General features: G+C 38.4%; 115 protein-coding genes and 1 riboswitch (2 of these 116 cut by a window edge). Of the genes, 33 read left to right on the top strand and 82 right to left on the bottom strand.

Going from position 1 to position 115343, the window contains the following annotated elements; translation table 11 throughout:
• From AC2TFD_RS06100 to AC2TFD_RS06075, 6 genes are all read right to left on the bottom strand, one after another.
• On the bottom strand, positions 1–577 hold the 5' portion of the coding sequence (locus AC2TFD_RS06100; protein ID WP_484675280.1) for a YesL family protein. It extends 35 nt beyond the left edge of the window; the window shows 577 of its 612 coding nt (coding positions 1–577); it begins with the start codon at positions 575–577; its stop codon lies beyond the left edge, outside the window.
• 76 nt (positions 578–653) lie between these two features.
• Entirely contained in the window at positions 654–1853 is a 1200-nt protein-coding gene (locus AC2TFD_RS06095; RefSeq protein WP_484675279.1) for a glycoside hydrolase family 88 protein, read from the bottom strand.
• Positions 1850–3283: a sulfatase family protein gene (locus tag AC2TFD_RS06090; RefSeq protein ID WP_484675278.1), complete on the bottom strand. Its 1434-nt coding sequence runs from the start codon at positions 3281–3283 to the stop codon at positions 1850–1852. Before AC2TFD_RS06090 ends, AC2TFD_RS06095 begins: the two co-directional genes overlap by 4 nt.
• Positions 3284–3298: 15 nt before the next feature.
• Positions 3299–4168 (bottom strand): carbohydrate ABC transporter permease, encoded by an 870-nt coding sequence (locus AC2TFD_RS06085; protein WP_484675277.1) that lies wholly within the window; start codon positions 4166–4168, stop codon positions 3299–3301.
• Between the two features lie 31 nt (positions 4169–4199).
• Positions 4200–5099, bottom strand: a complete 900-nt coding sequence (locus AC2TFD_RS06080) for a carbohydrate ABC transporter permease (protein ID WP_484675276.1) — start codon at positions 5097–5099, stop codon at positions 4200–4202.
• Positions 5100–5205: 106 nt separating this feature from the next.
• Positions 5206–6507, bottom strand: coding sequence for an ABC transporter substrate-binding protein (locus tag AC2TFD_RS06075; RefSeq protein ID WP_484675275.1), 1302 nt, complete (start codon positions 6505–6507; stop codon positions 5206–5208).
• A 116-nt stretch (positions 6508–6623) separates the two neighbouring features.
• Here AC2TFD_RS06075 and AC2TFD_RS06070 point away from each other — a divergent pair, with 116 nt between their 5' ends.
• Both AC2TFD_RS06070 and AC2TFD_RS06065 read left to right on the top strand, forming a co-directional pair.
• Positions 6624–8132: an ATP-binding protein gene (locus tag AC2TFD_RS06070; RefSeq protein WP_484675274.1), complete on the top strand. Its 1509-nt coding sequence runs from the start codon at positions 6624–6626 to the stop codon at positions 8130–8132.
• A 40-nt stretch (positions 8133–8172) separates the two neighbouring features.
• On the top strand, positions 8173–8856 hold the full coding sequence (locus AC2TFD_RS06065) for a response regulator (RefSeq protein ID WP_484675273.1): 684 nt from the start codon (positions 8173–8175) through the stop codon (positions 8854–8856).
• A gap of 48 nt (positions 8857–8904) precedes the next feature.
• Here AC2TFD_RS06065 and AC2TFD_RS06060 read toward each other — a convergent pair whose 3' ends face one another.
• The 7 genes from AC2TFD_RS06060 to AC2TFD_RS06030 form a co-directional block, all read right to left on the bottom strand.
• Positions 8905–12132 carry a chondroitinase family polysaccharide lyase gene (locus AC2TFD_RS06060; protein WP_484675272.1) on the bottom strand — a complete coding sequence of 1076 codons (3228 nt, stop codon included), beginning with the start codon at positions 12130–12132 and terminating at the stop codon, positions 8905–8907.
• A 189-nt stretch (positions 12133–12321) separates the two neighbouring features.
• Entirely contained in the window at positions 12322–13335 is a 1014-nt protein-coding gene (gene lacD / locus AC2TFD_RS06055) for a tagatose-bisphosphate aldolase (RefSeq protein ID WP_484675271.1), read from the bottom strand.
• 12 nt (positions 13336–13347) lie between these two features.
• On the bottom strand, positions 13348–14286 hold the full coding sequence (lacC, locus tag AC2TFD_RS06050; RefSeq protein ID WP_484675270.1) for a tagatose-6-phosphate kinase: 939 nt from the start codon (positions 14284–14286) through the stop codon (positions 13348–13350).
• A gap of 92 nt (positions 14287–14378) precedes the next feature.
• The gene (locus AC2TFD_RS06045; RefSeq protein ID WP_484675269.1) at positions 14379–15548 is read right to left on the bottom strand and encodes an SIS domain-containing protein; all 1170 of its coding nucleotides are present in this window, start codon (positions 15546–15548) and stop codon (positions 14379–14381) included.
• Between the two features lie 21 nt (positions 15549–15569).
• The gene (locus AC2TFD_RS06040) at positions 15570–16472 is read right to left on the bottom strand and encodes an ROK family protein (RefSeq protein WP_484675268.1); all 903 of its coding nucleotides are present in this window, start codon (positions 16470–16472) and stop codon (positions 15570–15572) included.
• A gap of 206 nt (positions 16473–16678) precedes the next feature.
• Positions 16679–17410, bottom strand: coding sequence for a GntR family transcriptional regulator (locus AC2TFD_RS06035; protein WP_484675267.1), 732 nt, complete (start codon positions 17408–17410; stop codon positions 16679–16681).
• A gap of 491 nt (positions 17411–17901) precedes the next feature.
• Positions 17902–19077, bottom strand: a complete 1176-nt coding sequence (locus AC2TFD_RS06030) for a sulfite reductase subunit alpha (RefSeq protein ID WP_484675266.1) — start codon at positions 19075–19077, stop codon at positions 17902–17904.
• Positions 19078–19390: 313 nt separating this feature from the next.
• On the opposite strand from AC2TFD_RS06030, the gene AC2TFD_RS06025 reads away from it, so the two are divergent.
• Positions 19391–19708, top strand: coding sequence for a hypothetical protein (locus AC2TFD_RS06025; protein WP_484675265.1), 318 nt, complete (start codon positions 19391–19393; stop codon positions 19706–19708).
• A 39-nt stretch (positions 19709–19747) separates the two neighbouring features.
• Here AC2TFD_RS06025 and abc-f read toward each other — a convergent pair whose 3' ends face one another.
• From abc-f to AC2TFD_RS05990, 7 genes are all read right to left on the bottom strand, one after another.
• Entirely contained in the window at positions 19748–21688 is a 1941-nt protein-coding gene (abc-f, locus tag AC2TFD_RS06020; RefSeq protein WP_484675264.1) for a ribosomal protection-like ABC-F family protein, read from the bottom strand.
• A gap of 454 nt (positions 21689–22142) precedes the next feature.
• Positions 22143–22697: a hypothetical protein gene (locus AC2TFD_RS06015; RefSeq protein WP_484675263.1), complete on the bottom strand. Its 555-nt coding sequence runs from the start codon at positions 22695–22697 to the stop codon at positions 22143–22145.
• Between the two features lie 232 nt (positions 22698–22929).
• On the bottom strand, positions 22930–23304 hold the full coding sequence (locus AC2TFD_RS06010; protein ID WP_484675262.1) for an MmcQ/YjbR family DNA-binding protein: 375 nt from the start codon (positions 23302–23304) through the stop codon (positions 22930–22932).
• A 12-nt stretch (positions 23305–23316) separates the two neighbouring features.
• Positions 23317–23712, bottom strand: a complete 396-nt coding sequence (locus tag AC2TFD_RS06005; RefSeq protein ID WP_484675261.1) for a VOC family protein — start codon at positions 23710–23712, stop codon at positions 23317–23319.
• Positions 23713–23875: 163 nt separating this feature from the next.
• Entirely contained in the window at positions 23876–24799 is a 924-nt protein-coding gene (gene cysK, locus AC2TFD_RS06000; RefSeq protein ID WP_484675260.1) for a cysteine synthase A, read from the bottom strand.
• A gap of 62 nt (positions 24800–24861) precedes the next feature.
• The gene (locus tag AC2TFD_RS05995) at positions 24862–25920 is read right to left on the bottom strand and encodes an acyl-CoA dehydrogenase family protein (RefSeq protein WP_484675259.1); all 1059 of its coding nucleotides are present in this window, start codon (positions 25918–25920) and stop codon (positions 24862–24864) included.
• A 212-nt stretch (positions 25921–26132) separates the two neighbouring features.
• Positions 26133–26663 carry a DUF4242 domain-containing protein gene (locus AC2TFD_RS05990; protein WP_484675258.1) on the bottom strand — a complete coding sequence of 177 codons (531 nt, stop codon included), beginning with the start codon at positions 26661–26663 and terminating at the stop codon, positions 26133–26135.
• A 139-nt stretch (positions 26664–26802) separates the two neighbouring features.
• Here AC2TFD_RS05990 and AC2TFD_RS05985 point away from each other — a divergent pair, with 139 nt between their 5' ends.
• Entirely contained in the window at positions 26803–27255 is a 453-nt protein-coding gene (locus AC2TFD_RS05985; RefSeq protein ID WP_484675257.1) for a winged helix-turn-helix transcriptional regulator, read from the top strand.
• Between the two features lie 39 nt (positions 27256–27294).
• Here AC2TFD_RS05985 and AC2TFD_RS05980 read toward each other — a convergent pair whose 3' ends face one another.
• The 4 genes from AC2TFD_RS05980 to AC2TFD_RS05965 form a co-directional block, all read right to left on the bottom strand.
• Positions 27295–28059, bottom strand: a complete 765-nt coding sequence (locus AC2TFD_RS05980) for an ABC transporter permease (protein ID WP_484675256.1) — start codon at positions 28057–28059, stop codon at positions 27295–27297.
• Between the two features lie 5 nt (positions 28060–28064).
• The gene (locus tag AC2TFD_RS05975) at positions 28065–29024 is read right to left on the bottom strand and encodes an ABC transporter substrate-binding protein (protein WP_335568892.1); all 960 of its coding nucleotides are present in this window, start codon (positions 29022–29024) and stop codon (positions 28065–28067) included.
• 13 nt (positions 29025–29037) lie between these two features.
• Complete coding sequence (locus tag AC2TFD_RS05970) at positions 29038–29808, bottom strand: ABC transporter ATP-binding protein (RefSeq protein ID WP_484676281.1); 771 nt, start codon at positions 29806–29808, stop codon at positions 29038–29040.
• Positions 29809–30906: 1098 nt separating this feature from the next.
• Complete coding sequence (locus tag AC2TFD_RS05965; protein ID WP_484675255.1) at positions 30907–31512, bottom strand: GyrI-like domain-containing protein; 606 nt, start codon at positions 31510–31512, stop codon at positions 30907–30909.
• A gap of 346 nt (positions 31513–31858) precedes the next feature.
• Here AC2TFD_RS05965 and AC2TFD_RS05960 point away from each other — a divergent pair, with 346 nt between their 5' ends.
• From AC2TFD_RS05960 to AC2TFD_RS05935, 6 genes are all read left to right on the top strand, one after another.
• Positions 31859–32701, top strand: a complete 843-nt coding sequence (locus tag AC2TFD_RS05960; protein WP_484675254.1) for a phosphate ABC transporter substrate-binding protein — start codon at positions 31859–31861, stop codon at positions 32699–32701.
• 63 nt (positions 32702–32764) lie between these two features.
• Positions 32765–33664 (top strand): phosphate ABC transporter permease subunit PstC, encoded by a 900-nt coding sequence (gene pstC / locus AC2TFD_RS05955; protein ID WP_335515312.1) that lies wholly within the window; start codon positions 32765–32767, stop codon positions 33662–33664.
• Position 33665: 1 nt separating this feature from the next.
• A complete protein-coding gene (pstA, locus tag AC2TFD_RS05950; RefSeq protein WP_335515311.1) occupies positions 33666–34490 on the top strand; it encodes a phosphate ABC transporter permease PstA in 825 nt (274 codons plus the stop codon).
• 40 nt (positions 34491–34530) lie between these two features.
• Positions 34531–35316 carry a phosphate ABC transporter ATP-binding protein PstB gene (gene pstB / locus AC2TFD_RS05945; RefSeq protein WP_335515324.1) on the top strand — a complete coding sequence of 262 codons (786 nt, stop codon included), beginning with the start codon at positions 34531–34533 and terminating at the stop codon, positions 35314–35316.
• A 16-nt stretch (positions 35317–35332) separates the two neighbouring features.
• Positions 35333–35992, top strand: a complete 660-nt coding sequence (phoU, locus tag AC2TFD_RS05940; protein ID WP_484675253.1) for a phosphate signaling complex protein PhoU — start codon at positions 35333–35335, stop codon at positions 35990–35992.
• A 158-nt stretch (positions 35993–36150) separates the two neighbouring features.
• Entirely contained in the window at positions 36151–37164 is a 1014-nt protein-coding gene (locus tag AC2TFD_RS05935) for a DUF3231 family protein (RefSeq protein WP_484675252.1), read from the top strand.
• Positions 37165–37379: 215 nt separating this feature from the next.
• Here the strand turns inward: AC2TFD_RS05935 and AC2TFD_RS05930 are convergent, their stop codons facing one another.
• The 8 genes from AC2TFD_RS05930 to cax all read right to left on the bottom strand — a co-directional run bounded on the left by AC2TFD_RS05930 (position 37380) and on the right by cax (position 45637).
• Positions 37380–37874, bottom strand: a complete 495-nt coding sequence (locus tag AC2TFD_RS05930; protein ID WP_484675251.1) for a DUF5381 family protein — start codon at positions 37872–37874, stop codon at positions 37380–37382.
• A gap of 210 nt (positions 37875–38084) precedes the next feature.
• Entirely contained in the window at positions 38085–39464 is a 1380-nt protein-coding gene (gene rlmD / locus AC2TFD_RS05925; RefSeq protein ID WP_484675250.1) for a 23S rRNA (uracil(1939)-C(5))-methyltransferase RlmD, read from the bottom strand.
• A 99-nt stretch (positions 39465–39563) separates the two neighbouring features.
• Complete coding sequence (pdaA, locus tag AC2TFD_RS05920) at positions 39564–40361, bottom strand: delta-lactam-biosynthetic de-N-acetylase (protein ID WP_484675249.1); 798 nt, start codon at positions 40359–40361, stop codon at positions 39564–39566.
• A 401-nt stretch (positions 40362–40762) separates the two neighbouring features.
• Positions 40763–42307 (bottom strand): fumarate hydratase, encoded by a 1545-nt coding sequence (locus tag AC2TFD_RS05915; protein ID WP_484675248.1) that lies wholly within the window; start codon positions 42305–42307, stop codon positions 40763–40765.
• A 131-nt stretch (positions 42308–42438) separates the two neighbouring features.
• A complete protein-coding gene (locus AC2TFD_RS05910) occupies positions 42439–42636 on the bottom strand; it encodes an SE1561 family protein (protein ID WP_335512471.1) in 198 nt (65 codons plus the stop codon).
• 93 nt (positions 42637–42729) lie between these two features.
• Positions 42730–43533: a YfkD famly protein gene (locus AC2TFD_RS05905; protein WP_335512473.1), complete on the bottom strand. Its 804-nt coding sequence runs from the start codon at positions 43531–43533 to the stop codon at positions 42730–42732.
• 90 nt (positions 43534–43623) lie between these two features.
• Entirely contained in the window at positions 43624–44253 is a 630-nt protein-coding gene (locus AC2TFD_RS05900; RefSeq protein ID WP_484675247.1) for a YczE/YyaS/YitT family protein, read from the bottom strand.
• 331 nt (positions 44254–44584) lie between these two features.
• Entirely contained in the window at positions 44585–45637 is a 1053-nt protein-coding gene (gene cax / locus AC2TFD_RS05895) for a calcium/proton exchanger (RefSeq protein ID WP_335512476.1), read from the bottom strand.
• Positions 45638–45833: 196 nt separating this feature from the next.
• Here cax and AC2TFD_RS05890 point away from each other — a divergent pair, with 196 nt between their 5' ends.
• Both AC2TFD_RS05890 and AC2TFD_RS05885 read left to right on the top strand, forming a co-directional pair.
• Positions 45834–47012: an MFS transporter gene (locus AC2TFD_RS05890; protein ID WP_484675246.1), complete on the top strand. Its 1179-nt coding sequence runs from the start codon at positions 45834–45836 to the stop codon at positions 47010–47012.
• A 251-nt stretch (positions 47013–47263) separates the two neighbouring features.
• Positions 47264–49180 (top strand): heavy metal translocating P-type ATPase, encoded by a 1917-nt coding sequence (locus tag AC2TFD_RS05885; protein WP_484675245.1) that lies wholly within the window; start codon positions 47264–47266, stop codon positions 49178–49180.
• A gap of 209 nt (positions 49181–49389) precedes the next feature.
• On the opposite strand, the gene AC2TFD_RS05880 is transcribed toward AC2TFD_RS05885, so the two are convergent.
• Together AC2TFD_RS05880 and AC2TFD_RS05875 are read right to left on the bottom strand one after the other, a co-directional pair.
• The gene (locus AC2TFD_RS05880) at positions 49390–50226 is read right to left on the bottom strand and encodes a YihY/virulence factor BrkB family protein (RefSeq protein ID WP_335512483.1); all 837 of its coding nucleotides are present in this window, start codon (positions 50224–50226) and stop codon (positions 49390–49392) included.
• A 46-nt stretch (positions 50227–50272) separates the two neighbouring features.
• Complete coding sequence (locus tag AC2TFD_RS05875) at positions 50273–50653, bottom strand: YtxH domain-containing protein (RefSeq protein WP_335512485.1); 381 nt, start codon at positions 50651–50653, stop codon at positions 50273–50275.
• Between the two features lie 227 nt (positions 50654–50880).
• Between AC2TFD_RS05875 and AC2TFD_RS05870 the strand changes: the two genes are divergently transcribed.
• Positions 50881–51108, top strand: a complete 228-nt coding sequence (locus tag AC2TFD_RS05870) for a DUF1128 domain-containing protein (protein WP_335512487.1) — start codon at positions 50881–50883, stop codon at positions 51106–51108.
• Positions 51109–51132: 24 nt separating this feature from the next.
• Here the strand turns inward: AC2TFD_RS05870 and map are convergent, their stop codons facing one another.
• Positions 51133–51885, bottom strand: a complete 753-nt coding sequence (gene map / locus AC2TFD_RS05865; protein WP_335512489.1) for a type I methionyl aminopeptidase — start codon at positions 51883–51885, stop codon at positions 51133–51135.
• Between the two features lie 212 nt (positions 51886–52097).
• On the opposite strand from map, the gene AC2TFD_RS05860 reads away from it, so the two are divergent.
• Complete coding sequence (locus AC2TFD_RS05860; RefSeq protein WP_335512491.1) at positions 52098–52427, top strand: helix-turn-helix domain-containing protein; 330 nt, start codon at positions 52098–52100, stop codon at positions 52425–52427.
• 55 nt (positions 52428–52482) lie between these two features.
• Here AC2TFD_RS05860 and AC2TFD_RS05855 read toward each other — a convergent pair whose 3' ends face one another.
• The gene (locus AC2TFD_RS05855; protein WP_335512493.1) at positions 52483–52632 is read right to left on the bottom strand and encodes an anti-repressor SinI family protein; all 150 of its coding nucleotides are present in this window, start codon (positions 52630–52632) and stop codon (positions 52483–52485) included.
• A 31-nt stretch (positions 52633–52663) separates the two neighbouring features.
• Positions 52664–52753, bottom strand: a riboswitch (cyclic di-GMP riboswitch).
• Between the two features lie 577 nt (positions 52754–53330).
• On the opposite strand from AC2TFD_RS05855, the gene AC2TFD_RS05850 reads away from it, so the two are divergent.
• On the top strand, positions 53331–53495 hold the full coding sequence (locus tag AC2TFD_RS05850) for a hypothetical protein (RefSeq protein WP_335512495.1): 165 nt from the start codon (positions 53331–53333) through the stop codon (positions 53493–53495).
• A 12-nt stretch (positions 53496–53507) separates the two neighbouring features.
• Here the strand turns inward: AC2TFD_RS05850 and hutH are convergent, their stop codons facing one another.
• Positions 53508–55022 (bottom strand): histidine ammonia-lyase, encoded by a 1515-nt coding sequence (gene hutH / locus AC2TFD_RS05845; RefSeq protein ID WP_484675244.1) that lies wholly within the window; start codon positions 55020–55022, stop codon positions 53508–53510.
• 731 nt (positions 55023–55753) lie between these two features.
• Positions 55754–57943, bottom strand: coding sequence for a DNA topoisomerase III (locus AC2TFD_RS05840; RefSeq protein WP_484675243.1), 2190 nt, complete (start codon positions 57941–57943; stop codon positions 55754–55756).
• 184 nt (positions 57944–58127) lie between these two features.
• Here AC2TFD_RS05840 and AC2TFD_RS05835 point away from each other — a divergent pair, with 184 nt between their 5' ends.
• The 4 genes from AC2TFD_RS05835 to AC2TFD_RS05820 all read left to right on the top strand — a co-directional run bounded on the left by AC2TFD_RS05835 (position 58128) and on the right by AC2TFD_RS05820 (position 62145).
• Positions 58128–59396 carry an MDR family MFS transporter gene (locus AC2TFD_RS05835; protein ID WP_484675242.1) on the top strand — a complete coding sequence of 423 codons (1269 nt, stop codon included), beginning with the start codon at positions 58128–58130 and terminating at the stop codon, positions 59394–59396.
• Positions 59397–59753: 357 nt separating this feature from the next.
• The gene (locus tag AC2TFD_RS05830; protein ID WP_484675241.1) at positions 59754–60986 is read left to right on the top strand and encodes an aminopeptidase; all 1233 of its coding nucleotides are present in this window, start codon (positions 59754–59756) and stop codon (positions 60984–60986) included.
• An 83-nt stretch (positions 60987–61069) separates the two neighbouring features.
• Positions 61070–61459 (top strand): large conductance mechanosensitive channel protein MscL, encoded by a 390-nt coding sequence (gene mscL / locus AC2TFD_RS05825; RefSeq protein ID WP_484675240.1) that lies wholly within the window; start codon positions 61070–61072, stop codon positions 61457–61459.
• 50 nt (positions 61460–61509) lie between these two features.
• Positions 61510–62145 (top strand): Bax inhibitor-1/YccA family protein, encoded by a 636-nt coding sequence (locus AC2TFD_RS05820; RefSeq protein ID WP_484675239.1) that lies wholly within the window; start codon positions 61510–61512, stop codon positions 62143–62145.
• A gap of 26 nt (positions 62146–62171) precedes the next feature.
• Here the strand turns inward: AC2TFD_RS05820 and AC2TFD_RS05815 are convergent, their stop codons facing one another.
• From AC2TFD_RS05815 to safA, 11 genes are all read right to left on the bottom strand, one after another.
• Positions 62172–62690 carry an RNA polymerase sigma factor gene (locus AC2TFD_RS05815; protein ID WP_335511399.1) on the bottom strand — a complete coding sequence of 173 codons (519 nt, stop codon included), beginning with the start codon at positions 62688–62690 and terminating at the stop codon, positions 62172–62174.
• An 87-nt stretch (positions 62691–62777) separates the two neighbouring features.
• A complete protein-coding gene (locus tag AC2TFD_RS05810) occupies positions 62778–64106 on the bottom strand; it encodes an oligosaccharide flippase family protein (protein ID WP_335511401.1) in 1329 nt (442 codons plus the stop codon).
• Between the two features lie 109 nt (positions 64107–64215).
• A complete protein-coding gene (locus AC2TFD_RS05805; protein ID WP_484675238.1) occupies positions 64216–65961 on the bottom strand; it encodes an FTR1 family iron permease in 1746 nt (581 codons plus the stop codon).
• 30 nt (positions 65962–65991) lie between these two features.
• Positions 65992–67284 (bottom strand): iron uptake transporter deferrochelatase/peroxidase subunit, encoded by a 1293-nt coding sequence (efeB, locus tag AC2TFD_RS05800; protein ID WP_484675237.1) that lies wholly within the window; start codon positions 67282–67284, stop codon positions 65992–65994.
• The gene (efeO, locus tag AC2TFD_RS05795) at positions 67285–68133 is read right to left on the bottom strand and encodes an iron uptake system protein EfeO (RefSeq protein WP_484675236.1); all 849 of its coding nucleotides are present in this window, start codon (positions 68131–68133) and stop codon (positions 67285–67287) included.
• Positions 68134–68260: 127 nt separating this feature from the next.
• A complete protein-coding gene (locus AC2TFD_RS05790) occupies positions 68261–68893 on the bottom strand; it encodes a response regulator transcription factor (RefSeq protein WP_335511409.1) in 633 nt (210 codons plus the stop codon).
• A complete protein-coding gene (locus AC2TFD_RS05785; RefSeq protein ID WP_484675235.1) occupies positions 68886–69938 on the bottom strand; it encodes a sensor histidine kinase in 1053 nt (350 codons plus the stop codon). The genes AC2TFD_RS05790 and AC2TFD_RS05785 overlap by 8 nt, the downstream gene beginning before the upstream one ends.
• The gene (gene liaF, locus AC2TFD_RS05780; RefSeq protein ID WP_335511413.1) at positions 69935–70669 is read right to left on the bottom strand and encodes a cell wall-active antibiotics response protein LiaF; all 735 of its coding nucleotides are present in this window, start codon (positions 70667–70669) and stop codon (positions 69935–69937) included. The genes AC2TFD_RS05785 and liaF overlap by 4 nt, the downstream gene beginning before the upstream one ends.
• Before the next feature lie 83 nt (positions 70670–70752).
• Entirely contained in the window at positions 70753–71397 is a 645-nt protein-coding gene (locus tag AC2TFD_RS05775; RefSeq protein ID WP_335511415.1) for a PspA/IM30 family protein, read from the bottom strand.
• Between the two features lie 209 nt (positions 71398–71606).
• Positions 71607–71954 (bottom strand): lmo0954 family membrane protein, encoded by a 348-nt coding sequence (locus tag AC2TFD_RS05770; protein ID WP_484675234.1) that lies wholly within the window; start codon positions 71952–71954, stop codon positions 71607–71609.
• Between the two features lie 138 nt (positions 71955–72092).
• Positions 72093–72707 (bottom strand): SafA/ExsA family spore coat assembly protein, encoded by a 615-nt coding sequence (safA, locus tag AC2TFD_RS05765; RefSeq protein ID WP_484675233.1) that lies wholly within the window; start codon positions 72705–72707, stop codon positions 72093–72095.
• An 87-nt stretch (positions 72708–72794) separates the two neighbouring features.
• Here safA and AC2TFD_RS05760 point away from each other — a divergent pair, with 87 nt between their 5' ends.
• The 6 genes from AC2TFD_RS05760 to AC2TFD_RS05735 all read left to right on the top strand — a co-directional run bounded on the left by AC2TFD_RS05760 (position 72795) and on the right by AC2TFD_RS05735 (position 77942).
• Positions 72795–73169 carry a DUF1360 domain-containing protein gene (locus AC2TFD_RS05760; protein WP_484675232.1) on the top strand — a complete coding sequence of 125 codons (375 nt, stop codon included), beginning with the start codon at positions 72795–72797 and terminating at the stop codon, positions 73167–73169.
• A gap of 140 nt (positions 73170–73309) precedes the next feature.
• The gene (locus AC2TFD_RS05755; RefSeq protein ID WP_335511423.1) at positions 73310–73450 is read left to right on the top strand and encodes a hypothetical protein; all 141 of its coding nucleotides are present in this window, start codon (positions 73310–73312) and stop codon (positions 73448–73450) included.
• Positions 73451–73660: 210 nt separating this feature from the next.
• On the top strand, positions 73661–75343 hold the full coding sequence (locus AC2TFD_RS05750; protein ID WP_484675231.1) for a spore germination protein: 1683 nt from the start codon (positions 73661–73663) through the stop codon (positions 75341–75343).
• Between the two features lie 27 nt (positions 75344–75370).
• Positions 75371–76567, top strand: coding sequence for a Ger(x)C family spore germination protein (locus AC2TFD_RS05745; RefSeq protein ID WP_484675230.1), 1197 nt, complete (start codon positions 75371–75373; stop codon positions 76565–76567).
• 3 nt (positions 76568–76570) lie between these two features.
• Positions 76571–76804, top strand: a complete 234-nt coding sequence (locus tag AC2TFD_RS05740; RefSeq protein ID WP_335511429.1) for a hypothetical protein — start codon at positions 76571–76573, stop codon at positions 76802–76804.
• 16 nt (positions 76805–76820) lie between these two features.
• Complete coding sequence (locus AC2TFD_RS05735; RefSeq protein ID WP_484675229.1) at positions 76821–77942, top strand: GerAB/ArcD/ProY family transporter; 1122 nt, start codon at positions 76821–76823, stop codon at positions 77940–77942.
• 79 nt (positions 77943–78021) lie between these two features.
• Here the strand turns inward: AC2TFD_RS05735 and AC2TFD_RS05730 are convergent, their stop codons facing one another.
• Positions 78022–79161: a trans-sulfuration enzyme family protein gene (locus AC2TFD_RS05730; RefSeq protein ID WP_484675228.1), complete on the bottom strand. Its 1140-nt coding sequence runs from the start codon at positions 79159–79161 to the stop codon at positions 78022–78024.
• A 175-nt stretch (positions 79162–79336) separates the two neighbouring features.
• Between AC2TFD_RS05730 and AC2TFD_RS05725 the strand changes: the two genes are divergently transcribed.
• Complete coding sequence (locus tag AC2TFD_RS05725; protein WP_484675227.1) at positions 79337–80869, top strand: FAD-dependent oxidoreductase; 1533 nt, start codon at positions 79337–79339, stop codon at positions 80867–80869.
• A gap of 52 nt (positions 80870–80921) precedes the next feature.
• Here the strand turns inward: AC2TFD_RS05725 and AC2TFD_RS05720 are convergent, their stop codons facing one another.
• From AC2TFD_RS05720 to AC2TFD_RS05700, 5 genes are all read right to left on the bottom strand, one after another.
• Entirely contained in the window at positions 80922–81056 is a 135-nt protein-coding gene (locus tag AC2TFD_RS05720) for a hypothetical protein (RefSeq protein ID WP_484675226.1), read from the bottom strand.
• 54 nt (positions 81057–81110) lie between these two features.
• Positions 81111–82580 (bottom strand): amidase family protein, encoded by a 1470-nt coding sequence (locus AC2TFD_RS05715; protein WP_484675225.1) that lies wholly within the window; start codon positions 82578–82580, stop codon positions 81111–81113.
• Positions 82581–82666: 86 nt separating this feature from the next.
• Complete coding sequence (locus AC2TFD_RS05710) at positions 82667–83803, bottom strand: DEAD/DEAH box helicase (RefSeq protein WP_484675224.1); 1137 nt, start codon at positions 83801–83803, stop codon at positions 82667–82669.
• A gap of 118 nt (positions 83804–83921) precedes the next feature.
• On the bottom strand, positions 83922–84716 hold the full coding sequence (locus AC2TFD_RS05705) for an MBL fold metallo-hydrolase (RefSeq protein WP_484676280.1): 795 nt from the start codon (positions 84714–84716) through the stop codon (positions 83922–83924).
• Positions 84717–84810: 94 nt separating this feature from the next.
• Positions 84811–85020: a heavy-metal-associated domain-containing protein gene (locus AC2TFD_RS05700; protein WP_335511444.1), complete on the bottom strand. Its 210-nt coding sequence runs from the start codon at positions 85018–85020 to the stop codon at positions 84811–84813.
• A 168-nt stretch (positions 85021–85188) separates the two neighbouring features.
• On the opposite strand from AC2TFD_RS05700, the gene AC2TFD_RS05695 reads away from it, so the two are divergent.
• Positions 85189–85887, top strand: a complete 699-nt coding sequence (locus AC2TFD_RS05695; RefSeq protein ID WP_484675223.1) for a Crp/Fnr family transcriptional regulator — start codon at positions 85189–85191, stop codon at positions 85885–85887.
• Here AC2TFD_RS05695 and AC2TFD_RS05690 read toward each other — a convergent pair.
• Positions 85884–86138 (bottom strand): amino acid decarboxylase, encoded by a 255-nt coding sequence (locus AC2TFD_RS05690; RefSeq protein WP_335511448.1) that lies wholly within the window; start codon positions 86136–86138, stop codon positions 85884–85886. The two genes, AC2TFD_RS05695 and AC2TFD_RS05690, sit on opposite strands and share 4 nt — an antisense overlap.
• A 235-nt stretch (positions 86139–86373) precedes the next feature.
• Between AC2TFD_RS05690 and AC2TFD_RS05685 the strand changes: the two genes are divergently transcribed.
• Together AC2TFD_RS05685 and AC2TFD_RS05680 are read left to right on the top strand one after the other, a co-directional pair.
• The gene (locus tag AC2TFD_RS05685) at positions 86374–86964 is read left to right on the top strand and encodes a copper resistance CopC family protein (RefSeq protein WP_335511450.1); all 591 of its coding nucleotides are present in this window, start codon (positions 86374–86376) and stop codon (positions 86962–86964) included.
• Positions 86965–88056: a copper resistance D family protein gene (locus tag AC2TFD_RS05680; protein WP_484675222.1), complete on the top strand. Its 1092-nt coding sequence runs from the start codon at positions 86965–86967 to the stop codon at positions 88054–88056.
• Between the two features lie 27 nt (positions 88057–88083).
• On the opposite strand, the gene kynB is transcribed toward AC2TFD_RS05680, so the two are convergent.
• The 10 genes from kynB to AC2TFD_RS05630 form a co-directional block, all read right to left on the bottom strand.
• Entirely contained in the window at positions 88084–88710 is a 627-nt protein-coding gene (gene kynB, locus AC2TFD_RS05675; protein WP_484675221.1) for an arylformamidase, read from the bottom strand.
• Positions 88711–88821: 111 nt separating this feature from the next.
• Positions 88822–89613 carry a WG repeat-containing protein gene (locus AC2TFD_RS05670; RefSeq protein WP_484675220.1) on the bottom strand — a complete coding sequence of 264 codons (792 nt, stop codon included), beginning with the start codon at positions 89611–89613 and terminating at the stop codon, positions 88822–88824.
• A gap of 423 nt (positions 89614–90036) precedes the next feature.
• Entirely contained in the window at positions 90037–90819 is a 783-nt protein-coding gene (locus AC2TFD_RS05665; RefSeq protein ID WP_484675219.1) for an IclR family transcriptional regulator, read from the bottom strand.
• 53 nt (positions 90820–90872) lie between these two features.
• Positions 90873–92567, bottom strand: coding sequence for a hypothetical protein (locus AC2TFD_RS05660; RefSeq protein ID WP_484675218.1), 1695 nt, complete (start codon positions 92565–92567; stop codon positions 90873–90875).
• 234 nt (positions 92568–92801) lie between these two features.
• Positions 92802–93584, bottom strand: a complete 783-nt coding sequence (gene kduD / locus AC2TFD_RS05655) for a 2-dehydro-3-deoxy-D-gluconate 5-dehydrogenase KduD (protein WP_484675217.1) — start codon at positions 93582–93584, stop codon at positions 92802–92804.
• Positions 93585–93636: 52 nt separating this feature from the next.
• Complete coding sequence (kduI, locus tag AC2TFD_RS05650) at positions 93637–94467, bottom strand: 5-dehydro-4-deoxy-D-glucuronate isomerase (protein WP_335511465.1); 831 nt, start codon at positions 94465–94467, stop codon at positions 93637–93639.
• Positions 94468–94481: 14 nt separating this feature from the next.
• The gene (locus AC2TFD_RS05645; RefSeq protein WP_484675216.1) at positions 94482–95486 is read right to left on the bottom strand and encodes a sugar kinase; all 1005 of its coding nucleotides are present in this window, start codon (positions 95484–95486) and stop codon (positions 94482–94484) included.
• Positions 95483–96136, bottom strand: a complete 654-nt coding sequence (locus AC2TFD_RS05640) for a bifunctional 4-hydroxy-2-oxoglutarate aldolase/2-dehydro-3-deoxy-phosphogluconate aldolase (RefSeq protein ID WP_484676279.1) — start codon at positions 96134–96136, stop codon at positions 95483–95485. Before AC2TFD_RS05640 ends, AC2TFD_RS05645 begins: the two co-directional genes overlap by 4 nt.
• A 270-nt stretch (positions 96137–96406) precedes the next feature.
• A complete protein-coding gene (locus AC2TFD_RS05635) occupies positions 96407–97420 on the bottom strand; it encodes a 4Fe-4S binding protein (protein ID WP_484675215.1) in 1014 nt (337 codons plus the stop codon).
• 131 nt (positions 97421–97551) lie between these two features.
• On the bottom strand, positions 97552–98535 hold the full coding sequence (locus AC2TFD_RS05630; RefSeq protein WP_484676278.1) for a Gfo/Idh/MocA family protein: 984 nt from the start codon (positions 98533–98535) through the stop codon (positions 97552–97554).
• Between the two features lie 191 nt (positions 98536–98726).
• Here AC2TFD_RS05630 and AC2TFD_RS05625 point away from each other — a divergent pair, with 191 nt between their 5' ends.
• Complete coding sequence (locus AC2TFD_RS05625; protein WP_335569129.1) at positions 98727–100379, top strand: glutamine--tRNA ligase/YqeY domain fusion protein; 1653 nt, start codon at positions 98727–98729, stop codon at positions 100377–100379.
• A gap of 72 nt (positions 100380–100451) precedes the next feature.
• On the opposite strand, the gene AC2TFD_RS05620 is transcribed toward AC2TFD_RS05625, so the two are convergent.
• From AC2TFD_RS05620 to AC2TFD_RS05550, 15 genes are all read right to left on the bottom strand, one after another.
• Positions 100452–101519, bottom strand: coding sequence for a sensor histidine kinase (locus AC2TFD_RS05620; protein WP_335511474.1), 1068 nt, complete (start codon positions 101517–101519; stop codon positions 100452–100454).
• Position 101520: 1 nt separating this feature from the next.
• Positions 101521–101982, bottom strand: coding sequence for a GAF domain-containing protein (locus tag AC2TFD_RS05615; protein ID WP_484675214.1), 462 nt, complete (start codon positions 101980–101982; stop codon positions 101521–101523).
• A gap of 15 nt (positions 101983–101997) precedes the next feature.
• Entirely contained in the window at positions 101998–102651 is a 654-nt protein-coding gene (locus AC2TFD_RS05610; protein ID WP_335511478.1) for a response regulator, read from the bottom strand.
• Positions 102652–102671: 20 nt separating this feature from the next.
• The gene (locus AC2TFD_RS05605; RefSeq protein WP_484676277.1) at positions 102672–103253 is read right to left on the bottom strand and encodes a sensor histidine kinase; all 582 of its coding nucleotides are present in this window, start codon (positions 103251–103253) and stop codon (positions 102672–102674) included.
• A gap of 98 nt (positions 103254–103351) precedes the next feature.
• Positions 103352–103624: a hypothetical protein gene (locus tag AC2TFD_RS05600; RefSeq protein ID WP_335511480.1), complete on the bottom strand. Its 273-nt coding sequence runs from the start codon at positions 103622–103624 to the stop codon at positions 103352–103354.
• Positions 103611–103922, bottom strand: a complete 312-nt coding sequence (locus tag AC2TFD_RS05595; protein WP_484675213.1) for a hypothetical protein — start codon at positions 103920–103922, stop codon at positions 103611–103613. The genes AC2TFD_RS05600 and AC2TFD_RS05595 overlap by 14 nt, the downstream gene beginning before the upstream one ends.
• Positions 103915–104106: a hypothetical protein gene (locus AC2TFD_RS05590; RefSeq protein WP_335511484.1), complete on the bottom strand. Its 192-nt coding sequence runs from the start codon at positions 104104–104106 to the stop codon at positions 103915–103917. Before AC2TFD_RS05590 ends, AC2TFD_RS05595 begins: the two co-directional genes overlap by 8 nt.
• Positions 104096–104620 (bottom strand): QcrA and Rieske domain-containing protein, encoded by a 525-nt coding sequence (locus AC2TFD_RS05585; protein WP_335511486.1) that lies wholly within the window; start codon positions 104618–104620, stop codon positions 104096–104098. Before AC2TFD_RS05585 ends, AC2TFD_RS05590 begins: the two co-directional genes overlap by 11 nt.
• 11 nt (positions 104621–104631) lie before the next feature.
• Entirely contained in the window at positions 104632–105192 is a 561-nt protein-coding gene (locus AC2TFD_RS05580; RefSeq protein WP_289341123.1) for a 4Fe-4S dicluster domain-containing protein, read from the bottom strand.
• Entirely contained in the window at positions 105193–107361 is a 2169-nt protein-coding gene (locus AC2TFD_RS05575) for a molybdopterin oxidoreductase family protein (RefSeq protein WP_484675212.1), read from the bottom strand.
• Positions 107348–108430 carry a hypothetical protein gene (locus tag AC2TFD_RS05570; RefSeq protein WP_484675211.1) on the bottom strand — a complete coding sequence of 361 codons (1083 nt, stop codon included), beginning with the start codon at positions 108428–108430 and terminating at the stop codon, positions 107348–107350. Before AC2TFD_RS05570 ends, AC2TFD_RS05575 begins: the two co-directional genes overlap by 14 nt.
• 148 nt (positions 108431–108578) lie before the next feature.
• Positions 108579–109760 (bottom strand): hypothetical protein, encoded by a 1182-nt coding sequence (locus AC2TFD_RS05565; protein WP_484675210.1) that lies wholly within the window; start codon positions 109758–109760, stop codon positions 108579–108581.
• Between the two features lie 159 nt (positions 109761–109919).
• On the bottom strand, positions 109920–111104 hold the full coding sequence (locus tag AC2TFD_RS05560) for an HD-GYP domain-containing protein (RefSeq protein ID WP_484675209.1): 1185 nt from the start codon (positions 111102–111104) through the stop codon (positions 109920–109922).
• Between the two features lie 195 nt (positions 111105–111299).
• Complete coding sequence (locus tag AC2TFD_RS05555; protein ID WP_484675208.1) at positions 111300–112529, bottom strand: ATP-binding protein; 1230 nt, start codon at positions 112527–112529, stop codon at positions 111300–111302.
• Between the two features lie 196 nt (positions 112530–112725).
• The gene (locus tag AC2TFD_RS05550) at positions 112726–113175 is read right to left on the bottom strand and encodes a hypothetical protein (RefSeq protein ID WP_484675207.1); all 450 of its coding nucleotides are present in this window, start codon (positions 113173–113175) and stop codon (positions 112726–112728) included.
• A 142-nt stretch (positions 113176–113317) separates the two neighbouring features.
• On the opposite strand from AC2TFD_RS05550, the gene AC2TFD_RS05545 reads away from it, so the two are divergent.
• Genes AC2TFD_RS05545 through AC2TFD_RS05535 form a run of 3 tightly spaced genes read left to right on the top strand, consistent with a single transcriptional unit; the run spans position 113318 to position 115215 of the window.
• The gene (locus AC2TFD_RS05545) at positions 113318–113593 is read left to right on the top strand and encodes a hypothetical protein (protein WP_484676276.1); all 276 of its coding nucleotides are present in this window, start codon (positions 113318–113320) and stop codon (positions 113591–113593) included.
• A 4-nt stretch (positions 113594–113597) separates the two neighbouring features.
• The gene (locus AC2TFD_RS05540) at positions 113598–114827 is read left to right on the top strand and encodes a glutathionylspermidine synthase family protein (protein WP_484675206.1); all 1230 of its coding nucleotides are present in this window, start codon (positions 113598–113600) and stop codon (positions 114825–114827) included.
• 1 nt (position 114828) lies between these two features.
• A complete protein-coding gene (locus tag AC2TFD_RS05535) occupies positions 114829–115215 on the top strand; it encodes a DUF350 domain-containing protein (RefSeq protein ID WP_335513173.1) in 387 nt (128 codons plus the stop codon).
• Positions 115216–115244: 29 nt separating this feature from the next.
• Here AC2TFD_RS05535 and AC2TFD_RS05530 read toward each other — a convergent pair whose 3' ends face one another.
• Positions 115245–115343: the 3' portion of a hypothetical protein gene (locus AC2TFD_RS05530; RefSeq protein ID WP_484675205.1), read on the bottom strand. Its footprint extends 66 nt past the window's final position; 99 of the gene's 165 nt are visible here — the last part of the coding sequence; its start codon lies off the right edge, out of view; its stop codon occupies positions 115245–115247.

The following is a 115343-nucleotide window of genomic DNA, read 5'->3' as shown; positions in this document are numbered from 1 at the left end:
TTTTCTCCTTATGAAACCCCTTTGATACCACGGCATAAATCAGATAGGAAGCAATGCTAAAAGCTACCATCGAGGCTGCTGGAAACTTAAAAATGAGCACGACTGTACCGGCAATCACCACAAGGGAAACAAGCACAAAATGAGGATTTCCAATCGAAAACAGCATAGCATTCTTGATTGCGTCCTTCCAAGACACCTGGTAATGAACGATGACGGGAAGAATCGTAATCGACACAAACAGATAAACAATACTTAAAAGGAAAAAAACCGCAAATAGTACGTATTTTAGGCTCGATTGCATTTGATTGGTAATGATAAAATCACCGATTAGCAAAAAGGTAAAGACGAGCCATAAAATTCCAAGAAAAAAACTTTGTTTAAAGTTCGCCTTAAAATGGCGGAAAAAAGTGGAAAACACTTTAATATCATTTTCCTTCTGCCACTCTCGGACTACAGCAAACAAAGCGGTTGTCGCTGGAAAAATGGTCAGAATCGGAAGGCATACCACCAGCCATAATAGATTCAATATAAAGGCATTCATGATAAACTCCATTGTTCGATATAGCTTCCCATCCATTTCATCAATTCCCCTTTCAAATCCTTTTAGGATAGGAAACGCCAGTCACTCTTGATGTTTCCCTATCCCGAATATCTTACCAGTACATTTTCCAATCCTTAACAAGACGAATTAATGCTTCAAAATAATAGTAGTCGCCCCAGATACAGCTCTCATCGACACCACGGCCGCCGGCTTTGTAGTATACGGCATGCTTAAGGATTCCATTTGCCTCGCTATCGATATCGGTACGATAGTTTTCATATAAAGACTGCACCATCTTTAATGCTGCATTTTCATAGATTTGTTTTTCCGGGTCAGTTAATGGCAAGTGCTTTGCCATCTCAAGCATGCCGCATATTGTGATCGCTGCTGCAGAGCTGTCCCGCTCCTCATCGCCTTCGGTAAAAATTAAATCCCAATAACAAATCTCGTCTTCCGGCAAACGGTTCAAATAATAGTTAGTCAGCTTCTTTGCTAACTCAACTAAACTCCAATCACTTGTGTAATTGTAGCTGAGCGGGAAACCGTAGATCCCCCATGCTTGCCCGCGGGCCCAGCAGGAATCATCGGAATGACCTTGATGGGTATTTCCGTACAATGGTTCACCAGTCTCCGGATCCATGTAATACGTATGGAAAGTGGAGGCGTCTTCGCGGACAATATATTTGGCTGCCTGCATGACATGACTTTCAGCAATTTCGCGATATACTGATTTCCCTGTAACTTCCGTTGCCCAATAAAGTAAAGGCAGGTTAAGGTTGCAGTCAATAATCATCCGCCCGCGCTGCTTTGGATCATTAAGATCTCCCCATGCCTGAATAATCCCAGCTTTATCGTAATAGCGGGTAATTAACAAATCTGCCGCCTTTATTGCAATTTCCTTTGCTTCTTCATTGCCGGTAAGCTTATAAGCGCTGACACAGCTCAATGAGTATAAGAAGCCTAAGTCATGGTGGTCAACCTCTATTCGTTTTTCCAAACGTTCCTTAAAACTTTGAATCTGCTTCTCCGCAACCTTCCGGTATTTTTCATCACCTGTATATTCGTAGGCAAGCCAGAGCATACCAGTCCAAAAGCTTGTCGTCCATTCTACATTTTCAATCGGTGGATAGATAAGATCTACACTGTTGGAATCAGGAAACTTATCTGTAAATAAATCGAGGCTTTGATTGATTTTAGCCAAAACATGCTCAATCGCTTTTTCAACAAAGGCACGGTCTATAGCTGGGCCTTTTGTAAAACGAACACTGTTCTTAATTTCTTCATTGCGTACTTCCTTAACTAGTACAGTCATTTGCAATACTCCTCTAATTTGTAATAAAATGGGTCTTTCATATCTTTCAGCCAATGTTGCAGCTTCCTTTCAAGACCCTCTGCAATCAGATGATCGGAAGGATTTTTGATATGCTCTGGATGTAACTGATATTTATCCTGTTTCAAATCGTATAGCAAGCGAATTCTTTCATCTTTAGGAGAATAACCATGGTGAATCACATAGGTGAATTGGTCTGTTCGAATGCCTCTCCATCCAAATTGGCGATTATCCAATCCAGCTTCACGGAAGGCTTCAATCGCCTCCTTTCTTCCCGGATAAGCGCAAATAAACGCTTCTTTTGGACCTCCAGTTTGCTGGTTTACAATGAATTCCGATAGATCTTTCCCCTCAACACTTCTAGGAATCTCTAAATCTAGAAAACTAAGCAAAGTCGGCATAATATCAACCGTATTGAGTAAAAGATCTGTCTTCGTTTGTGGAATTACATTCGGCCAGCGAATAGAAAATGGGACACCAATCGATTCCTCAAACCAAACATGCTTGGCCATCAGACCGTGAGAACCCATCATTTCACCATGATCCGAAGTCAACACAACAATCGTGTTCTCTTCCAGCTTTTCATTTTTTAATAATTGTAGTATCCTCCCGAACTGATCATCAATTCCTGATATCGCAGCAAAGTAATTCAATTGTTTTTCCTTTAATTCTTCTAAGCCTCCGTCCACCTCTTCTCCGGTATGAACAGAGAAGCTGGAACCGGTGACATTTACGCGGAGTGTGATTTGATCCTTGTTATAAAGTTCCTTATATCTTTCAGGTACTTGATCAAAAGGACTATGCGGCGGATTCCAGGATAAGAATAAAGCAAACGGCTTATCGTTGGTCCGGTTTTGGATATATTTTAGTGCTTGGTCTGTTTCGTGCTCGACCGACCATTGGTTTACTTTAATTTTTTCCGGGCTATCCTGCCAGTAATGCGGAGAGAGATGCTCATCCCAAGCCCCATATGAATACCAGTATTGGAATCCGTGGCGTTTCGGTCCGGGAGGTGTATACGCATCCCACCCTTCTGCACCGGATTCCGGCTGCTCCGATACATTTAACTCCGGTAAATCCAGATGCCACTTTCCGATATAACCCGTTTGATAGCCGTTTTCTGCCAGCACGTCACCAATACCGATTTCATCTGGGCTTAACATAACATCTGCCCCAACCTTACAGTTCGTATAAACCCCCGTGCTGCTTGGATACCTCCCGGTAAGCAAGGAGGCACGGTGTGGAGAACATAAGGGAGAGCAGGTAACAGCATTTGAAAAAATCGTACCTTCTTGCGCGAAGGTGTCGATATTCGGCGTAATAACCTGATCTTCTCCTTCATACCCAACAGCCTGACGGCGCCATTGATCTGCAAAAATATAGATTAGATTCGGCCTTTGTTTTCTCTCCATATTCTTTCTCCTTTATTATTTGATTCCCGTATTGGCAACTCCCTTGATAAAATGATCTTGAGCAAAGAAGTAAACAATGATGGTTGGGATAACCGCCGAAACAGCCGCAGCCATTAGCAGTGCATATTCAGTGTTATATTGCGTTATAAAATGCTGGATACCCAATTGTAATGTATACAAATTATCGGAAGTTAGGTAGATTAATGGCCCTAAAAAGTCATTCCAAGAATGCATGAATGAGAAAATGACGAGTGTCGCAATAGCCGGTTTTGACAATGGCATAATGATGCGCCAATAAATGCCAAATTCATTCAAACCATCTATTCTAGCTGCTTCTAATAACTCATCTGGAATCGATAAGAAAAACTGACGGAATAAGAAAACTCCAAACGGATTAACTGTTCCCAAAATAATAAGTGACCAATGAGAGTTCACCAATCCAAGTTGGTTCATCAGCATAAATTGAGGGATCATCATTACCTGATAAGGAATCATCATTGTCGCTACATAAACGAAGAATATTTTATTACTTTCAGGGAATTTAATTTTGGCAAACGCATAGCCTGCAAGTGAACTATTGATAATAACCAAAATCGTTGTAATAACCGCAATTTTTAAGGTATTCAAGTAATAAAGATGAAACGGAACAGTTGTCCAAACATTTTTGTAATTTTCCCAGCGGAAGGTTTCTGGAATCCACTTAATCGGGAACCCAAAAATCTCCGTTTCTGCTTTTAAAGAAGCAGACAGCATCCAAACAAATGGCAAAACCATTGCTAACGAGACAAGAATGATAACAAGGTATCTGAGAATTTTTCCTATAGATATTTTTTTTCGACGTTTGGCCTCACCGGTGTATACGGGTGCTTCCGTAGCAAGATTCATAACTTCCATCCGCCTTTCTCTTGATTTTCCATTAATAATTCACCCATTTTTTCTGTCCTCTAAATTGAATGATTGAGATGATAAGAATGAGTAGGAATAACACGTAGGCCATTGCAGATGCATACCCATACTCAAATTGCTTGAATGCAGTATTATAAATGTCATAAACAAGCACATGGGTTGAACGGCCAGGTCCCCCACCGGTCAGGACATAAATTAAATCAAATATTTTAAACGAGTTAATGATACCAATAATGGTAGTAAAGAATAGAACCGGGGATAACATTGGCACCGTGATATTGAAAAATTTCCTGACAGGTCCTGCTCCATCCAGTTCAGCTGCTTCGTATAGATAATCTGGTATACCCTGAAGTCCCGCTAAAAATAGAATCATGTAATAGCCGACAGAATGCCAAATATATACGATAGAAACCGAGATTAACGCCCATGTTGGTGAAGATAGCCAGCCAGGCGGCTGTTCAATCCCAAGGTTCATTAATGCTCCATTTATGGGGCCCATTGTAGGATTAAAAATCAGCTGCCATACAGCTGCAACCGCAATCGTAGCTGTAACATAAGGTAGGAAAACAGCTGTGCGGAATATTTTAACAAAGCGGATTCCCTGATTTAATGCAACAGCAATTAACATAGAAAGAAACAAAGTGATGGGAACAGAGATAACCATGAAAAGAATGCTATTAATAAATGAAATTTTAAAATTCTCATCTTTTAATAATTGTTTATAGTTATCTAATCCAATAAACTCAACGACTCCGAAACCATTCCAGGAGGTAAAACTCATTAAAAAGGAAGCAATTACTGGACCTAGAATAAATAATACGAAGCCAATAATACTGGGGAGAAGAAAGGTATAAGCAATGATTCGATTTCGCCTAATGGTTTTTGACTTTATTTTTTTAGCAGGGTTCATGATAGATTTTCATCCTTTCTTAAAGGCTCTTTTCTTATACTCTGTTGCCTTAAAAAAAGGGGTACTGCTGTTTGAATAAACTAGCGCAGTACCTCACTTTTCTTTATTACTTTTCACCGTACTTACTAGCCCATTCGCCTTTCACACGCTTAGCGATTTCTTTAATAGCGTCATCTGCTGATTTCTGACCAAGTAAAGCAAGTTCTCCTTCTTGCTTAAAGATTTGATCAACGACAATATTTTTCACACCAGGCAGCATTGGATATTCAGAGTATTCTTTTGTTTCAAGGAAATAGTGAAGGTTTCCTGGTTTCTGTGAACCGTCACCAAGATAGGCAGCTTCAACATCTTTATCCATATATCCAGTTAAATATCCTTCAGAAGCAAGAAGCTCGGCGCCATCTTTCCCTGACATATACTTAAGGAATTTAAATGCTTCTTCTGCATGCTTTGTTTTTTTGTTCATCATAATCGTTACAGGCAATGCAAGTGATGTATTCTTTGCTACACCTTTTGGGTGTGGAATCGGGACAACATCCCAATCAAACTTAACAGTTCCATCTTTTTCCCCTTGACGAAGCTGAGCAACATGCCAGTCTCCAATGAGATTCATCGCAATATTTCCTTTTTGGAAAGCAGCGTTATAGTGTGCTCCTGTTGTTACCTGTTCAGACCATGGCATAATTGAACCGTCTTTTTCAAGATTCATCCTTACTTCTAATGCTTCTTTAAATGGTGTTAAATCTTTATCAATAATGGAGGAACCATTTTGAACTGCACTCATATACCAAGTTTGCGGCCACTGTTGTAAAAATGCACCATATACTTTACTTTCACCACTGCCACTTGTCATTTTCAATGCTAATTCACGGAATTCATCCCAAGTCATATCATCGCTAGGATACTCGACACCCTTTTCATCGAAAAGCGTCTTGTTATAATAAAGCATCCAATTGGATTTACGATATGGAAGGCTCAACACTTTTCCTTCATACTTATATGTGTCATACATTGAACCATATCCTGATACATCCATACCACTGTCTTTAATGTGCTGATCTAATGGTGCTACAATACCGGTATCAACCATATTGTCTAATTGACCAGTAAAAAGATCATATCCTTCACCGCCTGAAAGCTGCATACGGATTTTTTCATAATATTGCTGCTGTGGGAAAGTTTCAAATGTGATATCAATATTTGGGTTATCCTTTTTAAAGTTTTCATAGCCTTTCTTAAATACTGCCTCATCTGCTGGAAAAACTGCCATCTTCAAACTTACTTTTTCATTCGGATCTTTTTTCTCTTTCGGTTCAGCATTTCCTTTTTCAGACCCGCCGCTTGCACAGCCTGCTAAGATTCCAAGAAATAGAATAAGAATAGCTAGTAAACTGAATAACTTTTTCATTCTTTGTTCCCCCTTATTTTTTTTACTAGTTTGTTATATACTCAGTGTAAAGGTTTTCATTTTTTTAAATAAGTAGAAAATTTCTTACCCCCTTTTTCTAACTAGGAGTGACCAGCATGATTTTTCTATGCCTTATTTTCATGGTATTTCTAATCTTTTTTATCTATAAAAACCTTAGCAGCAGGTCTGTTTTCTTTTTATGCGCGTTAACGATTGGATGGATTATGGCGTATATTTCTTTCACCCTCTATCTATCAAAATTTAATTACTATTATAATATTGCTAACCAATTTATTGACCTTGGTCCTGGGACGTGGAGCCGTCTAGTATTAGGAAACTTTGATACTCATACGTTAATTCGGCTCTTTAATTTAGGAATTATCCTCTTCTATTTTTCCTATTTAAGTTTTTCTATTTCTTTTACCAACAATTTTAAGATTAGAACGAAATTGCGCTATATTTACTTGGCATTAGGCATTGTAGGAATCATACAGTTTCTATTTTACGACCCAAGTGTCAACCTCTACCTTCAGACATTAACCTCTGAAACGGAGATACTCATGAAGCAATACCAGCAATTCAGCAGAATAGGAGATATTTTTTTCCAGGCAGTCAATTATGCCTATCTCATTCTAAGTTTTGTCTTATTTGTCAGCCATTACATTCGTTATTACAAACTAAGGTCCATTCGTGAACATACACTTTACATGATGATTAGCTTACTGCCCATCACCTTTTTACAACTATTTGTTTTTTACTGGGCTCCTTCCAACTTTGTCAAAACCACCTTCAGTAAAAGCTTTATTAATTATTCACAGCCGCCGATTAATTTATTTTTATTGGAATATCGTTTTTTCCCGTTTCTAGCAATCGCAGCTATCGGCGTCATGCTCTACAATATTTACAAATATAAAACAAATGAGGCACGCTATTCAAATAGCAATATCATTACGAAGAAAAAGATTGATACTGCCTCTCTTGGGATTCGAGCGTTTACTCATGCCATTAAGAACCATCTACTGGCGATTCGATCGGAGGCTGAATACCTGCAAGAAAAATTCGCTGATGATGAGGATGCTTTATATAGCCTTAAATTAATTACCGATTCGTGTGAACATTCGTTTCAGAGTATTAACCAAGCCAATGAGAAGCTGAAGCATATCACGTTGAACATCAAATCCGTTCCTATCGACCACCCAATCGAAAAGGCGATTCAGCGTTTTCATTCAATGCAGTCTGATGTCGACTTCCAATTTGAAAAACTAGAATCAAGTATCCTTGTATATATTGATGAAGAAGAAACGAGCGAGGCGATCTATAATATTCTAAAAAATTCAGTTGAAGCACTCGGAAGTCGAGGTGGAACAATTACGGTTAGGTTAAACCGTGTGGACCAATGGGGGACGATTACAATTAGAGATAACGGTCCTGGGATTGCAGCCGAAAATGTAGATGAAATATTTACCCCCTTTTTCTCAACAAAACCAAGCATTACCAATTGGGGAATTGGTCTATCATTTTGTCATAAAGTTATAACAGCTCATGGAGGAAAAATTGAAGTGACAAGTGAATTAGGTAACTTCACACAATTTGATATTCTATTGCCACTGGTAAAGAGGGGATAAAACATACCCCTTTTTCCTATTTCTTGGGGGAGGTATTCATTTGGAAAAGATATATATTTTAATAGCTGACGACATGGAGGCCCATCGCAGACGGTTGGAACGAATCATAAACAGTGTGGACAACCTCTCTTTAGTTGCCTCTGCCAAAAGCGGCTACGAGGCCGTTGCTTTTGCGGCGATTAAGAAACCGGATATTGTATTAATGGACATTGAAATGGAAAGTCAGATGGCAGGGATTAAGGCAGCTTCCGAAATTCATAAAATTTTACCCGATACGAAGATCATTATGTTGACCGTCCATCAGGATAACAATATTGTTTTTGCTGCCTTTCAAACGGGGATTGTTGATTACTTGATAAAATCAGCCCTAAAAGAAGAAATTATCGAAGCGATTTATTCCGCTGCTAACAATCAGTCACCGATCCGGCCGATTATTGCGCAGAAAATCAGGCAGGAATTCGCCCGAATTAAAAAATCAGAAGATCAATTAACCCATTTTTTTAAAATCGTTGCAAACCTGACCCAATCGGAACTCGAGGTATTAAAACTGCTTTGCAGCGGCTTAAAACGCAAGGATATTGCAGAAATCCGTGCTGTTGAAGTAGAAACGATTAAAAAGCAAATCAGCAGCTTACTAAAAAAATTCGATAAAAGTAACACAAAAGAAATCATTACAGAAGTCAATGAACTCAAACTGTTTGAATTAATTGGGGAAATATCATAAGAAAAGGGATGGTACTTTTGCGTCAGCAAGTACCATCCCTTACTTTTATTATTTTGGCTCTAATACAACCTCTAATGGCTCGGCATCCTTGGAATCAAACTCTAGCACGGTTCTCCCATTTTCTGATGAAAGAATTCTGATACGGTTATCGTTGGATGTAATGGTCCATTCTCCTTCAATCGTTAATTTCATTGGACGCATTATGCTCTCTGAGTGACGCCACTGACGGGAATAAATGCTTACTTCTTTTTGCACCCCATTCTCATCATATTGGTCCTCCTCAAGCCCTTCATATAAACGTAAATCAGGGTCAACTGCACTTAAGACCAACTTTTCTCCATCCATTCGAGACATGACCATTGATGGGGTATCAACTGCACGCACGATTCCTTTATCAATTGATTCACTTGCTTCAAATAAAGCGTATCCCGTAATACCGGTAGCGCGGTCATATACAATATGCCCCATTCGATTCTGCTGAAGGATGTTGTAAGGAGCCTTGTCCTGTTCTTCCATCAAGGCAGCAAACCCAGCCATCTGATTTTCATTCGTATTCACCAAAACTGCGTACTGATAAATTCCATCCTTCGGAGCCTTACCATGGTCAATCCATGCTGTAGTAAAATTCCCGGATGTATCAGAACCATCCTTCTGGTGCTTAGACAATTGCTCTGTCCGTGAAATGGATATTGTTTGTCCAGCAGGCACATAAAATCCGTTCGCTTTATTATCAATCAGCCAGGCATTTTGAGTAAGGGCAATTTGGTTTTTATAAGGAAATTCGGTAATAGCGCCTGTTTTTGACATCCAAATTGCCTCTGTTTCTGATTCCATATGATTTTGGAACAGAGTGGTTTCTGTAGGATATTCAATGTTTTCATTTTCAATATCTGAACCGAGCGCAACAATTCGGTTGTCAAAAAAGAAATAAGACTTCCTTGCCCGATGGCTGCCATCATATTTAGGATGTTCATGCAGCTTCATCGCGAACATCCCATTTTGTCCTTGAAGACTTAAGCTTCCAGAGTAGGTTTCATCCGAAATCAACATTTCCTCAAAACCGCTGAAACGGTCTACATTCCGGACATCGGAACGTAATTTTCCAAAAGGCAGATGGATGGTTGTTGTTCCTGGCCAGCGGTTCCAATCCCAGCCTTCTTGCACATAACCGCTTTCCCTGTGATTGTATGCACCCATAATTTGCATCTGACCATAGGACATATAACGTCCATATAGATTGGCATTTTGATAGGTTTCATTCCCCCATAAGTAACGGCTATAGCCTTTCACACCAACAAGCCATTGGTCCTGTCTATGAATTCCAAGGTTAGCGTAATTCATGGACCAAAAACCATTAGGATCGGTTTCCGCTTCAATCCCCAAGTTTTTAAACTGACGAACGGTTGCATCTTCTTTATCTGCCAGCCTTAAATAAGCTGATGCCACTTCACGGTCAATTTGCTCCTTCCCATCAGGGGAACCTGCCAATGCCATATAACGGAATGGAGGCAGCACCAAAGCACCATTGCCATCCGGATGACGCCCAGCTACACTGATTAGCCACTGAGTTTTATTTGAATATAAACGCATGGCCATCAAGGCCTTTTTCAATGATTCATGGGCAGCTTCAGTTACTCGGAAAGGTCCGTCTGATAACACATACATCATCGGAGTGACACCATTGAAAGCATCCTTCGCATAGGCTGGGTAATGATTGGCATGATGATAGGCAGACCCGTCCTTCTTGAAGGCAGCATCTAATCCCTTTGCTGGTAGAAGTCCTTGAGACAGCCATGCAGTGAAGGATTCCATATCTCTTATTTTTTCCTTAGTATCATCTTGGACGAGGATACTAGCCAGCCGCCCATTTAAGGTTGTATTTAATATGTCAATATTACTTACCACTTCTTCTTTAGGCGTATATATTTCACCCGCTCCACTTAACCAAAAAAGTGTTTTTTGGGTACGGTCCAGTAGATTGGCTTCCCTCAAAACATCCCGCATCAGAAATGCAGAGGAATAAAACCCACGAATATTATATCCAAGGTGATGTATGGTTCCTTGCCCGCTCCCATCAACCCATCCCTGATCAAATAAATGGTCAGATAAATCAATGAACATGGATTTTAACTCATTTTTAATGACACTATCTTCGGTTGAAAGATACGTATTTGCCACTAAGCTCATAAAGTCAGTAAATTCTCGAAGGTCTGCTGTATTACTAAGCTCCTTAAAAGATGTTTTTAAGGCAGCTGGAACCTGGTCAAAATGTGGCATAAACAGGGAAGCCCCTTTGATTTCTTGTGCGTCTCTATTTAAACCATAGGTGTCAAAACGAGTACGGATGTCATCAAGTAAAGCATCGGTTACTTTTTGTTTCTTAAAGACCAATTCGGTAAACTTCGATTCTATTTTTCGGATGCCTGCTAAGTTGTCCAGAGTTACTTCTGTTTGAGGATCTGGAGGTGTAAGTTTGGAGTAATGCAAAAGCCCAAGCCAGTGAGCGTTTGCTGCTTCCATAATTCCCGGGTTGACAAATGGAACTTGTTGATCCGGTGTATGATGACGCGGGTCAATTGGAGTAGATAACATCATGGAGTCAAAATAAAGTGTTCCAGATTGTGATTCAGGAGCGACAATCGTCATTCGGTTCATATTTGGATGAGGAGTACCTTCCATATCACGTTCATATGAAACCCATGCCGTCCTCCATCCTGTAAAATTGAGGTTCATTTCAAACCAACTATCGACATGATTGCCTCTGCCGAATTGAAAGGTAACTATATCATTTACAGGCTTTTCATTATAGATCCAGACAACAAAGGTTTGAATTGATTGATCTTGGTTGTTTGCGACAAAAGGTTTATATCCCATTTTATCGTTAATCATTAGCTTGGAGCCTTTTGTATAATTCCATTTTAGCGAGTGCTTGCCGTCCTTGGAGTGACGGTCATCCATTTTAAGGGTACTGCCTTTTTCCGCTTTAAAAGTCTTGGGCACCCCATTTTCAAACAAATAGAGTGGAATTCCCAACGCATTTGCTTCATTTTCTAGCTGCAGAGCAAGTGCGGACAGTTCCTGACCGCCTATAGTCGTACTAGCGGAAAAAGTTCTTAGTTCAGAAGCTTGCGTTATAGGAGGTAATGTGATGAGCGGAACTGTTAAAGCTGCTGTAAGTGTTAAAGCTGCGAACCGTTTCCCATACCTCCTGCATTCATTTTTTAACTGGTTACTCCCCTTTTCAGATAGTTGTTGCTTGTCCATCGAATCTCTCATTTTCTATCCATCTCCTTTCCACTTTTGTAAACGTCATTCGCAAACGCTTACAGTTACCATTGTAGGGGAAACTTGTAACAAGGTAAGTGGAAAACTTTATACCCCCAGATTGCCGTAACACGCAGTGAGATTTTTGGCCCTAGCTGTAACCAAACACTAAAAAACACCGGGGGCTTTCCCCCCAGTGTGCTAGACCCCCGCTGCTTCACTGCGTTTAGTGGAGACTTTTTGAAACCATGAGCTGGCAGTATCCTTTAAAACAGTATTTAGTTCTTGGATGTTTTTTTTGCCTGTATCACGGAGCCAGGCGCGTCCTGCTTCTTCACCGACTTCCGCGAATGGTGCAACTCCATTCTTCCAGGTAGCACGGCCACATAAAACACCGTTAAAGGTGGAACCAGATTCCTTGGCAAATCTTAATGTCTCTTGGAATAATTCCGCACTGACGCCTGCACTTAAGAAGATAAATGGAAGCTGGGTTGCCTCGCTTTGTTCCTTGAAATATCCTGCTGCTTCTTCCCTCGTATACGCCACTTCACCGTTCGAGTATCCTTCGACAAAATTCATATCAACCGGAACCTCGACTTTTAATACGTCTACTTGATATTGCGGCTTCGAGAATTCTCTCATTGCCTCAATCACTTTATGCGGTTTCACTTTTGCATACTCTAAACTTTTCACATCTTCGTTTTTAGCATCGTAGCTGACAATCTCTAGGAAAAATGGGATGTCCTCTGCCGCACACTCTGACCCAACCCGCTCCATATATACATGCTTAAAGTCATTGATTTTTTCATCTTCATCTACATCGTAATAAAGTAAAAATTTCACTGCATCGGCTCCAGCTTCCTTTAAGCGTCTTACCGACCATTCCTCTAATAGATCAGGTAAACGGCCAACAGCATTGGCGTCATAACCTGTCTTTTCATATGCAACTAATAGCCCTGCTTCCGAATGGCGGGCTTTTGCTGCTGGCAGCCCATACTCTGGATCTAATAGAATGGAAGTAGCATATGGCGTCAATTCTTCAGAAACTAGTTCTTTGAAGCGGACGATCCCCTCATCGCCGACAGGAGCGGCACTTCCGGATGCAATCATTTTCTTTAATGAACCGCGTTGGTCAATGGCTAATGCCCCAATAATCCCATTTTCATCTGATAATCTTGTAAGAGCCGCTAGTTTGCTATCTGTTAGTTTTAACATCAGTCTTCACTCCTATAAGTCTATTTTTTCTACTTGGACTTGGTTGAATATATCTTCAAAATTTGCTGTATTAATATAACCTGTTACTGCTTCCATCGCATTTAGTATCCCAGTCGTCATCGCCGTTTTTAATACAACCTTAACAGACTGTTCATGTTTAACAGCGACAGCGAATCCGGCCACTGTGGCATCACCGGAACCAACCGGGTTTATCACATTAATTTTCGGGATTGTTACCTGGTAAAAATTCTGCCCATGCTTCACAAAGGCACCTGCTCCGCCCATCGAAACTACAATCCATTCAATACCTTGAAACCATTCGTTTGTGAGTGCCTGCCTAAGACTTTCTATGCTAGGTTCCACATTTATACCAAGAAGCTGGGAAAGCTCCGTGATGTTAGGCTTTATTGCAAAAGGCTTAACCTCGCTTATCAAAATCTGGCGCAAAGATTCACCCGAAGTATCAACGACCACGGGAATTCCCCGCTCATGACCCCGTTCTACCATCTGCCTGTAGAAGTCTGAAGGTAATCCCTTGGGCAAACTGCCAGAGATGGTTACCAATAAAACATTAGTAAGTAGACTTTCATATTTAGTAAGGAAGGCCGCTTCATCCTCGGCTGTCAAGGTCGGACCTGATTCTAAAATTTCGGTCTGCTTGCTGTCGTGGAGAATGGCAATACAGTTTCTGGATTCTTGATTAATTTTCAAAAAATCATTTTCAATCCTGTCTTTCGAAAGCTCCTGAATAATGTAGTCGCCAATCGTACCGCCCAGCACGCCAGTCGTCACAACGCCTTCTCCCATTTGCTTGATGACCCTGGCCACATTTAATCCTTTTCCACCTGCTGTTTTACGAACCCCTTCGACACGGTTGACATCATCGAGTTTGAAATCAGAAATCGGGTAGGAAATATCAACGGATGGGTTCATTGTGACAGTTAAGATCATTAGAATTCCTCTTTCCCCTTGAAGTTGTTAGCTTGGTATCTGCAAACTTGAAATGCAGCCTATGTTACAAATACATTCGAGCTGCCTTCCTTCTATTCCTTGTATTCGTGAATGGTGACCCCTTTTACCACGCGATTGACAGTGCCGCTTGGTGATGGTGTATCCGGTTTATTCCCGACTTTAATGGCCGCAAGTAAGGAAATCGTTTGACCAACCATAACGTAAGGTAAGGACAAATAAGCATCCGGTACGTTTGCACCCTCACTGTCGAATGAGAAGCTGTCACCCGAATAATTATTTTCACCTTCCACTACGATGGCACAAACCGAGCGGGCAATCTGGTCCTGCTTCAGTTCATTTAACATATCTAAATCGTACTGACGGGTATAAGGCTGGTTGGAAACAAAGCAAAATATGGCGGCGTTTTCATTTACAAAAGACTTCGGACCATGACGGAATCCAAGCGATGAATCAAATGCAGTGGCCATTTTTCCAGCTGTTAATTCTAAGACTTTCAATTGTGCCTCTCTTGCCAATCCCTCAAAGCCCCCGGAACCAAGATAAATGATCCGGTCAAAATCAACAGAAACGATCTTTTCAATCAAGGCTTCTCTTTGAATTACACTTTCACCCAAACGGCGGATTGTTTTAACGATCTCACCTTTTTCCTCATCTGATAACGAATCAAAAACAAGCAGTGCGGTTAAAGTCATACATGTATAGCTTCCGGTCATGGCAAAGCCCTGATCATTGGATTTTTCAGGCATTAATAATAGAAGATTTCTGTCATCCCCTGCAGCCCGCTGTGCAAGTTTGCCATCCTTTGAGCAAGTAATCGTTATTTGATAAAGATTGTTTACGATTTGTTGTGCGAGCTCAACGGTTGCCACGCTTTCCGGACTATTTCCACTTCTGGCAAAGGAAACGAGTAAGGTCGGAATATCTGCTTTCAAAAATTGGTACGGGTTTGAAACAATAGCAGTTGTCGCCACACTCTGCAAATCCCACTGCCATTCATCGACCTTTCCTTTCAAATAGGGTGTTACGGTGTCACCGACATATGCGGACGTACCAGCTCCGGTGAAAATCACACGAACACGATCATGCTTTTCCCTAATGGTGTTCAAAAATGCTGCAATAGCTCCGCGTCTCTCAGCATACAGTTCAAAAGTTTCTGCCCACAATTCAGGCTGTTGTTGAATTTCTGCCGTTGTAATCTCTGCTCCTAATGGAACTAATTTATCCTTACCTAAAGTAAACATTAACGACACCCCTTATATAATTTAGATATTTTCAAATACGCTTAATCCCGCACCAACAACGCCATTATTCTGCTTAATAGTACTTATGGTCATTTGATTTAAGACATGCAGTTGTTCAGGGATTTGATAGGTTTTAAGTTTTTCCTTTATTATTTCAAGCAGAAAAGGGTTATTCGCAATTACGCTGCCGCCAAATACCATTTTGTGAGGGTCCAATAAACTAGAAATTGAGTAGAGCCCCTGGACCCAATTATCCGTCACCTCATCGATGATTGACTGAACCTCAGGCTCTCCTGCCAGATATCGTTCAAAGACATCCTTAGTGGATAGTCGCAACGCCAAACGTTCTTCCGCTTTTTTGGCGATGGCCGGTCCGGCAGCTGCATGTTCAAGCCGCTCCAGATGGGGTGCAGTTCTTTTTGAAAAAATAGGAATTAAGCCAATCTCTCCAGCAAATCCCGCCCCTCTAAAAAAGGAACCTCGGTGGATAATGGCGCAGGAAATACCCGTACTAATTGTTACATAGACGAAGGTTTCCTCTCTGTTCCCACCGGCAGCCGACCATTCCGCGAAAGCGGCAGTATAGACATCATTATCGATTACGATTTTGTCGATTCCGAATGACTCCCGCAGCCTTTGTGTTACTGGAAACTGCTCCCAAGGTAAGTTATTTTGGAAAACGGCAATCCCGTTTTCCCGGTCTACCTTACCAGGGACTCCAACGCCAATCCCTGCCATATCCGTTATTGAAATAGAGGAATCTTTTAAAAGCAGCTCGACTGCTTCTACCACTCTAGAAAACATTTTTTCTCTGTCGGAGGGATCACTTTTTACCTCTGTGCGTTTCAGCAATTCACCCTTCTCGGTAATGATTCCTACTGCAATTTTTGTCCCGCCAATATCAATGCCAATGGACTTTTTCATTTCCTGCACCTCGATTTAAATTGAGTAAAGATAATCTCTATGTAGATGGGTTGATGGTACAAGTGATAATAGAAGAAAAGCTCATAGGTTTTTTACTATGAGCTCATTCACTTTGTAATTTCATTATAACATTTCAACTTGTAGGGTCAACCCAACAAATAGAATTTTTTTAGAAAATTCATACCAGTCGATTTTTCAATATCACGTTAAGTCAGTTCCGTATAAAAACGACAGCGGTCACCACGAACAATCGAACGACAAAACTCTACCGGTACTCCATTTGTGTCATAAGCTGTTCTTTCCAATAACAGAGCAGGTTTCCCTTCTTCTGTTTGCAGGTACTCACTTTCATCTGATTTAATTAATACAGGTTCGAAGGCCTCGATAGCTTTCTTTATGATAATATTAAATTCCTGTTCAAGAAAATCATAAAGCGAGATTTGTCCCACTTTGTTCAACATAGATATATCCGGTACAACACTTTTGGGAAAGAAGGAGGACTCTAGAATATATGGATCTTCCTCCACACACCGAAGGCGCTTCATTTCAATAACCGTTTCATCGTCCGGTAATTGCAGCTCTTGGATAATCTCTTGAGTCGGTCTGACTTCTCTTATTTCAATAAGGATATCCTTAGGGGTCAAACCTTTTTCCTTAAAAACTTTGCTAAAACTATATAAACCCATTAATGACTGTTGAAATTTTGGTTTTGCAACAAATGTTCCTTTTCCTTGTTTACGGTAAAGCAGTCCATCTTGGACCAATTCTTCGATTGCTTTTTTTGCCGTATTTCTACTAACATTATATTCATTCACTAATTGATTTTCAGAGGGTATTTGATCTCCTGGCAGCCATTCCCCTTTTTCAATAGAATGTTTTAATCTTTCCTTAAGTTGATGGTACAGTGGTATGACACTGTCATTTTGCAACGGCTTCATCTAAATCTTCCTTCCTATCCTTTTCCGAAAAATTATATTTATTATACCACCACTTGTACCATCAATCCACCAACTAAACAAATAAACTGTCTCTAAAAATTCTTCTTATGCCTATTGTGGACGAATCCTCATCGTACTAACCCAAACTTTGTCCTCAACACCCCGGATTGAGGACAAATCCTCATTCGGACCTCGTGAGTTTTGTCCTCAAGACCGCTTATTGGGGACGAATCCACTTAGGGCTCTCACGAGTTTGTCTTCAAGACACTCTATTGGGGACGTATCCTCATTCGAAACTCGTATGTTTTGTCCTCAAGACACCCTATTGGGGACGAATCTTCTTAGCACTCTCACGAGTTTTGTCCTCAAGATACTCTATTGGGGACGTATCCTCATTCGAAACTCGTATGTTTTGTCCTCAAGACCACCTGATTTACCAGACAACAACAAAAAAGGGAGCTGAACACTCGCTCCCTTTTTTTTGCTATATTTTAATACACGTCACGTTGATAACGCCCTTGCTTTTGCATATCTTTTAGATAGGCTTCGGCAGCATCGCGGTCCAGCCCGCCTTCTTTTTCGATCACGCTAATAAGTGCTTCGTTAACGTCCTTCGCCATACGCTCTTTATCCCCACAGACGTAGAAATAGGCACCATTATCAATCCAGTCAAATAATTCCTTACTGTTATCAAGCATTTTATGTTGAACATAAACCTTTTGCTCTGAATCACGGGAGAATGCAGTATCAAGTTTTGTCAAGACAGCTTCCTGTTGATAGTTTTCCAATTCATTTTGATAGAGGAAGTCTGACGCTGCATGTTGGTCCCCGAAAAATAGCCATGACCGTCCAGGTGAATTGGTCACTGCACGTTCCTGGATAAAAGAACGGAAAGGTGCAATGCCTGTCCCAGGTCCAACCATAATAATATCGAGATCTTGGGATTCCGGCAAATAGAAGTGTTTATTCGTCTGCACAAAAACAGGAAGCGTATCGCCCTCTTGAACACGTTCGGCACAAAGGATAGAACAAACACCATTTCGGTCTCGTTCATTCGCTGTGTATCGAACCGCACCAATAGTTAGATGAACCTCATCAGGATTAGCCGTAATGCTGCTTGCAATAGAATACAGACGCGGTGTCATCTTTCTTAATATAGAGACGATTTCCTGGACGGAAGCCTTCCACGGTCCAAAGTCTCTTAACATATCAAGCAAATCTCGGCCATTACAATACTCTTTTAGCTGACCTGCATTTTCAACCAACACAAGTCTTTGTAACTCTTCGTTTTCTGTAAATGCTGCTGCTTGTTGTAAAATTTTCTTCGTCAGCAGTGTTATTTCAAAATAGTTTGTTAACGCTTCCTTAAGTGGCAGTGTCTCACCTTGCTTATTAATAGTAACTACCGTTTCATCATCCCATTCCATTTCCGTTAGCAGGGTTGCTACTAGCTCTGGATCATTCGCAGGGACGATGCCAAGTGCATCTCCTGGGGCATAAGAAAGGCCTGAATCTTTTAAGGATAATTCAATATGTCTAGTTTCTTTACTAGAGCCTGGGCCATTTAAATTAATATTTTTAAGAACCTCCGCATGAAATGGATTGTTCCTAGAGAATGGTAGACTGTCACTTTTGGCATTTTTAGGGTTTTCCAAAGTAAGTTGCAAAGCTTATACCTCCAAAAGTTAATATATTTTATAAATATCACAATATTATAATATCAGATATGTATTTCAGTACACAATGCACAATTTTTAGTAAGTACCTCAAAATTAGGTTTAGCAACTCTAATATGTCGTAGAGTGTGTTTATAGTAATACATAAGATGTTGGAGGTATAATTTTGTCTTTAATAGAGTTAAGAAAATTCATAATTATACATTTGCCCGTAATCAAAATGTAAATACTCTGTCACTTTAATATAGTTGATGTTAGAAATCTGAAGGTATAAGCTTTACTTACTATATAAGGAGTGATTAAGTTGAATACAGTAACAGTAGATAAATTAACATTCAAGAAAAAACTAACGATGATTGAACAATTTTCACTCAAAGACTTTTTGTTCAGATGGGTTGGAGCACCGGCAGAAGGATTAGATGATTTTCTGCCACTTGAGTACACAGAGTGTGTCTTTGCAAAGTTGGAAGTTAAACAAGGAGAAGCTTTTGTTATTAATGAAGACGAACACTTAAGATATGCAACAATAACAGAAGCAAATCAAATTGTTATCGGTTTTCTAGATTCAAATAATGAGTTAAAACATAGAATCATTTCCTTAGGTGAAATTTTAAAGAGGTAAGCTCTGTAATAGCCTACCTCTTTAAAGGGCTATATAATTTTACTCGAAAACAGAATTATTTTGACTTAAACGCAGCCACGATTCCATTTCGGATTCCAATTGATTACTTAAATCGATTTTCCTATTATAAAACATACTGAGCTCCTCATGATTGAATTCTTGAGCCATAGATAAATCAATCTCATTTATTTCTTTTTCAAGATTTTCAATCTTAGCGAGAGCTTTATCCAGCAATGCTTCAAGGTTTATTTCCTCGGAGTTTTTCTTTTGTTCTTTTTTACCATTTATCTCAGGCTCTTTTTTTGCCTTCTGACTTTCCTCTTCTTGTTTAATATTTTTATAATCATCGTAATTTCCAGGATAACTATTAATACTATGTTCCTCAACAGCAGCTACTCTTCCCGCCATTTTATTGATGAAATAACGATCATGGGAGATAAAGAATATCGTCCCTTGGAAATCTTGAAGTGCTTCCTCTAGGGTTTCAATGGAGTCAATATCAAGATGATTGGTTGGTTCATCAAGTATTAATAAATTTATATCTTGATATAACAGCATAGCCAGCTTTAACCTGATTCTCTCTCCACCAGACAAATGCTTTACTTTTTTGAACGGACTTTTTTTATAAAACATGAATTTCGCTAAATATTCTCTTGCTTTACCTTCCAAGATCGATATATTCTCTCTAAATGCCTCCAACACTGTGTGTTCCTCATTATTAAAAATAATTTTTTGAGGCAAGTAGGCAGCCATTACATTCGCACCTAATTCCACTACACCTTGATCGGGCTTTTCTTCCCCTAAGAGCATTTTTAAAAAGGTGGTTTTCCCGCTGCCATTCGGCCCGACCAGCCCTACTCTTTCTCCGTAATGAATCATTAAATTTATGTCCTTAAAAATAATCTTATCTTGGAACCTTTTCGAGACTCCAATTGCTTTTATGGTTTCCTTCCCGGACCGCTGACCCACTTTAAGATCCAGCCTCATATTCTTTCTTTCAAAAATTGGTTTATCAATTCGATCCATTTTATCAAGCTTTTTTTGAATACTGGCTGCTCTTCGAAAGAACTTATTATTATCTGCCCTCATTGCCCAGTCTCTCAGACTTGTCACTTGCTTCTCCATGTTATTAATTTTTTTCTGCTGTTCTCGAAAATGCTCATATTGAATCCGCATATTTTCTTCTTTTTGACGAACAAAGGATGAGTAGTTGCCCTTATAGGAGATGGATTCCATATCCTCAATTTCGACAATTTTATTGACTACATGGTCCAGAAAATATCTGTCATGAGAAACAATAATCACGATTCCCTTATAGTCTTTAAGGTACCCTTCGAGCCATTCAATAGCCTCCATATCTAAATGGTTGGTCGGCTCATCCAGCAGTAATATATTCGGATTATGAATCAGCAGTTTTCCAAGCACGACGGTGGTTTTTTCCCCTCCGCTTAATAAATCAAAATCCTTGTTTAAAAAACGTTCTGTAAAATTCAGCCCTGTACAAACCTTGCTCAATTTTTCTTCTCGTTGGTAGCCGCCCTTTACCTCGAATAACTGAACCAAATCACTGTATCTATTCAAGGCCTTTTCCAAAGCAGTACCTTCAAGCGTCTTCATTTGCTCTTCTATTTCCCGCATTTGGTTTTCTATGCCGACAATCTCTTCAAAAGCAAGATTCAGTACATCGATAACTTTTAAGCCTTCCGGATAAACAGGCGATTGTTCAAGATATGCCTTAGTCGCTTCTCTCGGCAGATTAATCAAACCTTCATCATATCCAGGGCTTGAGGTTTGTGGATAGCCTGGGTAATAATGCATCTTCTCAATTCCTGCGATTAGCTTAAGAATTGTACTCTTTCCGCTTCCATTGGCTCCTACAATCCCTACCTTATTTCCTTCATACGCTTCAAATGAAATATTATTAACCACAAGCGTGGCTTCCATGAATTTTTTAACACCGTTTAATTTCATTTCTAACATAAAACTTCCTTCTTTCCTCCATAATTTAAGGTTACGCCCTTTTATGGACAGGACAAAGAAGACTTGCATTACTTATTTATCTATAAAATAAAAAGACCATAAGAAGATTGTTTCTTCTTACAGTCTAAAAAATCAGTCCATATAATTTACGAAAGCAAGCATAGCAAAAAAACACAAGATTATGCCTATACCCCTTTCACCAGCTGCAGTAAAAACTGGGGAAATTAAATTATAATTTTGATTTTAGTAAAGTAAGTACCTTCTAATTGCCTGATTCATAAAGAGCATAACAAATAAACCTAACTTTAATAGGTAATTGAACACTCCATACAAAATCCCTATTCATTTTCAAAATGAATGTAAATTAGCAATTAGTTGGTTCCATAAACTTACTTTCCTCCTTCAAAATTTTCTTTATTATCCCATGATTTCATTTTTTTGTAAATATTATTTTTTATACATGTTCACTTAAAATTTTGGTCAACTTCTCTTTCATTTCATTGCTGGTAACTATGCACCTGATAGAAAAGCCTTTTGTCTTGATAATTAATTCATAGCCATTATTAACCTCAGCTGCATAGCCATATAGTTTATGGTTGACATCAATTGGAATGAACAGAAATGATTTTACTCTTCTCCAAGAAACAAATCGACTTCCGCTAAAAACGCCTTCCTCTGAAACCGCAAATATATTAAAAAGATCATGCGAATAAGATAGAGGTAAAAATAATAATAAATAAAACTGCCAATCGAATATGTTGGTAAAAATGCCAAAAATGAACATGATGATGACAAATAATAACATAGCAGAATAGATCACGATTCCTACTCTCTGATTAGAGTATATTGGAAAATCTACTGTTTTCTGAGGGCGTAATCTAATAAACGCAATCTCCTCACTAGTGACAGGGACAACCACATTTCGATTCATCTTTATTAAGATAAAAATAAACTTATAGCAATGGTACCCGATGACAATAAAAAACAAAATATCCCAAAAGACCTTCATTTCATCACCCTTTTCTCCTTAAATACTAAATAAAGGTTCACTATTTATATCTACGGACGAGCAACAGTTTTGGTCTCACTTTTTTATTTATAGACTTAAAAACAGTAAACCACCGTCCTGTAGTGTATATGGACGGTGGTTTACTGTTGGTCAGGATATGCCCTAAGCCTTTTTCAACAACTTTGAACTAATTTATGACATAATCAGGGAAAGTCATTCTCGGAATCATCTACTATAAGCCTCTATGCAGTTCATTCCATTTCTTAACCAAACGCTTTGGAGCTGCGCGTAAATAGGCTTCTTGAATTAGATCGGTTAATTCTTCCCAAACTTCTCCATTTGGATTATTAATAGAAACCCAGCCATGATGTCCTATGTAGGCGGTTTTATAAAAATACGCTTTTTGAAGCAACAATTCTTGAGTTTCCCTATCAGACTTAAACGACAAGCTGAACCCTTTGTCATTTTCTCCTGATATTACAAATGATTTTCCATTGATTTTAAAGGTATTGTGGCCAAACCCATCAATGATTTCAACAGCTTCAGGCAGTGCGAGACAGATAGTGCGCACATTGTCCAACATGCCTGCGGTATCTTGTAATTTCATGTTCGTATCAACCTATTTTGCATTCTCATCGGGTTGATGAATGCCGAATATATTGCCTTCGGTATCAATATAGTATCCTTGCCATGCCATCCCTGGCAAAGCATACTTTGGCATTGCTACCTTTCCGCCAAGATCCATAATTTTCGCTTCCGTTACGTCGTAATTTTCCACGCCCATTGTACAAGCAAATCCATTTAAGGGTTGGTTTGCTTCTGGCCGTGGACTTTGCCGCTGCATTAATGCACCATCGATTCCTTGTTGATTCTGATCACCAGTCACTGCACCAAAGTATGGCATACCTGCATACTCACTCCAATCCTGAAATGACCATCCAAATACCTCTCCATAAAACTTTTTTGCTCGATCCATATCGTCCACATGAATTTCGAAATGAACTAATCGTCCCATGATTACCTCCTACTTATAAGAACTTCTACTAGAATTTCTAGTTGTACGATCCTTTTTCCTCTCTATTATAGAGAAAAAGATGGAAAAACATTCAATTACAACAAAAAAGACATATCTATCAGTCTAGACTGATAGATATGTCTCTTGAAAGAGTAATAAAAGATCAAGCCAAAAATAAGTCAGAAGACAGATAGCGTTCTCCTGTGTCTGGAGCTAAACAAAGAACTCTAGCTGAAGGTGGAAGCTGTTTTGCTACCTCGACAGCAAAGTAGGTTGAAGCTGCTCCTGACGCACCTACAAAAATCCCTTCTTTTGCAGCAAGCCGGCGTGCTGTCACTTGAGCGTCTTCATCCTTGATGAGCAAAATTTCATCAAAAATAGAACGATTTAATATCGTTGGAATAAAACCCGGACCTGTTCCTGGGATTTTATGTGGTCCAGGTTCACCACCTGATAGAACAGGGGATCCAAATGGTTCTACTACATAAATTTTCAAGTTAGGAATCCGTTTTTTTAGCTCTTCTCCAACTCCGGTTACCGTTCCACCTGTTCCTGCTGTTAACACAAGTGCATCCAATTTCCCTTCAAAAGCTTCCAGAATTTCAACAGCTGTTTTTTCACGATGGGCGTCCGCGTTTGCAGAATTCTCAAATTGCATCGGAATAAAACTGTCAGAAATTGATTCAGCCAATCGATTTGCTTTATCAATAGACCCTTGCATTCGCAAACTTGCCGGAGTTAGATGGACCTCCGCTCCATAGGCTTTCATGATTTTGACCCGTTCTTTTGTCGCATTATCAGGCATGGTAATAATACAGCGATACCCTTTTACTGCACAAACCATCGCAATTCCAATACCGGTATTACCAGAAGTCGGTTCAATCACGGTACTCTTTCCTGGGATTAGTTTTCCTTCCTTTTCTGCACGTTCAATCATATTAATAGACGCCCGGTCTTTTACACTGCCGCCTGGGTTAAAGGATTCCAGTTTAATATAAACTTCCGCACCAGTTGGATCAGGTAATTTATTTAATTTTACAATCGGAGTTTTACCAATTAAGTCAAGAACTGAACTGTAAAGTTTCATTTTCCTTCCGCCTTTCGAAATTTAAAATACCCCCCATGGTAAATCCCAATAGGGGAACACAATTATCCATTTAGAACTTTTTCCAAGTGTTTTACTGTTGGTGTCAAGTTTGCAAAGAAATAGGCTTCGCGCAGTCTTCGGGATGGTGCACTATCCTGTATATATCCTGCACTGCCGTTGTGCAGCATACTTTCTTGGACCGCTTCAAGTGTTAAATAGGCTGCCTCCAAACGTATCTTAGCAATATCTTTGAAATTAAGGCTATCACCATTAAATAAGGATTGCAATTTTAGCTGGATGTCATGTTCAACAGCTCGTAAATCGTCAGGCTGCTTCTTTAGAAATTGATTACAGCCATTTTGTTTTTGACAAACTTTTTCTATTGAAGAAATGGAAGCCTGGGTCACTCCAAGACCAAGTGGAATTTGATATAACAGGAATGCGGGACGAATCTGTTCAACATACTCCTTCGCATTCTCAGAAAGTACCCACTCATCTGGAACAAATACATCGGTAAAAGAACATGCATAGGTGGCACTGCCGTTAATGCCAAGGTAATCGATCTTTTCTTTCATCTTTAGCCCCTCAGCATTACAAGGAACAAAACACATGATATCATTTCCTTCTTTAATGCCCGCAATGCATCCAAACCAATGGTCTTCTCCAAGATTCGAAACTGATGGAAGCACTCCCGATAATAGATAGCCTCCTTCTACAGACTTCGCACTTAAATGGAGCTTCTCAAGTCCAGCATAATATTTCATCGGGTTTGATAAACCCGTTCCAGCTAATATCTCACCCTTTTCCAGTGATGAAAGCAATCTCTCTTTCAACTTGTTATTTTTCGTTTGCCGTACATATGTTAATGCAGCAAGGTGGCACCAAAGGCAAAATGCGGTAGTCATACAAACTTTAGCAGTCTCTTCTACAAGGTACATCTCATTTAATAAATATTCTTTTTTAGATTTATTTAATGAAGATAATAATCCAGCTTCCCCAAGCTTTCTTAGGAATCCTTCTGCATAGAAAGCCTCCGTATCAATTTTTTTCACATAAGGTTTTAATTTCTCTTCAATTAACTTTTCAAGAATAGACTTTTGACTTAAAATCTGTAGATCCATGGCTGCCACTCCTGCCTTTATAAGTTATTATTAAACAATACAAACATTTATTAATCAATCAATTCCTATTAGATTAGTAGGTTATGTAGTTATAATATTATACTTCGTTTAAAAAATCAACTTGCAATTTTCTAAATATATTAATATTTTAAAAATAAAAAAAGGCTAAAACCATTTTTTAGGTTTTAGCCTTTTGACTATCGTGAAAATAATTATTCGCCAGCTAATTCAGTAATAGAATCAATTGGAGTGTTTACCGCCTCACGCGCACGCTTTACAGCGGCTTCGTCTGGAGCGTCATAGAAGCAAAGACATTTTGACATATCTTCACAAACGTACGTTCTTGAAAATGCAACTTCAGGAACTTCTTGATAGTGTACAGAGTTTTTCTTTTTACGTGCTAAGTACTGATCCATTGTGATATCCGCTGGAATATTCCATTCTACTAAATAATTCACAACATCGTTCTTTTTCTTTACATCATCTAATTCTTTTCCAACAAGTCGAACTTCTTTTACAAGTTCCACAGGAACACCCGCAGCTTTTAAAGTCTCAGTCGCTGCATTTTGATCTTCGCCTTCAACGATAAAGAAAGAGCGAGAAAAGTCTTTTGATACCTGTACTTCAATTAGAGCTGAATTTTTATCATTTAATGTTGCTTGTAGTGCAGAAACCTTCTTATTCAATTCCTCTTTTGTAGAAACAACTTCTTTTAAAGATGATTCAATTAAATAAAGTGCCATTGTAGTTCCCTCGCTTTTTTGATTATATTTTGTTATGGTTCATTAAGGTTATTTTATTATACTGAGTTTAAAAAATCAACCTTATTAATTTTTATTTATTTATGATAAAATAGAATAAAACACTGAAGGGAAATTACAAATGAAGTCAAGATACAATATACCGTGTAATATTGCCCAATCGCTTAATATCATTGGGGATCGGTGGACATTATTAATTGTCCATGAAATCCTAAATGGACAAACATTGTTTAATGAAATTAAGAAGGCCTTACCAGGTATACCCTCCAACCTTTTATCAGACAGACTAAAATATTTAGAGGAAGAAGGACTTATTTCGGTAGAGCTCTATTCTGACCATCCCCCGCGCTATCGTTACACATTATCGAAAAATGGTGAGGAATTAGAACATGTTTTCAATACACTCATTATTTGGGGCAGCAATAATTTACAAAAGTGTTATAAAAAATTAATTGACCCAAAAACAGGTGATGAAGTAGCAGTTGCCTATATTAATAAAAAGACGGGCGAGCTTGTTGATACTGTAGAAGTAGTCGCTCTTCAGGAAGAACTTCAAAGAGCTGGAGAAGAATAATCTCCAGCTTTTTTGTAATGTCCAGGGAACTTCTGTACCTTAAGTCCGTGCCATTCCCCACTGCTTCCCCACCCATCCTTCGAATAGGCCAATTAAACGGTCCAATAGAAATCCACTGACGCCGATAAAAATAATCCCTGCTAAAACATAATCAAGATTTAACGTATTTCTTGCATCAACAATTAAAAAACCAAGGCCTGACTGGGCTCCAACCATTTCACCTGCTACAAGGAAAATCCAGCCTGTCCCCACAGCTAGACGCATGCCACTAACGATAGATGGGAAGGCAGCAGGGAAAATGAATTTAACCATCAACTTCAACTTGGTAATTTCAAGGTTTTCAGCAATTTTCAAATAAGATCGATCAATTTTATTGACCCCTGCTACCGTAGTTAATAATACCGGGAAAAAGGCTGAAATAAAAATGATAGCAATGGCTGGCATATTGCCTATACCAAACCATAGGACGATAAACGGTGACCATGCTACAGGTGATACCGGCCGCAGCACTTGTGCAATTGGGTCAAAAATTTGCCAAACCCTAGGCAGTCTGCCTAGTATCATCCCTAAAAGGATAGCAGGAATGACAGCTAAGAAATATCCGGCTAGAAACCTGCCAAAGCTCACTTGCAAATGCTCAAACAAAGTTCCCCCGACAATCAGAACAATAATTGCTTTTCCAACGCTTAACGGTGAAGGAAGAAGTGCTTCTGGATAACCTCCAACCCAAATAATCACTTGCCAGATGAACACCAAAGCGACCATCCCTATTAGGAAGTTCACCAGTTTTTTTCCGATTTTCATTCTCGTCACATCGCTTTTTCAATAAATGTATTGTCAACAAATTCTTCATATAATGGCGGCTTTTCCATTAAGTCCATCTCTACTATCAGATTGCGGAGCCTCTCGTACTCCTTTTTTTCAATGCGTAATCCATCATATGAAATCCATTGTAAAGATAAATCCAACACTTCCCTGTCTACCTTCATGAATTGCCCAAATGATTGATATAAATCTTCATTTTTTTGGTTAGCTAGCTCTCCAGATCTCACATATTGAGTCACCATTGATTGAGCAGCAGTTCGATTGTCTTGAATAAAGTCGTTTCTTAAGACAAGAACACAGCAATATGAATTTGGCCAAATATCTTCCGAATGATGGAGAACATGCCCTTTATCGAGTTTAACAGCTAACGCACCAAACGGCTCTGCCACTACAAAACCACTAATTCGTCCCCCAGCTAATGCAGCTGGCATTTCAGCAGGAGGCATTTCTACAACATTAACATCCTCATAAGTTAAGCTTTCTTTTTTTAATGTTTCATATAATAAAAGATTATGAGTGGAATATTTATGCGGAATTGCAAAGGTTTTCCCTTCTAATTCACTAGCATCTTCAATATCCTTAGAGGAAATTAATACATTTCCATCTTTATGACCGAGTGCAACAGCTTTTAAATCAATTCCCTTTTCAACTGCTTTCATCGCAAGTTGGATCAAAACTGAGGCACCATCTACACGTCCTGTATTTAAGGCATCCATTAAATCTGGCCATGAGTTAAATTTAACCATTTCAATGTTATAATCCTCAAATTGCCCCCCATGAACATGGGCATCTAAGTACAACGGTCCTGCATGTGTAATGGGAAGATAGCCAATTTTAATCGTTGGTTTCCCCAAGTTTTGCTGTGTGGTCTGTCCACATGACGTAATAAACAGTATTACAACAGCGGTTACGATTGAAATCATCCATTTCCTGTTTTTTCTCAATGGTATATTCTCCTTAAATTATATATTCCGGTTCTTGACGACTGCCGCTTAACTCAAAATCTTCTAATATTCTTTTACGGTAGTAATGAAAGTCCTCTCCCGCTCGGTCTCGCGGCTTTACTAGTTTAATTGGAATATCCTTGAAAATCCTTCCCGGGTGGGAGCTCATAATCAATATTCTGTCAGCTAAATAGACAGCTTCATCTATATCATGTGTAACCATTAAGATTGTTGTCTTCATTTTTTCTTGAATACGCAAAAGTTCATCCTGTAAAAGATAGCGGTTAAATGTATCCAATGCCGCAAATGGTTCGTCCATCAATATGACATCCGGCTTCATCGCGAGCGCCCTGGCAATGGCAACGCGTTGCTGCATCCCGCCAGACAATTCATGTGGAAATAGATGATGATGGTTTTCTAGTCCAACAAGCTTTATTGCATCGATTACCCGCTGGTTTAATTCCTCAGCGGAAATTCTTTCGCCTTCAAGTCCAAGTTCTACATTTTTTAAAACTGTTCTCCATGGGAGAAGATTTATTTGCTGAAACAACATGATACATTTTCTTGTTGGACGTTTCACTTCATTTCCATCAAGAATCACCGTTCCCCCATCCGCTTTTTCAAATCCACCCACCATATTTAATAGAGTACTTTTGCCACATCCGCTTTTTCCGAGTAACGTGACAATTTCCCCTTTCTCAACCTGAAATGAAACATGATCAAGTACATGAATGGATTCCTTCCCATTAACGAATTGCTTATTCACATCACTTACTTCAATCATATACTTTGACACATCTCAACCCCCTAATTTAAAACCTACTAATTCCTATTAGTTTACTGTGTATTGTAGGTTATTTTATTATACTTTGTTTTAAAAAACAACCATCTAATCGGAATTTTCCGAACTTTTTTTGTGGATTCCGCAGGCTATGCTTTGGAGACATATCGTATGAGCCATTAGTGGGATTTGTCCACAATACAAGGGTTTAAGAACAAATCGCATGAGCTTCAAGTAACAATTTGTCCTCAATATAAGGGCTTGGGGACGAATCGCATGAGCACCAAGCAACGATTTGTCCTCAATACAGGGGCTTGAGAACAAATCGCATGAGCACCAGGCAACGATTTGTCCTCAATACAGGGGCTTGGGGACGAATCGCATGAGCACCAGGCAACGATTTGTCCTCAATACAGGGGCTTGGGGACGAATCACATGAGCACCAGGCAACGATTTGTCCTCAATACAGGGGCTTGGGGACGAATCACATGAGCACCAGGCAACGATTTGTCCTCAATACAGGGGCTTGGGGACGAATCGCATGAGCACCAAGCAACGATTTGTCCTCAATAAAGGGGCTTGGGGACAAATAGCATGAGCACCAAGCTACGATTTGTCCTCAATACAGGGGCTTGGGGACAAATAGCATGAGCACCAAGCGTCGATTTGTCCTCAATACAGGGCCTTGTGGACGATTCGCATGAGCTCCAAGCAACGATTTGTCCTCAATAAAGGGGCTTGTGGACAAATCACATGAGCACCAAGCAACGATTTGTCCTCAATACATGATTCACACTAGTCACTCTTTTGACCATTGTCATAATCAAAAAATAAAGGCTGTCGAGACCTACTCGACAGCCTAGCAAAGTAATCGACTTTGATTACTTTGCTTTTTTATATTGTAGCCCTATATATTTTTCCACTAATTATCACCGGATTTCTCCATCTTGTTAATAAGTCCTAATGCTTCTTCCAGTTCAGGTTCATTAAAACTTTATTTCTAGCAAGGAAAATCGCTAGGATGATAATAAATGCCAGTTCCTATTGCAGCCATTCGACCTTGATATATCTTCCTTTTTCATTTAATCTCTTTGCTTAACTCTATCTCAAAACTGTTTTTAGTTTTTCCGGTTCAACTTTTCTTGCATCTGAAAGATAGATTTCTCTATGTACAAAAGTAACCTTTTCAAGATTATTGATTAAAATAAATTCATACATTTTTTTAAAACTTTGAGGTTCATCATCATAGGAACCTATATGAAGCATTTGGACAGATAAGCCATCTTCCATGGTGCCGAAGGTTACGTCCATTAGAAATGGATGTGGTTTCTTTTTTCTTACATTCTGAAAAGCTTTCTCTACTATCTCTTCAGTAACAAAACCTGGCTGTCTAATCATGATCGTATATAATAACTCATCCTTATTGAAGGTATCGGAGTTTATGCCTTCCTCAGTCAAACTCCATATTCCTTCTAATGGATACACTGTGTATTCAACATATCCTTCTGGGGTATATCCTGTTTTCGGCATCATTCGAATGGCATAAGCTAATGAATAAAGAACATTTATTTTTTCTGTAAATTCCTCACTATTGGGATTTCCTTTTCCCTTTATCATTAAAAACTTTTGCTCTGGAATGGTTACAAGTTCCGGATGACTTTTTGGCAAATATAAATTTTTTTCATGTTTTCTCCACTCATGTTTCACACTTTACACCTCCATTGTAGTCTATCAGAGTTATTCTACCATATCTAAATGAACAGCTATGTTATGGAATTAATGGCTAAAAAGGAACACAATATTAAATTCCCTTTTTGCATTTCACATCATATATCTTCACACGGAATTGCATATTAAGAATGTCTGAGAGTCACAGGTTAATATGGAAGCAATTGGACAATTTACATTATTTCAACAGTGAATTAATAAAATTTACAAAACCTTTACAATACATCCACTTAATCTTTACAAATAGCGTTTATTCTTTACAAATAGCGTTTATTCTTTACATTGTCGAATAAAAGTATTAATCGATCATCATGGAGGTTTAAAAATGACGTTAAAAAGCAGGACATTGTTAGGATTATTGGTACTAATCTTAACTGCCATACTATCAGCATGTGGAAATAATAGTAATGAAGGTGCAGGATCATCAAATCAAGGTTCAGCTACCGTTTCTGTATCGGGGTCTACGTCCGTAGGACCTTTAGCAGAAAAAATTGCAGAAAAATTTAAAGAGACAAGCAATGTAAAAGTTGAAATAAATCAAATTGGATCGTCAGCTGGGATAACCAATGCTATAAACGGAGTTTCAGAAATCGGAATGTCCTCTCGTGATTTAAAAGAAGAGGAAAAAGCAAGCGGGCTAGTCGAGACCATTATTGCGTATGATGGAATTGTTGTCGTAACACACCCAAGCAACAAAGTGAAAGACCTTACGATGGAACAAGTAAAGGCCGTTTTTACGGGTGAGGTTAAAAATTGGAAAGAGCTTGGGGGAGATGACTTGGAAATCGTCGTTGTTTCTAGAGAAGATGGCTCCGGATCACGCGATGCCTTTCAAGAAATAGTAGGGTATTCTTCAGGTGAATTAGTAAGAAGTGCCATCATTGCGAGTGGAAACGGCAATATAAAAACAACGGTTGCCACGAATAAGCATGCAGTAGGTTTTATTTCATTTGAATATATTGATTCCTCTATTTCAACTATAGATATAAATGGCGTGGAGGCTACAGCAGAGAATGTATTGCAGCAAAAATATAGCCTGTCACGTCCATTTTTGTTTGTACACAAAGAAGATCAAATTACCGATGCCGGAAAGCAATTTATCGAATATATTTTGAGCCCAGATGGACAAAAAATTGTTGGTGAAACTGGGGCCATTCCAATTAAATAACAACAGCTAGATTTGTTCACTAAAGGAACAGCAAGAGAAAAAGAGAATCATGGAGGAATGCGTATGCCGCGGCTGCCTGAAGAGGAAACGAAAACAAATAAGAGGAAGTACATGTTAGAGAAGCTGTCATCCAGATTATTTCAGTTTTGTGCACTACTTTCTGTTATCAGTTTATTATTAATCGTTGGATTTGTATTTTATAAAGGTTCACTACCATTTATAGTCGAAGGATATAGTTTTTTTGACTTTCTCTTTGGAGTGGATTGGGTTCCAAGTGAAGAGAAATTTGGCATTTTGCCAATGATTGTAGCATCCATTTACGCGACAATTGGTGCATTAGTGATTGGAGTGCCAATTGGTTTGTTTACAGCTATTTTCTTAGCAGAAATAGCACCAAAAAGTGTGGCCAAATTTATTTCTCCAGCAGTACAGCTATTGGCTGGAATTCCATCCGTTTTATATGGTGTATTTGGACTTGCACTCATCGTCCCATTTTTACAAAATCAATTAAACCTAGCAAAAGGACAAAGCTTGATAGCGGTAATCCTTGTTTTAGCTATTATGATGCTTCCTACCATTGTAACAGTCGCTGAAACAGCGATTCGTGCTGTCCCAAAAACATATCGTGAAGGTTCATTGGCACTGGGTACTTCGGAAATAGAGACAATCTTTAAGGTTGTTGTCCCAGCTGCGAAGTCAGGAATAATGGCCGCAATTGTATTAGGATTAGGCAGAGCAATTGGTGAAACCATGGCTGTAATCTTAGTAGCAGGAAATAGTCTTATTCTGCCAACAAGTCTTACAGACAGCGTGCGTCCACTAACGACAAATATTGCATTAGAAATGGGTTATGCATTCGGTACCCATCAAGAGATGTTATTTGCTACAGGTATTGTGTTATTCTCGTTTATCTTAATCTTAAACTTTGTTTTAGCAAAGATCAGTGCGAAGGGTGGTAAGTAAGTTGAGAAAGCAAAAAGATTATTTATACCGTGGACTTCTTTGGGGATCAGCTTTCTTGACAGTTGCCGTACTCGTCTTGATTGTTGGCTATATCTTTTTAAAAGGTTATCGTTTAATCAGCTTTGATTTTATATTTGGTGACTATTCTCCTGCTGGCGGCGGTGGAATTTGGCCGATGATTATCACGACCATATATACAATTGTTATCTCATTACTTATCGCAACCCCAATTGGAATTTGTGCCGCAGTCTATTTGCAGGAGTATGCAAAACAAGGTCGATTGGTAAATCTGATTCGTTTTGCAACCGAAAGCTTAACAGGAATTCCGTCGATTATTTATGGGTTATTTGGAGCGGTATTCTTTGTGACAACGTTAAAAATGGGCATGTCAATCATCGCTGCTTCCTTAACGTTAACAATTATCGTCTTACCTGTCATTATTCGAACAACAGAAGAATCGCTGAAAACAGTTCCTCACTCCTATCGGGAAGGATCACTCGCATTAGGAACAACAAAACTGCAAACTTTATATAAAGTCATTTTACCAAGTGCAATGCCTGGTATCTTATCTGGAATTATCCTATCAATAGGAAGAATTGTCGGTGAGTCCGCTGCTATTTTTTTAACCGCCGGAACGGTTGCAGCTATGCCTTCAAGTATCTTCTCATCGGCACGAACATTAACAGTTCACTCCTTTTTAGTAACACAGGAGTCAGGCGATATCGAATTAGCCTCGGCAGTTGGAATTGTCTTGATCGTAATTATCCTAGCGTTGAATCTATCGGCAACGTTTATCTCGAAAAAACTAAATAAAGCTGACTATTAAAAGAGGTGCTGAAATGAGTGCAAAAGATATTAAATTAAGGATGAATAATCCAAAACTGGTACAAAAACCAAATAAAGAAGTGAAAATCAATGTGAGAAATCTTAATTTGTTCTATGGAGAAAAGCAGGCACTTTACTCCATTTCACTTGATATACATGAAAATGAGGTTACCGCTCTAATTGGGCCATCGGGTTGTGGTAAATCAACTTTCCTGCGAACCTTAAACCGGATGAATGATTTGATTGATGGCGTAAAAATTACTGGTGATATTAAGGTTGATCATGAGGATATATACAAAAGCACTGATGTGATAAGATTAAGAACCAAAGTAGGTATGGTTTTTCAGAAGGCAAACCTATTCCCTATGAGCATTTATGATAACGTAGCATATGGTCCCAAAATGGCAGGAATTAAAAATAAAAAAGAGCTAAATGAAATTGTTGAAAGCAGCTTACGTGGTGCGGCCATCTGGGATGAAGTGAAAGATCGCTTAAAAACATCGGCACTCGGTCTTTCTGGTGGTCAGCAGCAGCGTATTTGTATCGCACGTGCCATTGCGATGAAGCCGGATATCATCCTAATGGATGAGCCTACTTCCGCATTAGACCCAATCTCTACTTTAAAAGTAGAAGAATTGATTGAAAAAATGAAGAAGGATTATACTATTGTCATTGTAACCCATAATATGCAACAAGCAGCAAGGGTCTCAGATAAAACTGCATTTTTCCTAAATGGAGAAGTTGTTGAGTATGACGCAACGAGTAAAATCTTTTCAATGCCAAGCGATCAGCGAACGGAAGATTATATAACTGGCAGATTTGGTTAATTTAGGAGGATAATGAATGGTTGTTCGTGAAAACTTTGATAATAAATTACAGGAACTACAGGTAAAAATGAACACAATGTCTGACTTGGCTGCTTCATCACTTGAAAAGGCTTTTGAAGCCTTTAAAACAAAAGATGTGGAAATAGCATTAAAAGTGATTGAAGAAGATGAAGTTGTGGATGATCTTGAAATCGAAATTAATCATTTTATTATTTGGCTTATAGCGAAGGAGCAACCTGTCGCCAGGGACTTACGAAAAATTATCGGAGCATTAAAAATCAGTTCTGAAATTGAACGAATTGCAGACTTTGGAGTTAATATTGCAAAATCGACAATCAAAATCGGGAAGTTCAATTCGTTAGTGAATATCACAAGTCTTGAGAAAATGAAGGATATCTCAATTACCATGCTTCAAAAGGGATTACAATCTTTTTTAAATGAAGATATCGCCCTTGCTAGAGAAGTTGGCAAATTGGATGACGAGGTTGATCATGCTAGTGACGAAGCCTATAAAACAATCACCAGCTATTTACAGGGACACCCCGAGGAAACAGACCAATTAGTACAATTGTTATTGATTAATCGTTATCTTGAACGAACAGCTGACCATATAACAAATATTGCTGAGAGTGCAGCTTATTTAATTAAAGGTCAAATGTATGATTTGAACTCATAATTTAAGATAAACTCAGAGGGTCACTCAACCTCTGAGTTTTTTATGCGATTTTTTATAGAAAGATTCGTTCTAAAGAAGTATAAAAATTATAAATAAACTCACACATATTGCTGCAAACTACAGATAATAATACTGAATTGTATTTAAGGAGGGATCTTATGAATGAGCAGGAAAAACAGCTTAGATTAACATCGGCGGAGATTGCTCCATTATGGGCACAGTATATGAATGATAGTGCAAGTATTTGTATCCTTTCATACTTTCTAGAAAAGGCTGAAGACCAGGAAATTAAACCTGTGATTGAACATGTTTTAAATCTGGCAAAATCCCATATTCAAAAAACAACCTCATTGTTTAAAGATGAAAAGTATGCAATCCCTCAGGGTTTTACTGTTGAAGAGGACGTAGTTTTAACTGCTCCAAGATTATATTCAGACAGTTTTGTTTTAGAGTTTATTTACCAGATGGCGAGAGGTGGATTAACAACATACTCCGCAGCTGTTTCTTTAGCAGTGAGAGCTGACTTAACAGAATACTTTATAGAATGCCTATCCGATACCATGCAGTTATATAAAATATCCAAGGATTTATTACTATCAAAAGGGTTATTTACTAGGTCTCCCTATCTTCCTAACATGACTGAAGTTGAATTTGTAAAGAAGCAGGAATTTATGTGGGACATCCTTAGAGATAAACGACCATTAAATGCACCAGAAGTAGCAAATCTATATGCTGACTTTCAAAGAAATGCCTTAGGAATAGCAGTACTTACAGGATTTACGCAGGTGGCCCAGTCAAAGGATGTAAAAAATTTTTTCAATAGAGGAATAGGGATTTCCCAAAAACATATAAAGCTATTTGGCCATAAATTTGAGGAAAGTAATCTTCCTATCCCTACTATATGGACATCAGAAGTGACATCCAGTACAACCAATACTTTTTCCGATAAACTTATGATGTTCTTTACAACGACCTTATCCTCTTTAAGTATTGGCTATTATGGAATAGGCATTGCCAGCAGTCCAAGAATAGATTTGGGAGTACTATACAACAGGTTATCTGCTGAAATTCAACTTTTTGCTGAGGACGGCGCAAATATTATGATCAAGAACAAATGGCTGGAACAGCCCCCATTGGCTGCCGACAGAGATGAATTAGCAAATAAGAAGTAACTGCAAAAACAATAACTAATTTAGAGCAAGGCCTGTCCCCCACTATAGTAACGCTTTAGTAAGCTGGGGGCAGACCCTTATTTTAAAATAGCACTGGTTTTTTCGTTATGGTGATTTGATTTAACTTTTACGAAAAGGTGCTTGGTGCTTCTACTTTTGAAATCTGAATTACTCTCCCAACTAATCGAAGCGGTGGTTTTGAGGGATGGATAAATTTACCTTTGTTTCCTTTTTCTCCAATTGCTTTTTAACTCCGGATTTGCGTGTGGAAGGATATACGTTTCAATTACATGGTTTACAGGTTTTTCGGACACTAGGTTGTATGTGGAAAGCTTTATTTTTTTATTATTAAGGGTTTTAACCTTAATATATTTTAAAGAAGCCCCACCCCAATAAATATCTTTAATCTCCCTAATAGGGATGACTTTTTTCCGACCTTTCAGATTCCCATCTTCAACAGTAAATAATGCCTTTCCAGCAAGTATTACAGAAAGAACCTTTAATAGAATACTTCCGCAAAATAGTGTACCAATAATGCCAATTATGATTCCAAAAAATCCTCTAATAATACTTGAATTAGGTACAATGTAAAAGAGGATAAATAGTGACGCAATGGTCATTAACCCACTAAGAAAAACCATACAACCTGCCCAAAACGGCAGATAGACCACTTCAACCTTATCATTCGTTATCTTAATATTATTTTCCATGAATATCCCCTCCTTTTTCTCCTTAAAAGCAGTTATGTTGTTTTGAATGAGGAGATCAATACTATTTGCATTACAGCGTAAAAGAATGTTTGCGCGAAAAGAATAATCCCATTTACCTATATCGAGGAACTATCCCTGATAAACGTCCTGAAGCCCATTTATAGTACAAAAGGGACCAAATTCCTTTATGAATTTTGGTCCCTTAATGAACTATTTCAACACCAACTGTGCGACCGCTTCAACATGCGCTGTTTGCGGAAACATATCCACCGGCTGAATATATTTCACTTCATATTTTACGCTTAACAGATTGATATCCTTTGCCAAAGTGGACGGATTGCACGAGATATAGATGAGTTTTTCTGGTGCTGTCTGCAGGATGGTTTGAATTAATTGTCCGTCAAGACCCGTACGTGGTGGATCGACAATGATAACATCTGGCTTCCAGCCCTTTTTCACCCATTTAGGCAGAACTTCTTCCGCCTTTCCAGGTACATATTTCGTGTTGGTGAACCCGTGGCGCTTAGCATTTTTCTTAGCATCGTCTATAGATTCTGGAATAACATCCATTCCCCGAACTTCTGCTGCCTGGTCCGCCAGCCACAAACCAATAGTTCCAACACCGCAATAGGCATCGACGATTTTTTCCTTACCTGTCAGTGCTGCAGCCTTTTTCACTTCATTATAAAGCTTAATCGTTTGAACTGGATTTAATTGAAAAAATGTCCTAGCTGATAGCTCAAACTGCAGGTCACCCAATGTTTCCTGAATAAACTCTTCTCCAGCGAGTGGCAACGTTTCTTCCCCAAAAATCAACGACGTTTTTTGTTCATTAATGTTCTGAACAATGGATCTCACATGTGGAAGGCGTTTTTGGATTTCTTTGATGATTTGTTCTTTCTTCGGTAACTCTTTTTGATTTGTTATGAGAACCACCTGAAGCTGACCACTCTGGACACCCACCCGGGTAACAATGGTTCTAACGATTCCTTTACGTGTTTTTTCATTATAAATCGTAATTTTTAGCTCTTCGAGAATCTTTTTAACAGTATTAACCGCTTCATTCGTTTGCGAATGCTGAACCGCACAATGTTCAATATCGATGAGTTGGTGGGAGTTTAAACCGTATAATCCTGCTAAAACCTTTCCGTCTCTCCCTGCTAGTTGAAAACTACTCTTATTCCGATAGCCCCAAGGGTCTTCCATTCCAATGGTTTCGCGAATATTAAGTTTTTCTACTTGCAGCCTTGTATGACGTTCAAGCGATTGGATAACAATATCCCGCTTTTCTTTTAATTGCTGGTTATATGCTAAATGCTGCAACTGACAGCCGCCGCATTGCTCATAAACAGGGCAAGGCGGCTGAACTCGATGCGGTGATTTAATACGAATCTTTTTTATTTTTGCCTCAGCAAATTTAGGGTTAATCTTGGTTGCCTCGACTACTACCTCTTCGCCTGGGAGTGCGCCAGGCACAAAAACTACCTGCCTTTTAAAATATCCTACTCCTTCCCCATTAATGCCGAGTCGTTTAATGGTTAAGGGAAAGGTCTGTTTTTCTTGTATTTTTATTGATTGATCAGTTTTCATTTTGTTCACTCCAAATTCCGGTTCCTGTTTGATATCACCGTATTATAGCATTATTAACAGAGAAAAGCTGAATTCTACGCGAATCCAGCTTTTTCCTAATTATTTTCTCCAGAAACTTGGTATGATACCTTTCTTTTCCGGTTTGAATTCATTAAGGCTTTTAAATTTATAGCCTTTCTTTTTCAAATCTCTTATTACTGTTTCAAGGGCATCGGCATTATCCTTTGAAACGGTGTGCAATAGTAACACACAGCCAGGGTGGATTTGTCTCATGATATTATCGTAGGAATATTGCCAGCCTCTTTGTGCATTGGTATTCCAGTCGACAAATGCCAGTGACCAAAAAACATGCGTATAGCCTTCTTCCTTCGCAATTTGCATGGTTCTCTCACTAAAAACGCCCCTTGGCGGACGCAAATACGTCATTTTCTTTTGACCCGTAATCTCTTTTGTTTTATCCTTCACTTTTTGAAGCTCTTCACGAATTCGCTCATCACTGATTTGTGTCATATTCGGATGATGCCAAGAATGGTTTCCGACGATATGTCCTTCATCCACCATCCGCTTCGTCAATTCAGGTTGAGATTGTAAATAATGTCCTGTTACAAAAAATGTTGCCGGCACTTTTTCCTTTTTTAGTACATCTAATACTTTACTTGTATATCCTGCTTCATAGCCATTATCGAAGGTAAGATATAAAGTTTTTGTGCTTGGATCTCCTTTATAAAAAGCACCATACTTTTCAAGTATCTTTTCATACTCAGCCCCAGCATCAGGCGGCTGTTCATTAACTGCTTTTTTAAATCCCCAATTAATTGGCTTATTTGGTGCGGAGCCATATGTAACCTGAGGCACCATTAAAAGCAGCAAACTAAGGATGCATAATAATTTTTTCATCCATGTTCCCCCTATTTTGTTTTTTATAGTGTTTGTTTGAATTTGGGAAACATGATTAGCAGTTTAAGGAAAAAGGATGGGTCAGCTTGTCTGATTCCCTCATGCATGTTTTTTCGTATTAAACGGTAATCAGAAGACTTGTCTGATTCCCTCATGTATGTTTTTTCGTGTTAAACAGTAATCAGACGGCTCACCTGATTCCCACATGTACGTTTTTTTGTGTTAAACGGTAATCAGACAGCCCGCTGATTACCACAAGCATGATTTTTCAGGTACAGATAATTGCAAATACCCCATTAATGTTCAGACATTTTTTATAACTTTTTACACAAAACCATACAGCACCTACAAAACAACCCATTCAAAAAGAGCAGGCCCCATAAGGAGCCTGCCCGCCTATCTTAATTAAACACCTTATCCTTAAACTGTGCCAATTTTTCCAACGAAGACTTATCTACATCTGCATGCAAACTGTTTCCGTGTGAATCCATTGTTACAACGGCAGTGAAGCCTTCTACGCGCAGGTGCCACATCGCCTCAGGGATACCAAATTGCATGAGGTCTACACCTTCAACCCCCTTGATACAATCCGCATAATACTGAGCAGCACCGCCAATTGCGTTTAAATATACACCGCCGTGCTCTTTAAGTGCAGCTAAGGTACGAGGTCCCATTCCGCCTTTACCAATAACGGCACGAATGCCAAATCTCTTCATAATATCACCTTGGTAAGGCTCCTCACGAATACTTGTAGTCGGACCTGCTGCCTTCACATGCCAGTTACCTTTTTCATCCTTTAACATAACTGGACCACAGTGATAGATCACTTGTCCATTCAAATCTACTGGTGAGTCATTGTCTGATAAGTATTTATGAATAGCGTCACGGCCGGTGTACATCATACCGTTAATTTGGACGACATCACCGACCTTCAATTCACGAATTTGTTCTTCTGTGATTGGGGCTTGGAGAGTGATCACATCGTTTGCACGTGCTGCAGCCGTTTCTTTCTCCGCTTCTGTTTCCGCAAAATCAATGAATTCACCATCTTGGTACATCCACTCATTAATTTCTCCTGATACAGGGTCGACACTAACACCTAAACGGCGGAATGCCCAGCAATTGTAAGCGACAGATACATAGAAGCTAGCAGGAATTCGATTCATTACCCCTACCTTACAGCCTAATAAAGTTGCTTCACCGCCAAAGCCCATGGTACCGATACCCAATTTATTCGCATTTTCTAACACATACTCTTCTAGAGCACGTAAATCTTCATTTGAATTCACATCATCTAATGAACGGAATAATTGTTCTTTTGCTAAATCATAGCCTGATGAACGGTCGCCGCCAATCCCTACTCCAATAAAACCTGCACTGCAGCCCTGGCCTTGTGCCTGATACACGGAATGCATGATACATTTTCGGATTCCGTCAAGGTCACGACCTGCTCGTCCAAGTCCATCTAACTCACATGGCAAACTGTACTGGATGTTTTTATTTTCACAGCCGCCGCCTTTTAAAATCAAACGTACATCGATATAATCTTTTTCCCATTGATCAAATTTCATAACCGGTAAACCTGCTCCGAGGTTGTCTCCACTGTTCTCCCCTGTTAGAGAATCCACAGAGTTAGGGCGCAGTTTTCCTTCTTTGGTTGCGATTACAATTGCATTTTTGATCGCTTCTTTTAGTTCCAATTGATTTACACCAACAGGCGTCTTGATTTTGAATGTTGGCAAACCAGTGTCCTGACAAATTGGTGAAACTTGATCATCTGCCATTTTAATATTATTAGTAATTGTGGCGAGACTCATTGCTGCACTTGTACCCGCGTTTTCTTTTTCCTTTGCCGCACGCACTGCCCGACGGACATCCTTTGGAAGCTTCGTAGAAGTTTCCACTACCAATTTGTACATGCTCTCCTGAAATTTCTCGATATTCACCTAAAGTACCCCTTTCCCCTTATCCGATTCGCAATCTATTTAAAAATTACAACTATTTATACGACTATTATTATACTCCTATAAACAAACGATTTAAAGATAAAGGTTTTCCAAAAGAAAAGAGCCTGTAGTTAAACAGACTCTGGGGTTTCACGATGATTGAATTCTTTACATTTTGATTCTAATTCATCAATCATTTTGATTAAATTATCAATATCATCAAGATCCGTATCCTCCGGATCGATTGATTCCAATACATCTAGAAACATGTTTAATCGCTGCTTTAAAAAACTAACTTGTGAATTTTTATCATAAGTTGGACTACCCAAATCATTCCTCTCCCTTCCATCCAATATCCTAGCACTTTTTGCCATTCATTTCAAAAAAGAACCCCAAAAAGGAGTTCTTCCTCAACATCATCTTCATCTAGGTCTTTCTGACGCAGCAAACCCAAATGAAACATGATCCTGTACAGGAATCCATGCCCCAATTCCTTGCTGTGTTACATTTTTAATTACAATCATTTTTTTGCTTCCCTTTAGCATTAAGTAGACCTCACCATACGTCACTTTGCCTTTTTCATTTACCGCAGGTGCATAAGCGTATAAGTACCCTAAACGGTTAACAGGGATATTGTAAACATGATCATTCTTCGTTCCAGCACCGATAATGGTTTCAAATGCGAGCGGAAGACGAGTTTTTTCCATCGCTTTTAAGAGCATCATCTTTTTAACATCTTCTGCGCTAGCAATTTTAGCTGTCAATCCACCGCGGATCATTTTTTGCGCTTCTTGAACATAATGAATTTGATAAGGGACTGTCCCGCCGCGGTTATCGTAATAATTTGTATTAATCTTTTGATATTCCCAGTTTGGTGATGTTTCTGTTGATTCATAATTTAATGGCCACTGACCTAGATAGACGATGGCACGATATCCAAGTGCAAACGGGGTACTATTGACACTTGATTCATTCAGCATGCGTATTAAATCTGGATTTTCAATTTTCACCTTGGAAGAGTCAATAAGCTTTTTTGTTAACTCACTAGGCTGCAAGGTAGGTAAATCCTGTGTTGAATTCGGATAGGTATTTTCCTTCGTAATATTACGAACCGAAGGAGGAACTTGATAGTTTGCCGGTTCTTTTTTAGCATTTTCAGCTGAAGCTGTTGGCAAAAAGGCTAACAGTAATAGCAGTGTTGTTATCACGGGAATCAATTTTTTCATTAAGAAAACTCCTTTCACACAATTAGCAATGATAAGTCTGCTCATAGTGTTTTCGGAGTTGAAAATTTTTATCCATTACCACGAAAAATTTCAATATTTCTCCACGTAACTGCTTGCGATTAGTTTATTCAGTAATTTTTCGAAGTACGGAAAACAAAGCTGGATAAAGGGTCCAATCAAAAAGGTAATGATGATCGTCCCAAAACCAATGGGACCTTTAAGAAATAGTGCTGGAATTAATGCGATGATTTCCCCAATGGTTTTTGCAGTCATTAAATTAACACTAAAACGCTTTTGGATTGCCATCATAAAAGAATCAAAAGGACTCGATGGGAACTTTGCCTGTAAGTAAATTGCAGCACCAACCGCTATAATAAAAAGTCCCAGTACTAACGTGGCCAATTGAATGATAAATCCAGTAGCCTCCCAAGATTTAAAAACAATTAGTATCCAAAAGTCCACTAATGAACCTATCAAGATAATCGTAAATAATGATAGTATTTCGGGTCTCTTTTTTATCAAAAGCGCATTCACAAGGATAAGAACGGCTCCATCGATAATTACCCATGTTCCAATTGTTAAACCGACCCATTGAGTCAGAGCCACATTTAATGCGTCCCAAGCACCAACACCCAGCTCTGCTTTAATTGTTAAACATATACCAAACGTCATGATAAATAACCCAATAATAAAAAATAAAGTGCGATAAAATAATGCCATTTTTTTCTCCTGAAATATAATCTGAACATTTACAAAATTCGAATAATCAATTATAATATACTTATCCTTTAAAAAAGGAGGGCAGTAATCAATCGACTAACCATTTACACTTAAGGAGGTTGGGATTCCACTCATATATGATATTCAACACTCGTGTTTTTCATTTATAAATTAACATGAAGGTTGGTGATAGATGGTCCCAAGAAAGCGATTGGTTTTACCCGAATATAGCATATGCTTGAACATTATAGCACAGATTATGGATTACCCTTACATCGAAAATAGTTAAAAAAGAGGAGACTCTGAGCTTACCGGCTCAGAGTCTTTGTGTTTAAAGCAGGAAGAACCCTATCCCCATAATAAAATAAGCGGCAAGTAAGGTCAGTCCCTCAAACCAGTTCGATTCACCATCATTGGAGATAACAACAATAAGCAGGACCGAGGTTACCATTGCAATCAATTCCGGCATCGTAAATACAAGCGGCATCGATTCTGTAAAGAAAAGGGAAATTAAAACAAGCACTGGCGCCACAAACATGGCAACCTGCAGAGTCGAGCCAATGGCAATCTCGACAGCAATGTCCATTTTATTTTTAAAGGCCATGACTATCGCTGAAGCATGCTCGGCTGCATTCCCAACAATGGCTACAATAATCACCCCGATAAACAGCTCAGTCCATCCAAAAGATTCTGCAACATATTCAAACGTATGAACAAGATTTTCAGAAATATAGGCAACGGCTAGAGTAGCAACTAACAAAACAGTGATAGCCTTGCCCTTCCCCCATTCTGGTTCTTCCTCATGATGTTTTTCGGTATTTTCGCTTTGATAAACCCCTCTATGGGTTACTAATTTAAAGAACAGTGCAGCAAGATAAAGCAAAATTAAAATGACGGATATCCCGATACTTAAACTTAATGTTTCTGACTCATTCATTTCCATCGAAAAAACTTCAGGAATAACGAATGCTACAATGACAGCGAACATTAAGAGGCCTGAGTTATGACGGGCATCGTGGACGTTAAAGGTCTGCCTTTTAAATTTTAAGCCGCCTATAAAGAAGGAAAATCCCGCGACTAAAAGCAGGTTACCGAGTACAGACCCAGTTAATGAGGCTAGAACTACACCCACCAATCCCTCCTTTAGCGCAAAGATAGAAATAATAAGTTCCACTGCATTCCCAAAAGTTGCATTTAACAGTCCACCGACCCGCGGACCTGCAACAATGGCAAGACTTTCCGTAGCTCTCCCCATATAACTAGCCAGAGCGATTATTGCAACACAATAAACGATAAAAAGTAGCATCGTTGGCCAATGCATGAGTGTCCCGATTACTGAAAGTGGAACCCCAATAAAGGTAAGGATCATAAATATTTTTTCCAACTATTGTCCCTCCCAAAAAATATTGTTAAAATCCCAACTAAAAAATGTAAAATATCCTCCAATATGAGACTTCCCCATTTTTCCTATATTAAAACCGTGCAAAATATTTAACTTGCAAATGCTTTGTATTCTCGTTACCATCTTCCATGTAGCCATTCTATGGGATTACAAACGAATAAATAACGAGGGACCTATTATGAATAAAGATAAATTTCGCTTATGGATCTTGGTGACGATTGTTTCAATATCTGGTTTTTCCCAAGGAATGCTTCTCCCGCTTATTGCTGTAATATTCGAGAAGGGCGGAGTTTCTTCTTCTCTTAACGGATTAAATGCAATAGCACTCTATATTGGAATTCTATTGATTTCTCCATTTATGGAAGCACCTCTTCGTAAATATGGGTATAAACCAACAATTATTTTCGGAGGCGGCCTAGTGGTCCTTGCACTCGCAATGTTTCCTGTGTGGAAGTCCTTTTGGTTTTGGTTTTGTTTGCGCGCCTTGATTGGTATTGGTGACCATGCCTTGCACTTCGCTACCCAAACCTGGATTACATCCTCCTCTCCAGCCGATAAAAGAGGGCGGAATGTTTCACTATATGGATTGTTTTTTGGTATTGGCTTTGCGAGCGGACCATTGATGACACCTCTCGTAAATATTAATGAATCACTTCCCTTTATTGTTTCATCCATCTTATGCTTCATCGGCTGGGTGTTTGTCTTTACACTAAAAAATGAGTTTCCAGAGCAAGAAGTTGGAATCAATTCATTCCTTAACACCATCAAGCGCTTTAGTAAAACGATGAAGGTTGGCTGGGTAGCCTTCCTCCCTCCGTTCTGCTACGGTTTTTTAGAATCCTCTTTAAACGGCAGCTTTCCCGTCTACGCTTTAAGAATGGATATTGACGTAGCAAAAGTTTCCATTATGTTAACAGTCTTTGCCGTTGGAGGTATTATTACACAACTGCCATTAGGAGTCCTAAGTGATACATATGGCCGAAGAAATTTATTAATGGTTATTCTTTTACTTGGATTTTTTACTTTTACGTCTGCAAGTATTTTCGAACATTCCTTTATTGGTCTTTTTGTCTCCTTCCTCTTATCAGGTATGGTCGTAGGCTCGACCTTTTCACTTGGAATTAGTTATATGACGGATTTAGTACCTAGGAATCTGTTAGCAACTGGAAATTTATTATGCGGTATCTTTTTTAGTTTAGGAAGTCTGAGCGGTCCCATAATCGGGGGGCTATTTATTCAATTTTTCAAAGGAATTAGTTTCTTTTATATCATCAGTACCATGCTGCTTATCTTATCCATTATCCTGTACGTTTTCGGTAAAAAAACTTTCCCAATGGTTGAGCAGCAAAACTCCTAGGATTCATGGAGCAATTTTATATTATTAACATAAATTGTATGGTAAAATTAAATCAATAAAATAAATCACTGAAGTCTCAGTCATCCTTACGATGACTGCTCTACAATCTGTGCTGTCATCCTCATGATGACAGCTTTCGTGTTTTTTAAGGGTAGTGAATATGATTATTTTTCTCATTTAGAAAGAAAGCAGACGCACTTTCTTGGTGGTAGAGTTGCACAGTTAGAAAAAATTAGAGGAGGGAAAAGGAAATGAGTACGGATGCGAAGAGATTATCCAAAGAACTTCCAAAGATTGGACTTCATGAAAAAATTAAACCTCATATCGAATTGATAGCTGCTGGTCTGAGTGGTGTATTCATTGCAGCTGGATGGTTAACTGATAAAACGGGAGATCATGTTGCTTCTATTATTCTTTATTTACTGGCTTTTGTGATTGGTGGTTTTGCTAAAGCCAAAGAAGGGATTGAAGCTACTTATGAAAACAAAGAGCTAAACGTTGAAATGTTAATGATTTTTGCGGCTATTGGTTCTGCGATTATTGGTTATTGGACCGAAGGCGCAATATTGATTTTTATCTTTGCTGTAAGCGGTGCTTTAGAGACCTATACAATGAACAAAAGTCACAAAGAAATTTCTTCCTTAATGGAGCTGCAGCCTGAAGAAGCCCTTCTTATTCATAATGGAATGGAACGACGAGTACCTGTTTCTGAGCTTAAAGTTGGAGACCAAATACTTGTAAAGCCTGGGGAAAGAATTCCTTCTGATGGAATCATTAAGAATGGATTTACAAATATTGATGAAGCTGCTATTACTGGAGAATCCATGCCCGTTTCAAAAGGGCTGGATAAAGAAGTGTTTGCGGGTACGGTTAATTTAACAGGAGCAATCACCGTCCAAACATCAAAGGCAAGTAATGAAACACTTTTTCATAAAATTATTGAATTAGTCCAGTCTGCTCAAAGTGAAAAATCTCCATCACAGCTGTTTATTGAACGTTTTGAAGGTACCTATGTAAAAACGGTTTTAGCTGCCGTGTTATTGATGATGTTCCTGCCCTATTTCCTGCTTGATTGGAGCTGGAACGAGTCATTTTATCGTGCCATGATTTTGCTTGTCGTCGCTTCCCCTTGTGCCCTTGTTGCTTCGATCATGCCAGCCACGTTATCTGCTATTTCGAATGGAGCAAAAAGAGGTATTTTAGTAAAAGGCGGTGTCCATTTAGAGAACCTCAGTCACGTGAAAGCCATTGCCTTCGATAAAACAGGAACACTGACAAAAGGGAAACCTGAAGTGACCGATTTTATTGTAGATGAACGGTTTGATAAAGAAGAACTGCTATGGAAAGCTGCTTCGATCGAAAATCAATCGAATCATCCTTTAGCACAGTCAATTGTTAAATATGTGAAAAAAAGCCTTAATCGAGACCTTATACAGCCAGAGAATTTAGAGGATGTTCCTGGATGGGGTGTAAAAGCTGATATCAATGGCGAACAATGGAAAATTGGAAAAATGGATTTTGTCGGCCGAGAAACTGCCTTAGTATTTGCGGATGGAAAAGCAGAAGAGCTGGCAAGTAAAGGGAATACACTTGTTTTTATACAAATTAATAATTGCTTAGCCGCGATGATTGCTTTAAAGGATGTTGTGAGACAAGAAACCCAACTTGCAATCGAACATCTAAGGAAACAGGATATTTACACAGTCATGCTCACTGGAGATAGCGAGAAAACTGCAAAGGCCATAGCGGATGAAAGCCATGTAGACCAATTCTTTGCAGAGTGTCTGCCCGAAGAAAAAGTGGAGCAGCTTAAAATTCTGAAAGAGAAATATGGAACAATCGCAATGGTTGGGGATGGAATAAATGATGCACCGGCTTTGGCCATTGCAAATGTTGGTATTGCCATGGGGGAAGGAACGGATGTAGCCCTCGAAACTGCGGATGTGGTGTTGATGAAGAATGATTTGCCAAGGATTTCTGAAGCCATTCAGCTTTCAAAACGGATGAATAGAATCATTAAACAAAATGTTATTTTTTCGATTACCGTGATTATGGTTTTAATATCCTCAAACTTTTTTCAAATGCTTGATTTGCCATATGGTGTCATCGGGCATGAAGGCAGTACCATTCTTGTAATTCTTAACAGTTTAAGACTGCTGAAAAGTTAAAAAACCGGGCTCGCTGAGCCCGGTTTTATTTAGTGATAGCCATTGCTGCCGTTGGCAGATCCTGATGTTTTATTTCCTTTGCTGCCTTTACCTTTTTGTTTTGTGCCGCCATCTTTTTTTGTATGTTTTGTCATGATAATCCCCCTATTCAATTGGCTTGTTCCCCACTACTATTGTTTACAACTCAGCACATTTCATTAAGGAAAAGTCTAGCAATTGGTTTTGTACTTTTCACTATAGAATGCGTTAATTTCACCGCCAATGATGATAATGAAGCCCGATATGTATAACCAAATTAATAAAACAATAATAGCTCCAATACTTCCATATGTTAAGGAAAAATTACCAAAACTTCCCACATAGAAGGATAATGCATACGAAGAAACAATCCAGCCAACCGTTGCAAAGACTGCACCAGGAAAAGCACTTCTGCAGCGTAATTTGACATTTGGAGCAATCCAATACAATCCCGTGAAAATAATAAATAAAATTAGGGCGCTTCCTGCCAAACGTAACATATTCCAAATGCGGAGAAATTCCCCTTTAAAGCCTAAATAAGAAAAGAGAAACACTCCAATTTCCCTTCCAAATATCGGAAGTAAAACAGCAACAATAAAAACTAAGATCATCCCAAGAGTAAGCAAAATAGCCATACCTCTAGAAACGATAAAGGAACGACTTTCTTTCACATTGTATGCTTTATTAAAGGCTCTTACTAAGGCATGAATTCCATTAGAAGCAGACCACATGGTTCCGATAACCCCAATAGAAAGCAATCCACCATTTCGATTATTCATCACATAATTAACATTCTTTTCAATTAAGTCCATCGTGTCAGGCGGGGCAAACTCCCGGATGCTGCCAAGAATATCGGGGTATGGAATGGGCAGATACGGCAGTAATGTAAAAATGAATATTAGGAGTGGAAATAGTGATAGTAGAAAAAAATAAGCAAGTTGGGCGGATAAACCAGAAATATCATCTTCTTCAATTCGATGCCAAAGAAGTCTTACCAACGATTTACGAACATTCACTTCCTTCTTCATTTACTCACCACTCCTTTAAACCTAAACGATCATTTATTCAAATTACTTAATTAATGCTTGTTTCTTCTTCCACCTTGACTTCTTTTAGTAAATCTTCCATAAGGTCTGAGTTTGTATCATCAAAGGTATTTATTGCTTCCATTACTCTTTCTTTTACCTGTGGGGTTAACTCACGAAGTTCGTCCACTTTCCCAGTAATATACGAAATGTCCTCACTAACCTGCTCTATCGTATTTCTAATCTTTTCCGCTGTTTCTTTTACATTTTCAGTGAGTTCACTCGGATGATGAACGACATAGGAAACTTGCTCATAAACTTTTTTCACATTTACCTTCATTGCATGGCGGGTTTGTTTATCTAATAAGCTTAGCGCTCCGCCCGCGATTGCACCATAAATCATGCCTCTTAAAAATAGGTTCTTTCCCATTTTTTAACCTCTCCTTTCAAACTATTTTTATCACTATAAATAAAACACCATAATCATCACTTTATATTTTGCTTTAAGCTTGTTATCAAAAGCAAGAGTTCGCCATATTTTTATCTTTATTTCTTTATTACCCGCTAATCATTGTAATAAAACATGTTTAGATTGACATCTGCCAATTAAAATGAAAAGATAAAATTACAATTACAATTCTTGAAAAGGGTGACGGGATGAATTTATCAGAGAAAACCATCGAAAATGTGGAGTATATGATTGAACAAATAAAAGAAAAATTAAAAGTTTTAAATCTTGGAGCTATTAAACCTTCGCACTTTGATGAAGAAATGTATGAAGAGTTAAAGGAAATTTACGACATGGTCATGAAAAAGCCTTCTTTCAGTCCTAATGAAATGCAGGCCTTGGTGGAAGAGCTGGGAAACCTTCGTAAAAATAAGTAAAACAGATCTCTTGGGATCTGTTTTTTATTTTTCTTGGTCCGTTAAGATAATCGGACCATCCTTGGTCACTGCAATCGTATGTTCATATTGAGCAGAGTACTTCCCATCAACCGTCCGAGCCGTCCAGCCATTACTATCCATCTTCATTTGGTACATACCGATATTCACCATTGGCTCAATCGTAAATACCATACCTTCTTTAATTCTTGGACCCTTTCCAGGCAGCCCGTAATGTGGCACATCTGGTTTCTCATGAATTACCGCGCCAATACCATGACCGATGAAATCACGAACTACTGAAAAACCTTCTCCTTCCACATACGTTTGGATGGCATGACCAATATCACCGATTCTATTACCGGCAACAGCCTGTTCAATACCTTTATAAAGTGCTTCCTTTGTCACTTCTAATAATCGTTCTGTTTCCTTCGATACTGCTCCAACTGCATAGGACCATGCGGAATCAGCCAGGCCTCCATTATAATTGACAACCATATCGATGGTAACAATATCACCTTCTTTTAACGGTTCTTTTCTAGGAAAACCATGGCAAATCTCGTCATTTATACTGGCACATGTAGCATATTTATAACCTTTATAGCCCTTTTGCTCTGGGGTTGCATGGTGTTTACTTAAGTATTCATCAACAAATTCATCAATTTCCCAAGTTGTAATGCCAGGTTTAATCATTTTTGCAATTTCTTTATGACATGATGCAAGGATTTCCCCTGCTTTTTTCATTGCTTCAATTTCCCTCTGCGATTTAAGAACAATCATCCATCTTCCCAACCTTTGTTATTATTTTTTTATATATACTTTATATAAACGGAAACCCGCATTTTAATATTATCGTTATCAGGCTCTTTTTTCAAAAAATATTTGAAATAAACGAATATTTTTTGTATAATAAGTCGTTCTTAATATGGAACTTTTTCAACTTCTTTGATAAAATTATTGTAGGAATATTAAATAGTAGGTGTGTGAGCCAAATGATAGGTGATCGTGTTAAAAAACTACGTTTAGAGAAAAAAATGTCATTATCCGAACTTGCAGAGCAAGCTGGCGTTGCTAAATCTTATTTAAGTTCGCTTGAAAGAAATCTGCAAAGAAATCCCTCTATTCAATTTCTAGAAAAAATTTCGGCTGTGTTAAACGTTCCAGTAGATCATCTTATAAATGAACAGATAAATAAAGAGGAATTAGACAGCGATTGGATGAGCATTGTAAAAGAGGCAATGGAATCTGGAGTCTCAAAAGAACAATTTCGTGATTTTCTTGAGTTCAATAAGTGGCGGATCAATCAAAATAATAACGAATAATAAAAGAACAAAGCATACAGCCTTAATTGGGAGTATGCTTTGTTCTTTATGTATCTTAGCGATTCTTTACTAGTATGTCCCTGACCTCATTTTGATGGAGAAAATCAAGAATTGTTTCCTTCGAAAGACCTAGTTCTTTTGCCTCAACAATAAGTTCCAACCATTCTGAATCCATTCCATTCGTCATACTATCCGTAATTACCACTCTCATCCACCCCTAAAATACTTTGTGTATTCCAGGTAGCCCGGCCATCATAGTAAAAAACCTATACCTTAGATCCTCGGCTTTGCGTCCCTATTTTTCAATAGGTTTGCCTTTTTCTGCTTCAAACCACTCATAAATCATTGATTATTCATTATATTTGATGGACAACTTTTCGTATTCCTAAATTCTAAATTTATAAGCTTATTATATATAGTACTTTATCAGTAGCGTGTTGTAATTTGTCGGTTGCATTTATCTTTTGAACCTTTTTTTTAAACATTTTTTACCATATTTCTACAAAGAATCTTCATTCTCTATCGATGCTCCGTGATTTAACTGGAAGTTTATTGGAAAATAAAGGTGCTTTTAGTCGAAAATACCTTATTTTCCCATGGGCAAATTTTTGTAAAAACATATGAAAAATCAATATAATTTGTCTATTTTGTGACAATTGACTTATACAATAAACAACACTAAAATAGACTAAATATTAATAATATTCAAATAATGGTGGTGAGACACAGTATGACATTGATTCATGTGTTGAATTACACGATACCGATTGCCTTTATGGTATTCTTTGGTTTTCTGCTTGACCGTATGTGCAGCCCATCAAAGTCAAAAGAAAAAGTGAAAGATGAATAATAAATTTCCTTCGTTTGGGAATGATACATTCGTAGACGAAAGGAGTGTTTGATTTGGCACGTGGAGAACATTTTAACCATAAAAAGAAAGGTCATCCTGGAAATTTACCAAAGGATAACTTAGTGGAAAGACATTCAAAGGATGCCATCGGGGACGAGGAGCTTATTGTAGTACAGGAGGCATTTAAAAATAGAGTCGAAACAGAAGAAGTAGAGTAAAAGGCGTGAAATTCACGCCTTTTTACTTTCTTGTATAATCTTACTTAAGTCCCATTCTTTTAGTCCTTCTGCTGCCCTTTCGATATCTTTCGAGAAAATTCGATCTTTTTTTATAGAAGAAACAAGTGCTCTTCCCTTCTCATAAAGGTTCTTTGTCTGGCTTGCCATTTTTTCAACGCCGCGAATTTCAACAGCCTGCATTGCACAAATTAATTCAATGGCTAATACTCTTCTAGCATTTTGGATAATCTGATAAGCATGCCTTGCAGCAATCGTTCCCATACTTACATGGTCCTCTTGGTTGGCAGATGAAGGAATGGAGTCAACACTTGCAGGGTGGGCAAGCGTTTTGTTTTCGGATACGAGCGACGCCGCTGCATATTGCATAATCATTGCCCCTGACTGCAGACCAGGCTCAGGGCTTAAAAAAGGAGGTAAATCATTTAACTGTGGATTTACCAATCTTTCAATTCGTCTTTCCGAAATATTTGCAAGCTCCGCTACAGCAATCTTCATGAAATCCATTGCAAACGCAATCGGCTGACCATGAAAATTTCCTCCTGAGATTACTATTTCACCATCTTCAAAGATTAATGGATTATCAGTAGCCGCATTCATTTCAATTTCTAATTTTTCCTTTACATAATCCAATGCCTGCCAGGAAGCACCATGTACTTGAGGAATACATCGTATGGAATAAGCATCCTGAACACGGTATTCTCCCTGTAATGTGGTTAATAAACTATCACTTAGGTATCGACGAATTCTTGCTGCTGTATCAATCTGCTGCTGATAACCTCGTGCGATATGAACCTCCTCCGCAAATGCGTCAATGATCCCGTTCAATCCCTCCATTGTCATTGCGGCAATCAGTTCACTTTCATAGGCAAGCTGCTCTGCTTCTAGATAGCCGACCACTCCCATTGCCGTCATTGCCTGTGTTCCATTAATCAACGCTAGACCCTCTTTTGCCTCTAATGTAATAGGAAGAACTCCTTCCACTTGAAGGGCATCAATCGATTCCATCACCTTTCCTTTGTAAAATACTTCGCCTTCTCCAATCAGCACCAATGCTAAATGAGATAGAGGCGCTAAATCACCGCTGGAACCAAGAGAACCTTGTTGTGGAATAACGGGAATAATTTCTTTATTAACAAGGTCAATTAGTTTTTCAATAAGAATAGGTCTAACACCTGAATACCCTTTTAAAAGTGCATTTGCACGTAAGAGAACCATCGCTTTTGAAACAATTTCCGGAAATGGTTCACCAACTCCACAAGCATGAGAGCGAATTAAATTAAGCTGTAAATCCCTTACATGTTCTTTATCGATTAATACATCGCTGAATTTTCCAAATCCAGTATTAATACCGTAGACTACTTTGTGCTCGGAAACAATTTTCTCAACTGCTTCACGGCTCTTTTTTACAAGCTCCATGCTTATATCAGAAGCAAAAACCTTTTCTTTTTGGTACAAAACCTTCTTCATTTGTTCCAATGTCAAGCTTTGACCTGTTAGCATAATCATATTTCTCACCTCTACCACTTTATTAGAATAAAGAAAGAGGCTGGATTCCATATCCGATTAGATTTGGAGTCCAGCCTCTTTTATCATTATTTGATTCATTTTTTGATGCCTCATTGATATCATCCCATTCCGACTAATTTCTTTTTCCGTAAGTATTTTCGGCTATCCGCAAGTATTCTCGGCTATCCGCAACTAATTTCGGCTATCCGCAACTATTCTCGGCCATCCGCATCTATTTTCGGCTATCCGCAACTATTCTCGGCCATCCGCAACTATTCTCGGCTATCCGCAACTATTCTCGGCTATCCGCAACTATTCTCGGCTATCCGCAACTATTCTCGGCCATCCGCAACTATTCTCGGCTATCCGCAACTATTCTCGGCTATCCGCAACTATTTTCGGCTATCCGCAACTATTTTCGGCCATCCGCAACTATTTTCGGCTATCCGCAACTATTCTCGGCCATCCGCAACTATTCTCGGCTATCCGCAACTATTCTCGGCTATCCGCAACTATTCTCGGCCATCCGCAACTAATTTCGGCACTAATGATTCTATTATATTAATAATTATTGTATGTGATAAAAAGTCCGATTGTCAATATAATTGTCAGAATTTTACTTCAATAATACTTTAGCACAATAGCAAATAAAAGTATCATACTACAAAAAATAGTCCTGCGAATTGCAGGACCATTTATGTGATTTAACAACTTGCTTACTCTTTTATTCCTTATTTCAGTTTCAACTTCTTTAAAGCATCAGCTAAAGCTGTATTAATTGGCTCTTCTTCTTTGTGTTGGTTTTTCAGATACTTTTGCACCGTACGTTTATCGACTTTACCAGTAGATTCCTTTTTCCGGCGTGCTTCAAAAGCAGATAGTTTCTCACGGTGCCCGCAATTACATGCGAAAATTTGTCCTTCTCCTTCGCCGCGAAGCTCCAGTTTTTTACGGCATTGTGGGCACCGTGCATTTGTAACTCGCGAAACATTTTTCCGATGTCCACATTCGCGGTCTTGGCATACCAGCATTTTTCCTTTTTTCCCATTTACCTCAAGCATTGGTTTTCCACAGTCCGGGCAATTTTTCGTAGAAATATTGTCGTGTTTGTATTTTTTACCGCTTGCCTTAATTTCTGATACAATTTCTTTTGTATAATTCTTCATTTCACCGATAAATACTTCTTTTTTCAGCTTGCCATGAGCAATTTGATCAAGCTTTTGCTCCCATTCCGCAGTCAATATTGGAGATTTTAGTTCTTCTGGCACTAAATCCAGCAATTGACGGCCTTTAGAAGTAGGATGAATGTCTTTACCACGCTTTTCGATTAAAAATGAATTGAATAGCTTTTCAATAATATCAGCACGGGTCGCAACCGTCCCTAAACCGCCCGTTGATTTTAAAGTATCAGCAAGCTTTTTATCCTGAGTTTCCATATACTTCACGGGATTTTCCATTGCTGATAATAAAGTTGCCTCTGTAAATCGTGCCGGCGGTTTTGTTTGACCTGATGTTTGTGCAATTAGACTTACGTTTAATGTATCGCCTTTTTCAATACGCGGCAGAATCTGTTCTTTCAGATCATCACTTTCATCATCATCTTCCAAGTGATTATTGTAAACCTCTTTCCAGCCATTTAATAAAATCGTTTTTCCTCTAGCAACAAAGTTTTCTTCACCGATTTTTGCACAAAGCGTTAATTGTTCATACTCAAATGCGGGGAATAAGACAGCCAGGAATCTTTTAACAACCAAGTCATAAATTTTCCGTTCTTTATCTGTAAAAGCAGAATAGTTCACATATCCCTCGGTTGGTATGATCGCATGATGATCGGATACCTTGCTATCATCTACAAACGATTTGGATACCTTAATCGGCTTTTTTAAAATTTTACTTGTCAATAAACGATATTCACCAACCCCGCAGGCTTTTAGGCGTTCCGGAATGGTAGGAACAATATCTGATGAAATAAAACGTGAATCTGTACGAGGGTACGTTAACACTTTATGCTGTTCATAAAGCTTTTGCATAATATTCAGCGTTTCCTTAGCAGAGTACCCGAAAATTTTATTAGCATCACGCTGTAATTCTGTTAGATCATAAAGCCCTGGAGAGAAGGACTTCTTTGGCTTCCTTTCAATCTCCGTTACAATGGCATTTTTTGTCCCCAATTTTTCAACAATCTCATCCACGATCTCTTTATTAAAATTGCGGCTGTTTCCTTTTGCGTCCTGCCAAGTAAGTTTCAATTTATCGGTGGTCTGTGCCTCAATCCCGTAATAGTTTTGTGGTTTGAAGTTTTTGATTTCGTCCTCACGTGCTGCAATGATTGCCACGGTCGGAGTTTGGACACGGCCACAGTTAAGTTGAGCGTTGAATCGAGTTGTTAACGCACGGGTTGCATTCAGACCGATATACCAATCGGCTTCTGATCGAGCAACAGCTGAAGCAAAAAGATTCTCATAGGCTTTACCCGGCTTTAAGTTCGCAAAACCATCTTTAATGGCCTTATCCGTAACAGAAGAAATCCAAAGACGTTTTATCGGCTTGTTTATCTTCGCTTTTGAAATAATCCACCGGGCGACTAATTCTCCTTCACGACCACTGTCTGTTGCGATGATAATCTCTCCTACATCAGAACGAATCAATTGGCTTTTTACCGAATGAAACTGCTTTCCTGTTTGCTTAATCACTACAAGCTTTAATTCATTAGGCAGCATTGGTAAATCTTCTAATTTCCATGTTTTATACTTGTCATCATATACTTCAGGGTCGGCAAGTGTAACTAAATGCCCTAGTGCCCAAGTAACGATATACTTATCTCCTTCTAAAAAACCATTTCCTTTTTTATTACAATTTAATACCCGTGCAATGTCACGAGCAACAGATGGCTTTTCAGCTAATACAACGCTTTTTTTCACTTTATTTTTACACCCTTTCAGAATTACCCTTAACCATTAATATAGCATACAATTAATTAAATCATGAAAGGTTTACGAAAGATGTATTAGAGCATTCAGATGTACCTATTTTTTTCTTGTATATTCCTATAAGAGGATAGTATGATGTATTAGCTATCATACATAATTGTTTCGGAGGTACAAAATGCGGATTAGAGATTGGGATCCGAATTTAATAGTTCGCTTATTTAGTGAAGCGATGATGAACATTACGTTTTGGATGTTCTTCCCGTTTTTGACGATTTATTTCGCTGAAGAATTCGGTAAAAATAAAGCTGGCTTTTTGTTGGTGTTTTCGCAGATTTTTTCAGTTATCGCCAATCTTATGGGGGGATATTGTGCGGATCGCTTTGGGCGGAAAAGAATGATGGTTATCTCAGCCATTGGACAAGGTCTTTCTTTTTTAGCTTTTGCCTTTGCGAGCTCACCTTGGCTTCAGTCCCCTTGGGTAGGTTTTGTTGCATTTAGTATTGCAGGAGTTTTCGGCTCGTTTTATTGGCCCGCTAGTCAAGCAATGGTGGCGGATGTTGTGGACGAAAAGGATCGAAGCAGCGTATTTGCTATTTTTTACACCTCGATCAATATTGCGGTTGTTATTGGACCTATTTTAGGTGCTATTTTTTATGTCAATTACCGATTTGAACTTTTAGTTGTTGCAGGAATTGTATGTATTTTACTTGGATTAATTTTAGCAAAATGGACGAGGGAAACGGCACCGATTCAAAAAGTGGAAGCTGTCTGTGCAGATCGAAAATGGTACTACTTTTTACAAAATCAGGTAAAGGATTACGCATTGATTATAAAAGATAGGACCTTTCTTCTTTTTATTATTGCGGGTGTATTAGCTGGACAGACGTTCATGCAATTGGACTTGTTATTTCCTGTTTATATGAAGGATGTAATCGATTTTCAAACCCTATTCTCAATTGGCGATTGGGAATTTACCGTTAAAGGAGAGCAGGCCTTTGGATTAGTACTCGCAGAAAATGGTCTGCTCGTTGCCTTATTAACCGTTGCGGTAACAAAATGGATGAGCACGTTCAAAGAACAGAATGTATTTGTCCTATCTTCTGTTGTATACGCCATTTCCATAGTACTTTTTAGTCAAACCCATTGGATTTGGGGATTTATCGTGGCGATGGCGGTTTTCACTTTTGCGGAATTAATGGGGGCTGGAATTCAACAAAGTTTTGTTTCCAAGCTTGCACCAGAGCATATGCGAGGACAATATTTTGCTGCTGCTAGTTTACGATTCACCATTAGTAGGACGATAGCTCCATTATCAATTCCAATGACTGTTTGGATAGGATATGAGTGGACATTTTTTGTTTTAACCATACTTGCTTTAGCAAGTGCCGGGTTGTATTGGCTTATGTTTTATTCCTTTGAAAAAAAACCTGCTGTTGGATCCTAAATAGGATCCTTTTTCATTGTCAAGAAACTTTCAATAAGTTGTAACAAAATGTTCACAATCACCCCTTTTACTATTATAATTAAGGTGTAAACATTTCCTACTTATAAGGGTGGTGGTAATGGTGGAAGTTTCACAATTTATGTCTCCCACTTCATGGTCAGGTATACTTACATTTTTAGTTATATTTTCAGCAGGGGTCTATCTTAATATAAAAGTTTACGGCAGCAAGTTAAAGTAGAGATAACATCCCTACTATTTTTTTGTCCATTTTTTGAGGTACACTGCTTTCAGTTTCTTTTTCCAAGTAAAAAAGCTAAAATAATACATGGAAGATTTTGATAGAAGGAGACAAAAAATATGAGCGAATTTCAAAAGAACCTTGAGAAATATGCTGAGCTTGCCGTTAAGGTTGGTGTGAATATTCAAAAGGGGCAAACTTTGGTTGTCAATGCTACATTAGACGGTGCAGAGTTTGTCCGTTTAGTTGTAAAAAACGCCTATGAAACAGGTGCAAAGAATGTGATAGTTAACTGGAATGATGATGTTGTATCCAGAACAAAATACGAATTAGCTCCAGATGAAGCTTTTACTACATATCCAGTATGGCGTGCAAAAGAACAAGAAGATTTGGTTGAGCAAGGTGCAGCGTTTATGGCGATTGTTTCCTCAAGCCCTGATTTATTGAAAGGCATAAATCCAGAGCGGATTTCTAACTTCCAAAAAGCAGCTGGAACGGCATTGGCTAAGTATCGTCAAGCTGTTCAATCTGACAAAGTTAGCTGGACAGTAATTGCTGCTCCATCCCCTGCATGGGCTGCAAAAGTATTTCCTGACGCACCGAGTGACAAACAAGTTTCATTACTTTGGGATGCCATCTTTAAATCTGTTCGCGTAGATACGGATAATCCTGTGGAAGCTTGGAAAAAGCATGATGAAACGTTACATGAGAAAGTTAGCTATTTAAATGAAAAGCGCTATAAAAAACTTCACTACACTGCTCCTGGTACAGATTTGACGATTGAACTTCCAAAAGACCATATTTGGGTTGGTGCGGGCAGTGTAAATGAAATTGGTTTTGAGTTTATGGCTAATATGCCAACGGAAGAAGTCTTTACGGTTCCCTATCGTACAGGTGTAAATGGAACCGTGGCAAGCACGAAGCCTCTAAGCTATGGAGGAAATATTATCGATCGTTTCTCCATTACCTTTGAAAACGGAAGAATTGTTGATTATAAGGCGGAAGAAGGGGAAGAAGTCTTAAAGCGCCTTATCGAAACAGATGAAGGTTCGCATTACCTTGGTGAAGTCGCACTTGTCCCTTATAACTCACCAATCTCACAATCAAATGTCCTATTCTATAATACTTTGTTTGATGAAAATGCTTCTAACCACCTAGCAATTGGCAGTGCCTATGCTTTCTGTATCGAGGGCGGAAAGAAGATGTCTCCTGAAGAATTAAAAGAAAACGGACTAAACGAAAGTATTACTCATGTTGATTTTATGATTGGTTCCGAGGAAATGGACATTGACGGTATTACGGCTGATGGAAAATCAGAACCAGTATTTAGAAACGGTAATTGGGCTTTTTAAATGGTATAATAAAAAGAGCAGCTTCGTTTTAAGAAGCTGCTTTTTACTGATTTTGTTAGAATCAAAACATGGAGGTTTCTTGTATGTTAAATGAATTTAAGAAGTTTGCAATGAGAGGGAATGTCATTGACCTCGCAGTCGGTGTGATTATTGGCGGGGCTTTCGGAAAAATTGTTTCCTCTCTTGTGGCAGATATTATTATGCCAATCATAGCAATGCTCGTTGGAAGGGTTGATGTTGCGGATCTTGCTATTGGATCAGTAAAATATGGGGTATTCCTCCAATCCATTATCGATTTCTTAATCATTGCTTTTTCAATATTTTTGTTTATAAAATTCCTTTCTCGTTTTAAAAAGAAGGAAGAAGAAGTCAAAGTAGAGGTTAAAATGGACAAGCAAGAGGAACTTCTTACTGAAATAAGAGATTTATTAAAAGCAGAAAAAGAATTTTCTAGAAAAAATGAAACATCTTGACTTTTTATTCGTATATTCTAGATATAAATATATTTTAGAGGTGAAGAAAATTGTACGCACAAACATCTACTGAATTTTTACCTTCTGTTATCAGGACGTTTGCTCTTTCACTTGCCATCGCCTTCGTCGGGACTATGGCGGGTACCTTTGTACCACCGGCATTATTTTTGCCATTAGCCATTTTTGAATTTGTACTATTGATGATTGCCTTTTTCTTTAGACGGAGAAAAGCTATTTCTTATACTTTCTTGTATATCTTTACATTTATTTCAGGAGTTACCTTATATCCAATTGTATCTTATTATGCGTTGACGGCTGGAGCCAATGTGGTGATGATGGCTTTTGGGACTACTACTGTCGTATTTACGGGAGTAGCGATTTATGCTACTAAATCCAAACGTAATTTTTCTTTTTTAGGCGGATTCTTACTTGCAGCGCTGCTCGCTTTAGTTGTGATTTCCATTTGGAATATTTTCATGCCGTTAAGTTCTACCGCTATGCTGGCATTCTCGTTTATCGGTGTAGTGGTTTTCAGCGGCTTCGTCCTATATGATTTCAATCGGATGAAGCATTATGGTGTAAGTGCGGAAGAAGTTCCATTGATGGCATTGAATTTATACCTAGACTTTATCAATCTATTTGTAAGTATTTTACGTATCTTTGGTATTCTATCAAGTAAAGACTAAAGCCGGGTGATTGCACCCGGCTTTTCTTATGCCAAATATTGAAGTTTCGGTTTTAGCTGTTCTTTTCCCCTTTTCATTCTTGTTTTAACTGTTGAAATGGGGAGATTGCTTTTATTAGAAATTTCCAATAGCGTAAGGTCTTTAAAATAGTATAGAAAGATAGCAGACTTATATATTTCTGGTAAAGACATTACACTTTCCTCCATTTTTTTAACAGAATATTTTTGGAGAATTTCTTCTTCTGGAAGAGGCGGCGCTTCGACTATGGAAGCGTAGGAGTATACCTCTTCCTGCCAAAATTTCTTTGCCTTATTTTCCTTTCGCCAATAATCACGACATTTATTTCCTGCTATCGTATATAACCAATTTTTTATTTTGTCTGGTTCCTTAATCGTATGAATGGCCAAATAGGCGGATGTTAAAACCTCTTGGTAAAGATCCTCGGCAAGTTCTTTATGTCTGACTAAAGAAAAAATATAATGATAAATCATTTTTCCATGTACATTCACTATTTCTTCAAATGAATCTAACATTCTATCCCGCATTTTTCGAAACCTACTTTCCTAATAACTCTTCTTACATGAATAGACGGAATAAACATGCTTAACCCCTACACCATCAAATTGATTTTCTTAATTATTTTTCTGGATGACACCTTTCATTAGAATAGAAACTCCAATTTTTTTGCAGATCGTTAAATAATGCAATAAAGCCAATAAAACAGATCCGGTGTTCATGGCGATAATCACACCTTCCATTCTCCATTCCGGACGTGGCGCAAGGATAATAATAATCGCAAAGGAAACAATGGTGGACCAAATGCCATGGATAAACGTTTCCTTAATAAGTCCCAACCCAATTAAAATTGCCTGCATCGGCATGACAAAAAAGTGGAAGAGAAAAAATGGCCATAGCATTTGTAAATAAACTGCAGCTGTAGAAGATTCAAAGAATATCGATGTTAGCTGAGGGGCAAAAACATAGAAAGCAACCATCGCTGGAACTCCGTAAAGAAAGGTAAGCATCATTACTTGTGATAGCATTTTTTGTAATGTGGTGTAATCTCTCAACGAAAACGTCTTTGAAACAGCTGGTATTAAAACCGTCATGAGGGAGTGGGCGATAAAGGCAGGAAAAAATCCAATTGAAGCAGCAACACCCATTAGCATTCCAAAATGCTCGGTGGCAATGGTATCAGAAAGTCCAGATTTGACCAGTGCGACCTTAATTAAAAAGGGTTGGATCGCCCCCGTTAACGCTGAGAATAACCGCAGTCCAGTGGTTGGTGCCGAGACAGCCAATAAACTTTTTCGGACAGCCTTACGATTTAGATTGGAGAAGGGCATCCGTTTTAGCTGTTGGAATTGAATGATTAATGTATAGCATAAATAAAGAAACACGGCGATTTCACTGCCTATAAACGATGCAATTGCAATGAGTACCGAGGCTTCTGAGTCAAACTGAAAGAAACGAAATAAAAGAAATAATAATACTAGCTGAATTGATTTTCTTATGAAATTAGCAATGGCGATTTTCCCCATCTGGTGCCTTCCCATAAAATATCCCCGTGCCACAGAGGTAAAAGAAATAACGGGAATTAAAAAGATAATTAACCATCTGGTATAAGGATGGTAACCATCAAAAACAGAGATAAAAGGCATGAGTATGACCGCCAGCAGCAATAGGCTGCTTGTAAAAATGATGGTAATGGTAATTGCATGATAAAGAATATTTCGATGAAACTTTTCCTCTTTCTCCGCAACAAACTTAGAAATCGAAACTGGCAGTTCGAAGCTCGATAAAAGTACGAGTAAATAAATGGATGGCAGGATAGACATATATAAACCTAGGCCATGCTTACCCAATTCTTTTGCAAGAATTAAATTCACTAAAAACTCAACACCTTCTCCTAAGAAAGCAGAAAGTGCCAAAAATAATATCCCTTTGTAAAAGATAGCCATAACGAACTCCCCTTTAGAACAAATCTCACTTTTATAAACCTATGAGACAAGTTCTAAGATTAGTAGGGAGAATTAAAAAAAGCATAAAAAAAAGGGCACTTTGCCCTTTCTAAACAGTTTTTGTTATCGTCTGTTTTCTAACTCCCCACGTCATAAATAGAATGACAACAACTAACAATAGTTGTGGTAAAGTGGTTTCCCATGTAGGGTACAATCCAATCCAATCAACAAACGGGAAGTTAATAACTGTACTCGTCGAAAAAACCTTAGAAATCTGTAAAGCGTGGATACTAATTCCTAGCATTTTAAACGCTAAGAAATAAATTACAAAGGTTGCCACTTTAAAAAATACATGAATTGGTATTTTTACACTGTAGTAAATAATCGTAAAGCCGAAAATAGCTAAAATGATTACTGCTAGAATAATCCCCATAACAAGCTGCTGCATGCTTATATACGGTGTTATTCCGGTGTAAAAAATAATCGTCTCCGCCCCTTCACGGAAAACCGAAAGAAAACTGATTATGGCAAATGAAAAGAGGCTTCCTTTTGCAATGGCTTGTTGCATCTGCTGCTTTACATACTTATTCCAATTTTCAATACTAGATTTTTTATGAAGCCATGCTCCAACGGATAACATCATAACCACAGCCAAGATACCCGTTATTCCTTCAATATATTCTCGACTTGAAGCTGCAGTAATCTTAGAGAAAATAATATTGATAAGAACGGCAAGTAATGCACTTGCTATGATTCCACCTGCCACTCCTGCCCAAATCCATTTCTGTTGAGATGACTGACCCATTTTCTTTAAAAAGGCAAGTAAGGTTGCAATGATTAATAATCCTTCTATCCCTTCCCTTAATAAAATAAGTGCAGAATCCCAAAATGAATAATTGATTTTACTAATTAATGGTTCTAATTTCATATTTAAATCCTTAACTATAGCTAATGCCTTTGAACCATCCACCTTATCAGAACTTAGAATACTGATAGCTGTTGGTATTTTTGTTTCAATCTCACTATATAACTTACTGTCTCTCGTTTGTACTTCCCCTTCAACGATTGGCCAAATGTTGAGGATGTCATTTAAATACTTAATAGAACTCTTATAATCTTTATTGGCAATCTCTTTTTCTGTCTTCTTTAATAGCGTGGAAAGGTCTGTTAAAGAAAAATCACCTTTAACCTGGTTCGAAAATTTACCGGCTAAAAAGTTCTCCACTTCTTGTGTTAATTTAGCTACATTCGTTTCAGCCTTTTTTAGATCTACAGGGTTTTGAGTAATTGAAATTCGGATTAAGGCCATGTATTTTTCAATATTCCCGTAAGAAGCAATACTTTCATCATGGACGATTTTTTCCGAAACATTCCATTGATCCATTAGTGTTTGATACTGGATCTTTATATTCGCTATATTCCCATCTAAAATAGCTCCGTTCAGATTCTCTAGTAGCGGGAGCAATTTCTTGATTTTGACTGTTTGTTTTGTTCGATCTACAGGGTTCTGTTCTGTATCATACTTTACCAGGGAACTTGATAATGCTGAGATACTATTAGAAAGCATCTCTTCTTCTACTTCCCCTTTTGCTAGTATATTTTGAACCTTTTCCAAATCTTGATTAACCGATTTTGCCTGTTCACTATTAGGATTCTTGATTTTCATCCATTCCTTAGCAAACTGTTCAATGTTATTCGAAACCGTTTCTTGATCACCTGATTTCACTTTCATTAAACTATCGCCAATTAGTACAAACAGCTCGTCATGATTTTCTGCTGCGGCCACCTGGTGGGCAGTTTGAAAAATAATGAATAAAGATATAAGTAATATAAAGGGCTTCCATAACATTTGCATCTATCTCTCTCCTCTATAATAGGAAAAACATTACATAAAGAGTGTCTCTCCTATAAAACCTCCCTGTTTCGTTCCTGGTAAACAGGCGAAAAGGGCGCTGCCTCGATGTGAAATATATTCATTCAACTTATCCATTTTTGAAAGTCTCTTTTGTATTGGAATGAATTGTTTACTTGGTGTACGTTGGAAACTTAAGAAAAGTAGACCTGCGTCAAAACTCCCCGTCTTCAGATCCATTCCATTTGAGTAAGAATACCCTCTGCGGAGAATTTGCTGCGATCCATCTCCGTGTGATAGCCGAACATGCGAATCTACAGGGATTGTATCTTCTCCGTTTGGTTGCTTGTGGTTTAAATCTAGTTTATCAAATTCATCTTTTTTCCCAAAAGGTGCACCACTGTCACGATATCTTCCAAAGGTATTTTCCTGTTCCTTTAAATTGGTACGATCCCAGACTTCAATAAACATTTGGATTCTTCGAACAACAAGGTAACTGCCGTTCTGAAGCCAATTTGGTCCATCACCTGGCTGAACCCAAACATGTTCATTCATCTGTTTTTCACTTTTCACATCAGGGTTGACCGTTCCATCCTTGAAGCCAAACAGATTTCTAGGTGTTCCTTCTTTTGCATCTGCCTGCTTCGTTCGCTGAAATCCTGGCTGTGCCCATCTTAAAACAGCCTTCCCCCTCGCAATTCGAATTAGGTTTCTTACCGCATGAAATGCTACTTGCATATCATCCGCACAAGCCTGAATACATAAATCTCCTCCAGTCCATTCCTCTTCTAATGCGTCAAAGGAAAATGCGGGAAGGTCTTCTAATTCCTTAGGCTGCTTAACTTTTAATCCAAACCGGTCTTGGTTGTCCTTTATAAAAAGACTAGGACCGACCCCAAAAGTAATCGTTAAATTAGAGGCAGATAATCCCTCCGCCTCCCCCGTATCTTTTGGCGGAAGAAATTCATTACTAGAGAGTTCCCCGATTGGTTTACCCTCAGACATTAATGCTGCAGCCTTCGTCCATTCTTTAAAAAGGGTTATTAAATCTTCTTTTCTAGAAGTTGTCACATTCAAGGCAGCAAAATAAACATGGTTTTGTGGTTTTGTCGTAATTCCACTTTGGTGCTTTCCATAAAATGAAACAACGTCACTCACTTTCGCACTTGATGCCTTCCCTTCTGTAATAGACAACAAGCCCCCTATTCCAGATGCACCGATTAGAATCCCAGCACCACCAACTCCAGCGGTTTTCAAAATATCCCTTCTTGAAATTTTCTTTACTCCAAGAGATTCCCCTTCAATGATGTACTCATTCTTAGACATCTATAATGCCTCCGTTACAATTCCGATTTCCGAAAGTGGTTCAGCAAGTGCATCGATTGCTTGACTAAGTTCCTTTACCTCAGGTTCTGACAAATCTGTATAGACCTTGTATCCTGCGTCTGTTTTGTGCTTATTTAATAAGGTAAAAACGTCATCGAAGCGACTTTGAATTTCCTTAGAAAGATCCTCATCCTTCTTCTTTAACGCAGGATTTAAAAGTTGGAAAATTTTGTCCGCACCTTCTACATTCGCAGCAAAGTCAAATAAATCAGTATGAGAATAGCGATCCTCTTCACCTGTCACTTTTGAAGTAGATACTTCATTTAAGAGGTCTACCGCCCCTGTAATTAATAGGTCAGGCGTAACTTCGACTGTATCTACCTTTGCTCGTAAAAGATTTACGTCTTTCATCAGCTGATCTGCATATTGTTCATAACCAGTAGTTGTGTTTTCGACCCATAATCCTTTCTCAATGCGGTGGTAGCCTCCCCATTCATCCTCTGGGACATCGCCTTCACGCGCATCAATTTTCGGATCAAGTTCTCCGAACACTTCAGCTATCGGTTCTGCACGCTCATAGTGCACTCTTGACGAGGCATATAGTGCTTTAGCTTCATCTACATCTCCATTTTTTACTGCTGTTGTAAATGCCTCCGTTGCCTTTACAAATTCTTCAATTTCTCCTATAGCATACTTTCGGTATTCATCCGTTACTCCAGAAAATGAATCAGACACAGAATTCTTTGATTCATTTGCCGTGTCCTTGGCTGAATTTTCATTTGAATTAGCACAACCAAATAATAGACTGCTAGACAATAATAAACTTCCCGAAACTTTTAATAATTTCATATGTAAATGTCCCCCATCACCAATAATGATAATCATTCTCGTTAGTATCATATCAGTAATTGATAATGGTTTTCAATAGTTAATTTAAAAAAACTTTCCAACTATTCAGATTGGAAAGTTTTTTGGGTTATTTTATTAAAGCGTGTTTAAATGCATAAATGACTGCTTGTGTACGGTCTTGGACGTTTAGTTTACTTAGTATATTACTGACATGGGTTTTGACGGTTTTTAAGGCGATGAATAATTCATCGGCAATATCTTGATTGGTTTTGCCCTCAGTCATCAACAGGAGGATTTCCATTTCTCGGGTGGTGAGTTCTTCATGTGGCAGTTGTTGATGTTTCTGGCGCATTTTAACCATCATTTTCCCCGTAACTTCAGGCTCAAGAACCGACTGACCATGATATGTAGCGCGGACAGCATTCGCAATTTCATCTGCTTTTGAGGTTTTAAGCATATAACTGGTGGCGCCTGCCTCTAGTGCAGGGTAAACTTTTTCATCGTCCAAAAAGCTTGTGACAATGATTACCTTCGCTTCGGGCCAGTTTTCAATGATTTTTCTTGTTGCTTCAATACCATCCATTTCCTTCATGACTAAATCCATTAAAATAATATCAGGCCTCAGTTCAAGTGCCAGCTCCACTCCCCTTTTTCCATCAGCAGCCTCACCCACGACTTCAATGTCTGGCTGTGCGGATAAAAATGCAGAAACACCAATACGCACCATCTCATGATCATCAACAAATACTACTCTAATCATCTACACCATCTCCATTTTTGATAACCGGTACCTTCACTTCGAGCCGCGTACCCTTACTTTTTACACTAACCACCTTTAACGTGCCTCCAACTTCAAGCGCTCGCTCGTGCATATTCTGCATACCATAAGAACCAGCCTTCATGTTATCGACTTCAAAACCAATCCCATCATCAACAATTCTTAAAATGACAAGGTCATCCCGCTTTATTAATAACACTTCTAGTTTGTTCGCTTTCGAATGCCGAAGTGTGTTTGATACAGACTCTTGAAGAATGCGGAAAAGATGATCTTCTATTCCCTTATCAAGTGGAAATTCTTCTGTTTTCCATTTAATTTCCATTGTTACTTTCTGTGATAATTCGATTAATAACTCTTCAATTCCTTCTTGAAGTGTTTTATTTTTTAAGGCAACTGGACGTAAGTGAAGAAGTAAGGCTCTCATTTCAAGTTGGGATTGATGGATCATTTCTTCCACCATTTTTAACTGCTTTGCTTCTCTATCATCTTCACTAGAACTTTGTTTTGTTGTATTAATGGCGGACATCATCATAGAAGCAGCAAATAATTGTTGACTAACGGAGTCATGTAATTCACGTGCGAGTCTATTTCGCTCTTGTTCAATAATTTCTTGAATCCTGGCTTCTTGATCCTCAACTTTTTCTGTAGCCAATCGTTGGGAAAGCTTAGCTTGTTCAGCCATTTGCCTGCCTATTCGGTCAATATACTCTGCAATCCCTTGCATTTCCGAGAGGGCCGGTTTTCCTTCTGAAGCAGTCTGTCTCCCCTGCTCTAAATGGTGTAAAGAATGTTCAACAGATGTGAGCTGTCTTCTCCAAAAAAAGCCTGAAATGATTCCTAGTACTATTCCCACGGCAATGCTGAATGCCGGTATAAAAATCACAAAAGGAATATCCATAAAATCTCGATTCCATAATTCCGACCAATCGGAAATGGGAAATACAAAGAAATACGCCCCAGTAACACCCAAAGCAAGAATGAGTGAAAAGCCGACGTTCCAAAGTATCTGCCTTTGGACAGTGCTCATATGCGGCTCACCTCTAAATTCCCCACCAGCAAGGATGTGAAGATTTTAACCTTTTGCTCTGCTTGCTCATAGCCTGCTGTCTTAAGATGGAATGCTTGGTTAAAAACCTGAGGCTGATGATGATCAAAAACAGTAGTAGAACCAACCACACATGAGTGATGAACGCTAACTTCTATTTCATAGGGCACTTGAATTTGGATATTACCAAAAACATTGCGAATAAAGATGACTGTTTCACCTTTTGGTAAAACCGTATAACTAAGGTCAATGATGTTATCACCAATTCCAGTGTGAATGTTAATGTCGTTCCATTCATAAACACTGTTTGGTGTTTTTTGCTGACCAAATAATATATTCTCAAAGAGCGGCTTGCTCTTAATAAGTGTCTCTTCCAGTTGTACCTGTTCAGATTCCTTTATATCAAAAGCAATTTTATTAGGATTCTTTTTCGAATTAGAATATTGAATAATTAAGTGAAGTAAAATGGCCAGAAGTAAAAATTTAAAGGTCATCATACTAAAAACACTAATAACTAAAAAGATCATTCCGGCAAAGAAAAGGTATTTTCCCCTCTTTTTCCCTGACTTTTTTCGACCGTAATAGATCATTGCAAAAGATAAGAAAAGGGAGAAAATCAGACCACTGTTGAAAAATAGGATTTCTAGCAGCAGAACGACAATCCCAATGATGACCAGCCATCCCGTATAATCACTTTTCGCATTTTTTAACATTCGGCCCCCCCTCCCTTTTATTAGTGTTTAGTCTAAAAAGGTACAGCATACTGCACCTCTTTTAGAATACCATGTTTTAGTTATTAAATGGACTTGCTTTCTTCTAATTTCATTTCTTTTTCTAATTGAGCAATCCTTGCATCAATTGTATCACGGTAGTATGAGCTATTTACTTGATGCTCTAAACGATCTAGGTAATTGTCAATTTCCTGAAAATGAGAGGATGCCTTATTAGAATCAGTATTTGAATCTAAAACCTGGTTCATCCGATGATTGGCTCGTGTTACATTCTCACGTCCCATTAATTCTAAGCGGCGAATATGCATATCTTTTAGCTTGTGCTTCATTTCCTCATATTTTCTTTCTAATTCTCCAAGTTCATTTTTTACTTGCTCAAGAGAAGCAGCAAGGCGTTCTACACGATTAGAGTATTGCTGATGTTCTGCTGAAGCAAACTCATAAAGTTCCATTTCTCCTGCTTTAGAAGCGATTTCTGCTTGATACTTCCTTTTTCCTGCTAACTCCACAGCTTGAGAGTATTCTCTAGTGAATTCATCTTTCAAAGCGTATTGACGTTCTAAGAGCTTTCTTACCTTTTCTGTCTCTTGCTCACATTGACGAAGGTATTGGTTGAGAAGGGCAATTGGATTTTTCTTTTCCTTTTGATCAACCGCCTCATGTAAATCAGCCATGATGGTATCCTTAATTCTTGTAAATAAGTTTGTCATTTTGCTTCTCTCCTTTGATTAATGTTTGTTTTTGTAAAGTTCGTTGTTAAAATCTTAAAGCCGATTTTAACGTGCAAATAGTTATTTTACGCTTAAGAATTTAGTTTGCTGGCGCTTTTCTTATTAAATTTTTGCAATTTTATAGGGTAACAGCGACAGACATTAAATTTCTTTATAAAATGCAACAAAGTATAAGAAAAGAGCCTTAATTAATGTTTGTTTAGTTCATTCCATTGTTTTTCAAAATTTACAAATGGGTCAGAATCCTCTTTTACAACAGTCCTTTTGCTGCTATTCCAGTTTTTATAAACAAGATAAAGTACATAGGCAGCAAGTACACCAATAATTGCAGGAGCATTATGGATGGAAGCCATTAGGACAAAAAATCCAATTATCCCAAGTAAAATCTTTCCTCCTGTTGATTCAGCCTTTAAAAACTGCTTGAAAATGAAATACAAAACCGCAATTCCAACCAATAGCCCTATCACGGGACCTAGTGTTGAAAGCAAAATGATGGCTGCAACCCCACCAGCTACAAGTAAACCAAATTTCTTCATTTTGTTTCCTCCTTTCTTTATCTTGATTTCATCTTACCTTTATTACGATTTTCCTATAACGACCCAGCGCTTGATTTTCTTCTCGGTCTTGAGACGTAGAAAGGGTCAGCCCCTTTTAGGAACTGACCCTTCACGTGTTTATTTGGAGATGAACATTTGTGTCCAATAATGTCTTTGCGATCCGCCTTTCGCATAACCAACACCGATATGCGTATAATTTCCACTCAATATATTGGCGCGGTGACCTGAGCTGTTCATCCAAGCCTGAACTACTTCCTGTGCCGTCGTTTGTCCTGCAGCAATATTTTCTGCTGCTGCACGATATGCAATACCAAAGTTTTTCATCATGGTAAATGGACTTCCATAGGTCGGACTTGTGTGGCTGAAATAGTTTTTATCCCGCATATCCATGGATTTATAACGGGCTACCCTGGAAAGCTCCCAATCTTGTGTTAATGGCCTTAACCCATGTTTTGCACGTTCTTGATTCGTTAATTGAACAACTTGGCTTTCAATGCTTTTTGTTGCGTCAAAACTAGGAATCGTAACCTTATCTCCTGGATATATCAAGTTTGGATTCCTAAATTGGGGATTCGCTGAGATAATTTCAGTTATCCCAACTTGGTAACGAACTGCGATCTTCCAAAGTGTATCCCCAGGCTGAACAGTATGTATTTGCTGGGCAAATGAAACACTTGGAACACAAAAAAGTGAAAGTAAAAACAGTAGACTTATCCAAAATGATTTTTTCATTTTACACCTCCTCCGATATATATTTTTGATTTAAAGCTCAAAATATACAGATGGTAAATTTTTAATTGAAATACCGGAGGAGAAAATGTGAGAGATATATCGTGGATGACATATGTCATGTTAATTCTGGCGAGTTATCGTTTAACCCATTTAATTGTTTTTGACAAAATTACTGAATTTATCCGTAAGCCTTTTATGAAAAAGGTTCAAGTAGAAACAAATCATGGCATGGTAACCAAAGAGGTACCGAAATCAATGTTTGGGTATTTACTAAAATGTTACTGGTGTGCTGGCGTTTGGAGTGCCATCTTTCTTGGCGGCGGATACCTACTATTTCCACGGATAACCTTTGTGATTATTTTAATTTTCTCGATTGCTGGCGGACAATCGATCATTGAAACGTTTGTAGGGGTTAATATAAAAAAAGTAGATTATTATGCGGAACTTGAAAAGAAGGAGTAAATAAAGACTCCCCCTTTGCATATAAATTAGAAAAGCGTAAGGCGTCTGTTATTGGCTTGTGACCGAGAAAAAAAAGCGATTTATCCTTTTCCCTCGAGCCGATGACGCCTGGAGCTGGACAATACAAAGGGGGGATTAGCATGGCTGAATGGTGGGTTACTACCATTGGGTTTGTCATCTGTCTTGGTTTTGTTGGAGGCACTATGATTTATTTTTTAAGAGGAACACTTAACTCTGAAGACTCCACCCGTATTGATCCGGTAAAGAAGGATGTTGATTAACATAAGAAGGATAGGGTAAAAACCGTAATGGGTTCTGATTCCTGCGCACTAAGACAAAAATGTATATGGAAAAGACCATCAATTTAGAATTTGATGGTCTTTTTTTGTGGTATTCGAAGAGGGATTGTCATTTTCTAGCAGGGATGGATAATTTACCATTTATAGTGAAAGTATAGAAACATACAAACTGGTTTTTGAGGAGGGTTGGAAATGAAAACCCGTATTCCTATTCCAATAAAAAAATTAGTACAAGATAAACAAAATGAAAAAATACTTAAACAGCAAAAGAATCATAATCAGAGTGGACCTCCGAACGCAACACAAGATATAAATCAAGTTCCAAAACAGCCACAAGACCAAGGCCAATCTTTAAATACCCAGAAAAGCACCGATATTTCATTGAACCTTAAAGAGAATATTGATTATATAAAAAAAACAGTTGGAAATAGTACAGACATTGTCATAAGGGAATTTGAGGCTGGCCATAATGGCGAAATCAATATTGCCATCATTTTCACAGATGGATTAACGAATTCATCCGAACTTCAAGACTTTGTTCTTAACACGCTTATGTATGAAATTCGAAATGCTGAGCTGGATTTTCCGGTTAGCGATCAATCAAATCTTTTTAGTTTGATAAAAGCCCATTCTCTTCCTGTCGCAGGAGTGAGTGATATCAATGATTTTCAGAAGCTCTATCTGCAGTTGTTATCCGGGGATTCGATTCTTTTAATTGATGGTTATCCACAGGCATTAGCTATAAGTGTAAGACATTGGTCTGACCGTGGTGTGCAGGAGCCTTCTTCCCAGACCGTTGTAAGGGGCCCAAAGGATGGATTTACAGAAACGCTGCGGAAAAATACAGCATTAATACGCCGCAGAATAAAAGATCCCAATCTATGGGTTGAAACACAACAAATCGGGACGAAAACACAAACAGACGTTGCGATGATGTATTTAAAAGGCGTTGCCAATGATAAAACGGTTGCAGAGGTACAAAGCCGGTTAAATCGAATCAGTACCGATGCGATTCTTGAAAGCGGCTATATTGAAGAGCTGATCCAAGATGAAACCTACTCACCTTTCCCTACTGTTTATAATACCGAACGTCCCGATGCGGTAGCCGGAGCAATATTAGAAGGAAGAATTGCAATACTTGTCGATGGTACACCATTTGTCCTTGTCGTACCGGCACTTTTTGTACATTTTTTGCAATCAAGCGAGGATTACTATCAACGGGCAGATATCGCCACATTAATCCGATTACTTCGGTATATATCATTTTTTCTAGCCCTGCTAACTCCATCACTCTATATTGCTGTTACAACGTTTCATCAAGAGATGCTTCCGACTCAATTACTCATTAGTTTAGCCTCTCAGCGTGAAGGAGTTCCTTTTCCAGCCATCGTTGAGGCATTGATGATGGAATTAACATTTGAAATCTTACGTGAGGCAGGGGTACGTTTGCCTAGAGCGGTTGGTTCATCCATTTCCATAGTGGGTGCATTAGTTATTGGCCAGGCAGCCGTGGAAGCTGGAATTATATCTGCCTCTATGGTCATTATCGTATCCTTAACAGCTATTAGTAGCTTTGTTTCACCCAACTTTAATATTTCCATCTCCGTTCGGATTCTTCGCTTTTTGTTTATGTTACTTGCAGCATCGTTTGGATTACTTGGAATTATCTTAGGTCTAATCGTGATGGTCCTTCATCTCAACAGCTTACGATCATTTGGGGTACCTTATTTAACCCCTTTTGCACCATTTATCTTAAAGGATCAAAAAGACAGTATTATACGAGTTCCTCATTGGTCATTATTTTCACGGCCCAGGTTGATAAGTCAGAAAGATATAAAAAGAGAAGATACACCTTCTCCGAAACCATCAGATTAATTTGGGAAACCTGAAAGAGGTTGTAAAATGAAAAAAGTCATAAGTTTATTCATCATGTTCCTTATAATAAATAGTCTTCTAACCGCCTGCTGGAGCAGAAAAGAGTTGAATGAGATTGCTATTGTCACAGCCATTGGGATTGATAAAACAAAGGATGGATACCTTGTTTCCGTCCAAATTGTTAATCCAGCAGAGATTGCCGGAAAAACCTCTACCGGTCGGACGGAAGTAATAAGATTTATGAAAACGGGAGACACCATTTTTGAAGCCATGAGGAGATTATCAACCGATGTACCAAGAAGAATTTATGTAGCCCATCTCCGTCAAATTGTTATTGGAGAGGAACTGGCGAAAGAAGGAATCGGAAAAGTCGTCGATATTTTTTCCCGGCATCATGAAATCCGTTCGGACTTTTTCCTAGCTGTTGCTAAAGGATCGAAAGCATACGATATTCTTAATGTCCAAACAGCTCTGGAAAAAAATCCAGGAACCAAAATTTCCAATGCCCTAGAAACGTCTGGTAAAATATGGGCTCCGACAACGACCGTTACGATTAATGAATTAGTAACGAGCATGATTAGTAAAGGAAAAGAACCTATTTTAACTGGAGTTTATGTTTATGGAAATCCTGAGGCCGGCAGTGCTTATTCAAATGTACAAAATGTTTCTCCAAAAACGGGGATAAAAATCAACGATATAGGAGTATTTAAGAACGATAAACTGATCGGGTGGTTAAATGAGAAAGAAAGTAAAGGATTTAATTATATTACCGATAAAGTGAAGGCAACAATCGTAACTTTCCCTTGTGAAGACGGTAGAATCACAGTTGCCACCATCCGTTCAAAAACAAAACTCAAGGGGATAATGGAGAAAGGGAAACCAAAAATTTCTATAAATGTATCTTCAGAAGGAAATGTCGGTGAAGTGGGGTGCAAATTCGATTTATCTAAACCTGAAAAAATCAAAGAACTAAATGAAAAATATCAAAAATCAATTAAAGGAACAATAGAAGCTGCCATTAAAAAGGTCCAAGAAGATTATCAAAGCGATATCTTTGGTTTCGGGGAAGTAATTCACCGGGAAAATCCAAAAGCTTGGAAGCGTCTTCAACAAGATTGGGATCAAGAATTTGCAAAATTGGGAGTAACCATCAATGTAAAAGCAGAAATCCGTCGTTTAGGCACCATTAATGATTCATTTCAAAAAGAAATCCAGGAGCAATAATCCATGTGGGCTATATTCGGAATTATATTGATCGGGGCGATTATTTCTCTTTACGAAATTCCCTCGCTTGTGAAAAAAAAATGGCGGCGAGAAATGATTGTTTATTTTCTATTGCTTTCAGCTGGTATGACCTTGGCAATTCTATTAAGCAAAGATGTTTCCATTCCAACACCTCTGGACTTGTTAACGGAAATTTTCAGTCCAATAACTTTTTACTTCGATCGGATTCTGTCATAGGAGGTGTACAATCGATATGCTTGAGAAAGGGAAAGTGGCTGCCGGTGAATTTAGTATTATCGTATTTACTCATACAGTTGGAACCGCTATCATTTCATTACCCGCTTTACTTGCAGCTATAGCCAAACAGGATGCCTGGATTGCCGCTGCAATAACGATTCTCTCAGGATTACTAATAATATTTGTCTATAGCCAGTTAATTTCCCTTTATCCATCCATGACATATGTAGAAATGAATGAAAAAATTTTAGGAAAATGGTTTGGCAAACTAGCATCGGTTCTATTTCTGATGTATGTTCTTATTATTATTTCTGGCGGGTATAGAGCGATCGGTGATTTTTTCACAACGCAAATAATGATTGAAACACCTATTCAAGTCATTATAATCTTAATTGTATTAACAAGTGTCATCGGTGTCCGATTGGGCTTGGAAGTTATCTGCCGTACAGCATTAATCTTTTTCCCATGGATTATCTTGCTACTATCCATGTTATTTTTATTGCTTATCCCACAGCTTAAATTAGAAAATATTCAACCTATTTTTGGAGAAGGTATAAAACCCATAATAAGTGGATCCTATCACCATTTGGGAATACCTTATTTACAGTTACTCATATTATTAATGGTTACACCATTTGTTGCGGAAAAATCAGACATAAAAAAATCCTTTTATAAAGGTACAGTCATGGGCGGCTTCATCTTATCCCTTATTGTTCTATTCAGTATTTTAGTATTGGGATATGAATTTACTTCAAGACAAGCGTACCCTACTTATGTTTTAGGGCAAACGATAAGCATTGGAAAATTTTTCGAACGGGTTGAAGTGATTGTAGCGATCACTTGGGTGTTTACGATTTATTTTAAGGTGACGATTTCCTATTATGCACTCACGCTTGGACTGGCACAATTATTTGAATTGGAAAATTACCAAATTCTTATTTTCCCATTATCATTTTTAATTTTACCCTTTTCTATCTTTTTGCTTCCAAATGTTGTATCCATCAATCATTTTAATACTACAACACTGACACCATATTCTTTAGCTATCTGTTTTATTTTTCCGCTGCTTTTAGTTGTAGTTGGGAAGATTAGAAAAAGACAATCCTCAGCCAATACAACGAATCAGCCATCGGGCTAAGTAACGTTGTAAGGAGTTTGCCTGCATGATCCGAAGGAAAAATAAAGAACCCTAAAATATTATGGGTTCTTTCAGTTTTTTAATGTGATTTTTCAATAGCCTGTTCAAATTGAGCAATAATATCCTCAGCATGTTCGATCCCTACTGAAATTCGAACAACCTCTTTTGTAATTCCTAATGCTTCACATGCTTCTTGTGGAAGTGAACGATGAGATGTTGTTAATGGATGAGAAACAGTCGTTTCGACTCCTGCTAGTGTTGGGGCAATTTTAACCCAGCCTAGAGAGCCAAAAAAGAGATTGATATCAACCGTTTTCGACAGCTCGATTGTAACCATCGCACCAAAACCATCTTCCTTTTGTTCAAAAGGATAATATACTTTCTCGACAAAAGAATTATGTGACAATGCCTCTGCTAATTTCTTGGCATTACTCGATTGTGCTTTCATTCTCAATGCCAATGTTTTTAAACCACGGCATGTCAACCAAGCTTCAAATGGACTGACATTGGTTCCTAAATTAACAATTTTTGAGCGTGCACTAGCCACTAAATCCTCTCTGCCTGTGAGGACACCAATCGTTACATCACTATGACCACCGATATATTTGGTCGCACTATGAACGACTAAATCAATTCCCATTGGATAGGGCTGACAATGAAAAGGAGTGGCAAATGTATTATCTACCAATGTATTTAGCTGGTGTTTATGGGCCAGTTCAACGACACCTTTTAGATTTTCTACCCTTAACAACGGATTTGTAATTGATTCAGTGTAGAGTAATTTCGTATTTTCTTTAATCTCCTTTTCTATCTCGTTCAGATCTTTAAAGGAGACGAATGTGGTTTCAATCCCAAATTGATTTAATTCTTCTTTTAGCATATGGAAGCTGCCGCCATATAAATCATCTGCTGCAATGATATGTTCACCATTTTTTACTACAGCCAAAACGCCCGCTAAAATTGCTGACAATCCTGATGAAGATGCAACGCCTGCTGGAGCACCTTCTAGCCTCGCAACCGCTTCACCAAGCTCGTCCGTATTTGGATTTCCAACCCGTGAATAAAGATATTGGCCATTTCCGTGATAATACCCTTCTAATTCATCAAGGTCTTTAAAGGCAAATGCAGAAGTTTGATAAATTGGCGTTACCTTACTAGCAATTTTACTATTGCTTTTCTTTTTACCATGTAAAATCTCTGTCTCAAATCGCTTCCCCATACCTGCACCCTCTTTTTATTAACAAAATAGTTATTATATTAAAAAATATCAATACAACATTCTTTCGTCAATCTAAATTTATTTCCAGATAGTATTTTTTATAAATATTAAAAATACATGATTTCTCTACTTTGGGAAAAATTAAAACTATTACTATTATATCTGGAGGATGACCATGAGCTCATCAGAAAACACACATCATTTCCCAAGAACCTACTGGCGTGAAATTGAATTACCAACCTTTGATAAATTGAATCAAGATATCACCGTAGATGTTGCGATCGTTGGTGCCGGAATTACAGGCATTACCGCAGCATACTTACTTGCAAAAGATGGTGTAAAAGTCGCATTAATTGAAGCTGGTGGAGTATTAAACGGAACAACTGGTCATACAACGGCAAAGCTAACGGCACAGCATGAATTGATTTACGATGAATTAATCAACCATTTTGGAGAGGAGAAGGCGAAGCACTATTTCGAATCAGCCTCGAATGCCATTAAATTCGTTGAAAATACCTCTAAAGAAAAAGGGATAGATTGTGATTTTAGCAAACAGGATGCCTTTGTTTATGCCACAACAGATCAATATGAAAGAAAGCTTGAAACTGAATTTTCTGCTTATCAAAAACTCGGTATTGATGGTGACTTAGTAGGAAACATTCCCTTTGATATTCAAATTAAATCTGCACTATTAATGAGAAATCAGGCACAGTATCATCCATTGAAATTTTTAAAGGGGCTATTGGACGAAGCAGTAAAAGCGGGTTGTCAGGTGTATGAAAATTCGGTGGCAGCAGGAATCGAAGATGTAGAATCCACACAGCCAAAGGTAAAGATTAAAGGTGGACATAAGGTTTCATGTAAACATGTGATTATTGCTTCCCATTTTCCTTTTTACGATAAACCAGGTCTTTATTTTGCACGAATGTACGCTGACAGGTCCTACGCTATTGGGATTAAAACGGATAAGCCGTACCCAGGCGGTATGTATATCAGCGCTGACAGTCCAAGCCGTTCGATCCGCTATACACCAATTGATGGAGGAAATCTTCTTATCCTAGGCGGTGAAAACCACAAAACAGGTCAAGGGGTGGATACGCTCAGTCATTATCTTGCACTTGAATCGTTTGCTAAAGAGGTGTTTGATTTATCAGAGTATCATTACCGCTGGTCTGCACAGGATTTGGTAACATTAGATAACGTTCCTTATATTGGCCCGCTAACAGCAAATAAAGAGAATATTTTAGTGGCAACAGGCTATAAAAAATGGGGGATGACTACCGGAATTCTCGCTGCCCATCTTCTAACTGATTATGTTTTAAATCGAGATAATCCCTATCAGGAGTTGTATTCACCATCAAGGTTTGATGCGGATCCTAATATTAAGTCCATTATTTCCACCAATGCAGATGTTGCTAAACATTTGCTTAAGGGCAAGCTTGAGTTTGTTCCAAAAGATCCAGGGGATTTAAAGAACGGAGAAGGCTCTGTCGTCATGCATAATGGACAACGTGCCGGCGCTTATAAAGATGAAAATGGCAAGATGTACATTGTAGATACTACCTGTACGCATTTAGGCTGTGAAACGGAATGGAACCATGCAGAAAAATCATGGGATTGCCCGTGTCACGGTTCCCGGTTCTCATATGCTGGAGATGTTATTGAAGGTCCTGCTAAAAAGCCGCTAAAAAATGTTGGTGAACAATGACATGAATAGATATCCTACAAATAAATGCCCCCTGATTAAGGGGGCATTACCTTTATTTACCATGAGGACGGTTCCGTTTTAAGTCTTCGCCAGTTTCAAACTCAACAAGCTCTTCGGCTGTTTTCATTCCCTTTTTACGATTATTATTTCGCTGGGCATTGGCATTACCGAGTTTCTGTCTTCCCACACTATCATCTCCTTTAGAGAAATTCATCAATAGTATGAGTGAAATGAAATGAAGTTATTCTCCTTCAAGAACTGGTGGTTTTCGGAATCTTGTTACTTGTTCAAACGCAAAAGCTGCCTCAATTAACTGAGGTTCACTGTATGCAGTACCTGCAAAGGTAATTCCAAAGGGTTCTCCCTCTGATGTGTAACCAGCAGGAACAGCAATTGTGGGATAACCTGCTTTGGCACTAATATGGGAACCCTCTTCGCTTGGAAAAAGAATAGCATCCAACTGGTACTGTTCGAGGGCATAATCAATCCCCAGCTGAGTTGACTGATAATAATCGAACTCTAGTGCCTTAACATATTTTTCTTCAGATAACGAACCGCTTGTTTCCTCTGATTGGATCAAAACAGCCTGTCCATACTTTAGCATAATTTCTTTATTCCTATTATTAAAATCAATAAGATCTTTTAGAGTACGAATCGGTATCGAAGGATGAAGATTGTTTAAATAAGCATTTAAATCAGGTTTAAATTCATAAGTCAAAACATCGTACGACCATTTTACATTGGCACATGGAAGATCAATTTTTTCAATCACCTCTGCGCCAGCTGCCTCTAAGATAGCAATTGAATCATGAAAGATTTTTTGCTTTTCTTCACTTAGAAGTTCAATGAAACCTTCTAAAGCGACTCCAATTCGTTTTCCTTTGAGACCGTCTTGACGCAGATGTTGTGTAAAGTCTTTTCCTAAATGAGGATTTGTTGTAGTTATCGGATCTCCTTCATCTTTTCCAGTTAAGCTATTCAAAATTATTGCTGCATCCCTTACCGTCCGAGCCATCGGTCCTGCTGTATCCTGTGTATGTGCAATGGGAATGATCCCTCTCCTGCTAATTAAGCCCACGGTCGGTTTGATTCCTACAAGTGAGTTCTGACAGGATGGATTCAAAATCGATCCAGACGTTTCCGTGCCAATCGCAGCCGCAGCTAAATTTGCAGCAACTGCTGCTCCCGAACCCGAACTCGAACCGCCGACTTCGAATTTGCCCGGTCCATATGGATTTACCACTTGTCCCCCGCGTGAGCTATACCCGCTTTTCATACCTAAAGCCATAAAGTTTGCCCATTCCGTCATATTTGTTTTACCAAGGATGACGGCTCCAGCTTTACGCAGCTGTTCAGTGACATAAGAGTCTCTCAGGGCAATTGAATCCTTTAATGCTAATGATCCAGCACTAGTATGCATTTTATCAGCAGTATCAATATTATCTTTTATCAAAATTGGTATTCCATGAAGCTTACTGCGTGATCCCGATTCCTGTCGTTCCGCATCAAGGGCAGCTGCAATCTGCAGCGCGTCAGGATTCACTTCAAGGATAGAATGAATACCTTTGTCATAAATCGAAATTCTATGTAAATACAGTAACACCAGTTCTTTTGATGTAAGCTCTCCACTCGCCATTTTCTCTTGCATTTGAGTAATTGTTGCTTCCTCGATCCAATTATCGAGCAGCTTCTTTAACTTCGGATTCTCCATGTTTTCCCCTCCCATCATAAATTTTATTATAGTTATAAAAATCCAGCAATTATTAAAAGGCAGCGGGATTTCCCCGCTGCCTTGTCTTATCGCTTCACCTTTTGTTCTGGTTCAGCTATTTGGCCTTTATAAAAGATTCTTCTGTTAGGAGTTACCTTTAATTCCTGGCAGTACCGCTTTAATTCTCGTTCTTCCCGCTCTGTTACCAATGAAATGACGATACCATCCGCGCCCATTCTGCCTGTTCTTCCTGCTCTATGAACATACTGGGCAATATCTCTCGGAAAATCCACATGAACAACATGTGTGACTCCCTGGATATCGAGTCCTCTTGCTGCTACGTCTGTTGCGATTAGCATTTTCGTTTTACCATCGCGGAAAGCCTTTAGCTCTGCCTGCCGTTCTAGTTTCTTCATATCACTATGTAAAATGCCAGTTGATAACTCTTTAAAATTGAACTTTTCTTTATAAACTTGAATCTCACCGATATCATTGATAAACGCAAGAGCTTTGATATCGTCTAAACGGGCTATTTTTTCAAGCAGTTTAATTTTATCTCTTGGTTCTGCAAGGAAATAGATATGCTCCACATCTCCAGAAGAAGCCAGCTCATCCTTTTCGATTCGGATTATTTCAGGGTTCTTCGTTATTTCCTTTGCTAATTTCTCTGTTCCAGCTTTCATCGTTGCTGAGAATAGAACGACTTGGCGGTCAGACATCGTTGATTTAACAATGTTTTGGACGGTATTGATATGCTCCGGTATCAACAGTTGATCACCTTCGTCCAAAACAACCAGTTTTACTTCATGCATTTTTACCTTTTTCTGTTTAATTAACTCGAAAAGTCGTCCTGGAGTTGCAAAAATAACGTGAGGACGCTTTTTTAACTTTTCAAGCTGACGTTTAACGTTTGCTCCGCCAATTATGGAAGTGCCTCTTATGCCGCTGCCTTCAGACCACTTCTGAAATTCTTGATATACTTGCATGACCAATTCCTGTGAGGACGCAAGAACGACTGCTTGCAATGATTGTGAATTGGGTTCAATTTTATTTAACAATGGCAGCAAATAAGCAAGTGTCTTACCTGTACCTGTTGGTGATTCAGCAATTACATCTTTTCCTTCTACAATCATCGGGATTGCCGATTCTTGAATGGAGGTTGCCTGTTGAAATCCAGACTTTTCCCATGCTTCCTGTAAAAAAGGGTTTAAGTTATTTAACATATGTTACTCCTTTTAATCTCATTTCTTCATATTATATCCATTCATGCCTCTGATACTAACCTAATTATTAAACACTGTCCATAAAAAAACCATTCCTATCACGGGAATGGGTATATAATTAATGCGTATATCGGCTATTTTTCGGCTTAGCGATTTCATTGAAATTAGCAACTAAATAACTTAAGTTCTCTCGTAATTCTTCACCATTCATCGGGATTCCATGTCCGGTAACGGCGAATTCGGGCTTAAGTGCCTCTAATGTTTTTACCGATTCAAACGCAGCGTTCCAATCGGTTGTGTAATATCTTGGCGGTCCACTGATTTCCAGCGTTTGTGTTAATACTTTGTACAGTGATTCTTGTTTAACCGTTACGAAAGCATCTCCTGCTATAAGTGCACGGTCGTGTTCACGGAAGAGTGATATATGACCTGGTGTATGACCGGGCGTATGGATCCATTTCCAGCCTGGCATATGTGGAATGGATCCATCTTGTGGGAGTCTCTCTACTTGTTCACCTACATTAATTCCATGATTCGGAAACATCGGTGACATCTTTGCCACAAGCCCAGAGTCTACGCCCGGGTCGCCAGGTGGATAGTCTTTTTTACCCGTTAAATATGGTAGTTCCATTTCATGAGCATAAACAGGAACGCGCCATTTCTCTAAAAGTTCGACTAATGATCCTACATGGTCAAAATGTCCATGTGTTAAAACAATGGCACTTGGACGGGCTTCTCCATCGAAATGTTCTGTAATCATTTCCGTAATCTCGTCTGCACTTTTTGGCATACCTGTATCAACTAAAACAAAGTTATCTTTCGTACCAACTACAGCAAGATTGACAATTTGATTGGTATAACAAAACACATCAGGTAAAACAAGCACACCCATTCCACTCCCAATTGAGGTCATCGGCAGAAATGCTGCTTCGAACTTACTATCTTGATTTTGTTCCAAAAAAATCCCCCCTGTTTTTGCTTATTATTTAACAGAGAGGATAAATATATTAATCAAAGGTCCTTAAAGTTAATTTATGAATACTCCGGTTGATTTCTTCACTTCCAATCATCTTTTCATCATAGTTAATTTCCACTTTGCCGCTGCCAGATAAAATCTTAACCTTTTTCACACCCGAATTCCTTTTTAATTTCCTTTTTATATTACTAATACAACCTGAGCAAGCTACGTCGTTTAACGCGAGTTGTATCGTACTCATTCAACATAACCCCTTTCCTTTTTGAAATACTCAGTTTTCCTTGAGTTTATAGGAACGATTCTCACTTTACCTTGACTTAAATCAAGTATTGATATAAATCACTTCAAAGCAATTTAATAAAGGATAAACTTATTTTAATCAATTTATTAGTAGGGGAGTGTTAGGTAAATGTGTTGTGAACATTGCTCTCATGAATCTTCCTGTCTCGTGACTGTTCCTGTCTTCAAAGGGATGAAGGATCAGGATATACAGGCATTGCGAAAAGTGACAAAAAACCATACGTTTAAAAAGGGGGAATATATTTTTGGCGAAGGTGATCGCTCGGAAACGCTCTTTGTAGTGAAAGAAGGCTTAATTAAGCTGACGAAAACTTCTTTAGAAGGGAAAGAACAGATTGTTCGGCTTCTATTTCCGGGTGATTTTTTCGGTTTATTTTCGTTATTAAGAGATGAGAACCACTATATGAATGCCGAGCCAGCACAGGAAACCGTAATATGTTCGATAGAAAAAAAGGATTTCCTTAAAACAGTGGAAAAAAACCCAGATTTAGCTTTTCAATTTTTACTAGCAATGAACGACCGCTTATATGAAGCGGACGAGTCGGTTGGAAATATGAGTTTATTAGAAGTTGAGCAACGGGTTGCGAGGGCGCTTGTTCTTTTTCACGATAAAATGAATAGGGAAAATGGGTACTTCACATTACCGATTACAAAGAAGGACTTAGCAAGTTTTATCGGAACAACTCCAGAATCTATTAGCAGAAAGCTTTTGACATTCATGTCTAAAAAACTAATTCATATGGAGGGACAGCGCCAAATAAAGATTCTAGAGTTGGACCAGTTAAAAAAATTAGCAGAATTGCATTAGATTTCATTTAACTTTATTGCCATGAGTAGGTAATGTCCAGGTTCGATTTCTTTTACGATTGCATTCATTCCTAAGGATTGGAAAGTTGCAACGAGCGGTTCAGCACGGTGTGGTAAATGAATCTCAAAAATGGTTCCAATTGGTGCTGTTTTGACAAAGTTTAAAATTTCCCTTCGTGGATGTTCGCCCTTTAAAACTCTCTCTCGAATATCTATGACGGCTTTTTTTCCTTCCATTTGAAAACTGCTCATCATTTCATCTCCTCTTGATTATGATTATCATCAAGAGTACCATCCTTTTTCTATATAATAATTGATTTATATCACACATATCCATGATTTATAGCCGGTTAGTTGTTTAATACCTTTAGTATAGGTAAAATAAATTTTGAACGTATTGTGAACATTATTTTGAAATTGATATAATTCCTTAGATAGATGGTAGAATGTATAGCAGCAAGATAACAATATATCGGAGTTGAAAATGATGTTAAATAGAATAGCTTTACTATCTTCGTTATTCATCTTTCTATTTGGTGCTAATGTCTTTGCCCATTCTCATTTGGAAGATTCTACTCCAAGTAATGGAGAGATTGTGACAGAGTCACTTAAAACGATCACGCTTTCTTTTGAAACGGATGTAGAACCTACAAGCACATTTACCTTAGATGATGAAAAAAATGCTCCTATTGCACTATCAGCAGTTTCCATTAATGGCAATCAATTAATTGCAGATGTAGAAAATGAACTTGTAAACGGGGCATATACAATTCATTGGAAAATTATTGGGGAGGACGGTCATCCGCTTGAAGGCGATATTCCATTTAGTGTCCAGCTCCCGGAAAATTCAATTGCCCCTGATTCAGTTGAACCAAAAGAAGCTGTTACAGTTGTATCAGCCGAAACAGAATCCACAATAGATTCGGAAACCGTAATGAAAGAACAGGCTGCGGATACAAAAAACGGTGCTTCTGATGAAACGGGCATGATGAATTATCTGCTGCCAGCAGTTATTGCCTTGATTATTATCTTGGGATTCGGAAGTTACTGGTTGATTTTTAGGAGGAAACACGTCTAGATGTTTATTGCAGGTATCGTCAGTGAGGCATTGCTTTATAGTTGTTTTTCAGTATTACTAGGAAGCTTTATTATGAGTCTTATACCTAAAACAGCGCGGCCGGAAATAAAGATTCCAAAAAGTATACTTTTAGCTGCAGCTCTAGGTATTGCTATTTTTTCGTTTTTACCAGTATTAAAAATTGTTCTCTATATTTATGAGGATCTTGGTTTAGGCTATACACTTAAATCAGTGCTAACCAATTTCGAAGTTGGAAAGACATGGGTCAGTACTGGACTAATTTCATTGATTTTATTCATTTATCTGATTCCCATTAAACTTGAGCAAAAACCTTTATTTGCACTGACAGGACTAGCTTTTACATTCATTTTGATTGCTTCACTTGGCTGGTCCAGCCATGCAGCCTCTTTATCCAAATTGCCAGGATTTCTAACACACACAGCACATTTTTTGGCTATTACAACCTGGGTTGGAGTCCTTTTGGTGGTTAGTTGGTTTTCTAAGAACCATGACAATTGGCTTACATTCTTAAAATGGTTTTCACCCCTAGCGTTCTTATGCTTAGTGATTACTGCAATTACGGGAATATCATTAATGACCTTTCACATGAATTTAACGGATTATGTGAATGTTACAACCATTTCTTATGGTCAATCGCTGCTAATTAAACATTTAGCGATTATCCCATTATTGGTATTTGCCTTTGTTAACAGTTTCTTAATCCGGAAAAGAATAAAAAAAGATCCTTCTTATAACCCGCTTTCATGGGCGAAGCTGGAAAGTGTCATAGTTTTAGTTGTATTTTCCATCACAGGTGCACTTGGACAAGTTTCACCTCCACATGAGCTGAGCAGGATGCTCCTAACAGAAGGTACTTCAAAGATTTTTAGTTTATTCCATCCTGGTGAGGTCATTTTTCCATTAAGTTTTACTCCAGGAATCATTTCCATGACCCTGTTTGGAATGGCTTTGGTTTTTCTCGCATTAATCATTTTCACCTTTATTAAAAAAGCACCAAAGGTGTTGGCGTTACTCATGAGCCTGCTCTTTATTCTTACTGGGTATATAGCTTTTATGATGAGCATCACATAAAGAATCAGCGGGAATTTTCCGCTGATTCTATTTTTTATTGGAACGTAATATCGCTCTAACTGGGCTGCCATCACCTTCAGCCAAAGGAAGCGGCAGGGCAATTAGTTCATAATCACCTGGTTCTACTTCATCCAAAATGACCGATTCGAGTATATGAATTCCGTTATTGTTTAAACTGTGATGGGCATGAAGTTCTTTACTGTCAATTGGATCAACGGATGGAACATCTACACCAATGAGACGGATCCCCTTCTTTGCTAAAAATGGCCCCAGATCTGCTTCTAAATAAGGGATCTTCTTAGGGAATTCTGCAGTACTTTTCCATGATTGGGTCCGGAACAACACTCTTGTAAAGCCTTCCACATCTAAATGTTCTAGATCCTTCGCTCCAATACATTCCTTCCCAATCATATCAAGAACTCTGACAGGACCGATGTATAAATCGAGATCCAACTCAATAATTCTTTTCCCATTGTCATCAAAATGAAAAGGCGCATCCACATGTGTCCCAGTATGGGTACTCATGGTTAGACTGCCTACATTTACGGAACCACTATCTGTTTTAGACCATGATACCTCGTAATGAAAGGGCGTATCACCTGGCCAAACTGGCATCCCATTTTCAAGCCTTCTTGAAATATCAATAATCTTCATTTCTTTCACCCCCTAAGACACATTTGTTTACTTTAAAAATATATTGCATCACTTGAGCTGTCAATTAATGAAAGGAACGCCAAAAGTCTCCATCCTTATTCAGTATGTTATTTATTTGGGCAAATGGTATGGTGAAGGTAGGAAAGCCTGCAGCACCATAATTATTTTCAACATTAACAATCGCCCTTCCCTCGCTAAACGACTGCGTTCCAGTAAACTCGGCTCAATAACCGCCTTTCCTGATACGTCCATGTATCCCCATTTTCCTCCGTTACTTTTACGGTAGGCCAGCATGCCTTCTCCGTAATCGTCAACCGTTTCGTGAGGGAAAGATTTCAATACCTTACCAGTAAGATCAATAAGTGCATAGCTGCCTGCTTTCATTTTTACCAGCGCTTTTCCGTTAATAAAGTCACTTGCAGATTCATATGATACAGGAATGACTTCATTCCCTCTTCTATTTAAATAGCCGTACAAATACTCTCCCTGCTCTTTAGTACTGGCTGCGACTGCTCTTCCTTCTTTATAAGCCCCAATGAAAGAATACGCCTTTGAGGTTATGACCTTTCCGTTTTCATCTATAACTTTAAAGCCCTCACTATCGATAACGGCTGCCCGCCCTTCCGAAAAGGGACTGATTGTATTATATTTTGGTTTCACAATAAAATATCCATCACTGTTAATCACACCTGTGAGGTTATTAAATTGAACAATCGCTAAACCATTTTCCTGAAATTGATTTGCCATTTCATATTGGGGAGGAAGAACAAAAATCCCCTTCTCGTTGATGTATCCCCACTTATTTCCGCCTATCTCCTTCACTGCTGCTGGAAAGAGGTAAACCATTCTGGATAAAGAAAGGATGTAGGTAATCCAATTTTCATTTTCAATATTTCGAACCATCCGTATTACCCCATTTTACTTTTACATTACTATATGAATAAATGGGCTTGATGCAGCTTATCTTTACTTACAAAGAAAAAGAATCTAGTATGAACGTCTATTGTCCATACTAGATTCTTTTTCTGTCTAGCTGCAGCGCCCTAGCGGCTATTGTCCTTCGCTCTCCGCGAGTAAAAATCCCTTCAGGATTTTTACTTACCTACGATAAGTCAAGCACGAATGCGCCTCCGGCTCTTCGTGTTTCCTTTATCTGAGTTGGAGCGCTCCACAAGGAACGCTTCGTCAGCATAGGCTTCGCACTAAGAAAAAGCGTTAGCTTTTTCGAGGAGGCCATACGCCGCTGAACACTAAGGAAAGCTCCTTTGAATCATCATCGCAGGACCAAGCTATACTTTGCTTGGTCTGAGGGCGCTTGCGCTTTTCTTAGATAAATACATAATTCTGCTGTAATTCCCTCAAGATATTTTCCTTTGTTTTTAAAATAGCCTGAACGATTTCATCCTTTACAGCCGGTGTAATTCGATAAAATGGCACACTTACACTGAAAGCACCATATGTTTGGTTATTCATTCGCAGTGATACACCTATACAATAGACATCCTTTTCAGCCTCACTATCGTCAATAGCATACCCATTTCTTTTTACATCGTGTAACTGTTTTAGTAAGGTTTCGTGATCGGTAATGGTATTTTCCGTTAGAGCCTTGAGTTCAACTCGACTTAAATAAGCTAATTGTTCATCTTCTGGCATTTCTGCAAGTACTGCCTTGCCCATCGCTGAACAATAAAGTGGCTTAGATAATCCGATTCTTGAATTTAAACAAACAATTGGCTTATTCGTTTCCAGCTTGTTAACCGTTAGAATCTCATCGCCTTCTAAAATACCTAAATGAATGGTTTCATCTAAATTATTTTGCAATTCTTTTAAGTAAGGATAAGAAATTTTGGAAATGTCTAGATTTGCAAGATAGTTGTTTGCGTATTTTATTAAAGCGCTGCCGAGCTCGAATTTTTTCGTTTCTGGATGTTTTTTCACATAACCAATCATCTGAAGTGTATCTAATATTTTCGAGGCAGTTGAACTCGTTAAGCCTGTTTCCTGCGCAATTACATTTAATGGCTGTGCTTCTTTCTTTTCTGATAAAAAATCAAGGATACTGGCAGCTTTTATTAGAACCGTTCCATAAGGCTGTTTTGTATTCTCCATTCATCTACCTCCTTCCATTTTTTAAAAAATTCTATTAAGTGCTATTCGAGCATTTAAATAACTGGATAATCCGCAAATGTAAGTTCACCGTCATTTACCAAACGATTTAGGTTTCCTTGATTGTCTAAAGTGAATTTGACGATTTCATTTCTCCATGTTACATAGGATACGGTCATTTTTTTAGCAGTATCGTCAAACGTAAAGCATGATTTATTCTTTTCATTGACTAACTTGCTAAACGACTCCAAATCCATTATACCTAAATCAACACCATCCCGGAAAGATACAATCTCCATGACTACCCCACTCCAATTAGAAGTAAGCGGGCTCGTAATTGAAATTCTGTCTCTTTTCTCTTCCCAACTATATTCATTGATTAACTGGAAGATAATAAAGCAGTCCTCCACTTTCCCATATCCTCTATCTTTTTCAAGCTTCCACTCTCCTTTAGGGAGACAGCCAAGAATATCTGGGAAAGCTTCTTTATGATCGGCAGGGACATTCCAAATTTGAATGACAGTATCCTTGTGGAACATTACCTCTCCAAAAGAACTTGCATGTCGGTCGTCTCCTGGCACGTATTTTTCTCCCGGATGAAAGAAAAATGCCTGATTTGCACTTTCGCCTTGAGTCAACGGCAGTGTGATGTCCCAACGCTTTTGTTCATTGTCAAATTCCCTTATTCTCTCCCAAATACCGCCAACAGCATAGTCTGGGGTAATGTATACGTAGGTATGTGCCTCTTCTGTCACGATATCATCAGCGTGTGCAAATTGAATTTTTCGTTTTATTTCTACTGGCTGAGTTCGATTAGTTGCACTTTGTACAATATCTTGGGAAACCTCATACGTATACAATGCCGAACCTTCCAATCTTACAATCTCCGCAGGCAGTGAAAAATCACCAAATTGAATATAATCTAGTAACGTATTTCTATCCCTTGGGCTATCATGGCGTAACTGTCTTGAATGCGGTCCCGCCCATGTACCCTGTAAATAGTAGACAGCTCGTAACCTCCATAAATAATCAAGAAGGTCACTCATCGTACTCTTCACATCTGTATTTTCGACACTCTCCCATACGCATGTAAAAGCCTGGACCCAATGCCAAAACCAAGGGTGTGCACCATACTCTTTAAAGCCAAATTTTCTTATATGGTTTAATTGTTTTTGTGCCAGCTGTAGTCCCTGTTCTACTAAATCAGCATTGTTAAAGAAATCTCCAAGCAGTATTTTTAGTGAGGTATGTTTGGCTTCATGGTGATGCATATTTTTAAGCGGGTGTTTGTAAACATCACTTTTGTAGATATGAGTTATCGCTTGTAAACAGTCATTTTTCACATCAAGTGGCAGCTCATGCTGATATTTATTGTAGAACAAAATGAGTAAACATCCCATCAACTCAACCGGAAGGAAATGGGGTTTTGCCTCCTGGGGATTGTCACGCAAATTCAATGGCCAATGCCCGTACATGGGATCATGAGGATTAACCTCCTGAAGCACTAATACGTTTTTAAGCATAGTTAGAGCAATCTCTTTTGCCTTTTCACGCTGCTCCTCATTCCAATCACACTCAAATTCCTTATCTGCGCAATAGGCAAATAAGTGAGCAGCATAATAAAAATTATCCCGTAAATCTTGATGAAACCAGTACCCGCTAGGCAATATAGGAAGTTCCAGAGCTTTATTAGCCGCTAATTTAATAATCTCTTTTCTTCTAATATTGGCGGCTGTAGTAGATGCTTGCATTTAATAATCCCTCCAGATAATAAAAAGAATATAGCTATATTGAAATAGCTATATTCTTAAGCAGAATAGCGTAAGCGCCCTGTTCAGCGGCGTATGGCCTCCTCGGAAAGGCTAACGCTTTTCCTTCGTGCGAAGTAACGCTTTCGAAGCTTACTCTTGTGGAGCTGGACAGTAATCTAAGTTCAAAAACCTTAACTCTTATCTTTCAAATAAATCTATATATGACCTTTTGAATTAGCGAACTAACCAGCCGCCATCAACTGGTACAATGGCTCCGTTCATATAATCAGATGCTTTGCTTGCAAGGAATACCACGACACTTTGCAGGTCCGCTGGTGTCGCCCAGCGGCCAGCTGGAATGCGAGATGTAATCTCTGCATGACGTACTTCATCCGCACGAATTGGTGCAGTATTTTTGGTTTCAACATAACCAGGTGCAATCGCATTGATTTGGACGTTACTAATTGCTAATTCATTGGCAAATGCTTTTGTTAATCCGGCAACGCCATGTTTGCTGGCTGTATAAGAAGGTACAAATTTACCACCTTGGAAAGAAAGCATGGAAGCCACATTGATAATTTTTCCGCTGCCTTGTTCGACCATTACTTTTGCCGCTTCTTGGCTTAATAAATATACAGCGTTTAAATTAATATCCATTACAGCGTCCCAATCTTCTTCTTTACCCTCTAGCAATGGTGAACGACGGATTGTGCCAGCGTTATTTACTAGAATATCCACTCGTCCATAGGTTTCTAAGCATTTAGCAACAATATCCTTAGAAACTTGTTTTTGAGTTAAATCACCTTGAAAAAACTCTACGCGGCGGCCTTCTTGTTCGATGAGTTCCTTTGTCTCCTGCCAATTATTCCCGTGCGTGACTACAAAAAGGTCTGCACCAGCTTTTGCCAAAGCAACCGCAAATCCTTGTCCAAGCCCAGTATTACCGCCTGTAACAATGGCAACTTTACCATCTAATTTAAAATAATCTAATGAGAATTGTTGTAAGTCTTGAGTCATTTTTCAAAGCCTCCGTATCAGTTTATGAAGAACACATTAAAGCCAAAAGCGTTTATTTTAGGTCCTTCATTGGAACCATGTCCATATCATTATAAGTAATGTTTTCTCCGCACATTGCCCAAATGAAAGTATAGTCACTTGTTCCCACTCCAGTATGAATTGACCAGCTTGGAGAGATAGCAGCTTGCTCATTGGCAATTACTAAGTGTTTTGTTTCATCTGGTTTGCCCATGAAGTGGAATACACGTGTATCTTCTTTCATATCAAAATACAGATATGTTTCCATACGGCGTTCGTGCGTATGTGATGGCATGGTGTTCCAAGCGCTTCCTGGAGTTAGGATCGTGTATCCTAATTGAAGCTGACAGCTTTCACAAACGTTTGGATGAATATATTGATAAATAGAACGATGATTTAATGTTGCTGAATCACCTGTTACCATTGGTTCGATTTTGTCAATGCTAATTTTCACATTTGGATATTTATGATGTGCAGGTACAGAAACAGTATAGAATTTAGCTGGATTAGCCGGATCTTCTGATTTGAATTGGATATCCTTAGTTTCTTTTCCTATGTAAAAGCCATCTTGCTTTTTCATTGGCTCTTCGGTACCTTCAATCACGATTGATCCTGGTCCGCCAATATTAATTACACCAAGTTCACGGCGTTCTAAGAAATAAGTAACTCCTAATTCTGTTGAAAGTTCAATGGTTAAAGGCTTGTCTGTTGGTGTAACCCCGCCAAAGATCATTCGATCATTATGGGTATACGTTAATCTTACTTCTCCAGGTACAAAAATGCTTTCTACTAAAAATTCCTTACGTAATTGTTCTGTTGAATAGTTACGAATATCTTCTGGGCTATGTGTATAACGAGTTTCCATTTTTTTCACTCCTGTTATCGATTAATTTTTGCTGAGCCATTTTCCAATAAGTTTTCTACTTCTTTTACAGTAAAAGGGTTACAATCACCATATACGGTATGTTTTAAGCTTGAGTATGCGGTTGCAAATGAGACCGTATAGTTTAGGTCTGCATTGGTCAATAAACCATGTAATATTCCTGCTGAGAACGCGTCTCCGCCGCCAACACGATCGATGATTGGTTCTAGCTTATGAACTTTGGATACATAGGTTTTACCGTCTTTCCAAAGCGTGCCTTGCAATGTATTAGAGGTTGCTGAATGAACCTCGCGAATCGTAGAATAAAAGACTTGTATATTACTATATTTTTCATGCATTTTTTGATAATAATATTCTGTATCAGGTAAATCCGTATTATTTTCTGGGATGCCCAGCAAATAAAGCGCATCCATTTTTCCAGCAGAACAATAGTCAACATAAGGAATGATAGTTGAAATCACCTTCGCTGCTTGGTCGTGATTCCAGAGTTTTGAGCGGAAATTAATATCAAAGCTGACTTTAATATTGCGCATTTTTGCTTCTTTCACCAAGGTCAAAATAATTTCAGCTAATTTTTCTGAAAGTGCCGGTGTTATACCTGATAGATGCAGAATGTCGACGTTTTCAAAAATCTGTTCTATGTTCCATTCATTGTCTTTAACTGAAGCAAAGCTTGAATTCGCTCTGTCGTAAATAACAGCTGAAGATCGTTCACCAACTCCACTATCAAGATAATAGGTTCCAAGGCGATTGCCGCCAAACAGCAAGTGCTTGATGTTTACACCATACTTTTGCAGATGTCTTTTAACAGCAAGTCCCAAAGCGTTGTCAGGTACCTTACTCGCAAAACTAACGGTATGATCAAAGCCCGCTAAATTAATAGCTACATTTGCCTCGGCTCCACCATAATGTGCTTGAAAGCTTCCGGCATTGCTAAAATGGGTGCCAGCAGATGTTGACAGCCTTAACATGATTTCACCAAAAGTAACGATGTTGCTCATGCATTCACCATCTTTAATTCGTTATATTTATCCATATATTGTTTTGCCAGCTTGGTTATTTGGTCATAGTCTCCTGTTTTAGCCGGAGCTAATAGGTTTCCTCCCACACCAACTGCAACACAGCCTTTTGAAAGCCATTGTTCCATATTGTTCAGGTTAATTCCACCTGTTGGCATAATATTTACTTGCGGAAGTGGTCCTTTTACAGCATCCACAAAACTTGGTTCGTATGTACTCGCAGGGAATAGCTTAATAATGTCAACACCAGAACGAAGTGCAGTTTTGATTTCAGTAATTGTCATACATCCTGGTAAGTAAGGAATTTGATAAAGATTGCAAATCTCTGCAATTTCTGAATCAAACATCGGACTTACAACAAATTCAGCTCCCGCCATAATGGCAATTCTAGCTGTCATCGCATCAAGAACGGTTCCTGCTCCTACAACAATACTGGAATTATCATTATATTTGGATACCGTTTCACGGATCACTTCTTCAGCCTGTGGAATGGAGAATGTTACTTCTAAACCTGTCATCCCACCATTAACTAGCGCATCTATCGTTTTCAGTGATTCTTCCTTAGTGTCTGAACGTAAAACTGCAATGACACCGCATTTTTCAATTTTCAAGAGAATATTCGTCTTTTTAATGATGTTCACCTCCTTTGATTTCCAAATAGGAAATGTAGTTGTTCATTCGGAAATCTATAAGCCTATTATATGGGACCGCTTACTTATTTTCAACCTTATTTTTTAAAATAATCCGAAAGTTTCGACTGGGGTAATCCAGCCTGCTGTTTCATCATGGGCGCCGCTGACTTCGGACAACCACATGCCCTTTCACGCCTCCCTTGTCCGAAGTCTCAATTTCCTAAACAATAAAAAAAGTAACCTGTCATCATGACAGATTACTTTCTTCTCTTAATCTATAAACTTAGCTTCTGGTATTAATATTTTCCATTCCTCATAACTAATAATCGTTTCCCAGTGTCCGGTAACCTTGGCGAATCCAATAATTAAGAAAAATGCAACAAAAAATGATACCGGTATAAACCATTTATTTACCTTTTTATTCGCTACAGTCATATTCAAAGTATCCTTCACAGGGCAGGCTTCCACACAGGCCATACACGCAGTACAGTTAAGCGTGTTTACTGTTTCCACTTTGTGTACCTTCACCCTCGAAGGGCAAACTTTTGTACACATTTCACAATTGGTGCATGTTTCTTCATTTCTGCGAATCTTTGTTATTCGAAGCATAGAACCTAGCCCAATAAATGCACCATATGGGCAGAGAAAACGGCACCAGAAGTTTCTATAAAACAAGGAAAGGGCAGCCATCACGATGAGAAACCCCAGACCAAAGCCGCTAATATCTAGGAAAAAGGTCAGCATTTTTATATCAGAAATTTTGTTATAAGGCTCATTTAGAAAAGCAATCGCCGCATAGGTTGGCATTACAATGACCATCCCCAAAAAGAACAACAATAATAAATATTTTATAGGAGTCAACAGCCATACAAGCCAAGTGGGAACTTCAAAGTTTCTTTTAAACAGCTTTTTTCCAAATCTGGCAATCCATTCACTTACTGTTCCAACTGGACAAATCCAGCTGCAAAATGATCGTTTAAAAATAATGGCACCGCCTACAAAAAAGCTAAGCAGCGCAAGTCCAGCTGGGTGAATAAGATCAAAATCACCAGTCCCTAACCAAACCTTTAATGCCATTAAAGCACTGATGGGCAGAAACCCTTCAACTGCCGAAGGTCTTTCAACAAAAGGTGTTTCACCTAAACTTTCAAAGTGCATATAAAATTGATAAAAACGAACACCGACATATAGTAGAAACAACAAGAATACGGCTTGAACTACGTATCTTGTTATTTGAACCGGCTTACTTTTCAGCTGCTTCTTATACCAGTTCATCGACTTCATTTCGATTCCTCCAATCTTCTTCACCTTAAATATAAGGAACGAAGTAAAATTGGCGATGTGATAAAAGTCATCGGAAATACCGTTTTCATAAAGAGTTCACAACCCCAAACTTAAAACAGACAAAGTTTGGGTTACATTTCTACTTCAAAAACAATATTGTTCTGTCTTCTGGCCTCTTCTGTTATTCGTAGGACTATCAGGCTTAAGGATTTTAATTCCTCATACTGCTGATCATCCTTACATTCGATGATTTCGGCAATATGGCTGCATTCATACACCATGTCTTTTTCTTCCTGGACAACACTCAAAATTTCGCTTTCTTTTGTGTGGCTGTCAATAAATTTAATTTCCGATATCGGTGCCGCATCAAGAAGGACGAAGGTACCCTTTTCTCCATGGATTTCACAGGGCATAACCGAATGGGAAATCTTCGAGCAGAGAATCGTACAGACAAAGTCTTGATACTCTAACACCAGTGTACCACTGCCATCGACACCGCTTGATAAGATAACCGGATGATACGTAACCTTACTTGGTTCCCCAAATAGCCCCACAGCCAGATAAAGTGGATAAACACCTAAATCTACTAGAGCTCCGCCTGAAAAAGTACTAGAAAAGATATTTGGCATTTCACCTTCTAAAAACAAATCATACCTAGAAGAATACTGAATATAGGGCAGCATCGCACTTCTTAGAGTACCCGCCATTTGAAGGTTCCTTTTTAAGATATCAAAATTAGGTGTATGGATATTGCGAATCGCCTCAAACAAATAGACTCCATTTTCTTTTGCAGTCTGATAGGCAAGTTCCAATTCAGCAGTCGTAGAGAATATCGGCTTTTCGCATATAACATGCTTTTTATTTCTTAAAAATGTAAGTGCCTGTTCGAGATGAACTGAATTAGGCGAGGCAATGTAGACTGCCTGAACTTCTGGGCTTTTTGCCATCTCATCCAAATCCGTATAATAGTGTGCTGCTTGATATGTATGGGCAAGTTCTTTTGCCTTTTCTTCACTTCGTGAATACACTGAAGTTAAATTTAGTTTGCCGCTAAGTTTGGCTGCTTCAATAAACGAGCCTGTGATCCAGCTCGTGCCGACTGTTCCTAAATTAATCATAATTATCCCTTCTTTCTTCAATATTTTATTGTATCCTCTTTCACTATCCTTTACCAATTTTACATTCTTGCAGGTTATTTGATAAAATTAATCTTAGACTAATTTTTCAAATGAATTATGGCAACAATGGAAAATTATCATTAATTATGGTATTTATATAAGAAGGAATGAAGGAGAGGTTGAATAAATTGGACAATCTAGGTTCAAATTTTATAAAAGATGTGATGATAAAGGATTTGGAATCAGGTAAGCACGATAAAATTATCACTCGTTTTCCTCCAGAGCCAAACGGATATTTACATATTGGCCATGCTAAATCAATCATTATTAATTTTGGCTTAGCAGATGAATTTAACGGAAAAACCAACTTGCGATTTGATGATACCAACCCGTTAAAAGAAGATGTCGAGTATGTAAATTCCATTAAAGAAGATGTAAAATGGCTGGGATTCGAATGGGATAACTTGTACTTTGCTTCTGATTATTTCGAGGAAATGTATAAACGCGCGGTTTTATTAATTAAAAAAGGGCTTGCTTATGTAGATGACCTAACACCGGATGAAATCCGTGAATATCGCGGGACATTGACTTCACCTGGGAAAGAGAGTCCATATCGAGACCGTTCAATCGAGGAGAACCTTGATTTATTTGAACGGATGCGTAATGGAGAATTTGAAAATGGGAAAAAAGTTCTTCGTGCAAAAATTGATATGAAGTCTCCTAATATTAATTTACGGGATCCTGTTATTTATCGAATTGCACATGCTACACACCATAACACCGGTGATAAGTGGTGTATTTATCCAATGTATGCATTCGCACACCCTCTAGAGGATGCAATTGAGGACGTAACTCATTCCCTTTGTACGGTTGAATTCGAAGACCAGCGTCCACTTTATAACTGGGTAGTGGAACAATGCGAAATGGAAAGTACGCCTCAGCAAATTGAATTTGGCCGCTTAAACGTGACTAACACCGTAATGAGCAAGCGTAAACTAAAGCAGCTCGTTGACGAAGGGTTTGTTGATGGCTGGGATGACCCGCGGTTGCCTACCCTTTCAGGAATGAGACGCAAGGGATTCACGCCTGAGTCGATTCGAAATTTTGTCCGTGAAACAGGTGTTTCGAAAGGTTCTGGAGCAGTTGACTCACAAATGCTTGAACACTTCGTTAGAGAAGATTTGAAGCTGAAGGCTCCTCGTACAATGGGGATACTTAATCCTTTAAAAGTGGTTATCACCAACTATCCAGAAGGACAAATCGAGTTACTAGATGCTGAGATAAATCCTGAAGTTCCAGAAATGGGAATGAGGAAAATTCCTTTTTCACGTGAGATTTACATTGAGAAAGATGATTTCATGGAGAACCCGCCAAGTAAATATTTCCGCCTCTTCCCTGGTAATGAAGTTCGCCTTAAACATGCTTATTTCATTAAGTGTGAAGAAGTTATTAAGGATATCAACGGTGAAGTCGTTGAACTGCGTTGTACCTATGATCCACTCACCAAGAGTGGGACTGGCTTTACTGGACGGAAGGTAAAAGGAACGATTCATTGGGTGGAATCAACCAATTCTGTCCCAGCGGAATTTAGGTTATATGAACCACTGATCCTGGATAAAAACGAAGAGGATGAGGAAGAGAAATCCTTCCTTGATAACGTTAATCCGGAATCACTTGTGATATTACAGGGATTTGTTGAACCTAACATGAGAGAAAGCAGACCTCATGACAAATTCCAGTTCTTTAGACACGGATATTTCAACGTGGATCCAAAACATACGACAGTGGATAAACTTGTTTTTAACCGAATCGTATCCTTAAAAAGTTCATTTAAATTATAAAGCATATCCTGCCATTAGGGCGCTGAAGCTAGAAAAAAAATAGAACCTGGCGCACCATGCCTGGTTCTATTTTTATAATTCCATTGTGGTTGTGATTGGAACTTCAAGAATGACCCTTGTTCCTTTACCAGGTGTAGAGTTAATCGTAAGTTCCCCTCCTACTGCACGTGCTCTTTCATCCATACTAAATAGACCAACACCACGTGTCTCAGTTCCTGCTTCAAAACCTTTCCCTTTATCTTCAATCATTACTCTCACTGATTGATCTGCTTCTCTAACCGTAACAGTAGCATCCGATACATCTGCATATTTCCGAATATTTGTTAAGGCTTCTTGTATGATTCGATAAATGGTTAATTCGATACTAATATCGAGACGCCTGTTTAACATACATTCAAAATAAACATCAATTTGATAGTTTTCCGAAAACCGAGATAGGAAGGACCGAATAGCTGGAACAAGTCCAAGGTCATCCAATACGGATGGGCGCAGCTCCCAAGAAATATCGCGAATCTCCTCAATTAATTGTGTCGCTTCCTTTTGCATTTGATGGAGGAGCGGGTGGTCCATTTCTGAAAGTAGACGATTGATGGTAATTAGATGACTGTATAAGTTTTGACCGATGCCATCGTGTAAATTACGTGATAAACGTTTACGTTCTTCCTCTTGAACATCAATAATTTGTGTCATCATTTTTTGAAGTTCTTGTTCTACCCTTTTCCGTTCCGTTATTTCATATCGGATTGCCAAATATTGATAAGGTCTTCCGCTATCATTTAAAAATGGAACAATCGTCGTATCTACCCAATAATAGGTGCCATCTTTCGCACGATTTCGGATTTCACCCTTCCATACCTGCCCGCCGCCAATCGTTCTCCACATCTCCCTAAAAAACCCTTCAGAGTGATAGCCGGAATTTAAAATCCGATGATCCTGACCAAGCAGTTCTTCTTTTGGATACTTCGAGATTTGACTAAATTGTTCATTTACATATGTAATGGTTCCTCTAGAATCCGTTATTGCTACTATAGAAGATTCATCGAGTGCAAACTTAAAATCCATTAATTCTTGAATGGACTTTTTTAATTCCATTTCAAGGCTGGTGAGTTCGTTTAACGGCTGCTCACGATCCATTTCCATACTAAACTCCTTCACCTGAGATATGATTTCTAATTAGCTGCTCTAGTCTCTCGGCAGAATTCTTCACCATTTGCTGTTCTTCTTCGGTAAACGTGTATGCACTTCTTTTTCCAACGAGTAAAACACCTTTTGGGGAGCTATTAAAAAATAAAGGGACCGCATAACAGGAAATAAGTTTTTCGGCAAGCATAATGGGATGGTCAGTTACTTTTCCATAGATATCATTGGGAAAGTCACTCAACATCATGGGACTGCCGCTTGATATAATTTTTCCAGCGATTCCTTTTCCAAAACGGACGGTTATTCTTTGATATTTATCATTTAAGTTTCCCGCAGCATAATGCCATCGAACATCCGGCCCAACTTCATTCTGAAAAGCTAGAGCCACAAATTCGCAGCTTACCTCCTTCAGTAAGCCGTCACAAACCTCGATAACCGCTGGTATTTCTCTTATTTCTGTCATATGCCGGTATTCTCCTTATATCCCATAACCCAGCAGCCCCTTCTTGACAGCATACTCAACCAATTCCGGCCTCGTCTTCATTTTCAGCTTCTCCATTAGGTTTCCTTTATGAGTTTCAACCGTTTTTACACTGATCACTAACTGTTCAGCAATTTCTTTATTTGAATATCCTTTCGCAATAAGGGTAAGGACCTCTTTTTCACGATCGGATAAAAGACTATACGTATCATTGCTGCCTTGCTTAATACTGCCTAAATATTCTTCCATTAATCGCTTGGTTGCCGCTGGATGAAGATAGGCATCCCCAGCTGCAACGGATTCGATTGCAGACATTAACTCATCATGTGGAGCACTTTTTAAAATACAGCCTGCAGCCCCAGCCTGGACTGCTCTAAATAGGTATTCCTCATCATCATGCATGGTTAAAATCAGGATATTTATTTCTGGCATTTGTTTTTTTAATTCCGCAGTCGCTGATAATCCATCTTTTCCATGCGGCATACTTAAATCCATTACTACTACATTGGGTTTTAATTTCAAGGCTTTTTTAATGCCTTCATTTCCTTCAGAAGCTTCACCAATCACTTCCATTTCAGGATTTGTATGTAAAAGCATTTTCAAGCCGCTTCTTACAACAGCATGGTCATCAACTAATAGGATTTTGATCAATTCTAACTCTCCTTCGCTCCCTAGATGGGAAGAGATATTTCTATAGACGTCCCTTCACCTATTTTAGAGTAAACCCTACATTTTCCGCCAGCTAGAAGCATTCTCTCTTTCATCAAAACAATCCCAAGTGAATATGGTTTCTTTTCAAGATCTTCTTCTTGAAATCCTATTCCGAAATCAAAAATTGAAATTTTTAATTCATTTTCTCTCCAGATCATTTCCATTTTCACATGAGACGTATCTGCATATTTTGCAATGTTTGCCAGTGCTTCTTGGCATACCCGAAAAACAGCAATACTGCCAGCTTCAGGAATGCTTTTTTCAATACCTGCGGATTTTATTTCTACAAGGATCCCAAATGTTGAAGTATACACCCTAAGATAACTTTTTATTGCTGGCAGTAATCCAAGAGAAGTAAGGGCAGGCGGATAAAGTTCAACGGAAAGTAATCTGATCTCCTGCATCGTCTTTTCAATTAACTGAGTCATTTCATGAAGATAATTTTTCAAATGGTCCTGACCAATTCCTGCTTCAACTATTTGTAATCCTGTTAGTATACTAAATAGATTTTGTCCTACTCCTTCATGAAGTTCTAAGGAAATTCGTTTAATTTCCTCTTCTTGTGCCTGAATGATATAGGAACTAATTTGATTTTTTGATGCAGCGTTTTCTATTACTCTCGCCCTCCTCCCTTAGATTTTTATTGGATTTTAAATGTATACGTTAGCCCGCTCCTAGTGTCTGATGCAGAAAACAACGTTTCTGATTGAGCAATATCGCAGGCAAGCGGAACAGCTAAAAAATTCACATGATCAAAATAGAACCGAATATGTGTGTGGTCAGGGCAGTACTCAACTTTTTCTACTTTTTTATTTATAGCAGGCGGTTGGTCTCCACCCTGTTGGTCGTGTACCGTGATTTCAACAGTCGCTCCAACAAATCCTCGCAATTCCTCTAAACTAATGGGTTCCACAGCTATTACACCCTCTCTTTACAGGGTAGATGAACATTTTATAGCCTTGAAGATACTCCCAAAACTTTTCACCGGCATTTTCTTCAAGGAAAAGGACGGTTTCTTCCTCAGAATTCCAATCGCTCATCCCTTTTACTTCCGCAATCACCATTTCAGCACCTTCAATGGTCTTTTCTTCTAGAAACCAATTCAAACGTTTCTTTCCAAATGTCTCTTTTAATATTTCATTAATTTCATTTGAAAATCCACCTGATTGTCCTCGCATAAAACAAAAATCAAGATATGTTTCACTAGTCATTAACGTTCACACCTTTTTTATAAATCAGGAATGCAACTGGGAATAAGATGACATTTAGGCTTGCAGCGATAATACTGTTTGTATAGTTTTCATAAAAGTATTGATGAACCATATATTGAGTAGCGATAATATTCAACATTAATACAGCTAAAAGGAGTGCAACTGGCAGGTAACTACGCTTCATAACGTTTCACTCCTACAGCATAAATCGATCCATTTTCTACTTTCACATGGATTTCAGGTAAAGGGCGTCTAGGTGGACCTGCTGTAGGCGCACCGGTTTCAACATCAAATTTTCCATGATGACAAGGGCAGAGCATTTCCCCTTCATCCTTCTTCCAAAATACCGGGCAGCGAAGATGAGTGCAGGCATTTTGATAGGCTACATATTTCTCCTCGGATAACCTGATTAAAATCGCACTGTCATGCTCTCCTGGAAAGTGAAAATCGACTGCATCGCCAATAGGCAGCGCCTTAACATCGGTAATTTTCTGTTTTGGATATTTTTTATCTCCCAGCCCGTTGAGCTCATTCGCAGCGAGTACACCCCATGGAAGCGAGGATACCGCAAATACTCCTGCAGCCCCGACTAATGTTTTCATAAAACCGCGGCGGTCTAATTTTCTTTCATTATTACGATTTATATTATGAGTATAGTTATCTTCATTAAATGGGATTTTATTATTTTTATCTGTCATGTTAATCCCTCCTAAAACAATTTCGTGACACCCTGAAGAATTCCAGGGAGGTTCACTCTTACATTGGTTTCGCCTTCTAAGTAAGGCATACTTGTAACCCATTTACCATTATCTAAATTAAAATGCTTTTGCTTTGCTTCGATTTCTTCATCCGTTAACCATTGCAGGGTATTTGACGGACATACGCTTGCACACATCGGTGGAATTCCGTCCTTTGTCCGATCTATACATAAGTCACACTTATACATTAAGTTTTGCTCTGTATCAAACTTAGGTATTCCGTATGGGCAGGCAATCGTACAGTTTTGACAGCCAATGCACTTCTCAACAAGAGCCGAAAGTACGGCCCCTGTTTCATGTATTTGGATCGCTTGCGCCGGACAGCTTCTTGCACAGGCTGGATTCACACAGTGCAGGCACATGAGAGGCATCGTTTGACGATTAACAAGCGGGTTCACATCGTACACATAGTTTCGGTTACGCTCCTCATGTCCTCCGCACTGCGTACATGCCGCTAAACAAGAGCGGCATCCGATACAGTTTTCAAGTTCTAAATATAGCCTCTTTTTCATTTATTGCACCTTCTTTAGTTCTAGTTTTTCTATCTGTGCTGCACAAGCTTTAAACTCCGGCATCCGTGACATTGGGTCTAAGGCACCAATAGTTAAGAGATTAATAGATTTATCGTGACCCCAGTGGTAAGGAACAAACACGGTATCCTTTCGAATGGCCTCCGTGATTTTCACTTGATAATAAGCCTCTCCCCTTCTGGTGAATAGACGGACTTTTTCTTCGTGGTTAATTCCATACTTTTCTGCTGTTTCTGGGTGAACTTCTACAAATGGTTCCGGACTCATATCGCGTAAGAAATTGATTCTTCTCGTTTGGTTCCCAGATAAATAGTGATAAACGACACGTCCTGTTGTTAAACGTAATGGATATTCTTCATCAGGCTCTTCAGCTGGCGGACGATAAGGAAGAGCACAAATTTTAGCCTTTCCATCTGGATGATAGAATTTTTTATCTAAAAACATATGAGGTGTTCCGGGGTCGTTCTCATCTTTACATGGCCAGAATACACCGTCTTGTTTTTCGATTTTATCCCAAGTAATCCCGTAATAATCTGCATATCCGCCTTTTGAAGCTAAACGGAATTCATCAGCAACATCTTTAGCTGTTTTTAAATGGGAGAAGTATTTACCTCTGCCAAGACGTTCACATAATTCAACATGAATTTGCCAATCTGGTTTCGATTCTCCAAGCGGCTCTTGTGCCTTGTTAATTTTTATACAACGTCCTTCAAGATTTGTAACGGTCCCTTCATCTTCAGACCAAGTTGTAGTAGGAAGGATTACATCTGCAAATTCTGCTGATTCTGATAGATAGAAATCAGAACAAACCATGAAATCAAGATTTTTTAGCTGTTTACGTACATAATTTAAGTTTGGCGCGGAAACAGCTGGATTTGAGCACAATAAGTATAATCCACGAATAATTTTTTGTTCCATTAATCCAAACATTTCATAAGCGGAAACGCCCTCTTTTGGCATTTCTTCCGGTTCAATGCCCCACACCTTCGCTACAGCCTTCACGTGTTCAGGATTAGCAATTTTACGGTATCCTGGAAGTGCATCGGCTTTTTGACCGTGCTCACGGCCGCCTTGACCATTGCCCTGTCCAGTAAATGTAGCAACACCGGCTTTAGGACGGCCAATTTTACCTGTTACTAATGCCATGTTTGTATAGCCTGAAACATTATCTACGCCTTTTACCTGCTGCTCAATTCCGCGGGCAAACATGACGATTGCATTTGGTGCTTTTCCGTATATTTCTGCTGCACGGATAATCTTCTCTGGAGCAACTCCTGTAAGTTCACTCGTATATTCTGGTGTAAATTCCTTCACTAGTTCCTTTGTCTCTTCAAAACCGTTTGTATGGTTGTTAACAAACTCCTCATCCACATGACCATTTTGAATTAATAGATTTAGGATTCCGTTAGCTAGCGCAAGGTCTGTTCCTGGTCTTAAGTCTAGGTGGACATCCGCTCTTCTTGCAATTGGCGTTTCTCGAGGATCTGCAACAATTAAATAACCGCCGCGTTCTTGAACCGCCCATACACGGAACATGGATGTAGGGTGACACTCTGCTGTATTGCTTCCCGCGATGAACAAACAATCTGTTTCATGTAGGTCTGTCCATGGAAGCGTTGATCCACGGTCAACTCCGAAAGATCTCATAAATCCACCGGCAGCACTCGCCATACAAAAACGGCCATTGTAATCAATGTAACGTGTTTGTAAACCAACACGTGCAAACTTTCCAGTTAAATAACATTTTTCATTGGTCATAGAAACACCGCTGTAAACACTCAGTGAATCTTTACCGTAATCACGTTGAAGCTGTTTAAAATTTTTCACGATTAAATCATAGGCTTCATCCCATGTAGCTTCACGGAAACCTTCTTTCGTTCCTTTTAATGAAGCGTCATCACGGATTAAAGGTTTTAATATACGATCATCATGGTTTGTTTGCTGGTAAGCAGTAACGCCTTTTGGACACATTTTCCCTACTGTAACTGGCCAATCATAACGTGGCTCAACGCCAATAATTTTATTCGTTTTTGTATTTACACGTAAGTTCATCCCGCATTGCATTCCGCAATAGCTGCAGTGTGTTTTTACGAGAGTTTCATTTGGATGACGAACATTTTCTATTTCTTTAAAAAACTTATCCCTTTGCATTCTGGTTTGCCTCCTTGACCTTTACTTGATGTGTTGCGAATCCAGAGAATCTTGAAATACGATATTTTCTGCGGCAAGGGAGGCATAGCTCAGCAAGATTAAAGCCATCTTCCATATTGAATTCGATCGCATTTACTCCCAATACTTGAATGACATCATTTGACTGTTCAACCGAAACGAAATGATCACCGCATACTTTACACTTTTTCTCTTCCTGTTCCGCGTAGTGCTCACGATAGTTCCTTGCAAAAACACTTACCGGACGGAAAGGAATATGAGCAAGTTTACCGAATGGCAAATAAATTAATGTTACAATAACAGAAAATTGATGTATTAATGACATTTGCGGCTGCATCCAGCCACCAAGCCATACGTTTTGGACTGTTAATAAAAGTCCTGTAACCGAAATAAAGATTAATAAGTAGAGTGGAAGGAAATCATAGATAAATTTTTGTTCCGCTCTTGCCTGCATGTTTTTCAAGCGGCGATATAAGGCCATACAGACACCTGAAATCACCATAACTGCTGAAATATTTAAGGCATTATAGGAGAACCAGGCAATGATTCCATCAGCCTTTACCGTCATTAAATCTATACCCATTAGCACGATTGTGTATTGACCCATCTCATCCATCGTAAAGTACATCCAGCCAAACACGAGTGGAAATGTTACTAAACAAGCAAGGACACATCCCCAACCGATTAATATATGCTGCACCCAGCGGTACAAACCACGGTTTTTTATGAAATCATAAATGGCTAAATGATTAACTGCTGTTTTGGGTGTGCTTTTTCTTTTTAAAAGCCTTAAGCCTTTTTTGATAAAAATTTTGGTTGGCGGTCTTTCGCCCCATGCGATAAAGCGGTAGAAAAAACCTCCGATAAAAACAATCGTTCCGACCATATATCCATAGAGATTTAAATCAACATGGGTGAACATTCTCGTCGCAATAAAGGAAAGAATAACAATTGCGGAAACAGTTAAAAACATAGATTTAGCAAACTTAGATGCAAATGCATTATTAATGGAGTGTTCCGGTTTTTTATTTAATGGCGTATTTGTCTGCATTTTAGCTCCTCCTAAAAAAAATAACACTAACGATTTTTCTTACTCTAATTGTAAGAAATTCATTAGTGTTATCCATATAGGGGAACTCCCCCATCAACAGAGGAAAAAACCCTTAGATTTTTTGTTTTAGACATTTCTTTGTCACATATTAGTTCCTGAGATACTTTTTGTTCCACGAATAGAAGAGAATCATTATTCCTGTTATTACGAGTAATGAGAAAATCGCAGCATCCCAAAATGGAAGCGATGCGGGACTTTCTTTAAATCCTGGGAGAACTTCATTCCATGCAAACAATAATTGTGGGATATAGAAGATCAAGTACAAGGAAATCGTCAAAACGACCCCTGCTAAATAAAAAATAGAGTATACAGCAACAGTCTTCCGTTCACTTGAAAATATATCATCATTTATACTGGATGGTTTAAAAAACAATAGCTTATTTTTCAGCATCTGTTGTGCATTTTCCAACAGATTGTAACATCCTGTTACATTTTCTACTAAATAATAGATGTCAGTTTTCATATAGATACAGAATTGGTATACCATTCGAATGAATGTATTAAAGACCACGAAATTAAGAATACTCAAGAAAACTGCAGAACCATTTGGAAAGAGTATTTGACTAATTAAAGCAAACGAAAGGATAATGGTGTCAAAGCACAGACCAGACAAGTACAAACCATTGCGAGCCTTCGAAGGCAGCTTCCACGCGAGTGACATATCTGTTTCAAGTACAATAAGAAATAGGCGGTGGCCAACCTCTAATTTTGTTGGGAGGTTTTGAGCCCTTATCGCTAGAATATGTCCAAATTCGTGAAAAAGCACTAGACATACCGTCAATATGATCCACGTCGGAATATTAAGGATCATCAAGTCAAATATAAATAAATCCTTATAGTGAGGAATTAAAGTGGGTTTCGCAATGAAAATGGATAAATTAAACAGGAAGAAAAACAAATAAACAAAATAAGCAATCTTATTAAAAAAGAACTTTCCAAGTTTTGGTGATATCCCCATAAACCCTAAGGTATCCCTTTCCTTTTCCTGAATTTCAACAGGCATGCCATCAATCTCAGCAATTAGATTGATTTCTAAAAGCTGTTCGGCAAAATCGATAAGTTCAATATCTTCCTTAGGATATTTTTCTACTAGTAATAATTCAATTTCCACCAAGGATAAACCCTTGTTGATTAGATTAATCGTATCAATACAAATTTCTGGCATTTCATAAAATTCACCTGAAGCAGGATCTTCAACGATGAAGTGCTTTTGATCCTTACGAATGTCTATTGGCATCAACACTAGTCTGGAATTAATTGATAATACCATTATAAGCATCATTCCTAATTTAGAGTCACAAAAAAGAAGGATGCTGTATACTGTTAGCATCCTTCTACGTTTTTACATCCACCAGCATATCCAACATGAACCAGTTACTTTCACTTTTTTTAATTTGCGGATTTTCAATGATTTCACCTCCTCAAACTATTAAAATGCTTGATTAGTATAAAAATCTGCATCTCTATTTTCTTGGGATATTTTGTGAATTTTTTTCCACTTTGGATACACCTTTTGAAATAAATTAACCAATTCAGGATCAAACTGTGTACCTTTTCCCTCTACTATCCGCTGATAGGCTTCTTCAACCGTCAGTGCGGATCGATAGGACCTTGTAGAGGTCATGGCATCAAACGCATCAGCAACAGCCGCAATTCGAGCAGAATAAGGTATTTCTTCACCTTTTAGCTGGTCTGGATAGCCTTGTCCATCCCATCGTTCATGATGCGAACGAATAACATCGATATTATTACTGAGGCCTACTACTTTTGATACTGCCTCTGCTCCCACAACAGTATGGGACTTAATAATTTCGTACTCTTCCTTAGTAAGTGAGGTTGGCTTCATCAATATTTGATCTGGTATATGAATCTTTCCAATATCGTGGAGTAAACAAGTATAATTAAATGCCTTCAACTCTTCATCCGAAAATCCACCAGATTCTTTTGCCAATTCCATTGCATAACTTGCAACTCGTTCACTATGACCTCTTGTATAAGGATCCTTAAGTTCCAGCGTGGCTATTACTCCTTTTACAATCCCTGTCAACTGCTGATCATAGGAAGTTTTTACAGCTTTTACATAGGATTGGAAACGATTTAATATAATGAACGCAATCAGGGAAAAAATTGCTACCAATACGATTCCTAATAATGCCAATGGGGTTTTAATTATTAGACCAACTATTATATATTTCGCTATTATTCCAATCGTTACCACTATAAGAAACGGTTTATTAACAAAAATAGGTGCAAGCAAAAGCCAAAAGATTTCAACCGTATTTCCACCCTTATATAATTCTGGTTGATCAATAAATGTAACGACATCATTTAGTAAAGTTAATAAGGTATAGCTTATAAAATAAATATACTTTACCTGGTAAGATTTTTGATTTCTGACAAGATTATAGGCAATTGGTAATAGGAGAAACATAATAACATACACTAGATAAGTCAATTTATCTGGAGTATCGTTTTTTATCTGTGGAATAACCTCTGAAATAACTTCAAATATTAATTCGAAAGAAATGGCGACAATATAAAATAAAACTAAAAACCATTTAAGTGTCCGAGTTTCTTCATTTTGTAAGTTAGGATCTATTATCTGCTTCTTCATTGCTAACCTCGCATAAGGAGTTATATTCTTTAATACTTTTGAACTATGAACGTTTACTTTCATGACACTTTTCCTTATTATACATCAATTATTTTAAAAGAAATACATAAAATAATTATGATTTATGTAGAATTCTAGAACAACTCCATAAAAATACAGAATATTCAGTAATCGACATAAATCAAAATAAAGACGTTATTTTTGGTTGATAGGCAACATTACTTTTACCAATGTCCCTTTTTCAAATCCATTAATGTAGAATTCCCCAAAATGATCCTTAATAATTTGATTTGAAACCATTAAACCTAAACCCGTTCCCTCTTTTTTTGTAGTAAAGAAAGGCTCTCCAATATTAAGGAAGTCTTCATCCGAAATTCCGCTGCCTTCATCCTGGATTGAGATATTCATCTTATTTCCTTCTACTTTAACAGTGATTGTTATTTTCCCGCCATTAGGCATCGATTCAATTGCATTTTTTATTAAATTAATAAACAATTGCTTTAACTGTTTTGGATCACAATCTAGTGGAGGTAAAGGTCTTTCCATGATTGTTTCAGTGGTAATTCCTTGTCTTTCAGCTAGATGTTTTGTTAGAGAAAGTGTGTAGTCAATAATTTCTTCAATTCCCACTTTAGAAAATTGGACTATTTTTGGTTTTCCTAGTGTCATTAAATCATTTACAATTGAATTAATCCGATCTATTTCTTGAATCATGATTGGATAAAAGTCATTCGTATTTGGGTAATTTTCGTGCTGAAGCTGGGTAAATCCTTTTAATGATGAAAGTGGATTACGGATTTCATGACCAATAGCAGCCGCCATTTGTCCTATTACAGCAAGTTTTTCTTTTCGTCTAAGCTCTTCATGTGCTTTATTTACTGATTCAATGTACGACTCGAAACGGTTTAATATGACAAAAGCTATGGCAGAAAGAATGATATAAATGAACAAGGGAACCAATACCTCTAAATCAAGTAAAATGACTCCAAAAAATACATACTTTAGTACCATTCCTAATGAAACAGTCCAAAAATACTTATTATTAACGAAAATTGGCGAAAAGAGTATAAATACAACTTCCACAATATCTCCTGCAGCAAAAGACTCGTCTTTGCCATAATAAAGCAAAAAATTATGAATCGTATCCCACAATAGGAAGCTGTAAATATATAGATATTTTATAATATAGGGATTCCCTTTTTTTATAAGGTAAATGGCTAAAGGTAATAAACCAAAGTTGATAATGTAAATCCAAAAACCTAATCCCTGATTGGGTCTTGTTATGACACCATTCCCATAGTAAGGGTATATATAATAATAAATTAATTCAAATGAGATAAAAAAAATATAAAATAGCCACAAAAATAACTGAATTGCCTTTTTTTCTTCATAGAATAACTTTAGTCTGGTGCTGCTATCTTTCATACCTGGTACTCCCTTGGGTAATCTTTCATTTATGATTCAAATTATCTCCTACCATTCTACCACTTTTTTTTATAAAATCCTGATGTTATTTCTGGAAATCCGATGATATTCGACATAATTCCACCGATCGTAAAAGGACTCGATACAATCGAAGTCCTTTTACATTATAATTCGTATAAATTCGCCTACTAACAAATTATAGATTTCTACCCGTAAATTTCCCGTAATAAACATAGCATTTACGGTCCTCATCAATTTCTCTTGAATCCAGTTCAAATTCCATAAATTTCCCAGCCCTTTGAATGTAAATATAATCTGAATGCAGAGTTGACAGGATCTCCTCATGACTCCAAACTTCCTTATTTTCTATCAGCGTATAGGTTGAGCCTTTGAGCTCTCTGACCTCAAAACCAATATGTGAATATTCTTTTTCTAGCAAATCATTCGTATGGCTTTCTTTTTTTACATACAAAACGGATGTGCCGTCCGGGTCCAACGCTGTCGCTGTCACAGCATAGGTATCACCATCTTTTACAAAATATTCACAGGTCATCCTCGCGACGGCTTCAACAGGGGTAATATTCTGGTAATTCCATAACGCAGGATAGTTTTTAAGTTCATCGTCAAGTCGGTATTCCAGCTTCAATCTCCATCCCTCTTTCTTTTTTGCATTTATTTTATCATTGTTTTCCTAAATTTTACTTTTATAATGGTTATTATAATGTAAAAAGGAGTGTGATAAGGTGAAGAAAACCCAATGGTTAATTACCGGTGTACTTACTACTCTAATGGCCGGAACCACTTTAGCCGGATGTTCACAGACACAGGACATACCTCCTGAACCAGACGATTCAAATTGCCGGGAATGGGAATGGGACGATGAAGATGGTGTATGGCAATGTGATGATACTCGGTCAAGCTATTATGGGCACTTCTTTTTAGCCGGAATGTTTTTTAGTAACAAATCCGCTTTAAGGAATTCATCTGCATACAAGTCTTATAAATCCTCTTCCAGCTTTAAGGGTGGATTTGGCAGTGGCTCAAAAGGCGGGTTTGGAGGTTAAGTTCATGTCCAAATACACTAAGAATCGAAACCGTTTTTATTCAAATTTCCCGACTTTTTGGGCGAACTTATATGGCAGTGAATATAGTCTTTATCATGTATTACCCATTAACGAACAAACACATACTCTCATAAAAGAAGCGACGGAACGAATGGGAAAGGTATTCTTTAAAACCGCCCGGCTCCTGAGAAGTCTACAGGATGAACAGCTGCTTGAACTTGGATACCCTGAAGCAAGCCTGCCATTTCTTCGAATGAAGCACCTTTTTCCGGAAACAGTCATTTCTCGTTTCGATTTTGCCTTGACCACAGACGGGATTAAAATGCTTGAGTTTAATGCTGATACTCCAACGTTTATCGTTGAATGCTTCCATATTAACGGTAAAGTATGTTCTGAATTCGGCTATCTTGATCCAAATGACAACCAAGAACGCCTTTTATCATCTGGTGTAACAAAAGCTGTCCTAGAATCCACAAAAGGTCTCGTATCTCCAAACGTGGTGTTCACTGCCCACAGCGACCATAGCGAGGACTGGAATACAACCATTTATTTAAGTCAATTATGTAAGGTTAAAAACCAAACACTTCCGATATCGGAGCTGCGAATTACCGATGAAGCACTTTTAGATGCGGATGGAGTGCCCATTGATGTTTTATACCGCCAGACCTACCCGCTTGAACATTTGCTTGAGGACAGAGATCCAAATGCAGGTGATCGTGTCGGAATACAATTATTACAGCTGGCAATGGAAGGAAAACTCACGATTGTAAATCCTGTTTCTGCCTTTCTTCTTCAACCCAAATCGGTACAATGCCTAATATGGGGCTTAGCTGAAAATGAGGGTTTTTATACAAGGGAAGAACTAGAGTGGATAAAAACATATATGCTGCCGACCTATCTTGAAAGTGACCCATTTTTAGGCAAAGAAGCTTATGTTCAAAAACCATCCTTCGGCAGGGAAGGTGATACCATTACGATATGGGATAAACATACGAATGTGGCTGCCCAAAATTCCTTTAACACTTATAAGGAAGAGCTGCCCGTTTATCAATCATATATACCGCTTCCCGTTATTTCACTTGAAACGGAAAAAGGTATCGAGGAGCTTTCATATGTATTTGGTTCTTTCCTCATTGCAGGTAAACCAAGCAGTATTGGAGTTCGAGCTGGTGGAAAAATCACAGGTAATGAGTCTTATTTCTTACCCGTGGCAATAAATGAAGGAGGACTATAAAATGTTAAATTTCTTGATTTATTTAGCTGTTTCTTTAGCTTTATTATTCGTTGGACTCTTTCTAATGGAAATCACCACGAAGGTGAAGGAATTTTCTTTAATGGGCAAAGGAAATAAAGCAGCAAGTTATGTACTTGGAGGCAGACTGCTGGGTCTTGCCATCGTTTTATACTCTGCTCTTGCTAATTCTATTTCTCTATTGGATATGGTGATATGGGGAGCAGTTGGTATTGTGGCACAAATTATCGTCTACTATCTTGCCGAATGGCTTACCCCGCGTTTTAACATTACCCAAAGCATTGAAGAAGATAACCGAGCTGTGGGACTCTTTCTCCTTTTACTCTCCGTATCCATCGGAATCGTGATCGCAGGATGTTTGACGTATTAAAGAACTCAGCGGTATAATGCATTTCTTAATTAATTTGTTAAGGACAAATCTTGGGGACGGTTCTTGTGTTTTTGTCCTTCATCCAGCTCATGAAGGACATATCTTCGATTCGAGCCTTGGTTTTGTCC

Source organism: Neobacillus sp. plas4 (genome assembly GCF_057221695.1).
Note: the sequence above shows the minus strand (reverse complement) of the source record. Positions and strands in the feature narration are given on the sequence as shown.

Bases quoted from the DNA above. Each gene is read 5' to 3' on its own strand.
- AC2TFD_RS05900 (WP_484675247.1), bottom strand. From the start codon at position 44,253: ATGGCATTATTTTATCGCACTTTATTTTTTATTATTGGGTTATTTATC.
- AC2TFD_RS05890 (WP_484675246.1), top strand. From the start codon at position 45,834: ATGAATAAAGATAAATTTCGCTTATGGATCTTGGTGACGATTGTTTCA.
- AC2TFD_RS05615 (WP_484675214.1), bottom strand. From the start codon at position 101,982: ATGACAGAAATAAGAGAAATACCAGCGGTTATCGAGGTTTGTGACGGC.
- AC2TFD_RS05980 (WP_484675256.1), bottom strand. From the start codon at position 28,059: ATGAAAATCGGAAAAAAACTGGTGAACTTCCTAATAGGGATGGTCGCT.
- AC2TFD_RS05660 (WP_484675218.1), bottom strand. From the start codon at position 92,567: ATGCAAGCATCTACTACAGCCGCCAATATTAGAAGAAAAGAGATTATT.
- AC2TFD_RS05875 (WP_335512485.1), bottom strand. From the start codon at position 50,653: ATGGGAAAGAACCTATTTTTAAGAGGCATGATTTATGGTGCAATCGCG.
- AC2TFD_RS05985 (WP_484675257.1), top strand. From the start codon at position 26,803: ATGAAGTCAAGATACAATATACCGTGTAATATTGCCCAATCGCTTAAT.
- AC2TFD_RS05930 (WP_484675251.1), bottom strand. From the start codon at position 37,874: ATGGAAAATAATATTAAGATAACGAATGATAAGGTTGAAGTGGTCTAT.
- phoU (WP_484675253.1), top strand. From the start codon at position 35,333: ATGGTTGTTCGTGAAAACTTTGATAATAAATTACAGGAACTACAGGTA.
- AC2TFD_RS05590 (WP_335511484.1), bottom strand. From the start codon at position 104,106: ATGAAGCGTAGTTACCTGCCAGTTGCACTCCTTTTAGCTGTATTAATG.
- AC2TFD_RS05905 (WP_335512473.1), bottom strand. From the start codon at position 43,533: ATGAAAAAATTGATTCCCGTGATAACAACACTGCTATTACTGTTAGCC.
- hutH (WP_484675244.1), bottom strand. From the start codon at position 55,022: ATGATTATGCTAACAGGTCAAAGCTTGACATTGGAACAAATGAAGAAG.
- pstC (WP_335515312.1), top strand. From the start codon at position 32,765: ATGCCGCGGCTGCCTGAAGAGGAAACGAAAACAAATAAGAGGAAGTAC.
- AC2TFD_RS05555 (WP_484675208.1), bottom strand. From the start codon at position 112,529: ATGAAAGATAGCAGCACCAGACTAAAGTTATTCTATGAAGAAAAAAAG.
- kduD (WP_484675217.1), bottom strand. From the start codon at position 93,584: ATGACTCAAGACTTACAACAATTCTCATTAGATTATTTTAAATTAGAT.
- kduI (WP_335511465.1), bottom strand. From the start codon at position 94,467: ATGGAAACTCGTTATACACATAGCCCAGAAGATATTCGTAACTATTCA.
- efeB (WP_484675237.1), bottom strand. From the start codon at position 67,284: ATGTCTAAGAATGAGTACATCATTGAAGGGGAATCTCTTGGAGTAAAG.
- AC2TFD_RS05970 (WP_484676281.1), bottom strand. From the start codon at position 29,808: ATGATTGAAGTAAGTGATGTGAATAAGCAATTCGTTAATGGGAAGGAA.
- AC2TFD_RS05880 (WP_335512483.1), bottom strand. From the start codon at position 50,226: ATGAAGAAGGAAGTGAATGTTCGTAAATCGTTGGTAAGACTTCTTTGG.
- pdaA (WP_484675249.1), bottom strand. From the start codon at position 40,361: ATGAAAAAATTATTATGCATCCTTAGTTTGCTGCTTTTAATGGTGCCT.
- AC2TFD_RS06045 (WP_484675269.1), bottom strand. From the start codon at position 15,548: ATGTTTACTTTAGGTAAGGATAAATTAGTTCCATTAGGAGCAGAGATT.
- AC2TFD_RS05745 (WP_484675230.1), top strand. From the start codon at position 75,371: ATGAAAAAAGTCATAAGTTTATTCATCATGTTCCTTATAATAAATAGT.
- AC2TFD_RS05860 (WP_335512491.1), top strand. From the start codon at position 52,098: ATGATAGGTGATCGTGTTAAAAAACTACGTTTAGAGAAAAAAATGTCA.
- AC2TFD_RS06085 (WP_484675277.1), bottom strand. From the start codon at position 4,168: ATGAATCTTGCTACGGAAGCACCCGTATACACCGGTGAGGCCAAACGT.
- AC2TFD_RS05695 (WP_484675223.1), top strand. From the start codon at position 85,189: ATGTGTTGTGAACATTGCTCTCATGAATCTTCCTGTCTCGTGACTGTT.
- AC2TFD_RS05730 (WP_484675228.1), bottom strand. From the start codon at position 79,161: ATGGGGAAGCGATTTGAGACAGAGATTTTACATGGTAAAAAGAAAAGC.
- AC2TFD_RS05790 (WP_335511409.1), bottom strand. From the start codon at position 68,893: ATGATTAGAGTAGTATTTGTTGATGATCATGAGATGGTGCGTATTGGT.
- AC2TFD_RS06095 (WP_484675279.1), bottom strand. From the start codon at position 1,853: ATGACTGTACTAGTTAAGGAAGTACGCAATGAAGAAATTAAGAACAGT.
- lacD (WP_484675271.1), bottom strand. From the start codon at position 13,335: ATGTTAAAACTAACAGATAGCAAACTAGCGGCTCTTACAAGATTATCA.
- AC2TFD_RS05770 (WP_484675234.1), bottom strand. From the start codon at position 71,954: ATGAAGAAATTTGGTTTACTTGTAGCTGGTGGGGTTGCAGCCATCATT.
- AC2TFD_RS06005 (WP_484675261.1), bottom strand. From the start codon at position 23,712: ATGGGACGATTAGTTCATTTCGAAATTCATGTGGACGATATGGATCGA.
- AC2TFD_RS05705 (WP_484676280.1), bottom strand. From the start codon at position 84,716: ATGACCTCAATTGGGAGTGGAATGGGTGTGCTTGTTTTACCTGATGTG.
- AC2TFD_RS05735 (WP_484675229.1), top strand. From the start codon at position 76,821: ATGCTTGAGAAAGGGAAAGTGGCTGCCGGTGAATTTAGTATTATCGTA.
- AC2TFD_RS06090 (WP_484675278.1), bottom strand. From the start codon at position 3,283: ATGGAGAGAAAACAAAGGCCGAATCTAATCTATATTTTTGCAGATCAA.
- pstB (WP_335515324.1), top strand. From the start codon at position 34,531: ATGAATAATCCAAAACTGGTACAAAAACCAAATAAAGAAGTGAAAATC.
- AC2TFD_RS05870 (WP_335512487.1), top strand. From the start codon at position 50,881: ATGAATTTATCAGAGAAAACCATCGAAAATGTGGAGTATATGATTGAA.
- AC2TFD_RS05995 (WP_484675259.1), bottom strand. From the start codon at position 25,920: ATGGATCTACAGATTTTAAGTCAAAAGTCTATTCTTGAAAAGTTAATT.
- AC2TFD_RS05835 (WP_484675242.1), top strand. From the start codon at position 58,128: ATGCGGATTAGAGATTGGGATCCGAATTTAATAGTTCGCTTATTTAGT.
- lacC (WP_484675270.1), bottom strand. From the start codon at position 14,286: ATGATCTTAACTGTCACAATGAACCCATCCGTTGATATTTCCTACCCG.
- AC2TFD_RS05540 (WP_484675206.1), top strand. From the start codon at position 113,598: ATGTCCAAATACACTAAGAATCGAAACCGTTTTTATTCAAATTTCCCG.
- efeO (WP_484675236.1), bottom strand. From the start codon at position 68,133: ATGAAATTATTAAAAGTTTCGGGAAGTTTATTATTGTCTAGCAGTCTA.
- rlmD (WP_484675250.1), bottom strand. From the start codon at position 39,464: ATGAAAACTGATCAATCAATAAAAATACAAGAAAAACAGACCTTTCCC.
- AC2TFD_RS05815 (WP_335511399.1), bottom strand. From the start codon at position 62,690: ATGCGGGATAGAATGTTAGATTCATTTGAAGAAATAGTGAATGTACAT.
- AC2TFD_RS05545 (WP_484676276.1), top strand. From the start codon at position 113,318: ATGGCCGGAACCACTTTAGCCGGATGTTCACAGACACAGGACATACCT.
- AC2TFD_RS06015 (WP_484675263.1), bottom strand. From the start codon at position 22,697: ATGAAGGTCTTTTGGGATATTTTGTTTTTTATTGTCATCGGGTACCAT.
- AC2TFD_RS05560 (WP_484675209.1), bottom strand. From the start codon at position 111,104: ATGAAGAAGCAGATAATAGATCCTAACTTACAAAATGAAGAAACTCGG.
- AC2TFD_RS05810 (WP_335511401.1), bottom strand. From the start codon at position 64,106: ATGGCTATCTTTTACAAAGGGATATTATTTTTGGCACTTTCTGCTTTC.
- AC2TFD_RS05585 (WP_335511486.1), bottom strand. From the start codon at position 104,620: ATGACAGATAAAAATAATAAAATCCCATTTAATGAAGATAACTATACT.
- AC2TFD_RS05960 (WP_484675254.1), top strand. From the start codon at position 31,859: ATGACGTTAAAAAGCAGGACATTGTTAGGATTATTGGTACTAATCTTA.
- AC2TFD_RS05635 (WP_484675215.1), bottom strand. From the start codon at position 97,420: ATGAAGTCGATGAACTGGTATAAGAAGCAGCTGAAAAGTAAGCCGGTT.
- cysK (WP_484675260.1), bottom strand. From the start codon at position 24,799: ATGAAACTTTACAGTTCAGTTCTTGACTTAATTGGTAAAACTCCGATT.
- AC2TFD_RS05665 (WP_484675219.1), bottom strand. From the start codon at position 90,819: ATGGAGAATACAAAACAGCCTTATGGAACGGTTCTAATAAAAGCTGCC.
- AC2TFD_RS05755 (WP_335511423.1), top strand. From the start codon at position 73,310: ATGGCTGAATGGTGGGTTACTACCATTGGGTTTGTCATCTGTCTTGGT.
- abc-f (WP_484675264.1), bottom strand. From the start codon at position 21,688: ATGTTAGAAATGAAATTAAACGGTGTTAAAAAATTCATGGAAGCCACG.
- AC2TFD_RS05685 (WP_335511450.1), top strand. From the start codon at position 86,374: ATGTTAAATAGAATAGCTTTACTATCTTCGTTATTCATCTTTCTATTT.
- AC2TFD_RS05670 (WP_484675220.1), bottom strand. From the start codon at position 89,613: ATGGTTCGAAATATTGAAAATGAAAATTGGATTACCTACATCCTTTCT.
- AC2TFD_RS05785 (WP_484675235.1), bottom strand. From the start codon at position 69,938: ATGAGCACTGTCCAAAGGCAGATACTTTGGAACGTCGGCTTTTCACTC.
- AC2TFD_RS05620 (WP_335511474.1), bottom strand. From the start codon at position 101,519: ATGGAAATGGATCGTGAGCAGCCGTTAAACGAACTCACCAGCCTTGAA.
- AC2TFD_RS05710 (WP_484675224.1), bottom strand. From the start codon at position 83,803: ATGTTAAATAACTTAAACCCTTTTTTACAGGAAGCATGGGAAAAGTCT.
- AC2TFD_RS05935 (WP_484675252.1), top strand. From the start codon at position 36,151: ATGAATGAGCAGGAAAAACAGCTTAGATTAACATCGGCGGAGATTGCT.
- AC2TFD_RS05645 (WP_484675216.1), bottom strand. From the start codon at position 95,486: ATGAGCAACATCGTTACTTTTGGTGAAATCATGTTAAGGCTGTCAACA.
- AC2TFD_RS05750 (WP_484675231.1), top strand. From the start codon at position 73,661: ATGAAAACCCGTATTCCTATTCCAATAAAAAAATTAGTACAAGATAAA.
- AC2TFD_RS06035 (WP_484675267.1), bottom strand. From the start codon at position 17,410: ATGAAGCCGTTGCAAAATGACAGTGTCATACCACTGTACCATCAACTT.
- mscL (WP_484675240.1), top strand. From the start codon at position 61,070: ATGTTAAATGAATTTAAGAAGTTTGCAATGAGAGGGAATGTCATTGAC.
- AC2TFD_RS05725 (WP_484675227.1), top strand. From the start codon at position 79,337: ATGAGCTCATCAGAAAACACACATCATTTCCCAAGAACCTACTGGCGT.
- AC2TFD_RS05565 (WP_484675210.1), bottom strand. From the start codon at position 109,760: ATGGTATTATCAATTAATTCCAGACTAGTGTTGATGCCAATAGACATT.
- AC2TFD_RS06040 (WP_484675268.1), bottom strand. From the start codon at position 16,472: ATGAAAAAGTCCATTGGCATTGATATTGGCGGGACAAAAATTGCAGTA.
- AC2TFD_RS06060 (WP_484675272.1), bottom strand. From the start codon at position 12,132: ATGAGAGATTCGATGGACAAGCAACAACTATCTGAAAAGGGGAGTAAC.
- AC2TFD_RS05595 (WP_484675213.1), bottom strand. From the start codon at position 103,922: ATGACTAGTGAAACATATCTTGATTTTTGTTTTATGCGAGGACAATCA.
- AC2TFD_RS05580 (WP_289341123.1), bottom strand. From the start codon at position 105,192: ATGAAAAAGAGGCTATATTTAGAACTTGAAAACTGTATCGGATGCCGC.
- AC2TFD_RS05830 (WP_484675241.1), top strand. From the start codon at position 59,754: ATGAGCGAATTTCAAAAGAACCTTGAGAAATATGCTGAGCTTGCCGTT.
- AC2TFD_RS05775 (WP_335511415.1), bottom strand. From the start codon at position 71,397: ATGACAAACTTATTTACAAGAATTAAGGATACCATCATGGCTGATTTA.
- AC2TFD_RS05885 (WP_484675245.1), top strand. From the start codon at position 47,264: ATGAGTACGGATGCGAAGAGATTATCCAAAGAACTTCCAAAGATTGGA.
- AC2TFD_RS06070 (WP_484675274.1), top strand. From the start codon at position 6,624: ATGATTTTTCTATGCCTTATTTTCATGGTATTTCTAATCTTTTTTATC.
- AC2TFD_RS05805 (WP_484675238.1), bottom strand. From the start codon at position 65,961: ATGCAAATGTTATGGAAGCCCTTTATATTACTTATATCTTTATTCATT.
- AC2TFD_RS05990 (WP_484675258.1), bottom strand. From the start codon at position 26,663: ATGGCACTTTATTTAATTGAATCATCTTTAAAAGAAGTTGTTTCTACA.
- AC2TFD_RS05680 (WP_484675222.1), top strand. From the start codon at position 86,965: ATGTTTATTGCAGGTATCGTCAGTGAGGCATTGCTTTATAGTTGTTTT.
- kynB (WP_484675221.1), bottom strand. From the start codon at position 88,710: ATGAAGATTATTGATATTTCAAGAAGGCTTGAAAATGGGATGCCAGTT.
- liaF (WP_335511413.1), bottom strand. From the start codon at position 70,669: ATGTTAAAAAATGCGAAAAGTGATTATACGGGATGGCTGGTCATCATT.
- AC2TFD_RS05740 (WP_335511429.1), top strand. From the start codon at position 76,571: ATGTGGGCTATATTCGGAATTATATTGATCGGGGCGATTATTTCTCTT.
- AC2TFD_RS05570 (WP_484675211.1), bottom strand. From the start codon at position 108,430: ATGCAGACAAATACGCCATTAAATAAAAAACCGGAACACTCCATTAAT.
- AC2TFD_RS05700 (WP_335511444.1), bottom strand. From the start codon at position 85,020: ATGAGTACGATACAACTCGCGTTAAACGACGTAGCTTGCTCAGGTTGT.
- AC2TFD_RS06075 (WP_484675275.1), bottom strand. From the start codon at position 6,507: ATGAAAAAGTTATTCAGTTTACTAGCTATTCTTATTCTATTTCTTGGA.
- map (WP_335512489.1), bottom strand. From the start codon at position 51,885: ATGATTGTTCTTAAATCGCAGAGGGAAATTGAAGCAATGAAAAAAGCA.
- AC2TFD_RS05535 (WP_335513173.1), top strand. From the start codon at position 114,829: ATGTTAAATTTCTTGATTTATTTAGCTGTTTCTTTAGCTTTATTATTC.
- AC2TFD_RS05715 (WP_484675225.1), bottom strand. From the start codon at position 82,580: ATGGAGAATCCGAAGTTAAAGAAGCTGCTCGATAATTGGATCGAGGAA.
- safA (WP_484675233.1), bottom strand. From the start codon at position 72,707: ATGAAAAAATCATTTTGGATAAGTCTACTGTTTTTACTTTCACTTTTT.
- AC2TFD_RS05690 (WP_335511448.1), bottom strand. From the start codon at position 86,138: ATGAGCAGTTTTCAAATGGAAGGAAAAAAAGCCGTCATAGATATTCGA.
- AC2TFD_RS06010 (WP_484675262.1), bottom strand. From the start codon at position 23,304: ATGAAATTACAAGATACCGCAGGCATGTTGGACAATGTGCGCACTATC.
- AC2TFD_RS05575 (WP_484675212.1), bottom strand. From the start codon at position 107,361: ATGCAAAGGGATAAGTTTTTTAAAGAAATAGAAAATGTTCGTCATCCA.
- AC2TFD_RS06080 (WP_484675276.1), bottom strand. From the start codon at position 5,099: ATGAACCCTGCTAAAAAAATAAAGTCAAAAACCATTAGGCGAAATCGA.